Annotated in this window: 100 protein-coding genes, 3 tRNA genes, 2 pseudogenes, 1 riboswitch and 1 other annotated feature (2 of these 107 running past the window's edge); of the genes and pseudogenes, 47 read left to right on the top strand and 58 right to left on the bottom strand. The window is 62.5% G+C overall.

Annotated features, from left to right (window positions below; translation table 11 throughout):
* Positions 1-1,334, top strand: the 3' portion of a protein-coding gene (locus tag ACT53S_RS02190; RefSeq protein ID WP_476065769.1) for a glycosyltransferase family 2 protein. It extends 589 nt beyond the left edge of the window; the window shows 1,334 of its 1,923 coding nt (coding positions 590-1,923); its start codon lies beyond the left edge, outside the window; it ends in the stop codon at positions 1,332-1,334.
* Here ACT53S_RS02190 and ACT53S_RS02185 read toward each other — a convergent pair.
* Positions 1,283-2,830 (bottom strand): VOC family protein, encoded by a 1,548-nt coding sequence (locus ACT53S_RS02185; RefSeq protein WP_476065768.1) that lies wholly within the window; start codon positions 2,828-2,830, stop codon positions 1,283-1,285. The two genes, ACT53S_RS02190 and ACT53S_RS02185, sit on opposite strands and share 52 nt — an antisense overlap.
* Positions 2,831-2,883: 53 nt before the next feature.
* Between ACT53S_RS02185 and ACT53S_RS02180 the strand changes: the two genes are divergently transcribed.
* Positions 2,884-3,438, top strand: a complete 555-nt coding sequence (locus tag ACT53S_RS02180; protein WP_476065767.1) for an NADPH-dependent FMN reductase — start codon at positions 2,884-2,886, stop codon at positions 3,436-3,438.
* Positions 3,439-3,548: 110 nt separating this feature from the next.
* The gene (locus tag ACT53S_RS02175; protein ID WP_476065766.1) at positions 3,549-3,917 is read left to right on the top strand and encodes a YbhB/YbcL family Raf kinase inhibitor-like protein; all 369 of its coding nucleotides are present in this window, start codon (positions 3,549-3,551) and stop codon (positions 3,915-3,917) included.
* 68 nt (positions 3,918-3,985) lie between these two features.
* On the opposite strand, the gene ACT53S_RS02170 is transcribed toward ACT53S_RS02175, so the two are convergent.
* Together ACT53S_RS02170 and ACT53S_RS02165 are read right to left on the bottom strand one after the other, a co-directional pair.
* Positions 3,986-4,059: transfer RNA gene (locus ACT53S_RS02170), tRNA-Gly, on the bottom strand.
* 70 nt (positions 4,060-4,129) lie between these two features.
* Positions 4,130-5,230 (bottom strand): 2'-deoxycytidine 5'-triphosphate deaminase, encoded by a 1,101-nt coding sequence (locus ACT53S_RS02165; RefSeq protein ID WP_476065765.1) that lies wholly within the window; start codon positions 5,228-5,230, stop codon positions 4,130-4,132.
* 73 nt (positions 5,231-5,303) lie between these two features.
* Positions 5,304-5,382: riboswitch (SAM riboswitch) on the top strand.
* A 49-nt stretch (positions 5,383-5,431) separates the two neighbouring features.
* Here ACT53S_RS02165 and ACT53S_RS02160 point away from each other — a divergent pair.
* From ACT53S_RS02160 to ACT53S_RS02150, 3 genes are all read left to right on the top strand, one after another.
* On the top strand, positions 5,432-6,610 hold the full coding sequence (locus ACT53S_RS02160) for an O-succinylhomoserine sulfhydrylase (protein ID WP_476065764.1): 1,179 nt from the start codon (positions 5,432-5,434) through the stop codon (positions 6,608-6,610).
* A 189-nt stretch (positions 6,611-6,799) separates the two neighbouring features.
* Entirely contained in the window at positions 6,800-7,192 is a 393-nt protein-coding gene (gene apaG, locus ACT53S_RS02155; RefSeq protein ID WP_113377074.1) for a Co2+/Mg2+ efflux protein ApaG, read from the top strand.
* Positions 7,193-7,268: 76 nt separating this feature from the next.
* Positions 7,269-8,213, top strand: a complete 945-nt coding sequence (locus ACT53S_RS02150) for an MYG1 family protein (protein WP_476065763.1) — start codon at positions 7,269-7,271, stop codon at positions 8,211-8,213.
* 75 nt (positions 8,214-8,288) lie between these two features.
* Here ACT53S_RS02150 and ACT53S_RS02145 read toward each other — a convergent pair whose 3' ends face one another.
* From ACT53S_RS02145 to ACT53S_RS02125, 5 genes are all read right to left on the bottom strand, one after another.
* On the bottom strand, positions 8,289-9,758 hold the full coding sequence (locus ACT53S_RS02145) for a SulP family inorganic anion transporter (RefSeq protein ID WP_476065762.1): 1,470 nt from the start codon (positions 9,756-9,758) through the stop codon (positions 8,289-8,291).
* A gap of 64 nt (positions 9,759-9,822) precedes the next feature.
* Positions 9,823-9,878 (bottom strand) — a sequence feature (sul1 is cis-regulatory element that is thought to sense ions involved in sulfur or methionine metabolism; They are found in Alphaproteobacteria).
* A gap of 58 nt (positions 9,879-9,936) precedes the next feature.
* Positions 9,937-11,907 carry a putative bifunctional diguanylate cyclase/phosphodiesterase gene (locus ACT53S_RS02140; protein ID WP_476065761.1) on the bottom strand — a complete coding sequence of 657 codons (1,971 nt, stop codon included), beginning with the start codon at positions 11,905-11,907 and terminating at the stop codon, positions 9,937-9,939.
* Positions 11,908-12,043: 136 nt separating this feature from the next.
* The gene (locus ACT53S_RS02135) at positions 12,044-13,033 is read right to left on the bottom strand and encodes an Hsp33 family molecular chaperone (RefSeq protein ID WP_476065760.1); all 990 of its coding nucleotides are present in this window, start codon (positions 13,031-13,033) and stop codon (positions 12,044-12,046) included.
* Between the two features lie 121 nt (positions 13,034-13,154).
* Positions 13,155-14,072: an ornithine carbamoyltransferase gene (gene argF / locus ACT53S_RS02130; protein ID WP_113377070.1), complete on the bottom strand. Its 918-nt coding sequence runs from the start codon at positions 14,070-14,072 to the stop codon at positions 13,155-13,157.
* Between the two features lie 20 nt (positions 14,073-14,092).
* On the bottom strand, positions 14,093-15,289 hold the full coding sequence (locus ACT53S_RS02125; RefSeq protein WP_476065759.1) for an acetylornithine transaminase: 1,197 nt from the start codon (positions 15,287-15,289) through the stop codon (positions 14,093-14,095).
* Between the two features lie 435 nt (positions 15,290-15,724).
* Here ACT53S_RS02125 and ACT53S_RS02120 point away from each other — a divergent pair, with 435 nt between their 5' ends.
* Positions 15,725-16,258 carry a GcrA family cell cycle regulator gene (locus ACT53S_RS02120; RefSeq protein WP_476065758.1) on the top strand — a complete coding sequence of 178 codons (534 nt, stop codon included), beginning with the start codon at positions 15,725-15,727 and terminating at the stop codon, positions 16,256-16,258.
* Between the two features lie 130 nt (positions 16,259-16,388).
* Here ACT53S_RS02120 and phoB read toward each other — a convergent pair whose 3' ends face one another.
* The 7 genes from phoB to phoR all read right to left on the bottom strand — a co-directional run bounded on the left by phoB (position 16,389) and on the right by phoR (position 23,999).
* Complete coding sequence (gene phoB / locus ACT53S_RS02115) at positions 16,389-17,072, bottom strand: phosphate regulon transcriptional regulator PhoB (RefSeq protein ID WP_062276616.1); 684 nt, start codon at positions 17,070-17,072, stop codon at positions 16,389-16,391.
* A 28-nt stretch (positions 17,073-17,100) separates the two neighbouring features.
* Positions 17,101-17,814, bottom strand: a complete 714-nt coding sequence (gene phoU / locus ACT53S_RS02110) for a phosphate signaling complex protein PhoU (RefSeq protein ID WP_113377067.1) — start codon at positions 17,812-17,814, stop codon at positions 17,101-17,103.
* A 49-nt stretch (positions 17,815-17,863) separates the two neighbouring features.
* Positions 17,864-18,649 (bottom strand): phosphate ABC transporter ATP-binding protein PstB, encoded by a 786-nt coding sequence (gene pstB / locus ACT53S_RS02105; protein WP_476066619.1) that lies wholly within the window; start codon positions 18,647-18,649, stop codon positions 17,864-17,866.
* 35 nt (positions 18,650-18,684) lie between these two features.
* Positions 18,685-20,040, bottom strand: a complete 1,356-nt coding sequence (gene pstA / locus ACT53S_RS02100; protein ID WP_142073680.1) for a phosphate ABC transporter permease PstA — start codon at positions 20,038-20,040, stop codon at positions 18,685-18,687.
* Complete coding sequence (gene pstC / locus ACT53S_RS02095) at positions 20,037-21,497, bottom strand: phosphate ABC transporter permease subunit PstC (protein ID WP_476065757.1); 1,461 nt, start codon at positions 21,495-21,497, stop codon at positions 20,037-20,039. The genes pstA and pstC overlap by 4 nt, the downstream gene beginning before the upstream one ends.
* Positions 21,498-21,563: 66 nt before the next feature.
* Positions 21,564-22,604 carry a substrate-binding domain-containing protein gene (locus ACT53S_RS02090; protein ID WP_113377063.1) on the bottom strand — a complete coding sequence of 347 codons (1,041 nt, stop codon included), beginning with the start codon at positions 22,602-22,604 and terminating at the stop codon, positions 21,564-21,566.
* A gap of 186 nt (positions 22,605-22,790) precedes the next feature.
* Positions 22,791-23,999, bottom strand: coding sequence for a phosphate regulon sensor histidine kinase PhoR (gene phoR, locus ACT53S_RS02085; RefSeq protein WP_476065756.1), 1,209 nt, complete (start codon positions 23,997-23,999; stop codon positions 22,791-22,793).
* A gap of 242 nt (positions 24,000-24,241) precedes the next feature.
* Here phoR and ppk2 point away from each other — a divergent pair, with 242 nt between their 5' ends.
* Complete coding sequence (gene ppk2, locus ACT53S_RS02080; protein ID WP_142073875.1) at positions 24,242-25,123, top strand: polyphosphate kinase 2; 882 nt, start codon at positions 24,242-24,244, stop codon at positions 25,121-25,123.
* Positions 25,124-25,165: 42 nt separating this feature from the next.
* Here the strand turns inward: ppk2 and ACT53S_RS02075 are convergent, their stop codons facing one another.
* Positions 25,166-26,356: a hypothetical protein gene (locus ACT53S_RS02075; RefSeq protein WP_476065755.1), complete on the bottom strand. Its 1,191-nt coding sequence runs from the start codon at positions 26,354-26,356 to the stop codon at positions 25,166-25,168.
* Positions 26,357-26,605: 249 nt separating this feature from the next.
* Between ACT53S_RS02075 and ACT53S_RS02070 the strand changes: the two genes are divergently transcribed.
* The 4 genes from ACT53S_RS02070 to ACT53S_RS02055 all read left to right on the top strand — a co-directional run bounded on the left by ACT53S_RS02070 (position 26,606) and on the right by ACT53S_RS02055 (position 29,673).
* Positions 26,606-27,565, top strand: coding sequence for an NAD(P)H-dependent flavin oxidoreductase (locus ACT53S_RS02070; protein WP_476065754.1), 960 nt, complete (start codon positions 26,606-26,608; stop codon positions 27,563-27,565).
* Between the two features lie 46 nt (positions 27,566-27,611).
* The gene (locus ACT53S_RS02065) at positions 27,612-28,673 is read left to right on the top strand and encodes a DUF1176 domain-containing protein (RefSeq protein ID WP_476065753.1); all 1,062 of its coding nucleotides are present in this window, start codon (positions 27,612-27,614) and stop codon (positions 28,671-28,673) included.
* Between the two features lie 149 nt (positions 28,674-28,822).
* Positions 28,823-28,898, top strand: a tRNA-Thr gene (locus ACT53S_RS02060).
* A gap of 172 nt (positions 28,899-29,070) precedes the next feature.
* The gene (locus ACT53S_RS02055) at positions 29,071-29,673 is read left to right on the top strand and encodes a DUF4760 domain-containing protein (protein WP_142073690.1); all 603 of its coding nucleotides are present in this window, start codon (positions 29,071-29,073) and stop codon (positions 29,671-29,673) included.
* A 59-nt stretch (positions 29,674-29,732) separates the two neighbouring features.
* Here ACT53S_RS02055 and ACT53S_RS02050 read toward each other — a convergent pair whose 3' ends face one another.
* Positions 29,733-30,713: a GlxA family transcriptional regulator gene (locus ACT53S_RS02050; protein ID WP_476065752.1), complete on the bottom strand. Its 981-nt coding sequence runs from the start codon at positions 30,711-30,713 to the stop codon at positions 29,733-29,735.
* Between the two features lie 110 nt (positions 30,714-30,823).
* Between ACT53S_RS02050 and bcoG the strand changes: the two genes are divergently transcribed.
* The 10 genes from bcoG (at position 30,824) to ACT53S_RS02000 (ending at position 45,038) form a co-directional block, all read left to right on the top strand.
* Positions 30,824-31,726 carry a 3-dehydrocarnitine:acetyl-CoA trimethylamine transferase BcoG gene (gene bcoG / locus ACT53S_RS02045; protein ID WP_476065751.1) on the top strand — a complete coding sequence of 301 codons (903 nt, stop codon included), beginning with the start codon at positions 30,824-30,826 and terminating at the stop codon, positions 31,724-31,726.
* A gap of 68 nt (positions 31,727-31,794) precedes the next feature.
* Positions 31,795-33,282 carry a carnitine 3-dehydrogenase gene (locus ACT53S_RS02040; protein WP_476065750.1) on the top strand — a complete coding sequence of 496 codons (1,488 nt, stop codon included), beginning with the start codon at positions 31,795-31,797 and terminating at the stop codon, positions 33,280-33,282.
* Positions 33,283-33,322: 40 nt separating this feature from the next.
* Entirely contained in the window at positions 33,323-34,483 is a 1,161-nt protein-coding gene (locus tag ACT53S_RS02035; protein WP_476065749.1) for an acyl-CoA dehydrogenase family protein, read from the top strand.
* A 208-nt stretch (positions 34,484-34,691) separates the two neighbouring features.
* Positions 34,692-36,758: an acetate--CoA ligase family protein gene (locus ACT53S_RS02030; RefSeq protein WP_476065748.1), complete on the top strand. Its 2,067-nt coding sequence runs from the start codon at positions 34,692-34,694 to the stop codon at positions 36,756-36,758.
* A gap of 3 nt (positions 36,759-36,761) precedes the next feature.
* A complete protein-coding gene (locus ACT53S_RS02025) occupies positions 36,762-37,544 on the top strand; it encodes a carnitinyl-CoA dehydratase (protein ID WP_476065747.1) in 783 nt (260 codons plus the stop codon).
* 114 nt (positions 37,545-37,658) lie between these two features.
* Positions 37,659-39,242, top strand: coding sequence for an ABC transporter substrate-binding protein (locus ACT53S_RS02020; RefSeq protein ID WP_476065746.1), 1,584 nt, complete (start codon positions 37,659-37,661; stop codon positions 39,240-39,242).
* A 102-nt stretch (positions 39,243-39,344) separates the two neighbouring features.
* Positions 39,345-40,352 carry an ABC transporter permease gene (locus ACT53S_RS02015; RefSeq protein ID WP_113377037.1) on the top strand — a complete coding sequence of 336 codons (1,008 nt, stop codon included), beginning with the start codon at positions 39,345-39,347 and terminating at the stop codon, positions 40,350-40,352.
* Entirely contained in the window at positions 40,349-41,176 is an 828-nt protein-coding gene (locus tag ACT53S_RS02010; RefSeq protein WP_142073707.1) for an ABC transporter permease, read from the top strand. Before ACT53S_RS02015 ends, ACT53S_RS02010 begins: the two co-directional genes overlap by 4 nt.
* On the top strand, positions 41,169-42,800 hold the full coding sequence (locus tag ACT53S_RS02005) for an ABC transporter ATP-binding protein (protein ID WP_476065745.1): 1,632 nt from the start codon (positions 41,169-41,171) through the stop codon (positions 42,798-42,800). Before ACT53S_RS02010 ends, ACT53S_RS02005 begins: the two co-directional genes overlap by 8 nt.
* 234 nt (positions 42,801-43,034) lie before the next feature.
* Positions 43,035-45,038, top strand: coding sequence for a CocE/NonD family hydrolase (locus ACT53S_RS02000; protein WP_476065744.1), 2,004 nt, complete (start codon positions 43,035-43,037; stop codon positions 45,036-45,038).
* Between the two features lie 7 nt (positions 45,039-45,045).
* Here ACT53S_RS02000 and ACT53S_RS01995 read toward each other — a convergent pair whose 3' ends face one another.
* Both ACT53S_RS01995 and ACT53S_RS01990 read right to left on the bottom strand, forming a co-directional pair.
* Positions 45,046-45,966, bottom strand: a complete 921-nt coding sequence (locus ACT53S_RS01995) for an alpha/beta hydrolase (RefSeq protein WP_476065743.1) — start codon at positions 45,964-45,966, stop codon at positions 45,046-45,048.
* 338 nt (positions 45,967-46,304) lie between these two features.
* Positions 46,305-46,697, bottom strand: coding sequence for a PRC-barrel domain-containing protein (locus tag ACT53S_RS01990; RefSeq protein ID WP_140826082.1), 393 nt, complete (start codon positions 46,695-46,697; stop codon positions 46,305-46,307).
* A 315-nt stretch (positions 46,698-47,012) separates the two neighbouring features.
* Between ACT53S_RS01990 and ACT53S_RS01985 the strand changes: the two genes are divergently transcribed.
* From ACT53S_RS01985 to ACT53S_RS01975, 3 genes are all read left to right on the top strand, one after another.
* On the top strand, positions 47,013-48,719 hold the full coding sequence (locus tag ACT53S_RS01985; RefSeq protein ID WP_476065742.1) for a long-chain-fatty-acid--CoA ligase: 1,707 nt from the start codon (positions 47,013-47,015) through the stop codon (positions 48,717-48,719).
* A gap of 100 nt (positions 48,720-48,819) precedes the next feature.
* Positions 48,820-50,448, top strand: coding sequence for a glucose-6-phosphate isomerase (pgi, locus tag ACT53S_RS01980; protein WP_476065741.1), 1,629 nt, complete (start codon positions 48,820-48,822; stop codon positions 50,446-50,448).
* 35 nt (positions 50,449-50,483) lie between these two features.
* Positions 50,484-50,882: a VOC family protein gene (locus tag ACT53S_RS01975; protein ID WP_476065740.1), complete on the top strand. Its 399-nt coding sequence runs from the start codon at positions 50,484-50,486 to the stop codon at positions 50,880-50,882.
* 120 nt (positions 50,883-51,002) lie between these two features.
* Here ACT53S_RS01975 and ACT53S_RS01970 read toward each other — a convergent pair whose 3' ends face one another.
* The 4 genes and pseudogenes from ACT53S_RS01970 to ACT53S_RS01955 all read right to left on the bottom strand — a co-directional run bounded on the left by ACT53S_RS01970 (position 51,003) and on the right by ACT53S_RS01955 (position 54,004).
* On the bottom strand, positions 51,003-51,431 hold the full coding sequence (locus ACT53S_RS01970; RefSeq protein ID WP_476065739.1) for a hypothetical protein: 429 nt from the start codon (positions 51,429-51,431) through the stop codon (positions 51,003-51,005).
* 146 nt (positions 51,432-51,577) lie between these two features.
* Positions 51,578-51,715 (bottom strand): annotated as a pseudogene (locus ACT53S_RS01965) (carbohydrate kinase); the annotation flags it as partial.
* Positions 51,716-52,308: 593 nt separating this feature from the next.
* The gene (locus ACT53S_RS01960) at positions 52,309-53,235 is read right to left on the bottom strand and encodes a carbohydrate kinase family protein (protein WP_476065738.1); all 927 of its coding nucleotides are present in this window, start codon (positions 53,233-53,235) and stop codon (positions 52,309-52,311) included.
* 76 nt (positions 53,236-53,311) lie between these two features.
* Positions 53,312-54,004: an orotate phosphoribosyltransferase gene (locus ACT53S_RS01955; protein ID WP_476065737.1), complete on the bottom strand. Its 693-nt coding sequence runs from the start codon at positions 54,002-54,004 to the stop codon at positions 53,312-53,314.
* Positions 54,005-54,133: 129 nt separating this feature from the next.
* Between ACT53S_RS01955 and ACT53S_RS01950 the strand changes: the two genes are divergently transcribed.
* Both ACT53S_RS01950 and ACT53S_RS01945 read left to right on the top strand, forming a co-directional pair.
* Positions 54,134-54,289: a DUF3096 domain-containing protein gene (locus ACT53S_RS01950; RefSeq protein WP_476065736.1), complete on the top strand. Its 156-nt coding sequence runs from the start codon at positions 54,134-54,136 to the stop codon at positions 54,287-54,289.
* 131 nt (positions 54,290-54,420) lie between these two features.
* Entirely contained in the window at positions 54,421-54,993 is a 573-nt protein-coding gene (locus tag ACT53S_RS01945; RefSeq protein WP_476065735.1) for a ferritin-like domain-containing protein, read from the top strand.
* Positions 54,994-55,066: 73 nt separating this feature from the next.
* Here the strand turns inward: ACT53S_RS01945 and pyrC are convergent, their stop codons facing one another.
* From pyrC to ACT53S_RS01900, 9 genes are all read right to left on the bottom strand, one after another.
* Positions 55,067-56,104, bottom strand: a complete 1,038-nt coding sequence (gene pyrC, locus ACT53S_RS01940) for a dihydroorotase (RefSeq protein ID WP_476065734.1) — start codon at positions 56,102-56,104, stop codon at positions 55,067-55,069.
* A gap of 66 nt (positions 56,105-56,170) precedes the next feature.
* Positions 56,171-57,271, bottom strand: a complete 1,101-nt coding sequence (locus ACT53S_RS01935; protein WP_476065733.1) for an HD domain-containing phosphohydrolase — start codon at positions 57,269-57,271, stop codon at positions 56,171-56,173.
* 16 nt (positions 57,272-57,287) lie between these two features.
* The gene (locus ACT53S_RS01930; protein WP_476065732.1) at positions 57,288-59,561 is read right to left on the bottom strand and encodes an ATP-binding protein; all 2,274 of its coding nucleotides are present in this window, start codon (positions 59,559-59,561) and stop codon (positions 57,288-57,290) included.
* Positions 59,558-60,052 (bottom strand): molybdopterin-dependent oxidoreductase, encoded by a 495-nt coding sequence (locus ACT53S_RS01925; protein WP_142073735.1) that lies wholly within the window; start codon positions 60,050-60,052, stop codon positions 59,558-59,560. Before ACT53S_RS01925 ends, ACT53S_RS01930 begins: the two co-directional genes overlap by 4 nt.
* Before the next feature lie 28 nt (positions 60,053-60,080).
* On the bottom strand, positions 60,081-60,479 hold the full coding sequence (locus tag ACT53S_RS01920; RefSeq protein WP_142073737.1) for a response regulator: 399 nt from the start codon (positions 60,477-60,479) through the stop codon (positions 60,081-60,083).
* 208 nt (positions 60,480-60,687) lie between these two features.
* The gene (locus ACT53S_RS01915; RefSeq protein ID WP_476065731.1) at positions 60,688-61,311 is read right to left on the bottom strand and encodes a nucleoside triphosphate hydrolase; all 624 of its coding nucleotides are present in this window, start codon (positions 61,309-61,311) and stop codon (positions 60,688-60,690) included.
* The gene (locus ACT53S_RS01910; RefSeq protein ID WP_142073740.1) at positions 61,308-62,090 is read right to left on the bottom strand and encodes an ATP-binding cassette domain-containing protein; all 783 of its coding nucleotides are present in this window, start codon (positions 62,088-62,090) and stop codon (positions 61,308-61,310) included. Before ACT53S_RS01910 ends, ACT53S_RS01915 begins: the two co-directional genes overlap by 4 nt.
* Positions 62,090-63,148: an ABC transporter permease gene (locus ACT53S_RS01905; protein WP_113377018.1), complete on the bottom strand. Its 1,059-nt coding sequence runs from the start codon at positions 63,146-63,148 to the stop codon at positions 62,090-62,092. The genes ACT53S_RS01910 and ACT53S_RS01905 overlap by 1 nt, the downstream gene beginning before the upstream one ends.
* Positions 63,149-63,291: 143 nt before the next feature.
* A complete protein-coding gene (locus ACT53S_RS01900; protein ID WP_113377017.1) occupies positions 63,292-64,317 on the bottom strand; it encodes a sugar ABC transporter substrate-binding protein in 1,026 nt (341 codons plus the stop codon).
* Between the two features lie 228 nt (positions 64,318-64,545).
* On the opposite strand from ACT53S_RS01900, the gene ACT53S_RS01895 reads away from it, so the two are divergent.
* Together ACT53S_RS01895 and ACT53S_RS01890 are read left to right on the top strand one after the other, a co-directional pair.
* Positions 64,546-65,790 carry an ROK family transcriptional regulator gene (locus ACT53S_RS01895; RefSeq protein ID WP_142073742.1) on the top strand — a complete coding sequence of 415 codons (1,245 nt, stop codon included), beginning with the start codon at positions 64,546-64,548 and terminating at the stop codon, positions 65,788-65,790.
* Positions 65,774-66,202 carry an RbsD/FucU family protein gene (locus tag ACT53S_RS01890; protein WP_113377015.1) on the top strand — a complete coding sequence of 143 codons (429 nt, stop codon included), beginning with the start codon at positions 65,774-65,776 and terminating at the stop codon, positions 66,200-66,202. Before ACT53S_RS01895 ends, ACT53S_RS01890 begins: the two co-directional genes overlap by 17 nt.
* 12 nt (positions 66,203-66,214) lie before the next feature.
* Here ACT53S_RS01890 and ACT53S_RS01885 read toward each other — a convergent pair whose 3' ends face one another.
* From ACT53S_RS01885 to ACT53S_RS01860, 6 genes are all read right to left on the bottom strand, one after another.
* Positions 66,215-66,922 carry a Crp/Fnr family transcriptional regulator gene (locus ACT53S_RS01885; RefSeq protein WP_476065730.1) on the bottom strand — a complete coding sequence of 236 codons (708 nt, stop codon included), beginning with the start codon at positions 66,920-66,922 and terminating at the stop codon, positions 66,215-66,217.
* 205 nt (positions 66,923-67,127) lie between these two features.
* On the bottom strand, positions 67,128-68,168 hold the full coding sequence (locus ACT53S_RS01880) for a 4-hydroxyproline epimerase (protein WP_113377013.1): 1,041 nt from the start codon (positions 68,166-68,168) through the stop codon (positions 67,128-67,130).
* A gap of 233 nt (positions 68,169-68,401) precedes the next feature.
* The gene (locus ACT53S_RS01875) at positions 68,402-71,194 is read right to left on the bottom strand and encodes a M10 family metallopeptidase C-terminal domain-containing protein (protein ID WP_476065729.1); all 2,793 of its coding nucleotides are present in this window, start codon (positions 71,192-71,194) and stop codon (positions 68,402-68,404) included.
* Positions 71,195-71,396: 202 nt separating this feature from the next.
* Positions 71,397-71,473: transfer RNA gene (locus tag ACT53S_RS01870), tRNA-Arg, on the bottom strand.
* 126 nt (positions 71,474-71,599) lie between these two features.
* Positions 71,600-73,087 (bottom strand): ATP-binding protein, encoded by a 1,488-nt coding sequence (locus ACT53S_RS01865; RefSeq protein WP_476065728.1) that lies wholly within the window; start codon positions 73,085-73,087, stop codon positions 71,600-71,602.
* Between the two features lie 186 nt (positions 73,088-73,273).
* On the bottom strand, positions 73,274-75,295 hold the full coding sequence (locus ACT53S_RS01860; RefSeq protein WP_476065727.1) for a methyl-accepting chemotaxis protein: 2,022 nt from the start codon (positions 75,293-75,295) through the stop codon (positions 73,274-73,276).
* A gap of 316 nt (positions 75,296-75,611) precedes the next feature.
* On the opposite strand from ACT53S_RS01860, the gene rpmH reads away from it, so the two are divergent.
* From rpmH to yihA, 5 genes are all read left to right on the top strand, one after another.
* Complete coding sequence (rpmH, locus tag ACT53S_RS01855) at positions 75,612-75,749, top strand: 50S ribosomal protein L34 (protein WP_113377009.1); 138 nt, start codon at positions 75,612-75,614, stop codon at positions 75,747-75,749.
* A gap of 32 nt (positions 75,750-75,781) precedes the next feature.
* On the top strand, positions 75,782-76,171 hold the full coding sequence (gene rnpA / locus ACT53S_RS01850; protein WP_113377008.1) for a ribonuclease P protein component: 390 nt from the start codon (positions 75,782-75,784) through the stop codon (positions 76,169-76,171).
* Positions 76,171-77,979, top strand: a complete 1,809-nt coding sequence (yidC, locus tag ACT53S_RS01845) for a membrane protein insertase YidC (protein WP_142073751.1) — start codon at positions 76,171-76,173, stop codon at positions 77,977-77,979. Before rnpA ends, yidC begins: the two co-directional genes overlap by 1 nt.
* A 68-nt stretch (positions 77,980-78,047) precedes the next feature.
* The gene (locus tag ACT53S_RS01840; protein WP_476065726.1) at positions 78,048-78,959 is read left to right on the top strand and encodes a DMT family transporter; all 912 of its coding nucleotides are present in this window, start codon (positions 78,048-78,050) and stop codon (positions 78,957-78,959) included.
* Between the two features lie 49 nt (positions 78,960-79,008).
* The gene (gene yihA / locus ACT53S_RS01835) at positions 79,009-79,668 is read left to right on the top strand and encodes a ribosome biogenesis GTP-binding protein YihA/YsxC (RefSeq protein WP_113377006.1); all 660 of its coding nucleotides are present in this window, start codon (positions 79,009-79,011) and stop codon (positions 79,666-79,668) included.
* A gap of 53 nt (positions 79,669-79,721) precedes the next feature.
* On the opposite strand, the gene ACT53S_RS01830 is transcribed toward yihA, so the two are convergent.
* From ACT53S_RS01830 to ACT53S_RS01820, 3 genes are all read right to left on the bottom strand, one after another.
* Positions 79,722-80,279: a fasciclin domain-containing protein gene (locus tag ACT53S_RS01830; protein WP_476065725.1), complete on the bottom strand. Its 558-nt coding sequence runs from the start codon at positions 80,277-80,279 to the stop codon at positions 79,722-79,724.
* Positions 80,280-80,467: 188 nt separating this feature from the next.
* Positions 80,468-81,184 carry an anti-sigma factor gene (locus ACT53S_RS01825; protein ID WP_476065724.1) on the bottom strand — a complete coding sequence of 239 codons (717 nt, stop codon included), beginning with the start codon at positions 81,182-81,184 and terminating at the stop codon, positions 80,468-80,470.
* Positions 81,156-81,716 (bottom strand): sigma-70 family RNA polymerase sigma factor, encoded by a 561-nt coding sequence (locus ACT53S_RS01820; RefSeq protein ID WP_476065723.1) that lies wholly within the window; start codon positions 81,714-81,716, stop codon positions 81,156-81,158. Before ACT53S_RS01820 ends, ACT53S_RS01825 begins: the two co-directional genes overlap by 29 nt.
* A 160-nt stretch (positions 81,717-81,876) precedes the next feature.
* Here ACT53S_RS01820 and argB point away from each other — a divergent pair, with 160 nt between their 5' ends.
* Positions 81,877-82,764, top strand: a complete 888-nt coding sequence (argB, locus tag ACT53S_RS01815) for an acetylglutamate kinase (RefSeq protein ID WP_476065722.1) — start codon at positions 81,877-81,879, stop codon at positions 82,762-82,764.
* A 21-nt stretch (positions 82,765-82,785) separates the two neighbouring features.
* Here argB and ACT53S_RS01810 read toward each other — a convergent pair whose 3' ends face one another.
* A complete protein-coding gene (locus ACT53S_RS01810) occupies positions 82,786-84,270 on the bottom strand; it encodes a DHA2 family efflux MFS transporter permease subunit (protein WP_476065721.1) in 1,485 nt (494 codons plus the stop codon).
* 1,578 nt (positions 84,271-85,848) lie between these two features.
* Positions 85,849-86,796, bottom strand: coding sequence for an EamA family transporter (locus tag ACT53S_RS01805; RefSeq protein WP_476065720.1), 948 nt, complete (start codon positions 86,794-86,796; stop codon positions 85,849-85,851).
* 295 nt (positions 86,797-87,091) lie between these two features.
* Between ACT53S_RS01805 and ACT53S_RS01800 the strand changes: the two genes are divergently transcribed.
* Positions 87,092-87,811 (top strand): pyrimidine 5'-nucleotidase, encoded by a 720-nt coding sequence (locus tag ACT53S_RS01800; RefSeq protein ID WP_476065719.1) that lies wholly within the window; start codon positions 87,092-87,094, stop codon positions 87,809-87,811.
* A 111-nt stretch (positions 87,812-87,922) separates the two neighbouring features.
* On the top strand, positions 87,923-88,630 hold the full coding sequence (locus tag ACT53S_RS01795) for a calcium-binding protein (RefSeq protein ID WP_476065718.1): 708 nt from the start codon (positions 87,923-87,925) through the stop codon (positions 88,628-88,630).
* Between the two features lie 46 nt (positions 88,631-88,676).
* On the opposite strand, the gene ACT53S_RS01790 is transcribed toward ACT53S_RS01795, so the two are convergent.
* On the bottom strand, positions 88,677-89,555 hold the full coding sequence (locus ACT53S_RS01790; protein WP_162750605.1) for an LOG family protein: 879 nt from the start codon (positions 89,553-89,555) through the stop codon (positions 88,677-88,679).
* 140 nt (positions 89,556-89,695) lie between these two features.
* Here ACT53S_RS01790 and dapD point away from each other — a divergent pair, with 140 nt between their 5' ends.
* The 5 genes from dapD to ACT53S_RS01765 all read left to right on the top strand — a co-directional run bounded on the left by dapD (position 89,696) and on the right by ACT53S_RS01765 (position 93,348).
* On the top strand, positions 89,696-90,553 hold the full coding sequence (gene dapD / locus ACT53S_RS01785) for a 2,3,4,5-tetrahydropyridine-2,6-dicarboxylate N-succinyltransferase (RefSeq protein ID WP_476065717.1): 858 nt from the start codon (positions 89,696-89,698) through the stop codon (positions 90,551-90,553).
* A gap of 156 nt (positions 90,554-90,709) precedes the next feature.
* Positions 90,710-91,903: a succinyl-diaminopimelate desuccinylase gene (gene dapE, locus ACT53S_RS01780; RefSeq protein WP_476065716.1), complete on the top strand. Its 1,194-nt coding sequence runs from the start codon at positions 90,710-90,712 to the stop codon at positions 91,901-91,903.
* Complete coding sequence (locus tag ACT53S_RS01775) at positions 91,890-92,486, top strand: hypothetical protein (protein WP_476065715.1); 597 nt, start codon at positions 91,890-91,892, stop codon at positions 92,484-92,486. Before dapE ends, ACT53S_RS01775 begins: the two co-directional genes overlap by 14 nt.
* 215 nt (positions 92,487-92,701) lie before the next feature.
* The gene (locus tag ACT53S_RS01770) at positions 92,702-92,980 is read left to right on the top strand and encodes a CopG family ribbon-helix-helix protein (protein ID WP_476065714.1); all 279 of its coding nucleotides are present in this window, start codon (positions 92,702-92,704) and stop codon (positions 92,978-92,980) included.
* Positions 92,980-93,348 (top strand): type II toxin-antitoxin system RelE/ParE family toxin, encoded by a 369-nt coding sequence (locus ACT53S_RS01765; protein ID WP_476065713.1) that lies wholly within the window; start codon positions 92,980-92,982, stop codon positions 93,346-93,348. Before ACT53S_RS01770 ends, ACT53S_RS01765 begins: the two co-directional genes overlap by 1 nt.
* 163 nt (positions 93,349-93,511) lie before the next feature.
* Here ACT53S_RS01765 and truA read toward each other — a convergent pair whose 3' ends face one another.
* The 5 genes from truA to ACT53S_RS01740 form a co-directional block, all read right to left on the bottom strand.
* Complete coding sequence (gene truA, locus ACT53S_RS01760) at positions 93,512-94,282, bottom strand: tRNA pseudouridine(38-40) synthase TruA (RefSeq protein WP_476065712.1); 771 nt, start codon at positions 94,280-94,282, stop codon at positions 93,512-93,514.
* Entirely contained in the window at positions 94,282-95,226 is a 945-nt protein-coding gene (gene fmt / locus ACT53S_RS01755) for a methionyl-tRNA formyltransferase (protein WP_476065711.1), read from the bottom strand. Before fmt ends, truA begins: the two co-directional genes overlap by 1 nt.
* Before the next feature lie 54 nt (positions 95,227-95,280).
* Positions 95,281-95,793, bottom strand: coding sequence for a peptide deformylase (def, locus tag ACT53S_RS01750; RefSeq protein ID WP_476065710.1), 513 nt, complete (start codon positions 95,791-95,793; stop codon positions 95,281-95,283).
* A gap of 76 nt (positions 95,794-95,869) precedes the next feature.
* Positions 95,870-97,366, bottom strand: coding sequence for a methyl-accepting chemotaxis protein (locus ACT53S_RS01745; protein ID WP_476066618.1), 1,497 nt, complete (start codon positions 97,364-97,366; stop codon positions 95,870-95,872).
* A gap of 112 nt (positions 97,367-97,478) precedes the next feature.
* Positions 97,479-99,002 carry a methyl-accepting chemotaxis protein gene (locus ACT53S_RS01740; RefSeq protein ID WP_476065709.1) on the bottom strand — a complete coding sequence of 508 codons (1,524 nt, stop codon included), beginning with the start codon at positions 99,000-99,002 and terminating at the stop codon, positions 97,479-97,481.
* A 273-nt stretch (positions 99,003-99,275) separates the two neighbouring features.
* Here ACT53S_RS01740 and ACT53S_RS01735 point away from each other — a divergent pair, with 273 nt between their 5' ends.
* The 3 genes from ACT53S_RS01735 (at position 99,276) to ACT53S_RS01725 (ending at position 103,932) form a co-directional block, all read left to right on the top strand.
* Positions 99,276-100,499, top strand: coding sequence for a DNA recombination protein RmuC (locus ACT53S_RS01735; protein WP_476065708.1), 1,224 nt, complete (start codon positions 99,276-99,278; stop codon positions 100,497-100,499).
* Positions 100,500-100,549: 50 nt separating this feature from the next.
* Complete coding sequence (locus ACT53S_RS01730) at positions 100,550-101,449, top strand: ribokinase (RefSeq protein WP_476065707.1); 900 nt, start codon at positions 100,550-100,552, stop codon at positions 101,447-101,449.
* A 134-nt stretch (positions 101,450-101,583) separates the two neighbouring features.
* On the top strand, positions 101,584-103,932 hold the full coding sequence (locus ACT53S_RS01725) for a methyl-accepting chemotaxis protein (RefSeq protein ID WP_476065706.1): 2,349 nt from the start codon (positions 101,584-101,586) through the stop codon (positions 103,930-103,932).
* A gap of 111 nt (positions 103,933-104,043) precedes the next feature.
* On the opposite strand, the gene ACT53S_RS01720 is transcribed toward ACT53S_RS01725, so the two are convergent.
* Positions 104,044-104,988, bottom strand: coding sequence for a nucleoside hydrolase (locus tag ACT53S_RS01720; protein ID WP_142073781.1), 945 nt, complete (start codon positions 104,986-104,988; stop codon positions 104,044-104,046).
* A 145-nt stretch (positions 104,989-105,133) separates the two neighbouring features.
* On the opposite strand from ACT53S_RS01720, the gene ACT53S_RS01715 reads away from it, so the two are divergent.
* Together ACT53S_RS01715 and ACT53S_RS01710 are read left to right on the top strand one after the other, a co-directional pair.
* Entirely contained in the window at positions 105,134-105,556 is a 423-nt protein-coding gene (locus ACT53S_RS01715; RefSeq protein WP_476066617.1) for an Hsp20 family protein, read from the top strand.
* 47 nt (positions 105,557-105,603) lie between these two features.
* Positions 105,604-105,861: a BQ00720 family protein gene (locus tag ACT53S_RS01710; RefSeq protein WP_110790174.1), complete on the top strand. Its 258-nt coding sequence runs from the start codon at positions 105,604-105,606 to the stop codon at positions 105,859-105,861.
* A 45-nt stretch (positions 105,862-105,906) separates the two neighbouring features.
* Here ACT53S_RS01710 and trmB read toward each other — a convergent pair whose 3' ends face one another.
* The 8 genes and pseudogenes from trmB to miaB form a co-directional block, all read right to left on the bottom strand.
* Positions 105,907-106,608, bottom strand: a complete 702-nt coding sequence (trmB, locus tag ACT53S_RS01705) for a tRNA (guanosine(46)-N7)-methyltransferase TrmB (protein WP_476065705.1) — start codon at positions 106,606-106,608, stop codon at positions 105,907-105,909.
* 7 nt (positions 106,609-106,615) lie between these two features.
* A complete protein-coding gene (metK, locus tag ACT53S_RS01700; protein ID WP_113378953.1) occupies positions 106,616-107,854 on the bottom strand; it encodes a methionine adenosyltransferase in 1,239 nt (412 codons plus the stop codon).
* Between the two features lie 164 nt (positions 107,855-108,018).
* Complete coding sequence (locus tag ACT53S_RS01695) at positions 108,019-108,438, bottom strand: helix-turn-helix domain-containing protein (protein WP_476065704.1); 420 nt, start codon at positions 108,436-108,438, stop codon at positions 108,019-108,021.
* 148 nt (positions 108,439-108,586) lie between these two features.
* Positions 108,587-110,182, bottom strand: coding sequence for an apolipoprotein N-acyltransferase (lnt, locus tag ACT53S_RS01690; RefSeq protein ID WP_476065703.1), 1,596 nt, complete (start codon positions 110,180-110,182; stop codon positions 108,587-108,589).
* A 343-nt stretch (positions 110,183-110,525) separates the two neighbouring features.
* Positions 110,526-111,659: pseudogene (locus tag ACT53S_RS01685) on the bottom strand (hemolysin family protein); the annotation flags it as partial.
* A gap of 12 nt (positions 111,660-111,671) precedes the next feature.
* A complete protein-coding gene (ybeY, locus tag ACT53S_RS01680) occupies positions 111,672-112,178 on the bottom strand; it encodes an rRNA maturation RNase YbeY (RefSeq protein ID WP_476066616.1) in 507 nt (168 codons plus the stop codon).
* Positions 112,179-112,197: 19 nt separating this feature from the next.
* Positions 112,198-113,253, bottom strand: a complete 1,056-nt coding sequence (locus tag ACT53S_RS01675; RefSeq protein ID WP_113378949.1) for a PhoH family protein — start codon at positions 113,251-113,253, stop codon at positions 112,198-112,200.
* Between the two features lie 36 nt (positions 113,254-113,289).
* On the bottom strand, positions 113,290-113,428 hold the end of the coding sequence (gene miaB, locus ACT53S_RS01670; protein ID WP_142073788.1) for a tRNA (N6-isopentenyl adenosine(37)-C2)-methylthiotransferase MiaB. 1,256 nt of this gene lie beyond the right edge of the window; 139 of the gene's 1,395 nt are visible here — the last part of the coding sequence; the start codon falls outside the window, past its right edge; its stop codon occupies positions 113,290-113,292.

The raw sequence follows: 113,428 nt of genomic DNA, 5'->3' as shown, positions 1-113,428 counted from the left end.
CCATCGCCGCGACCGTGGCACCGCATGTCAGTCTCGACCTCGCCCATTTCCTCGTCTCGGCCTTCCATCTCGGCGGCCTTGCCCTGCGTGTGTTCGTTGTCGCTTACGGTCAGAACCAGCCGCGGACAATAAAATCCGAGGACGGTGCCGGACCGTTGCCGGTCTATACGGTGATGGTCGCGATCTATCGCGAAGCGGCCGTCATCCCGCAATTGCTCGCAGCGCTCGATGCCCTCGACTGGCCCAAAAGCCGCCTCGACATCAAGCTGGTCTGCGAAGCGGATGACGAAGACACGCTGGCGGCCATCCGCGCGGCGCGACCGGGACCCCATGTCGAGGTGGTCGAGGTTCCCGCCATGGCTCCCCGCACGAAACCGAAAGCCCTGACCTATGCGCTCGCCGGGGCGCGGGGCAGCTTCGTGACGATCTACGATGCCGAAGACCGGCCGCACCCGCAGCAATTGCGGGAGGCCTATCAGAGCTTCTGTCTCGGCCCGCCGGACCTCGTCTGCCTGCAGGCGCCGCTGGTGATCGCGAATGCCGGCGAAAGCTGGATCAGTGCGATCTTCGCGCTCGAATATTCCGCCCTGTTCCGACGCCTTCTGCCCGCGCTCGGCTTTCATCGGATGCCCCTGCCGCTTGGCGGAACTTCCAATCATTTTCGCACGCGCGCTCTGATCGAAAGTGGCGGCTGGGACCCCTATAATGTCACCGAGGACGCCGATCTCGGCATGCGGCTCTACCGAATGGGCTACCGTGCCGCAACGCTGACGCTGCCGACATTCGAGGATGCGCCGGTGAGCTTCCGGGTTTGGGTCGGACAACGCACCCGCTGGTACAAAGGCTGGCTGCAGACCTGGCTGGTGATGATGCGACAGCCCGTCCGAACGGCACAAGAGATGGGCTGGATCTCCTTTGTCGTCTCGCAATTGCTTGTCGGCGGCATGCTGATTGCCGCGCTGAGCCATCCCGGCATGCTGGTCTTTGTTACGCTGTCGATCCTGTCGCTCATGCAAATACCGGCGCCGCAGCCCGGCGTGTTTACCTCCATGATGCTCGGCATCGACATCCTCAACATCATCGGCAGCTATGCGGTGTTCTTCGCGCTCGGCGCGACGCCGATGAGCGATCGCGAGAAGAAGGGCATGGGCTGGAAATGGGCGATGGTCCCGGTCTACTGGATGGGCGTGTCGCTTGCTGCGTGGAAGGCCGTGATCGAACTTCGGCTTCGGCCCTTCTACTGGAACAAGACGCCGCACAGCCCAAGCCGGGTGGCCATTGCTCAGCGCAAGAATTCTCTCGCCAGTCCCTCGTCTTCCTCCGAGAGATCGTGAGCGGCAGCCACGCGCGCGAAGGTGACCGCTGCGCCTGCCGCATCGAGGCGATCTGCAAGCCGCTCGGCGTGTTCCCGGTAGGGATCGTCGTTACCCGCCACGATCAACACTGCGGTTCCTGCGAGGTCGCCGCCCGACACGGCATCGAGAACCGGCATCGGTCGCAACAGGACCGCCCGGCGGACAACACCTGGATTGAGCTCGATCGCCGCCGCCAGCAGGTTGGCACCGTTCGAATAGCCGAGAAAGTCGGTCTTCTCGGGCAGCAAGCGGTAGGCCTCGACGGCCTGCTCGACAAAGGCGGAAAATGCAGCCGCTTCGGCACGGATATCCGCCTGGTCGAACTGCAGCGGCCCGAACCGGCGGAAGAAGCGGGCGACACCCTCCTCCGTTGCCCGACCGCGCAATCCGATCAAGGTCGCGGCCGGCAGCAGCTTGCGGCCAAGGGGCAAGAGGCTCGCCTCGTTGCCGCCGGTGCCATGCAACAGAACAAGCGTCGATCCGTCCGGGGCATCCGCTTCGTGGATGCGATGCACGAACGGCAGATCCCGATACAAAATGCGTGGCTCGCCCGGCAGGCCGAACTGCGGCAGCATGGGTACGATGTCCTCCCGACGGAGACGAAAATGGTCGGGAATGAACAGCTCGGTTCCCAGTTCATCCAACGACTCGTCGACCAAGAAGCCCTCCCCGTCATCGGTCGCAAGTTCGATCAATCCGCCGGCCGGTTCGCGGACATAGAGGGAATAGAAGTATTTGCGGTCGTGGACATTGACGGCATCGATCCCCTCGGCCGAGAGCGCCTTCACCTCGGCGTCGACAGCGGCGACATCCGGCAGGCGCAGCGCCACATGGTCGATGGCACCGGTCCCAGGGGCAGCCGGCCAGAAACCGGTCGCATCCCTCACATCGATGATCTGGCCGCTCTCCGAGGTCATTCTGGTGATGCTGCCCTGAGTGTCTGCCGCCACGAAGCCGCCGTGGCGGCTCAGAAACGCGGTCGTCTCGGCTGGATGCTCGGAAAGAAGCGTCGCGCCCCGCAAGGCGATGATCGCGTCGCCTATGTCGACACCTCTCAGGCCCCAGGGCGTGCCACCGGTAACCGCGCCGGTCCCGACCAGCTTGACGATGATGCCGTCCGGATCTTTCAGGCGCAGCACCGGCTCGCCAAATTCCATGAGCGGCCCTTCGGTGCCGATGCCGAACTGCAGCGCACGGGTCAGCCAGAAGCCGATTGCCGACGGACTGATGGCGAAGGCGATCTCACTCGCCGCACCATGGCCCACACGCCCCGGGGACCCGTCTTCCCAGGCGAGGAAGGAGACGAGCGAGCCGGGGCTCGCGACCGCATCGCCGTAAAAGAGATGCAGCTGTGCTGCATCCTCGAAACCGCCAGTGCGCTTGACGAGACGCAGGCCGAGAAAGCCGCAATAGAAATCGACATTGGCCTGGATCTTGCGGGTGATCGCCGTGATGTGGTGCAGGCCGCTGGTCATGCTCGTCTCCCTGTTCTACCCTCCCTTACAGCAAATCGAGACGAGGAAAAGACATGGTGACACTGCTCGGCATTTCGGGAAGCCTGCGCAAGGGCTCGCTCAACACGGCGCTGCTCAAGGCCGCGACAGAGATCAAGGGCGAGGGCTACACGCTGGAAGCGGCCGGCATTCAAGGCATTCCGCTCTATGACGGCGATCTCGAAGAGGCCGAGGGTATCCCGGCTGCTGTGACTGCGCTGAAAGACAAGATCATCGTCGCCGACGGCGTGATCCTGTTCACGCCCGAATACAACAACGGCATCCCCGGCGCCTTCAAGAACGCCATCGACTGGCTCTCGCGCCCGTCTTCCGACACGGCCAAAGTCTTCGGCGGCAAGCCCTTCGCCCTCGTGGGTGCCTCACCCGGCAACTTCGGCACGCTGCTCAGCCAGAATGCCTGGCTTAGTGTGCTGCACACGCTCGGCTGCCGGGTGTTTTCAGAGAAGCGGCTGATGGTGTCGCGGGCGCATACGCTCTTCGATGCCGAGGGTAACCTGACGGATGAGGCCACGGCCGAGCGGTTGGAGGATTTGCTGGCGGCGTTTGGGCGGTTTGCGGGGGAGAGGTAACCTCAGGCAGACAGAAAAAATCCGGAGGACAACAAGAAAAGGTTGAAACTGGCTTGAACTCAACCCTGCCCCTGCACAATGGCTCAGGGGAATGCAAAAAGGGGGAAACCATGCGCCTTATCATCCTAGTCCTTGCGTCTACCGTTCTGGCTGGTCCAGCGGCCGCAGAAATGAAAGCTAGTTTTGATTGGGGACCCACCTCAAAATGCTTCGACAGCAAGTCACCGCCTTTTCGAGTGTCGGGCGTTCCGTCTGGCACAGCCAAGCTCAGCTTTTCGATGACGGATTTGAACGCACCGGACTTCCGCCATGGCGGCGGCAAGGTGGAGTATTCCGGTCAGACCGACATCCCGTACGGCGCCTTCCGTTACAAGGGGCCGTGTCCTCCGCAACCGCATAAGTACCGCTTTACGATCAAGGCCCTGGACGCGAAGGGCAAGGAACTCGGCAAGACAACTGCTGCCAAGATATTCCCGTAGCCACGAGTGTTCCGCTAGCGGTCAAAGGACTGCTACATAACTCGTAGTCGATCCTCATGGGAGACAGCTGGAGCGGGTGAAGGGAATCGAACCCTCGTATTCAGCTTGGGAAGCTGCTGCTCTACCATTGAGCTACACCCGCGACGGGGAGAGGAATCCAACAGTTCGCCGCCGGTGTCAAGCGGCGGCGGCTGGGTTTGCCGGTGCCTTTGTTACTCCGGCAGGCGGAAATGCTTGGAGAGTTTCAACCCCTGCGCCTGGTAGTTGGAGCCGAGGCCCGTGCCGTAGAGGCCTTCGGGGCGTTCCTGCATGTGCTCGTAGACCAGGCGGCCGATGACCTGGCCGTGTTCGAGGATGAAGGGCACTTCGTGACTGCGAACCTCCAGCACAGCACGGCTGCCGGAGCCACCGGCCGGGGCATGGCCGAAGCCGGGGTCGAAGAAGCCGGCGTAGTGGACGCGGAATTCTCCGACGAGCGGATCATAGGGCGTCATTTCGGCGGCATAGAGCGGCGGCACGTGCACGGCTTCGTTCGAGACGAGGATGTAGAATTCATCCGGGTCGAGGATCAGTTCGTCGCGGCCGCGGCTGTGGAGCGGTTCCCAGAAATCCAGCACATCGTGGGCGCCCTTGCGGTCGACGTCGATGACGGATGTGTGGTGTTTGCCGCGATAGCCGATGAGGCCATCGGGTCCGGACCCCTTGAGATCGATCGACAGCGCGATGCCGCCGCCGGAGACGTTGGGCATGTCGCTCGCGACCAGCGTTTCGGCCTTGTGCAGGTCGAAAAGTTCGGCTTCTGCCAGCAGCGCATGACCGACGCGGAAGCGGATCTGCGACAGGCGCGAGCCACGCCGCACGATGATCGGGAAGGTGCGCGGGGAAATCTCCAGATAGAGCTTTCCCTTATAGCCGGCCGGCACCTTGTCGAATTCCTGCGCGTAATCGACCATCACGCGGGTGAAGATGTCGAGACGGCCGGTGGAGCTCTTCGGGTTCGCTGACGCCGAGATCTCGGCCGGCAGGTCCAGGCTTTCCATCAGCGGCACGATGTAGACGCAACCGGTCTCGAGCACCGCGCCGTTTTCCAGGTCGATCTCGTGCAGGGTCAGCCGCTCGAGCTTCTCGGCCACGGTGTGTCCCCGGCCCGGCATGAAGCTCGCGCGCACGCGGATCGCCTTGCCGCCCAACCGCAGATCCAGGCTCGCCGGCTGGATCTGGTCGTGGTCGAGCATGGCTTCGCTGATCAGCCGTCCCTGGCCGAACAAGGCGCCGATGGCGCGGTCCGCCAGAATGCCGGGTTTACTGGTCATTTTCTCTATCCTGTTTGGGCTCGACAAAACCAAAGCCCGCCAATTGACGCAAGGCCCGCGAAGGCGTAAGGCAGCCTTATCCCGTGGTGATTTGGCCGGTCGGCTTGCAGCCACGTTAAACAAGTGGCTAAATAGACCGGGTTACTTGTAAACCGGTCCGTTTTTCGCGACCGGTTTTTTTGTGTTCGAAAAGGCAACGGCATGAGCAAGAACTGGCGCCCGGCAACCCAACTCGTCCATGGCGGCACGCTGCGGTCTCCCTTCGGCGAAACCTCCGAGGCAATCTTCCTGACCCAGGGTTTCGTCTATGACAGCTCGGAAGCGGCGGAAGCCCGCTTCAAGGGTGAGAATGACGGCTATATCTACGCCCGCTATGGCAGCCCGACGAACGACATGTTCGAGAAGCGCATGTGCCTTCTGGAAGGTGCCGAAGATGCCCGTGCCATGGCGTCCGGAATGGCCGCCGTCGCGGCCGCCGTGCTCTGCCAGGTGAAGGCCGGCGATCATATCGTTGCCGCTCGTGCCCTGTTCGGCTCCTGCCGCTATGTCGTCGAGACGCTCGCGCCGCGCTACGGCGTCGAATGCACGCTGGTCGACGGCCGTGATCTCGCCAACTGGGAAGCCGCCATCCGGCCGAACACCAAGGTGATGTTCCTGGAAAGCCCGACCAATCCGACGCTCGAAGTTGTCGACATTGCCGGCGTGGCGAAACTCGCCAATCAGGTCGGCGCCAAGCTGATCGTCGACAATGTCTTTGCGACGCCCCTCTTCCAGAAGCCGCTGGACCTCGGCGCCCATGTCGTCGTCTACTCCGCGACCAAGCATATCGACGGCCAGGGCCGCTGCCTCGGCGGCATCGTCTTGTCGTCGAAGGAATGGATCGACGAGAATCTGCACGATTATTTCCGCCACACCGGCCCTGCCATGTCGCCGTTCAATGCCTGGACGCTGTTGAAGGGCATCGAAACCCTGCCGCTGCGGGTCAAGCAGCAGACGGCGAATGCCGCCGCGATTGCCGATTTCCTGGCCGAGCAGGGCGCGGTTGCCAAGGTCATCTATCCCGGCCGCAAGGACCATCCGCAGGCCGATATCATCGCCAAGCAGATGACCGGCGGCTCGACGCTTGTGTGCTTCGAGCTGAAGGGTGGCAAGGAAGCGGCCTTCAAGCTGCAGAATGCGCTCGAGATCATCAAGATTTCCAACAATCTCGGCGATGCCAAGAGCCTGATCACCCATCCGGCGACGACCACGCACAAGAACCTGACCGATGAGGCCCGTGCAGAGCTCGGGATCTCCGGTGGAACGGTGCGTCTGTCCTGCGGCATCGAAGACACGGCGGACCTGCTGGAAGACTTCGGTCGAGCGCTGAAAGCGCTTTGACACTCGGCGAACTTCGTCGAAATCCAAAAATATTCAGCCGCAGCTTGGACTGCGGCTGGCCAACCGGCCTTGACGCACACAGTTGCGACGTTATCCCATGCTATAGTTACACTTGACGCTTCGGCGCGTATTGTCGTCGTCGGAGTTTCATGTCGTCATGAACGCAGGCAGATTTCGCAGGGCCCAGGCATGTATCGCGCACTGACACGGGACATCGAGGTTCGGGTCGAACCTTACTATCTCGAGGAACAGTCCGACCCCGATGACAGCCGCTATGTCTGGGGTTACCGGATCGTTATCTCCAATCATTCGCGTTCGACTGTCCGGCTCACCCATCGCTACTGGCACATCACCGACCAGAATGGTCAGGTCGACGAGGTCAGCGGCCCCGGCGTTGTCGGAGAGCAGCCGCGGCTCGATCCCGGCGACAGCTACGAATATTCCTCCGGCTGCCCGCTCGATACGCCATCGGGCATGATGTATGGCAGCTATCGCATGGAGACGGACGACGGCGAGACCTTCGACGTCGATATCCCTGCTTTCTCACTGGACAGTCCGGGCATGCACCGAACGCTGAACTAGGACGGGTTGAGTTCAGTCTCTCCTGACGCTATCAGAACGGGGCATCCGCGATGATCAGCGAAAGGTAAACTAAGGCATGAAGCCCGACTTTCTTGTCACCCACAATGGTGGCTTCCATGCCGACGAACTCCTTTCCAGCGTCATCCTCACACGGCTGTTTCCCGAGGCGCGCATCGTGCGCAGCCGGGCGGCGGAATGGATCACGCCCGGGTCGGACCGGATCATCTACGACGTTGGCGGGCTCTACGATCCGCAGGCGCAGATCTTCGATCATCACCAGCGAGGCGCGCCGCTGCGCGAAGACGGCCAGCCCTACAGCTCGTTCGGACTGGTCTGGAAGCACCATGGCCGCGCCTATCTTGCCGCGCTGGGCGTGCCGGAAGCCGATATCGAGGTGGTGCATGGCGACTTCGACCGGAAATTCGTCCTGCCGATCGACCTCATGGACAATGGGGCGCTGAATCCCGCCAGCGCAGGGCCGCTTGCCGGGTTGACGCTGCCGAGCCTGCTCGAGACCTTGAAGCCAGTCTTCGACGAGAAAGATGCCGACGCCGAAGATCGGGGGTTCCAGGCTGCCCTTGCCATTGCGCGTAGCCTGGTCGAAGCGGGCATCGCGCAGCGGGCCGCAAAATCTCGGGCTGAGGCGCTCGTGACCGCCGCAATCGCCGAGACCGGCGACCGCCGGGTCCTGGAACTGCCTTATGGGATGCCGTTCCGCCCGGCGATCGTGAAAGCGGGTGCGGACCATCTTCTGTTTGTCGTTCACCCTCGCGATCGCGATTGGTGCATCACCGGCATCCGGCAGGCGGAGGAAGGGTTCGAACTGCGGGCCGATCTGCCGGCCGCCTGGGCAGGGCTCAGCAACGGCGACCTCGAAGCCGTCTGCGGCGTCAAGGGCGCCACCTTCTGCCACAACGGACGCTTCATCGCCGCAGCTTCCACCCGTGAGGCGATCCTCCGCATGGCGGATCTCGCCGTCAAAACGGCACTGGCCGAACAAGAAGTGATCGGCGAGACCTGAGAGCCCGACGGTCCGACCGCTCCTCCGGAGGCGCATGCCGCCGCACGCGGTGGCCGCTTCACATTGCGTCATCCGTCAGGCGAGATCGGGTTCACCCGAGGATCCGAGCCGGTCGAGCAGGGTGGCGCTGGCGTGGTTCAGCCCCAGTACGTCAACCGGAATGGCATGGGCACGGAAGCGCTGGGTAACCTTGTCCAGTGCAGCGACGGCTGTGATATCCCACAAATGCGCGTGGGTAAGATCGATCACCACGCGCAGGTTCTCCGCCTCTCTGATGTCAAAGGCATCGACGAAGAGATCGGCGGAGGCGAAGAAGACCTGTCCGGACACCCGGTAGGTGAGGATGCCCGCAGCGGTGTCGACGACCCTGTCGACCGCCAGCAGACGCGCAACCTTGAAGGTGAAGAAGACACCGCTCAGAAGCACGCCGACCGCCACGCCCAATGCCAGATTGGCGGTGAAGACGGTCACGAGTACCGTTGCCACCATCACGGCGCTCGACATTTTGGGATGAACGACCAGGCTGCGCAGCGAGGACCAGTCGAAGGTATCCACCGACACCATGATCATGATCGCGACGAGAGCCGCGACAGGCACCTGTGAGACCCATGGCTTCAGCAGCACCATCAGAACAAGCAGCAATGCGCCTGCAAACAAGGTCGACAGACGCCCCCGTCCACCATATTTCACATTGCTCACCGTCTGACCGATCATGCCGCAACCGGCAATGCCGCCAAAGAGACTGGCGGCGACGTTGGCGAGACCAAGGCCCGCCGACTCGCGGTCCTTCGAGCTTGGGGTATCCGTGAGGTCGTCGACAACACTCGCCGTCATCATGGATTCCAGCAAGCCTACCATCGCGATTGCCAGTGCAGGGCCAGCAATGATCCGGAACGTTTCCAGCGTCAGCGGAACGGCAGGCCAGGAGAAGGTCGGCAGCGATTCCGGCAGGTGACCGAGATCCGCAACCGTCAGCACCGGCAGGTTCAACGTCGACGCGCCGATCGTCAGCAGCAGAATGCAAAACAGCGGCGACGGGATCGCCCTGGTGAGCCGCGGTACGAGGTAGATGATTGCGAGACCCGCTGCGATCATGGCATAGTTCAGCCAGCCGCCATGCAGGATATGCGGCAGCTGTGCTGCAAAGATCAGGATCGCGAGCGCGTTGACGAAGCCGGTGCGGACCGAATTCGACACAAACCGCATGAGGACCCCGAGCCTCAGGATGCCAAAGGCAATCTGGATCAGGCCAGCCAGCAGGCCCGCGGCCAGCAGATAGGGAAGTCCGTGCGCGGCCACCAATGGCGCCACGACGAGCGCGACAGAGCCTGCGGCTGCCGAAATCATCGCCGGGCGACCGCCGGTAAAGGCAATCACGATGCCGATCACGAAGGAGGCGGCGAGGCCGACCTCCGGGTCGACGCCCGCGACGAAGGAGAAGGCAATCACCTCGGGAATGAGGGCGAAAGTCGCGACAGCACCGGCAAGCATTTCACGCAAAGGGTTGGCGGACCACTCGCGACGGTAAGCGATAAAAGATGTCATGAATAACCACAGAATAGGACAACGGGCCGGGACAAGCCCGACAGGGAGAGGGTTGCGTTGCTGAGGTTGTCTGGCGGATCGGCGGCCAGAAGAGCCACCCGGATTTTCACCGGGTCCAAGTGGATGCAGGCTTCCTACCCCCTGGGAACCGCGAAGGCAAGTCCGACCAGACCGCCGGTCAGGCGACCGTCGCGGCATCGCCGGCTTGATCGGCCGCAAGAAGCAGGCTGAACACGTCGCGCTGCGTCATCGGCGTGCCGAACAAATATCCCTGTATCAGTTGCGGCGAGAGAGGCGTCAGCGTCCGCATCTCCTCTTCGGTTTCGACACCTTCCAACACGCATCTCAGATCGAGATTGCGGCACAGGGTGATGATGCCAGCCACGATCTCGCGGGAGGTGGCGCTCTGGGCAACCTTTCGCACGAAGCTCTTGTCGATCTTCACCTTGTCGAGGGGCAACTGGTCCAGATATTCGAAACTCGAATAGCCGGACCCAAAATCATCAAGCGCAATCTTGAAGCCAAGCGCAGATAGATCCTCGAGCAGCACGCGGGCTGCGTCGATGTCCTTCATTACGGCCGTTTCGGTGATCTCGAGCTCCAACCGAGCCGGGACGATCCCACGCGCAGCCACCTGGGCGACGAGCGAGAAGATGAAGGCACGATCCGCCAGATCCTGGGCCGAGAGATTGAAGGAGATGGTGATCTCGTCGGGCCACAGATCGACAGCGTCGAGCGCCTTGCCAAACAGCACCCGCGTCACGTTCTGGATGAGACCCGCCCGCTCCGCGGCCCGGATGAAGCGATCCGGGCGGACGAGACCCAGTGTTGGACTTTGCCAGCGGGCGAGCGCTTCGAAGCTCACGACCTTCTTGCGGGTAAGATCGAATTGCGGCTGGAACAAGAGATAGAGTTCTTGCTCCAGATTGGCTTCGCGCAGAGCCCGCTCAAGGGCGAGGGACTCCCGCATTTCCGTGTCCTGGTCATCGGTGAAGAGCACCGTATGCCCCCGGGCGAACTGCTTGCCTCGGTAAAGGGCGAAATCGGCCTTCTCGTAGATCTCGCGAGCGGTCGTACCCATGGTCGGGAAGCGGGCGAAACCAATGGTACCGCCAAGGGTCAGTTGCAGCGGTTGCATCTCGTAAGGACGGCTGATGTCGGCGATCAGAGCATTGCCGAGCGTCTCCACATCGGTCGCTTCACGGCTGCCGATAACGAGGACGGCGAACTCGTCGCCCCCGATACGACCGAACTGGATGTCGTGACCGCTGCGATCGCCGAGCCGATCCACCACCTCGCACAGCACACGGTCTCCGACCGCATGACCATAGATGTCGTTGATCGACTTGAAGCCGTCCAGATCGAGGATCCCGAGCCAAAACGGCGTCTTTCCTTGGACAAGCGTATCGATGCGGGCAAAGATCGAGCGACGGTTGGCGATCCCGGTCAGGCTGTCGAGGGCCGCCAGCTGGTCGGCAAAGAGGCGGGCGTCGATCTGGCGCAGGATTGCCTTGCGCAGAAGGGTCGCCATGCCGAGCGAGGCAAAGGATGTCGCGACGCCGATAAAGGTGAACTGGTAGGCAATCTCTGGCGACGCTTTCTGGGCAAACCAGAACATGCTGGCGATGGAGACGACGACGCTTGCGAGCGTTGCCCGCAACGTAACCCCGGTCGTCGAGAAGACAACGGCCATCAGCACGAAATAGATCAGCTTCTGCTCTTCGAAGTGCAGCAGCATGTAGGCCACGACATTGCCGTACATCAGGGCGTTCGTCGCGAGACCGACAGCTTCAAGCCGCGCAAGCGGTGTGCGACCGGCCGGGAGAAGAACCCAGCGGAACACTGCATAGGCAATCGCCGTTGCGAGGCTCAATCCGCCAAGGATCAGCAGGTGGATCCCTGTTTCGTCTCCCCAATGCCCCCAGGTAACGAAGAGATAATAGGCACAGCCCGGCAGCAGGAAACCCCGCACGATCGGGCGGTATGCATCCGCCATGGCCCGACGGCGGGTAGCGCTGGTCCAGGCATGATACTGGCTCTTCAGGCTGTTCAGCAGGACGGCGGGTGTCCAGATGGCCGCAGGTTCGACCGGGTCAGCGGGCGCGGTCAGTGCGCCTTTCGCCGGAGATTTACGAGCATGCAATCCCATCGTCATCCTCAAACCAGGTCTGAAGACAGAGTAAGGGAAGCCTATTTAGAATACATGAATGGCCCGATATCCCCGGCACACGGCATGCCGAGGACAAGCGGCAGCGGCGCGAATGCGCCGGCTGCGGGGAACCACATTACACCGGCGTGAACTCGTCCGGCGCGTAGTGGTAGCTGGTCGAGCAGAACTCGCAGGTGACGGTGACCCGACCGTCCTCTGTGCTGGAGTCGATCTCCTCGGCTGAGAAGCCCTGCAGCACACCCTTGATCTTGTCACGCGAGCAATTGCAGCGATCCAGCACCGCCTGCGCAGGGAAGGCGCGCACACCGCGTTCGTGGAACAGCCGGAACAGCAAGCGTTCAACACCCACCTGCGGATCGGTCAGCTCGTCGGCATCAATCGTGTCGACCAGCATGCGCGCTTCTTCCCAGGCCTCGTCGCCATGCAGTTCGGCGTCGCGGTCGTCACCGTCCCCGCCATGCAAATCCGGATGCCGCATGCGTTCCGGCGCTTCCGGCAGGAACTGCGCGATCAGGCCACCGGCGCGCCAGGTCCGGCGCGGTTTGCCGTTCTCGTCGCGGTCAAAGAGTTCGGCAGCCCCCAGGCGCACCCGCGTCGGGATCTGCTCCGACTGACGGAAATAGACGCCGGCAATATCCTCCAACGACGTTCCGTCGAGCGGCACGATGCCCTGATAAGGCTGCATGAAGGAGCCCTGATCGATGGTGAAGGCGAGCACGCCGGTGCCCAGCAACTGTTCCGGCGACGAGCGGCCGGCGGCAACGGCGTCGGCCAGCGCCTGTTCGTCGAAGCGGGCATAGGCGCGGACGTTTTCCGGCGTGGTGAAATCGGCAACCAGCAGGTCGACCGGACCATCTCCCTTGGTCTGTACCGTGAACTTGCCCTCGAACTTCAGCGAGGTGCCGATCAGGACGGTCAGCACAATGGCTTCCGCAAGCAGACGCGCGACCGGCTGCGGATAGGCGTGGCGGTCGAGAATGGTGTTGATCAGCGGCCCGAGCTGGACGGCGCGACCACGCACGTCGAGCCCTTCGACCTGAAAAGGCACCACGCTATCGTCACCGGCGAAACCGAATTCGCCGAGTTCTGCTTGTCTATTCGACATGAATGTACTCCTGGCGTAGGAACGCCCACTCGCAGGGCCTGAGCAGCCCGATCAGAAAGCGCACAGATGGGATCACCTGCGCCAAAGGTCAAGACATCGCCCTGCCCGCTTGCCCCGCGCCTCAGATGGCGCCGAGGCACCAGGCGAGAATGGACTTCTGCGCGTGGAGGCGATTTTCCGCCTCGTCGAAGACCACCGACTGGGCGCCGTCGATCACCTCGTCCGTTACTTCTTCGCCGCGATGGGCCGGCAGGCAGTGGAGGAAGAGCGCCTCGTCCTTGGCCTTCTTCATCAACTCGGCATTGACCTGGAACGGCTGAAAGACGTTGTGCCCGCGCGCCTTGTGCTCCTGGTTCATCGACACCCAGGTGTCCGTGATCACCGCGTCGGCGCCGGCAACGGCACGGTCGGCATCATGGCAGAGCATGATCTCGCCGCCATTGTTGCGAGCCCAGTTGAGAATCTTGTCATCAGGCTCGGAGCCCAGCGGCACGGCCATGTTCATCTTGTAACCGAAGCGAGCAGAGCCCTCGACCAGCGAATGCAGGACATTGTTGCCGTCACCCGTCCAGGCGAGCGTCTTGCCGGCGATCGGGCCACGATGTTCCTCGACCGTCAGAATGTCTGCCATGATCTGGCAGGGGTGGGTGAGGTCGGTAAGCGCATTGATAACCGGCACGGTCGCATGCTCGGCCAGTTCCAGCAAACGTGAATGGTCCGTGGTGCGGATCATGATCGCATCGACATAGCGCGAAAGCACCTTGGCGGTATCGCCGATGGTTTCGGCGCGGCCGAGCTGCATTTCGGTACCCGACAGGAACAGTGTCTCGCCACCCAACTGACGCATGCCGACATCGAAGGACACGCGGGTACGGGTGGATGGCTTCTCGAAGATCATCGCCAGCATCTTGCCGGCAAGCGGCTTGTCGGCGTTGCCGGCCTTGGTCGCCTGCTTGCGGCTGCGCGCGTCGTCCAGCATGTGACGCAGGTCCTGCGCTGAAACGGCGGAGAGATCGAGGAAATGCTTCGGGGATGCCATGAGTTTTACCTGTCTTGACCTTACGCGGTTACTGCGGTCTTGGCCCGGATCTGTTCCGCGGCGCGCTCGATGCGGGCGATGCCCTCGCGGGCCTCGGCGGCGCTGACCGTGAGCGGCGGCAGCAGGCGGATGACGTTATCGCCGGCGGGAACGCCAAGCAGATGCTCGTCCCGCATCGCCATCAGTAGCTCGGTGTTGGGCACCTTAGCCTTCATGCCGAGCATCAGGCCTTCACCGCGGACCTCCTCAATGACATCGGGATAGCGATCGCTGAGCGACGCCAGCCCCTGACGGAAGACAAGCGCCACATCCCGGACATGGTCGAGGAAGCCCTCGGCCAGCACGACGTCGAGCACGGCATTGCCGACCGCCATGGCGAGCGGGTTGCCGCCATAGGTGGAGCCGTGGGTGCCGGGCTTCATGCCGTAGGCGGCCTCTTCGGTCGCCAGGCAGGCGCCAACCGGGAAACCGCCGCCGATGCCCTTGGCCACCGCCATTAGGTCGGGCGTGATGCCGGCCCATTCATGGGCAAACAGCTTGCCGGTCCGGCCGACGCCGCACTGCACTTCATCGAGGATCAAAAGCAGACCGTGCTCATCGCAAATCGCGCGCAGGGCCTTCAGCATCTCGACCGGGATCGGCCGGATGCCACCTTCCCCCTGCACGGGCTCGACCAGGATACCGGCCGTCGCTTCGGTGATGGCGGCCTTGACGGCATCGAGATCACCGAACGGGACCTGGTCAAAGCCGGGCGCCTTGGGACCGAAACCTTCCAGATACTTTTCCTGGCCACCCGCCGCGATCGTCGCGATGGTGCGTCCGTGGAAAGCGCCTTCCATCGTGATGATGTGGAACTTCTCCGGATGCCCCTTGGCGAAATGGTAGCGGCGAGCGGTCTTGATCGCGCATTCCAGCGCCTCGGCACCCGAATTGGTGAAGAAGACGCGGTCGGCGAAGGTGACGTCCGTCAGGCGCTTGGCCAGCTTCTCCTGACCCGGCACTTCATAGAGGTTCGACAGGTGCCAGACCTTGTCAGCCTGGTCCTTGAGTGCGCCGACCACATGCGGGTTACCATGGCCGACCGAAGTCACGGCGACACCGGCTGCAAAATCGAGATAGCGCTCACCGGTCTCGGTGATCAGCCACACGCCCTCGCCTCGCTCGAAACGCAGGGGCGCCCGATTGTAGGTCTGATAGAGCGGCGTAGCGTCTGCCATGGCGATTGCATTCCTTCTGCATGCCCGTGCTTTCGACGGGACCGAGCCCGGCGGGCCCGAAACAATTAAAAATGCCGCCTTGCGGCGGCGTCGGCACTATCTGCATTTAACCCTGCAATGTCAACGAAACTTGCGGGATCTCGGCGGTCCGGCACAAAATCCGGCTTTCGACGCACGCGAGTGCCGGAAGGCGATTCCACCTGTTGCATACTTGACTCACTCGGGAAGCAAGTTGGGGAAAACCGGAAAATCGATTCCAGATGATTCCGGCGACTCTTGTCACAGAGTCGGCCGACCTCTAGGTTAAATTTCATTAAGAGATTGCATGCGGCGGAAGTGATCACCGACAGTTACGAGGCGGTTTTGTTTCGAATTCGTTCGAAGCAACGGTGACGGATTCTGCCATGACACACGCGAGCGGCGGAGAAGTATGGCATGAATTGGACTGATGAGCGGGTTGAAAAACTCAAGCGTCTCTGGGCCGAAGGCCTGAGCGCAAGCCAGATTGCAGCACAGTTGGGTGGCGTAAGTCGAAACGCGGTGATTGGTAAAGTGCACCGGCTGAACCTGCCTGGTCGTGCGAAGGCCGGCGGCAGCTCCTCAGCAGCGCGTCCTGCCAAGCGCACCGCCGCACCCCAGCGTCCGGCGAACTTCCAGGCTCGCCCGGCAGCAACCGCTACCCGGACCGTGACACGTGCGGCCGGCGCGACCCTTCTCAAGGAAGAGATCGAGGTCGAGACCTTCCAGGAAGTCGAAGTCAGCCGTCCGCTGAACGTCGTCGTGCCGATCTCGCGCCGCCTGGCGCTGACGGAGCTCACTGAGCGCACCTGCAAGTGGCCGATCGGCGATCCGATGAAGGACGATTTCCATTTTTGTGGTTGCGAAATCAGCGACGCCTCGCCCTATTGCACCTATCATGCGAAGCTCGCCTACCAGCCGGTCAGCGACCGCCGCAAGGCCGCTCGTTAAGACGAGCGGACGATCACACAGATTTTGGATGGGTCCTTCGGGGCCCGTTTTCTTTGGGCCATGCGCCAAACGAAAGGGCCGCAACGGATGATCCGTGCGGCCCTTTCGTTTGCGTCAAGTGATTGAAGCTTCAGGCTTCCATTGAATAACCCGCACCTCGAACGGTCCGGATGACATCCTGCATGTTGGAGAAATTCAGCGCCTTGCGCAGCCGCCCGACATGCACGTCGACGGTGCGTTCGTCGACATAGATGTCGTGGCCCCAGACGCCGTCGAGCAGTTGCGAGCGCGAGAACACCCGGCCGGGCGAGGTCATCAGGAATTCCAGGAGGCGGAACTCGGTCGGGCCGAGACGGACTTCGCGGCTCTTGCGATGGACGCGGTGGGTTTCCCGGTCGAGCTCGATGTCACCACAGCGCAGGACACTCGACAGCACTTCCGGCTTGGCCCGACGCAGCATCGCCTTGACGCGCGCCATCAGTTCCGGTGTCGAGAAGGGCTTGACGACATAGTCGTCGGCGCCGGTCGCAAGACCCCTGACCCGTTCGCTTTCCTCGCCCCGTGCCGTCAGCATGATGATCGGCAGGCGCTCCGTTTCCGGCCGGACGCGCAGGCGGCGGCACAGCTCAATGCCCGAGACGCCCGGCAGCATCCAGTCGAGGATCAGCAGGTCCGGCACCCGTTCCTGCAGACGGATCTCGGCCTCGTCGCCGCGCAGGATCGTTTCGACCTCATATCCTTCCGATTCCAGATTGTAGCGCAGGAGGACGCTCAGCGCCTCCTCGTCTTCCACCACGGCAATCTTCGGCTGCATCAGACCATCACCTCGCTGTGGCCAAGGCTCATTCGGTGATCGCACCGACGGAAGACGTCAGGTCTTCCTTCGGCCGTTCGCCTTCCGGCGGCGCACCTGTTGTCATGTAGTAGATGGTCTCGGCGATGTTGGTCGCGTGGTCGCCGATGCGCTCGATGTTCTTGGCGCAGAAGAGAAGATGCGTGCAGCTGGTGATGTTGCGCGGATCTTCCATCATGTAGGTCAACAATTCGCGGAACAGCGAGGTGTAGATCGCATCGATCTCCTCGTCGCGGTCGCGGATCGACTTGGCCTTTTCGGCAGAGCGGGTCGTGTAGACGTCGAGCACTTCCTTGAGCTGGGCAAGGGCCAGATCGGACAGATGCTCGAGGCCGCGGGCGAGCTTGCGCGGAACGCCCGTCGCCTGGATGGCCACAACGCGCTTGGAGTTGCTCTTGCCGAGATCGCCGACGCGTTCGAGGTCGGAGGCAATGCGCAGGGCGCCGATGATTTCACGAAGGTCGGAGGCGACCGGCTGACGCTTGGCGATGGTGACAACGGCCTTCTCGCCGATTTCCTTCTCCATCGAGTCCATGATGACGTCGTCGGAGATCACCTTCTGTGCAAGGGCGGCGTCGGAATTGACCAGCGAGCGCACGCTTTCGGCGACCATCTGTTCCGCCAGACCGCCCATCTCGGAGATGCGGCGCATCAGAAATTTCAGTTCCTCGTCGAAGGCCGAATAGATGTGTGAGGAAGCCATAAGCCAGATCCTTGATTGTAAAGAGAGCCAGGGTATGCGCTGAGATCGCTCAGCCGAAGCGGCCCATGATGTAGTCTTGCGTGCGCTGATCGTCCGGGTTGGTGAACATCTTGTCCGTGTCGTTTTCTTCGACGAGTTCGCCCAGATGGAACATGGCCGTGCGCTGGGAGACGCGGGCGGCCTGCTGCATCGAGTGGGTGACGATCACGATCGTGTAGTTCTCGCGCAGTTCGTGGATCAGTTCCTCGACTTTGGCGGTCGCGATCGGATCGAGTGCCGAGCAGGGTTCGTCCATGAGGATGACTTCCGGGCTGACGGCGACGGCACGGGCGATGCAGAGACGCTGCTGCTGGCCACCGGAAAGACCGGTACCGGCCGCATCCAGGCGATCCTTGACTTCGTTCCAGAGGCCGGCCTTCTGCAGGGCGGTCGAAACGATCTCGTCGAGATCGGCCTTGTTCTTGGCCAGGCCATGGATGCGCGGACCGTAGGCGACGTTCTCGTAGATCGACTTCGGGAACGGGTTCGGCTTCTGGAAGACCATGCCCACCTTGGCGCGCAGCTGCACCGGATCGACCTTGGCGTCGTAGATGTTTTCGGCATCGATCAGGATGTTGCCCTCGACGCGGCAGCTGGCGATCGTGTCGTTCATCCGGTTGATGCAGCGCAGGAAGGTCGACTTGCCGCAGCCCGATGGGCCGATAAAGGCGGTCACCGAGCGCGGACGGATCTCGATGTTCACGTCGCGCAGGGCCTGCTTCTCGCCGTAGTAAACCTGCACGTCGCGTGCGGTAATCTTGGATTCAGTCATTGTCGGTGCTTTCGTCGTCGTCATCTTTGTCGAGAGATTGTTCATCATCATACACCCCCTTACCAACGGCGCTCAAAGCGGCGACGCAGAATGATTGCGACCAGGTTCATCAGGATCAGGAAGACCAGCAGGACGATGATGGCACCGGAGGCGCGCTCCACGAAAGCCGGGTCACCGCGCTGGGTCCAGTTGTAGACCTGCACCGGCAAAGCCGAGGCGGGCTGGAAGAAACCATCCGGCGGACCGGCGGGGAATTCCTTGACGAAGGCGACCATGCCGATCAGGAGCAGCGGAGCCGTTTCGCCGAGCGCACGGGCGAGACCGATGATCGCACCGGTCAGGATGCCCGGCATGGCGAGCGGCAGCACATGGTGGAAGATCGACTGCATCTTCGAAGCACCGACGCCGAGGGCGGCATCGCGGATCGAGGGCGGTACGGCCTTCAGCGCAGACCGGGTGGCGATGATGATGGTGGGCAGCGTCATGAGGGTCAGGACCAGACCGCCCACGATCGGCGCCGATTGCGGCAGACCGGCGAAGTTGATCAGCACGGCAAGACCGAGGATACCGAAGACGATCGAAGGAACGGCCGCAAGGTTGGCGATGTTGACCTCGATGAGATCGGTGAACCAGTTCTGCGGCGCGAACTCTTCGAGGTAGATCGAGGTGGCGACACCGATCGGCAGCGACAATGCCAGGACGATCAGCATCATATAGGCCGAGCCGATGATAGCCACGCCAAGGCCGGCGGCTTCCGGACGTGTGTCCGAGGCGTCCGCCGAGGTGAAGAAGGACCAGTTGAACTTCGTCACCAGAATACCGGCCTGCTTCAGCGTGTCGGCGAGAACCAGTTGCTCAGGCGAAATGTTGCGATCGAGCTTGGCGCTCTCCATCGTTACGCGGCCCTTGTAGTAGCCGTCGATACGGCCGGCTGCGAGCAGGTCAAAGGAGACCGTCTTGCCGATGACCGACGGGTCGGCCAGCACATAGTTGCGCAGGTTGGCCGGGGCGTCCTTGGAGACGAGTTCTGCCACGGACTTGGGCGTAAGGCCCTCGGCGGCGAGCCCCTTGGCAGCGATCGTGTCACCGAGTGCCTTTTCGATGAGCGGCGCGTAGCCGAAGGTGGATACCTTCGCGATGGCGGCGCGATCACCGGTGCCAGAAGGATCGAGCTTGGCCGGATCCAGATAGACGTCGATCGTGATGTAGGTCTGCTGGAAGGATGACAAGCCGTTGGTCAGGATCGATGCCAGCAGGCCGACGAGCGCGATGATGCCGAAGGCGACAGCGGCCTTGCCGAGCAGGCGGAAGCGGGCTTCGGCGGCATTGCGCTTGCGGGTCCGTTCGTCGACGCTCAGAAGAGACTTGGCCTGCCCCTTTGCAGCGGGGGCTCCGAATGCGGTGAGGTCGGTCATTCGTACTGCTCCCGGTACTTACGGACAATGTAGAGGGCGATCACGTTCAGGAGGAGCGTGATGACGAAAAGGGTGAGGCCGAGCGCGAAGGCGACCAGGGTCTCGGGGCTTGCAAATTCGGTGTCGCCCGTCAGCTGGCTGACGATCTTGACCGTCACCGTCGTCATCGCCTCGAAAGGATTGAGATCGAGCTTGGCCGAGGCCCCTGCCCCGAGCACGACGATCATGGTCTCACCGATCGCGCGGCTGGCGGCGAGCAAGACGGCGCCGACAATACCCGGAAGGGCGGCTGGCAGGACCACCTGCTTGATGGTTTCCGACTGGGTGGAACCCAGCGCATAGGAGCCGTCACGCAGCGCCTGGGGAACGGCATTGATGATGTCGTCCGACAGCGAGGAAACGAAGGGGATGATCATCACGCCCATGACCAGGCCGGCGGTCAGAACGGAGGAGGACGAGCTTCCGAGACCCATGGGCTGGGCGAGCCAGTCGCGCAGGAAAGGACCGACCGTCACGAGTGCGAAGAGACCGTAGACGATGGTCGGGATACCGGCCAGCATTTCGATCGCTGGCTTGACGATGCTGCGGGTCTTCGGACCGGCATATTCCGACAGGAACACCGCGATCATCAGGCCGATCGGAACGGCAATGATCAGCGAGATCAGCGAGACGTAGAAGGTGCCCCAGAGAAGCGGCAGAATGCCGAGGTCGGAGCCACCGCGGAACTGCGGGTTCCAGACCGTCGAGAAGAAGAAGTCCTGCGCCGGGTAGATGGTGAAGAAGACGTAGGTCTCGACAACCAGCGAACCGACGATGCCGACCGTGGTCATGATCGCCACCAGCGAGGAGATCATCAGGATCGCCTTCACGAAGCTCTCGCTGATGTTGCGGGCACGCAGTTCGGGGTCGATGCGGATATAGGCAAGCGGCAAGGCGCCAATGGCGAGCGCGAAGACCGCGATGGTCATCAGCAACTGGCTGAAATCGATATCGGCACGGTAGGCCTTGGCCGCCTCGAAGACTTCCGCCGGAACGTCCGCACCGAGCGCAATGCCAGCGGCGGCAAGACGGCTGCGAATATTGTCTGCGTCCAGCGCCTTGATGTCGACGTCGGCACCGGCCTTCGCATCGGCTTCCCGCAGCACGGCGAGGCCGTCGCCGATGCGGCGGACATCCGCCATCACGAGGCTGTGTGCGCCGCCTTGCGGGACAGACGCATCCGTGATCATGCCGCTGATGCGAGCGTCGATGATGGGATGCTGCAGGGTCAGCCAGAGCATCAGCAGGATCAGCGCCGGGACGGCGGTAATCAGGGCGACCGTCTGGCCGTAGAAACCGGGAAGAGAATGCAGCTTTCTGCCGCGTTCGGCCGAGAGGGACATCGCCCGTCGGCGTCCCAGCGCGTAACCGATCGCCGCAAGGGCCAATACGCCCAGGATGATGATACTAACGTCCATTTTGCCCCGCCATGCCTTCGGAAACGAAAACCGGCGGCACTGATGTGCCGCCGGTCAGATCGAGCCTTAGTTCAGCGGCGCCATCGGCGTGCGAGCCTTGACGGCTGCCTGCGTCTTGGCCAGCTCCGGATCCGAAACCAGACCGTAAGCTGCGAGCGGACCGTTCGGGCCGGCGATTTCGTCAGAAACGAAGAACTCTACGTATTCCTGGAGACCCGGGATAACGTCGAGGTGAGCGTTCTTGACGTAGAAGTAGAGCGGACGCGAAACCGGGTATTCGCCCTTGGCGATGGTTTCAACCGACGGAACGACGCCTTCCATGGTGGCAACACGCAGCTTGTCGGTGTTGTTCTGGTAGAAGGACAGGCCGAAGACGCCGATGGCGTTCTTGTTGGCCGCGATGCGAGCCAGCGTTTCCGGATAGTCGCCGTCGATGTCAACCGAGACGCCATCGGTGCGCAGAGCGTTGCAAGCCTTCTTGGCAGCATCCTTGTCGCCATTGTTGGCGGCGAGCAGAGCTTCCAGCGTGCCGTCCTTTTCGCAGCCGGCTTCGATGACCTTCACGTCGAAGACTTCGCGGGTGCCGTGCTTGGTGCCCGGGATGAAGGCGAGGATCGGCTGCGCCGGCAGGTCGGCGCGGATCTCGTTCCAGTTCTTGTACGGGTTGTCGACCAGCTTGCCGTCCTTGACGACCTGAGCTGCAAGGGCGCTGTGCCAGTCAGCTGCGGTGAAGGCATATTCCGGGCCGCTGATTTCAGAGGCGAAGACGATGCCGTCGTAACCGATGCGAACTTCCTGGATGTCGTTCACACCGTTGGTCTTGCAGAGTTCGATGTCAGACTTGCTGATGCGCGACGAGGAGTTTGCGATGTCGATGGTGTTCTCGCCCACGCCTTCGCAGAGCTTCTTGCGGCCGGCGCCAGAGCCGCCACCTTCAACAACCGGCGTGCCGAAGTCGAAGTTTTCGCCGAAGGCTTCGGCAACGATCGATGCGTAGGGCAGAACGGTGGAGGAGCCAGCGATCTGGATCTGGTCGCGGGCGACTGCTGCGCCGGCGAAGGCCACGGTGGCCGCCAAGGCAGCGAGGGAAAGTTTCAGAGCGGTCATAATCATCTCCCGGAATGGGCTTGTGTGTCTTTGCGGCCGAGCGGCGTCTGCCAAGCTCCGGCAGCTGCTTCATAGCGGCTCTCAGCTCACGCTTTTATGTCAGTTGGATGAAACATTTGTGACACCTCATCTCATTGAAAAAACTATCTGTTTTTCAACGCAGTCATGTCAGAGCAGAGTTTTATGTCAAAATCGGACGGTAAACTCGCTGCCGACGCCCAGTTCCGACTTCACGATCAGGCGGGCGCGGTGGCGCGTGAGAATGTGCTTGACGATCGCAAGACCGAGACCCGTCCCCTTTTTCGAGCGACTGTCCTCTACATTGACCCGATAGAAACGCTCCGTCAGGCGAGGAACATGTTCGGCCGGAATGCCCGGCCCGTGGTCTCGGACGCGAACTTCCGTGCCCAGGCCAGGCTCGCGGCGCAAGACCACGTCGACAAACTTGCCTTCCTGGCCGTATTTGCAGGCATTCTCCATCAGGTTCTCGAAGACCTCGACCAGTTCGTCGCGCTCGCCCATCACCTCGACCTTTCCCTCCGGCAGATCGAGCCGGATCTCGACACCGAGATCTGCGGCCAGGGGGGCAAGACTGTCCCGGACATGACCGAGCACCGGCTTCAGGTCGACCATCTGATCAGGCGGCAGATGCGCCTTGAGTTCGAGGCGCGACAGCGACAGGAGATCGTCGACGAGACGGCTCATGCGGTTGGCCTGATCGAGCATGATGGCCAGGAAGCGCTCCTTGGCCTTGGCATCATCTTTCGCCGGCCCCTGCATGGTCTCAATGAAGCCGCGCAAGGAGGCGAGCGGGGTGCGCAATTCGTGGCTGGCGTTCGCGACGAAATCGCTGCGCATCCGGTCGAGCCGGCGCAGTTCGGAAATGTCGCGGAAGGAGAGGAGATACAGAGGGCGCCCGTCAGCCTCCACAGGTGCCACGCGCACGATATACACACGCTCCGACGGTAGCCGCTCCGAATGCTCGATCTGATTGGGGGTTGCCGTCTCGATCGTCTCCCGGATCATGTCGAGGATACCGGGAGAACGCCAGCGGGCGGAGACATGCTGGCCCTCGCCGAGATCACCGAAGGCACGCTCGGCCGCCGCGTTCTGGGCAAGCAGGTCCGCCTGCGCGCCCATCACGATCACCGGCATGTCGAGCGCCTCGATTGCAGCGCGGATCGAGGGCAGCGGATCGACGGGCATGGCTGGCTGCAGGCTGGCAATCGTTGGGCCGCCATCATCTTCGGCGCGCGGGTCGACCACGATGACGAGGCCGACCAGCAGCACGAAGAGCACAAGGGCATATCCTGCCGCCGCGCCCGAGTACCAGGCCGCCACGGCCATCAGCGCAGAACCGACGATCGCCAGCCAGCGCGAGAGCAAATGCCTCATGGGGCGGCGCCAGCCGCTGCTCTCACCGTTTTCTGCCACCTGCAACGCACCTCGCGCTTCACCCATGCCAAGCCTGATAAAGGTGATTCATGACAGAAGTTCCGGTGGCCTGCCATGGCGGGCGGCGCTTTATCCCCGCCGACATCCTGTTGCGCTCCATCTTGGATGCCGGCCTTGCGCTCTATCTTCGCATGCGCTCAATTATCAAGGACAAACAGGGCCAGTGGAGCCGGAGGAAGACCATGGATACGCAAAGCCAGAGCCGTGCCGTCACCTTGAAGATCCGCGGCAAGGAGCGGATCTTCGACATCGACCTGCCAGACCTGCCGGATTGGATCGAGGACGCGGCACTGAAGTCCGGCGGCTTTCCCTATGACAAGAAGCTCTCGGAAAAGGACTATGTCGAGGAACTGACCCAGTTGCAGATCGAACTGGTGAAGGTGCAGTTCTGGATGCAGAAGACGGGACAGCGCGTCATGGCGCTGTTCGAAGGCCGGGATGCCGCCGGAAAGGGCGGTGCGATCAGCGCCACCCTCGCTTACATGAACCCGCGCTCCGCCCGTGTCGTCGCACTGACCAAGCCGACAGAAACGGAAAAGGGACAATGGTATTTCCAGCGCTATGTCTCGCATTTCCCCACCGCCGGAGAATTCGTGCTCTTCGATCGGTCCTGGTATAATCGCGCCGGGGTCGAGCCGGTGATGAACTTTTGCACGCCGGAGCAATACGAAGCCTTCCTGAAGCAGGCACCGCGCTTCGAGAAGCTGATCGAGCAGGAAGGCATCCACTTCTTCAAGTTCTGGCTGGATACCGGGCAGGAAATGCAGCTCAAGCGCTTTCACGATCGGGCACATGATCCGCTGAAATGCTGGAAGCTGTCACCCATGGACATCGCCGCCCTGCACAAGTGGGACGACTACACCCAGAAGCGCGACCGTATGTTGAAAGAAACCCATACGGAGCGGGCTCCCTGGACGGTGCTGCATGCCAACGACAAGCGCCGGGCACGGCTGAACCTGATCCGCCATATCCTTCTGTCTCTGGACTACGAGGGCAAAGACAAGGACAAGATCGGCAAGCTGGACAAGAAGATCATCGGCAGCGGCCCGGGCTTTCTCGACTGAGAAGCCTCCCCCGCCTCTCAGCCCATTTACCCGCCGGGACGATCACTGTCCCGGCAGAACGCGCACGGCGTAGAGGTTAAGCCCGCGCCCCTTGCCCGACAGATCGGCGTTGACGATCAACTTGCCCGGTGTCGAAGGTGCCATGCCGCTGTCGAAAGTGACGCGGAACAGCGCGTCGAGCTTTTGCGGATTGACGGTAAAGCGATGGCGCGGGCAGTCGCCCATCCGTGGGAAATCGCATTCCACCGAGATCTGCACCGGGTTGTCGTCCGGGGATTGGACCGTCAGGGCAATCGTCGAGGTGCGGCCGGCGAGCTCACGCAACACATTCACCGGCACCGTGATCTCCACGGCACCTTCGGCATCGCCACTGCGCGAGACGATGCGGGCTGCGGTCCCGTCGCTCGCCGTCACCATATCCACGGTGGCATTGGCGCGGGGATGCAAAGCGGAGATCTGGTCCGGGGCGAACACGCCGATCCAGTCGTCGGTGAAGCCGCCACGGGTGTCGATGGCCTGCGGCCCCTGCGGACCTTCAGCCGGCGCCGGCGTACCGGAAAAATCCTCTTCCTCGGCGCGCGGCGGCGGATTGGGAACGCTGGTGTCGCGCTCGGCCGCTGTCAGCAGCAGACCCGACGTATAGACCCACCAAGCGCCGATGCCGAGTGCTGCAAGGAAAATGGTGAAAATCATCAGGCGCGCCACACCGCCACGGCGTTTGCGCCGCGGCTGAACGGCCCGTTCGGAACGCATGTCCGGGACCGGCCCTTCATCGGCGAGATGCGCCTCGCGACTGTCCGGCTTTGATGATCGCAGATCCTCATCGAAAGCGGGTTCGCGGTCGGCCACCGGATCGACCGGCGGGGCATGCTCGACGGGATCGGCGGCAAAGCCCGGCTCGACGCGGCCAGTCTGACGATCGCCCGCGACACGCGACGCGGCCGGACCTTCAACTGTAACGTCCGGCGCGGCGGATGACTGAGGCTGAACCGTGGGGACCGGTGGCTCGACGCGCATGTCGAGGCGTGCGCGTTCTTCGAGCTCGATTGCGTGGATCAGCGCTTCCAGGCGCCGCCGCTGGTGATTGATCGCTTCGGGATCTTCGACATTCTGCTTGCGCAATCCGGTTTCCAGGGCCTGTCGGGCGGACTGATAAACCCGTGCCCGTGATTCGGCATTGGCCCGGTCAGAACGCTCCAGGGCATTCCGGATGGCTGTTTCCAATCCGCTCATTGGTCGCCATACTCCTTCGGGGATCGCCCCTGCCACATCGCATCCATAGTTTCGATTCGGTAAACGCTCGATTTTTCAAGGGCAAGCCCGGAAGCCTGCTATGGCTGCGAATAAACACAGGAATGAGACCAGCCGCTTCGATCTTGCCACAGGTTGGGGCTCTTGCCGATCCTACGGCTCTCTTTCCCAAGTCCGCAGGATCTGTTATTTGACGTTTGCGTAAACGTAAACTTCATGGGAGGTGAAGTGATGGCCCTGCCGTCGATCCTGAAAGACACTCTGAGGCTGCCCGTCGTCGCCTCGCCGCTCTTCATCATATCGCATCCGCAGCTGACGCTCGCCCAGTGCAAGGCCGGCATCGTTGGCTCCTTCCCGGCGCTCAACGCCCGCCCTGAAGCGCAGCTCGACGAGTGGCTGGCGGAAATCACCGAAGAGCTCGCGTCTCACAACGCGAAGAACCCGGATCGCCCCGCCGCCCCCTTCGCAGTCAACCAGATCGTGCACATGTCGAACAAGCGGCTCGAGCACGATCTGATGATGTGCGTCAAATACAAGGTCCCCATCGTCATCTCCTCGCTGGGCGCCGTGCCGGAGGTGAACGCCGCCGTGCATTCCTATGGCGGCATCGTGCTGCATGACGTGATCAACAACCGTCACGCCAATTCGGCAATCCGCAAGGGGGCCGACGGACTGATCGCGGTGGCCACAGGCGCCGGCGGCCATGCGGGCACACTGTCTCCCTTCGCGCTCATCCAGGAGATCCGCGAATGGTTCGACGGGCCGCTGCTGCTCGCCGGTGCGATTGCCAATGGTGGTGCGGTGCTGGCCGCCCAGGCCATGGGCGCGGACATGGCCTATATCGGCTCGCGCTTCATCGCGACCACGGAGGCCCGCGCGTCGGATGCCTATAAGCAGGCGATCGTCGAAGCCCATGCCAACGACATCGTCTATTCCAACTATTTCACCGGTATCCACGGCAATTATCTGAAGCCCTCGATCGTCGCGGCCGGCATGGACCCCGACAATCTGCCGGTCGCAGACCCGTCGAAAATGGACTTCGACAAGGCAACCACAGGCGCCAAGGCCTGGAAGGACATCTGGGGCTGCGGCCAAGGGATCGGTGCGGTGAAGGCGGTCGAACCGGTGGCCGCCGTCGTCGACCGGCTGGAGCGCGAATATATACACGCAAAAAAGGCGATTTGCGGCTGAAGCGCCGGCTGCTAGCGTCCCCGCAGATCTGATTTGCGGGGACCACATGCGCCACCTGAAACTCACCCTCACGCTCGCCGCCCTCCTCGGTAGCACCCTGTCCAGCCAGGCGGACGACGGCGCCTACAAAGACTTCAAGGACTGGCAGGTTCTGTGCTCGCAGACCCGTTCCTGCACCATGCGGCAATTCCTCGCCGGGACCCAGCTGTCCGGCTTCGAACTGCGGCGCAGCGGCAAACCGGATGCGCCGGTCGTGCTGTCGGTGTCGCCGAGCGACAATGCCCTGACCGAAAGCGAGGGCGCGCCTGAAGCAACCATTGCGATCGATGGTGGAGAGCCGCTGGTGCTGACAGGTCCCTCGGTCACGGCAGAGGCCGGCACCTATGCGTTCACCCTCAACGCGGACTTCATCGGCAACGGACTGATCGACGGCCTGAAGAACGGCACAACCGCCAAGATCACTCTCAAGCGCGGCGACAAGACTGCCACGGCCGACCTTCCGCTCGCCGGCGCTGCCGCAAGCCTCTTGTTCATCGACGAATATCAAGACCGCATCGGCCATACGGACGCCATGAGCGCCAAGGGTGACAAGGCACCCAACCCGCCATTGCCGGTTACGGACATCACCTCAATCGCCGACCTGCCGGAGGCGATCCGTACCCAATTCGCCGAGGGTGGCAGCTGTGAGGATACGGATCCGAGCATGTTCGACGGCAATGCGCTGTCGCATGCAACCGATGAAAACACGACGATCTACGTCATGCCCTGCGGCTCCAGCGGCGCTTACAACATCCCCTATGCCGCCTATGTCGACAGTTTTGGCATGATCGCCCCGCTCGCTTTTCCGACCATGCTGGACGGCGCCCCCAGCGCTTCTCCCCAGGCCTTCAATCTCGCCTATGATTGGAAACAGAAGCGCTTCTCCTCCTTCTTCAAGGGCCGCGGCATCAGCGACTGCGGCACCTACAGCCAGTGGCGCCTCGCCGAAGGCGTGATGGGTCCGCAACTCGTGCTGATCGAGGAGACCTTCCGCGACTGCCCGGAAGAGTTCAGCGAGACGGACGATATCGATCCCGGCACTTGGCCGAAGACATGGCCGGTAAAGTAAGGCACCGGGCGGCAAGCGAGAGCAAGAGAGCCACCATTGACCATGCCGGGGAAATTTTCCCCGGCCACCGAAAACCGGCTTGAAATCACCCGGCAATCCCTGTATCAGCCCCTCACCGCAAGCAACGGGCCTCTGGCCTGTTCGCAGATGCCGCTTTAGCTCAGGTGGTAGAGCACATCATTCGTAATGATGGGGTCGCAGGTTCGAGTCCTGCAAGCGGCACCATTTGACCTCAAAACTTCCGTGCATTGGCCAGCTCAACACAACCGTGTTTAATTTCGTCCATGGAATGTTATCTTCATTGGATACGTCGGTTCATTCGCAACAGAGGAGCAGATGATATGCGTAAGATCAGGAAACTCGCTCGCGAAGGCTGGGGCGGCATCGTGACCAAGTAATGAAGGTCGGCGGGCACCATATCAGTTGGTGGTACATTTGCGCTTTGGCCGCTCCAACGCTGTTCGCGGGAGCGGCCTTTTCGTTTTTTGCATTCAAAAGCCCGCAGCTCGTTCTTCAATACGCGGCAATATTCTCGACGCTGGCAATCCTGATCAGTGGGTTGAGCGCCGCGCTGGCCGGTTTGATATTCGCCAGCGTGAATATCCAGGCGCAAACGCGGAACGCAAAGGTTAAAGCCGCCTATGATGCCGTCGCGAAGAAGCAATGGGACAAAGACCATATTGCTGCTCGCGCCACATTTCTGGACCTTCTCCGCAAAAAGGCCGACCTGTCGCAATATGTCGTTCCCGATGATCATGAATTTTCGGAAGCAAAGTCCTATTGCGAAGCCTTGCGCAACATCTGCAACGACCACGAACTGACGGCCATTGCCATCGAAGAACACGTCATCGATGAAAACTTCCTCAAGAAATGGTCTAGATCATCCTTGATTGACGATTTCGAGAAGCTGAAGCCGTACATACAGGCCGTCCGCGACAAAATCGGGAACAAAGCGATATTTGTGAACTTCGAGAACCTTGCTCGTCGCTGGAGCAAGTAAGGCACGCCCCCATCTCAAATCAGTTGGTGGCGTCGACATCCCATATGGTCAGGATGTCCTCACGCCCCCGCCCCATATCCCTTCAGCCTGCGCCGCGTGTCCGACGGGCTCTCGCGAAAATGCGCGCGGTAGCTGCGCGAGAAGGCAGACGCCGAATTGAAGCCCGTCGCGGCGGCGATGTCGGCGAAGGCGATGCGGGTTTCGATCACCTTGCGGCGGGCGGCGTTCAGCCTAAGCGCCAGGTAATGAATGTGCGGCGGCGCGCCGATTGCCTCGATGAACAGGGTCTGCAGCCGCCTTTCGCTGATGCCGATGCGGCGCGCCAGCCGGACCAGCGGCAGCGGCTGTTCCAGATGCTCCTCCATCACCCGCATCGCCTGGCTGACGCGGGGGTCGGCCAACCGGATGCTGCCGGTCGAGGGCATGGCGGTGGCATTGCTGCTGACGCCGCCCTGCTCGTAGATGAACTGACGTGACACTTCGAGCGCCAGCGAATAGCCATGGCGACGGCGGATCAGTTCCAGCATCAGGTCGAGCGTCGGCAGCGAGCCGCCCGTGGTGATGCGCTTGCCATCGATGACGAAGCGCTCGCGCACCGTCTTCACCTGCGGATAGGCGGCGGCGAAGTCGTCGTAGTCTTCCCAGTGCAGGGTGGCGGAAAAATTGTCGAGAAGGGCCGTGTCCGCCAGCAGCCAGGCGCCGGATTCGATGCCGGCCATGAGGCTGCGATGCCGTGCCGACTTGGACAGGAGACGCTTCAGCTCCGATGTGGCGTGACGCTTCCAGTTGTGGCTCGAGAGGACGAAGAGAGGGTCTTCCTCACTGCCCGGCTGGAATGCACCATCGACCGGGATCGGAATATGGCTCTTGGTTTCGATCGGCTGACCGTCAGGGCTGAGGATACGCCAGCGATAGAGCTCCAACCCGCTTACCCGGTTGGCCAGACGCAAAGGCTCGATCACGGAGGCGACGAGAATGAGATTGGTCTCGGGCACGACGAGCAGGTCGAGCACGGTGGTGGAGGGACTGCGATCGGACATGGTGTGGATCTCGCGACATTTCCGAAAGTGTATAGAACTTGTCCGATCCTGCAAAGCATGCTGCGGCATTCTGTCTCGTAATGGGGCCAACGAACGAGGGAGAATAATCCGTGCCTTTAGCCATGAACCGGGATGTCTTCATCACCTGCGCCGTCACCGGCGCCGGTGACACCACCTCGAAATCGCCGCATGTGCCCATCACGCCGAAGCAGATCGCCGAGTCCGCCATCGATGCCGCCAAGGCCGGGGCCGCCGTCGTGCATTGCCATGTCCGCGATCCGGAAACGGGTGCTGCCAGCCGCCGCAACGATCTCTACAAGGAAGTGACCGACCGCATCCGCTCGGCCGATGTCGACGTCGTCCTGAACCTCACCGCCGGCATGGGCGGCGACCTGATTTTCGGCAATGTCGAACAGCCTTTGCCGCTCAACCCTGTCGGTACCGACATGGCCGGCGCCACCGAGCGCGTGTCGCATGTGGCCGAATGCCTGCCGGAAATCTGCACGCTCGATTGCGGCACGATGAATTTCTCGCTCGGCGACTACGTGATGACCAACACGCCGTCGATGCTGCGCGCCATGGCGAAGCAGATGACGGATCTCGGTGTGCGCCCCGAAATCGAAGCCTTCGACACGGGGCATCTGTGGTTCGCCAAGCAGCTTGTCGAGGAAGGCCTGATCGAGGATCCTGTTCTCATCCAGCTCTGCATGGGCATTCCCTGGGGCGCGCCCGACGACCTCAACACCTTCATGGCGATGGTCAACAACGTGCCGTCGAGCTGGACCTTCTCGGCCTTCTCGATCGGCCGCAATGCCATGGCCTATCCGGCGGCCGCCGTGCTTGCCGGCGGCAATGTACGCGTCGGGCTCGAAGACAATCTCTATGTCGGCAAGGGCCTGCTCGCCACCAATGCCCAGCTCGTCGAAAAGGCCGTGACCGTGATCGAGGGCATGGGCGCCCGGATCATCGGACCGGACGAGGTGCGCAAGAAGCTCAAGCTCACCAAGCGCTGATGCCCCGCCCGTTCCCGGAACTTGCGGGGGCGGGTTACAGAACAAACCGACATGCGGACGAGAACGTGATGAGCAGAATTCAAAAGGCGGCCTGTATCGGCGGCGGTGTGATCGGGGGGGCCTGGGCTGCGCGTTTTGTGCTGGCCGGCATCGACACCACGATCTTCGATCCGCATCCGGAGGCCGAGCGCATCATCGGCGAAGTGCTCGCCAATGCCGAGCGTGCCTATGAAATGCTCACCATGGCGCCGCTGCCGCCCAAGGGAAAGCTCACCTATGCCACCTCGCTCGAGGAGGCTGTCGCGGGCGCCGACTGGATCCAGGAAAGCGTGCCGGAGCGTGTCGAACTCAAGCGCGGCGTCATCACCCAGATCGATGCGGCAGCCGACCCCAAGGCCCTGATCGGCTCCTCGACTTCCGGAATCCTGCCGACCGATCTCCAGCGCGACATGAAACATCCCGAGCGCATGTTCGTCGCCCATCCGTATAACCCGGTCTATCTCCTGCCGCTCGCCGAACTCGTCGGCGGTGAAAAGACCAGCCGCGCCGTCTTGGAAGATGCCAAGGCGAAACTCGCACCGATCGGCATGAAGGGCGTGATCCTCAACAAGGAGATCGAAGGTTTCGTCGGCGACCGGCTGCTGGAAGCGCTGTGGCGCGAGGCGCTGTGGCTGATCAAGGACGACATTTGCGACACCGAGACGCTGGATGACGTGATCCGCTATTCCTTCGGCATGCGCTGGGCGCAGATGGGTCTGTTCGAGACCTATCGCATCGCCGGCGGCGAAGCGGGCATGCGGCACTTCCTCGCCCAGTTCGGCCCCTGCCTCGCCTGGCCCTGGACCAAGCTCACCGACGTGGTCGACCTCAACGACGAACTCGTCGACAAGATCGCCGGCCAGTCGGACGCTCAGTCGGGCGCGCGCGGCATCCGTGATCTGGAACGTATCCGCGACCAGAACCTCGTCGGCATCATGCAGGCCCTGAAGGCCGGCGATGCGGGACGCGGCTGGGGTTCCGGCAAGCTGCTGGCGGAGTTCGAGGCGCATCTCTGGTCGGCCGCACCCGCGCCCGCTGCCGCAGACACCACCAAGCCCATCAAGCTTGCCGACTTCCGCGTCCACCCGTCCTGGGTCGACTACAACGGCCACATGACCGAATACCGCTACAGCCAATGCTTTGCCGACAGTTCCGACGCGCTGCTGCGCCTCATCGGCGTCGACATGGATTACGTCTCAGCCGGCCACAGCTACTACACGGTCGAGAACCATCTGCGGCTGCTCGACGAATGCAAGCTCGGTGATGCGCTCTCTGTCGAGGTGCAACTGCTGCCCTCCGATGGCAAGAAGCTGCACTCGTTCTTCTGGCTGCGACGCGCGTCCGACAATGCAGTCGTGGCCACCTGTGAACACCTGATGCTGCATGTCTCGTCGGCGGAAGGCAAATCCGTGCCGCCTCTTCCGGTGATCCTTTCCAAACTGGAACCGCTGATCGCCGGTCATGCTTCGCTGCCGGTGCCCGATGGTGCCGGTCGGCATGTCGGGCAGAAGAGGTAGCCCTATGTCGCAACCCGGACCGAAGGCAGGAGGATAAGGCATGGATTTCGCCCTCACCGCAGAGCAGCAGATGATCGTCGATACGGTCCGCGGCTTCGTGGAGAGCGAACTCTATCCGCTCGAAGATCAGGTCGAGAAACAGGGTTTTGTCCCGCCTGAGATGGGCCAGGAGATCGCGGCCAAGGTGAAGCAACTCGGTTTCTTCGCCTGCAACATGCCGGAAGAGGTCGGCGGCGGCGGGCTCGACCACCAGACCTTTACCCTCGTCGAACGCGAACTCGGCCGTGCCTCCATGGCGCTTACCGTCTTCTTCGGCCGCCCCTCCGGGATCCTGATGGGCTGCAACGACGACCAGCGCGAACGTTATCTGCTGCCGGCCGTGCGTGGCGACAAGTTCGATGCCTTGGCCATGACGGAACCCGGCGCCGGCTCGGACCTGCGCGGCATGAGCTGCACGGCCCGCCCTGATGGCGACGACTGGGTGATCAATGGCACCAAACATTTCATCAGCCACGCCAATATCGCCGATTTCGTCATCGTCTTCGTCGCCACCGGTGAAGAGGAGACGCCCAAGGGCGTGAAGAAGCTGATCACCTGCTTCCTCGTTGATCGCGGCACACCCGGCTTCACTATCCGCAACGGTTATTCGTCGGTCTCGCATCGCGGCTACCAGAACTGCATCCTTGATTTCGACGATTGCCGCCTGCCCTCAGCGCAGATCCTCGGCAAGCTGCACAAGGGTTTCGAGCTCGCCAATGCCTGGCTGTATGGCACACGCCTCACCGTCGCTGCGAGCTGCGTCGGCAGGGCGCGGCGGGTCTTCGACCTCGCGGTCCCCTACGCCGCCGAGCGGCACCAGTTCGGCAAGCCGATCGGTGCAAACCAGGGGGTCTCGTTCAAACTCGCAGACATGATCACTGAGATCGATGCGGCCGATTACCTGACGCTCGCCGCCGCCTGGCGCCTCGACCAGGGCCTGCCGGCCAATCGCGAGATCGCATCCGCCAAGCTCTACGCCTCGGAAATGCTGGCGCGGGTGACCGACGAGGCGATCCAGATCCATGGCGGCATGGGCCTGATGGACGACCTGCCGCTCGAGCGTTTCTGGCGCGACGCACGTGTCGAGCGGATCTGGGACGGGACCTCGGAAATCCAGCGGCACATCATCAGCCGCGACCTGTTGCGACCGTTCGGGGCGTGATCATGACGGACGGCTCCCCACACTCGATCCGAGATATCTCAGGCTCCTCCCCCCGATGGCCACAGAACCCGCATCAGGGCCTGTGGCCGGGCAGGCATGCCGATCTGAGCACATCCGAGGCTGGAAGACGTGGCTGCTCCGTACGCGCCTTCGCAGGCGAGCCGGCTCGGCAGTTCCCGACAGACGGTCGGCTCGGCGGGGTGCTTGAATGACGACAAACGCCCGCTCGCCGCTCGCTCGCCTGATCCGTCCGCAATCCATCGCCGTGTTCGGCGGCAAGGAAGCGGCGCGGGTGGTGGAACAGTGCGGCAAGGCGGGCTATCGCGGGCAGATCTGGCCCGTGCATCCAACGCGCGACACCGTCCATGGCCATCGCTGCTATCGCTCGGTCGCCGATCTTCCCGGCGCGCCGGATGCCGCCTTCATCGGCGTCAATCGCAATCTGTCGGTCGAGGTTCTCCGCGAACTCTCCCAGCGCGGCGCCGGCGGCGCCATCTGCTACGCCTCGGGCTTTGCGGAAGCCGTTGCAGAATTGCCCGACGGCCCGGCCCTGCAGGCGGAACTGGTCGCGGCAGCCGGCACCATGGCGATGCTCGGCCCCAATTGCTACGGCTTCATCAACATGCTCGATGACGCGCTGCTCTGGCCCGACCAGCACGGCATGGTCCATGTTGACAGGGGTGTGGCCATCCTCACCCAGTCATCCAACATCGCGCTCAACATTTCGATGCAGGCCCGCGGCCTGCCGATCGCCTATCTGATGACGGCCGGAAACCAGGCCCAGACGGGGCTTTCGGCACTGGCTGCTGCGGCGATGGAAGACGAGCGGGTGACGGCCGTCGGGCTGCATATCGAAAGCTTCGACGATCTCGACGCACTGCAGCATCTGGCACGCCGCGCCCGGGCGCTGCGAAAGCCAGTGGTTGCGTTGAAGGTCGGAAGATCGGCTGCCGCCCAGCGCGCAACGTTGTCCCATACCGCCTCGCTCGCCGGCAATGATCGGGTTTCTTCGGCGCTGCTCAAACGCCTCGGCATCGGCCGCGTGCATTCCCTGCCGCAGATGCTGGAAACGCTGAAACTCCTGCATGTCTGCGGACCGCTCGTGTCCAACTCCGTCTCGTCGATGAGCTGCTCGGGTGGCGAGGCCTCGTTGATGGCCGATGCCGGTGTCGGCAAGGCGGTCGAGTTCCGCGATCTTCCCCCGCAGCACCTGCCCGAACTTCGGGAAACGCTCGGCGCGATGGTCACCTTGTCCAATCCGCTCGATTACCACACCTTCGTCTGGGGTGATCGTACGCGCCAGGCCAAAGCCTTCTCCTCGGTCATGCGCGGCGGCTATGGCATCAATCTTGTGGTGCTCGACTTCCCGCGTGCCGACCGTTGCGATGCCACCGATTGGACCACGACCGTCGATGCCGTGATCGATGCGCGACGGGCGACAGGTGCGGCCGCCGCGATCGTCTCCAGCCTGTCGGAAACCATGCCGGAAACCGTCGCGACCCGGCTTGTTGCCGAAGGCATCGTGCCCTTCTGCGGGATCGATGAGGCACTCTGCGCCATTGATGTCGCCCACCAAATTCATGCCACCTGGGCAAAACCGGCGGCCGCGCCGGTTCTGTCCGCAAACCTGGTCGAGACCGACGTCACCACCTTCTACGAGGAGCGTGCCAAACCCAGGCTTGCCGCCTATGGCGTGCCGATTCCCTACGGCATGGTCGCCGACCGGCCGGAAAACGCGGTCGCGATCGCAGAACGGCTCGGTTATCCGGTCGCGCTCAAGGGCCTCGGCATCGCCCACAAAAGCGATGTCGGAGCCGTTCGGCTCAACATCCGAAGTGCCGGAGAAGTTCTCGCCGCAGCCTCCGCCATGAGCGCGGTTGCCGAACGCTTCCTCGTCGAGAAAATGGCCCCGAAACCGGTGGCGGAGCTCATTGTCGGGGCGCTGCGCGATCCGGTCGTCGGTCCGGTGCTGACGCTGGGCGCCGGAGGCGTGCTGGTCGATCTCATCGATGACAGCACCGTCCTGCTCCTCCCCACGAATGCTGAGGAAATCCGCGCTGCCCTGGCTGAGCTCAAGGTGTCAAAGCTGATTGCGGGCTATCGCGGCGGCCCGTCAGGCGATATGAACGCATTGGTGCAACTCGTCGCCTCTGTCGCAGATTATGTCGCAGACAACGCAACGAGACTGGAAGAACTGGACCTTAATCCGGTTCTGGTGCTGCCGGAAGGCGAAGGCGCAATTGCCGTCGACGCCTTCATCCGGATGAGGAGTTAAAGCGTGGCCGACCCTATCCGCACCCGTCGCGAAAACGGCATCCTCGAAGTCACGATCGACCGACCAAAGGCCAATGCCATCGATCTCGCGACCAGCCGGATCATGGGCGATATCTTCGCAGACTTCCGCGACGACGAAACCTTGAGGGTCGCGATCATCACCGGTAGCGGTCCCAAGTTCTTCTGCCCCGGCTGGGACCTGAAGGCTGCCGCCGAGGGCGATGCAGTCGACGGAGACTACGGTGTCGGCGGCTTCGGCGGATTGCAGGAACTGCGCGATCTCAACAAGCCGGTCATTGCCGCCATCAACGGCATCTGTTGCGGCGGCGGCCTGGAGATCGCGCTCTCCGCCGATCTCATCCTCGCCGCCGATCACGCCACTTTCGCACTGCCGGAAATCCGCTCAGGCACGGTGGCCGACGCCGCCTCGATCAAGCTGCCGAAGCGCATCCCCTATCACATCGCTATGGACATGCTTCTGACCGGCCGTTGGCTCGACGCACAGGAGGGCCATCGCTGGGGCTTCGTCAACGAGATCCTGCCGGCAGCCACGTTGATGGACCGCGCCTGGGCGCTCGCACAGCTGCTCGAAAGCGGCCCGCCGCTGGTCTATGCCGCGATCAAGGAGATCGTGCGCGATGCCGAGGGAAGCGATTTCCAGACGACGATGAACAAGATCACCAAACGGCAATACCGGACGGTCGACGTGCTTTACGGTAGCGAAGACCAGATCGAAGGCGCGCGCGCCTTTGCCGAGAAGCGCCAGCCGGTCTGGAAAGGGAGATAGTTTCAAGCAGCCGCGTGAGGGCCCTGGCGGTCGGCCCGATTGCGCAACCGTACGATCGCCACCGTCACGGAAAAAATGCCGGACGCATAACCAACCAGAACAAGGGAACAGACGATGAGCAACGACAAATTTCTTTCGAGCCTGAGCAGAGCCGCCCTAAGCCGGCGCGAGTTCATGGGCCGCGCCATGGCCGCCGGCCTGACGCTCACTGCCGCCAGCTCGCTCTATGCCACCAGCGCCTCGGCCCAGGAGCCGAAGCGCGGCGGCAACCTGAAGCTCGGCCTCGAAGGTGGTTCCGCCACCGACAGCAAGGACCCGGCCAAGTTCCTCTCGCAGTTCATGTTCTGCATCGGCCGTTGCTGGGGCGACATGCTGGTCGAAAGCGATCCGCTGACGGGTGCAGCGGTTCCGGCGCTCGCCGAAAGCTGGGAGCCGTCGGCCGATGCCGCGACCTGGACCTTCACCATTCGCAAGGGCGTGCAGTTCCATGACGGCAAGGAACTGACCATCGACGACGTCGTCGCGACGCTCAAGCGCCACACCGACGAGAAGTCGGAATCCGGCGCGCTCGGCGTGATGAAGTCGATCAAGGAGATCAAGAAGGACGGCGACAAGCTCGTTCTCGTTCTGACCGAAGGCAATGCCGACCTGCCGCTGCTTCTGACCGACTACCACCTCGTCATTCAGCCGAACGGCGGCTACGACGATCCGCTCGCCTCGATCGGCACCGGCCCCTACAAGCTCACCAGCTTCGAAGCCGGCGTGCGCGCGACGCTCGAGCGCAACCAGAACGACTGGCGCTCGGACCGCGGCTACGTCGATACGATCGAGATCATCGGCATGAACGATGCGACCGCCCGTATCGCGGCGCTCGCCTCCGGCCAGGTGCACTTCATCAACCGCGTCGACCCGAAGACCGTCGGCATGCTGAAGCGCTCGCCGAATGTCGAGATCCTCTCGACCTCCGGTCGCGGCCACTATGTCTTCATCATGCATTGCAACACCGCGCCCTTCGACAACAACGATCTTCGCCTCGCGCTGAAATACGCCATGGACCGCGAAGCCATGGTCGAGACCGTGCTCGGTGGCTACGGCAAGGTCGGCAACGACTTCCCGATCAACAGCACCTATGCCCTCTTCCCAGAAGGCATCGAGCAGCGCACCTATGATCCGGACAAGGCGGCCTTCCATTACAAGAAGTCCGGGCATTCCGGTCCGGTCCTGCTGCGCACCTCGGAAGTCGCCTTCCCGGGCGCCGTCGATGCCGCCGTTCTCTACCAGGGCAGCGCCCAGAAGGCCGGCATCGAGATCGAAGTGAAGCGCGAGCCGGGCGACGGCTACTGGTCGAATGTCTGGAACGTCCAGCCCTTCTCCACCTCCTATTGGGGCGGCCGACCGACCCAGGACCAGATGTATTCCACGGCTTACCTTTCGACCGCCGACTGGAACGACACCCGTTTCCTGCGTCCTGACTTCGACAAGATCCTGCTCCAGGCGCGAGCCGAACTCGATGAAGGCAAGCGCAAGGACATGTATCGCGAGATGGCCATGATGGTGCGCGACGAGGGCGGTCTGATCCTCCCGATGTTCAACGACTTCGTCAACGCCGCCCAGAAGTCGGTGAAGGGTTACGTTCACGACATCGGCAACGACATGTCCAACGGCTATGTCGCGACCCGCGTCTGGCTGGAAGCCTAATCGCCCGAAACGGGCAGTCGGCAACGCACTGCTCCGGTCATCGGCCCGCGGACATGAGGTTCGCGGGCCAAACCCGTTTTTCTGGATAGCGGCTTAAAACGCATGACCCAATCGACCGATGCCGGCGACCCGCCGGCCCTCTCCCTCTACCAGCGGTTTCCGCTGGCCGTTCTGGTGGTGCAGCGTCTGGTGCTGAGCCTGATCCTGCTGCTCGCGGTTTCGGTGCTCATCTATGGCGGGGTCGAGGCGCTTCCCGGCGACTTTGCCACAACCTATCTCGGCCAGTCCGCCACGCCTCAGGCGGTCGCCAATATCCGCGCCGATCTCGGTCTCGACCGGCCGATCGTCAGCCGCTATTTCGAATGGCTCGGCGGCGCCATTCAGGGCGATTTCGGCACCTCCTGGGCCAGCAAGAATTCCGTCACAGAACAGATCGGCAAGCGGCTCGGCAATTCCCTGTCGCTGGCAGCACTCGCCGCCGCCATTTCCGTGCCGCTCGCGGTCGGTCTCGGCATGCTCGCCGTGCATTTCCGCAATCGCATGCCCGATCGCATCATCAACGTGATCTCGCTCGCGGCGATCTCGCTGCCGGAATTCTTCATCGGCTATCTGCTGATCCTGGTCTTTGCCATCAACTTCAACATAGCGACCTTTCCCTCGACCGTCCATGACGGCATGACCATCGCCGAACGGCTGAAGGCCATGGCTCTGCCGACGGCGACCCTCGTGCTCGTGGTGCTTGCCCACATGATGCGCATGACGCGCGCCGCGATCCTCTCGGTCATGTCCTCGGCCTATATGGAAACCGCCGAACTGAAAGGCCTCTCGGCGCTCCGTGCCATCGTCAAGCATGCCGCACCGAACGCGATTGCGCCGATCGTCAATGTCGTCGCCCTCAACCTCGCCTATCTCGTCGTCGGCGTCGTCGTGGTCGAAGTGGTCTTCGTCTATCCCGGCATGGGCCAGTACATGGTCGATGCGGTCACCGTGCGCGACATGCCCGTCGTCCAGGCCTGCGGCCTGATCTTCGCGGCCGTCTACATCTTCCTCAACATGCTGGCCGACATCATCGCCATCGTCGCCAACCCGAGACTGAGGCATCCGAGATGAGATTGAGACAGATCCCCATCAGCGCCTGGGTCGGCATCTTCGGCATAACGCTCGCCGTGTTCTGCGCGCTCTTTGCCCCCTTCATCGCGCCGCATGGCGAGCGTGAAGTCGTTGGCGCCGTCTGGGAACCCATGGGCGGCGCCTTCCCGCTCGGCACCGACAATCTCGGTCGCGACCTGCTGTCGCGCATGATCTATGGCACGCGCACAACGCTCACCGTGGCACTCGCCGCGACCGTCATCTCGTTTTCGCTGGGCATCTTCCTAAGCTTCACCGCCGCCGTCTCGCGCGGCGTGATCGACCAGACGTTGTCGCGCTTCAACGACCTGATGATGTCGATCCCGACGCTGATCTTCGCGCTCGTGGTACTCGCGGTCTTGCCGCAGAACCTCTTCGTGCTGATCATGGTCATGGCGATCCTCGATTCCACCCGCGTCTATCGCCTCGGCCGGGCGGTTGCGCTCGATGTCGCCGTGATGGAATTCGTCGAAGCCGCAAAGCTGCGCGGAGAAGGTACGATGTGGATCATCTTCCGGGAGATCCTGCCCAACACGCTCTCGCCGCTGCTCGCCGAATTCGGCTTGCGCTTCGCCTTCTCGATCCTCTTCCTCTCCACCCTCTCCTTCCTCGGCCTCGGCATCCAGCCGCCGGCGGCCGATTGGGGCGGCATGGTCAAGGACAACAAGGACGGGATCATCTTCGGCATTTCCGCAGCCCTCGTGCCTGGCTCGGCCATTGCCGCGCTCGCCGTCTGCGTCAACCTGGTGGTCGACTGGCTGCTCGGGCGCACATCCAGCCTGAAAGGAGGCCGTGGCGATGTCTGATCTGCTTACCGTCCGCGATCTGAAGATCGAAGCCACATCCTATCCGCCGGGCGAACCGCCAAAGGACATCACCATCGTCGAGGGCGTCTCCTTCAGCCTGCCCAAGGGTCGGGTGCTTGGCCTGATCGGCGAGTCCGGTGCCGGCAAGTCGACCATCGGTCTGTCGGCTCTGGCTTACGGTCGTGGCAGCGTCCGCATCACCGGCGGCGAAGTACTTCTGAACGGCCAGGACATTCTGAAGCTAAATAAATCCGGCATTCGCAAGCTGCGCGGCGACCGCGTCTGCTATGTCGCGCAATCGGCTGCCGCTGCCTTCAACCCCGCCCATCGGTTGGGCGATCAGGTCATCGAGGCGACCGTCGCACACAAACTGATGACGATCGAAGAGGCCCGGGCCCGCGCCACCTATCTCTTCGGCGTGCTCGGTCTGCCGAACCCGGAAACCTTCGGCGAGCGCTATCCACACCAGGTCTCCGGCGGTCAGCTGCAGCGCGCCATGACCGCCATGGCGCTCTGCTCCAACCCGGAACTGATCGTCTTCGACGAGCCAACGACGGCGCTTGATGTCACCACCCAGATCGACGTGCTGGCCGCCATCAAACACGCGATCGAGACGACCCACACCGCCGCTCTCTACATCACCCATGACCTCGCCGTGGTCGCGCAGATCTCGGATGACATCATGGTTCTGCGCCAGGGCAAGACCGTCGAATACGGCACGACCCAGCAGATCATCGAAGCGCCGGCCCAGGACTACACCCGCGCGCTCGTCAATGTCCGCCAGGCTCGCAAGGAGGAGGCCACCGACCAGAGCAATCCGCAGCTGACGATTGAACACGTTACCGCTGGCTATTCCAATGGCTTCAAGGTGCTGCACGATGTCAGCCTGCATCTGCCCAAGGGCCAGACGCTCGCGGTCGTCGGCGAATCCGGCTCGGGCAAGTCGACGCTTGCCCGCGTCATTACCGGCCTTTTGCCGCCGATGTCGGGCACCGTCACCTTCGACGGCAAACCGCTGACCCCGGCGCTGAAGCAGCGGAGCCGCGATGATCTGCGCCGCATCCAGCTGATCTACCAGATGGCCGACACGGCGATGAACCCGCGCCAGACCGTGCGCGACATCATCGGCCGGCCGCTCACCTTCTATCGCGGCCTGCATGGGGCGGCGAAGACGGCGCGCGTGAAAGAGTTGCTGGATCAGATCGAAATGGCCTCCGGCTTCATCGATCGCTATCCGGCCGAGCTGTCCGGCGGACAGAAACAGCGCGTGGCGATTGCCCGCGCGCTCGCGGCGGAGCCGGAGCTCATCCTCTGCGACGAACCGACGTCCGCGCTCGACCCGCTGGTAGCGGAGGGTATCCTGTCGCTGCTGATGCGGCTGCAGGCGGAAACGCAGGTCTCCTACATGTTCATCACCCATGACATCGCGATCGTGCGCGCCATCGCCGACAGCGTGGCGGTCATGCATCGCGGCCGCCTGGTGCGCTTCGGCCCGAAGTCGGAGGTGCTGTCGCCGCCCTTCGACGACTATACCGACCTCTTGCTCAAGTCCGTGCCCGAGATGGAACTCGGCTGGCTGGAACGGGCGCTCGCCACCCGCCGCATGGAGAGTGCCGGGCACTGAGAACACCCTTCTTCTGCCTGCCGGCATCGTCTCCCCGTTAAAACAGTAGAGCTATCGCATTTGAACAATTTCCCCTCTGGCCTGCCGGCCATCTCCCCCACAAGGGGGGAGAGAACACGCGGCGGGCCCCCGGCTCCGCCACTGAGGGCAGCGGCTGGGTTAAGCCCTCCCCCTTGTGGGGAGGGTTTGGGAGGGGAAAACCACACACTCGAATTCATCACCCGAAGGCACAGCATGACATCCCGTCCGTTCACCACCATCGAAAACCAGTGGATCACTCTCGCCGACGGCACGCGGCTTGCCGCCCGCATCTGGATGCCCGAGGGAGCCGAAGGCGATCCGGTGCCCGCCGTCTTCGAATTCCTGCCCTATCGCAAGCGGGACGGAACGAGCCCGCGTGACGAATCCACCTATCCGGTCTTCGCCGCCGCCGGCATTGCCGGCGTGCGCGTCGACATCAGAGGCTCGGGTGAATCCGACGGCGTCATCGACGGTGAATATACCGAACTCGAACTCGCCAATGCCTGCGAACTGATAGCATGGATCGCGGCGCAACCTTGGTCGAACGGTTCCGTCGGCATGATGGGGATCTCCTGGGGCGGCTTCAACTGCCTGCAGGTGGCCGCCCTTTGCCCTCCGGCGCTGAAAGCCGTCATCTCGATCGCCTCGACCACCGATCGCTACAACGACGACATTCATTACAAGAACGGCTGCCACCTCTCCGCCCAGCTTTCCTGGGCCGCCACCATGCTCGCCTACCAGTCTCGCTCTCCAGACCCCGAAATCGTCGGCGACCGCTGGCGGGAGATGTGGATGGAACGGCTGGAAAACGAGCCCTTCTTCCTGGAGGAATGGCTCCCCCACCAACGCCGCGACGCCTTCTGGAAACACGGCTCGATCGGCGAGGATTTTTCCGCCGTCGCGATCCCGTCGCTTGTCATCGCCGGCTGGGCTGATGGTTATCGCAACACGCCGCTGCTTGCCGTTGAGGGCATGCTTGACCGGTCCAAGGCGCTGATCGGCCCCTGGATCCACAAATACCCGCATTTCGCCTGGCCGAAGCCGCGCGCCGATTTCCACGGCGAGGCCATCGCCTTCTGGAACCGCTGGCTGCGCGGCGAGGCAAACGGCACCGAGGCTGTCCCGCAAGTACGCGCCTATATCCTCGACGCCGTGAAGCCTGCCCCGCGGCGGGATGTCGATCCGGGCTTCTGGATTTCGAAGGACCGCTGGCAAGCGCCGGAGATGCTGAATTTCTATGTCGAGGCTTTCGGCTCCCTGGCGGAGGGGCATCCGGTTCCGCACGCGCCGGCTCATCCGGTCTCGCTGAAATCCCCACTCGACACCGGCACCGCCGCCGGCGAGTGGTTCACGCTGAAGCCGGATGCGGAACTCGCCGGCGACCAGCGCGGCGACGATGCGGGATCGCTGACCTTCCAGACGGCCCCCCTCACCCACACGCTCGATATCTTCGGCCGCCCGGAACTCTCCGTGATGCTCTCAAGCGACGCCCCCGTCGCGAACCTGATCGCCCGGATCGTCGACGTGCATCCCGACGGCTCCGCCACCCGCGTCGCCTTCGGCGTGCTGAACCTGACCCATCGCAACGGCAATGGCGAACCTGAGCCGATGGTGCCCGGCGAATCGACACCGATCCGCTTGACGCTCGATGCCTGCGGATATCGCTTCCGTCCCGGTCACCGCATCCGGCTGTCGCTCTCGTCCTCCTATTGGCCAATGGTCCTGCCCGCCCCGACCGATGCGGAACTGACGCTCGACATCGCCACGCTCGGCCTCGCCCTGCCGAAGCTCGGCGCTCACGACACCTTCGAGATGAAGCAGCCGGAGAACCCGAACCCGCTGCCGACCTATATCGAACATGCGCCGTCGGAAACCCGCCGCCAGGTGCTACGTGATATGCAGGCCAATCGCACTTCCTACACGATCTATGAGGATACCGGCCTGTTCGAGCATCCCGGCACGGGCCTATCGACCCGCCAGGTGCGCGACGAAGTCTGGTCGATCTCGCCGGGTGATCCGCAGTCGATGACGGGCACCTCCGTCTGGACCTGCGACATGCAGCGCCCCGGCTGGTTCGTGCGCACAGTCTCCACCTCGCGCATCGCCTGCACCGAGACGGACTGGCTGATCAGTGCGTCGGTCGTGGCTTACGAAGGCGAGATCAAGGTGTTCGAAAAGACCTTCCCGCAAAAGGCCATTCCGCGCGATCTGATGTGAGGCCCCTTTATCCCTGCGCGGCGAAACGGGTCACCGCCGCGCAAAGCGCCTCGAAACCTCTGCGCGCGCCCTCGCTCATGTGCCGGGCGCGCAGCCATGCATGCACCATCTGCGGCTCCTCGCGGAACCATACTTCGATGCCGGCTTCGGCAAGCCGCGCCGCATAGGCACGGCCGTCATCGCGCAGCGGATCGAAATGGGCGACGGTGATGAAGGTCGGAGGCAGACCGGCCAAGGAACGTGACAGGAGCGGATGGGCGACGGGGCTGTCGGCCGGCGCCTGCAGCACTTGCCGGTAGTAGGCAACATCCGACGTCGCCAGCCCCGGCGCCTGCGCCATCTCGTGATAGGAGCCGGAGACGAGATCGCCGCCGAGCGCCGGATAGATCAGCGCCTGGCCGACAATGCCATTCAGCCCTTCGTCGCGTGCACGAAGCGCCAGCCCGGCCGCCAGATTGCCCCCGGCGCTATCCCCGATCAGAACAACCTTGCGACCGTCGGCGAGCAAAGAGGTCAACACCGCAAATGCGTCGTCATGCGCTGCCGGCCAGACATGTTCGGGTGCCAGCCGATAATCCACCGACACCAGTTCCGCGCCCGCATGCTCCGCCAGTTCGGCACAGATGGCGTGATGACTGTCGAGCGAGCCGACCACGAAGCCGCCACCATGGATGTAATAGAGCACGGTTCGGGTTCGGATCTTCGCCGGGCGGTACCAGCGGACCGGAATGTGACCCTCCACAGTGCGGTCCTCTGTCACCATGCCCGCAGGAAGCGGCCGGTCGAAACGGGCGCAGAGGGCATCATACCAGGCGCGCTGCTGTCCGATCGAGGCATCGACGGCATCATCGGGATAGAAAGCCGCACATGTGGCGAGAAATTCGAGAATGCCGGTTTCGGTCGGAGCCTTTGGATGGGTATCGATCATGTGAAAACCATTCGATGGGCAGGATGTCACTCCTGCGATCACAACAGCCTAGTCGCGGCTCGCCCGGTAATCCACTCCGTTTGCGGCGCAGCCTGTCAAATCCGCCCTCTTTGCCCGCGTGGCAACGCGTCGGCAGAAACAGCCTTTCCCCGCAGAGCTTTTCGTGTCAGGAGAGGCTCGGGCGCGAGTGCCGTAAACTTTAGTACGGGCTCGGGCGGGCTGATTGACGTCTCTCCTGCTGCAGCGCGATTACGCTGCCGTCCTGTTCCTCACCACCCGCGCACACAGAAAGAGCCCCGCAAGCGAGGCTCTTCCGTCAGATGTCGCGAACGGATCGGTCAGATCCAGTATGGCGGGACGCCGTAGTAGTCGTAGACCGAGCGACCGTTGTTGCGATACCAGTCCTCGCTGTCGTCGCGATACTTCGGGGCGCCTTCGACCTGTTCCTTGGTCAGGGCGATGCGGTAGCCATCCAACTGCTCGTCATAGGTCAGGGTTTCCCAAGGCAGCGGGTAATATTCATCCCCAATGCCCCAGAAACCGCCGAAGCTGAGCACGGCATAGGCAACTCGGCCGCCACGCTTTTCGAGCAGAACACGCTGGATGGAACCGATGCGGTCGCCGTCGGCGCCGTAGACTGCCGTGCCTTCAACCTTATCACTGGCGATCAGGGTCGCCGTATCCTTGGCGTAAGGGTCCTTGCCCGAAACGGCATTGTTGACCTGGTCCATGATACATCCTCCTTGGATTGGTTCTCGTACCGGTCAACGAACAGCTGCTCGGATTGGTTCCTCTCGACCACACCAGAAGCTCTCTTCTACCTTACCCAAGTCCAGCCGGGTGTGGTTTCTCCTGCCAAGGCGCAAGGCAGGTTCGTCGGCACACCCCCTTCCCTTCCAACGCCCGGGTTTCAACGTATTGACGTTTACGTCAAGGTTATATAATTTTTCGAGACTTGCACGACCTTTGCGCTAGCATGAGGTTCCAGGATAAGGGGAGGAGCCCGACCTGGGGTGCAGACGAAAAGAATGGTTCGGGAGGACAATATGACGGAAACTATGAGCCGCCTCAGCGGCCGCGCCGCCGAAAAGATCTGGGTCCAATCCTATCCCGCCTCGGTGCCGGCGGAAATCGCCCCGCACGCCCATCCCTCGCTGGGTGCCCTGTTTGAAGCGAGCTGCGCGAAATTCAGCGAACGTCAGGCTTTCACCAGTATGGGCCGCTCCATGACCTTCCGGGAACTGGAAGACCAGTCGCGCAAGGTCGGCGCCTGGCTGCAGTCGAAGGGGCTTTCCAAGGGCGACCGCGTCGCCGTCATGACGCCGAACATCCTGCAAAACCCCGTCACCATCTATGGCATCCTGCGCGCCGGCCTGACCGTGGTGAACGTCAACCCGCTGTACACGCCGCGCGAACTTGAGCACCAGCTCAAGGATTCCGGCGCGAAGGCGATCGTCGTTCTGGAAAACTTCGCCCACACCGTCCAGCAGGTCGTCGACCGTACCGACGTCAAACATGTCGTCGTCTGCACCATGGGCGACATGCTGGGCCTAAAGGGCCACATCGTCAATTTTGTCGTGCGCAAGGTGAAGAAGCTCGTCCCGGCCTGGACCATTCCCGGCCATACCAGCTTCAAGGCCATGCTGACAGAGGGCGGCAAACTGGCGCTGAAGCCGGTCCCGGTCTCTCCCGGCGATATCGCCTTCCTGCAATATACGGGCGGCACCACCGGCGTTTCCAAGGGCGCAGCCCTCACCCACGCCAATCTTCTGGCCAACAAGCAGCAGATCGCGCTCTGGCTCGAAGCGGCCTTTGCCGGTCAGTCCCGCCCCGACGTGCTCAATTTCGTCTGCGCGTTGCCGCTCTACCACATCTTTGCGCTCACCGTGAATTCGCTGATGGGCGTGGCGCTCGGCGGCCATAACCTTTTGATCGCCAACCCGCGCGACATCCCTGCCTTCATCAAGGAATTGCAGAGCTTCAAGGCACATATCTTCCCGGGCCTCAACACGCTGTTCAATGCGATGATGAACAATCCGGAATTCAAGAAGATCGATTTCTCCTCCCTGATGCTCGTTCTCGGCGGCGGCATGGCGATCCAACGGCCGGTGGCCGAGCGCTGGCTTGCCATGACAGGACGTCCGATCACCGAAGGTTATGGCCTCTCCGAAACCTCCCCCGTTGCGACCGTCAACCGGCTCGATGCGCGTGAATTCTCGGGCATGATCGGTCTGCCGCTCCCCTCCACCGATATCGAGATCCGCGACGAGGACGGCAACACGCTGCCGATCGGCGAGGTCGGCGAAATCTGCATTCGCGGACCCCAGGTCATGGCCGGCTACTGGCAGCGCCCGCAAGAGACGGCGAAGGTGATGAGCGCCGACGGCTTTTTCCGCTCCGGCGACATGGGCCTGATGGACGAGCGCGGCTATGTGAAGATCGTCGATCGCAAGAAGGACATGATCCTCGTCTCCGGCTTCAACGTCTATCCCAACGAGATCGAGGAAGTCGCGGTCATGCATCCGGGCGTGCTGGAATGCGCGGCCGTCGGCGTGCCGGACGAGCATTCGGGCGAGGCCGTGAAACTCTTCGTGGTCAAGAAGGACCAGGCGTTGACCATCGACGAGCTGAAAGCCCATTGCGCCGCCAACCTCACCAATTACAAGCGGCCGCGCTACATCGAGTTCCGCACCGAACTGCCGAAGACCAATGTCGGGAAAATCCTGCGCCGCGAGTTGCGCGACGGAAAATAAATCGATTGAAATAGGGGGTGCTGTCAGGCTCCCCCTGTCTTGATAGCGCCTTGTGGTGCGACTAATGTCCCGGACAATCATCGCCAACAGGGACATTCCGATGCAAGCCATCCTCGACAAGCTGACGAGCGCCGTTGCCGCCACCCATGCCGAAGACCTGCGCGCGGCCTTTGCCGCCGATCCGCAGCGCTTCTCGCATTTCAGCGTCACGCTCGGCGATCTGCTGATGGATTATTCCAAATGCGCGGTGAACGGTGAAGTGCTCGACCTCCTGGAGGAACTCGTCACCACGGCCGGCGTTGCCGACAAGCGGGACGAGATGTTCTCGGGCGCCCCGATCAATTTCACCGAAGGTCGTGCGGTTCTGCACACCGCCTTGCGCAACCGCTCCAATCGTCCGGTTGTCGTAGACGGTCGAGACGTGATGCCGGACGTCAACGACGTGCTCGAGGCCATGGGCCGGTTCGCCGAAGGCATCCGGTCCGGCGATTTGAAGGGCGCAACCGGCAAGGCGATCACCGATGTGGTCAATATCGGCATCGGCGGCTCGGATCTCGGTCCGGTCATGGCGACACTGGCCCTGGCCCCCTTCCATGATGGCCCGCGCCTGCATTTCGTCTCCAACATCGACGGCGCCCATATCGCCGACACGCTGAAGTCGCTTGATGCCGAAACCACCCTGTTTATCGTCGCCTCGAAGACTTTCACCACCATCGAGACGATGACCAATGCCCAGACGGCCCGCGCCTTCGTGGCAGATGCTCTCGGTGAGGCCGCGGTCGGCCACCACTTCTGCGCCGTCTCGACCGCGCTCGACAAGGTCGCCGACTTCGGCATCGATGAGGCCCGCGTCTTCGGCTTCTGGGACTGGGTCGGCGGGCGTTATTCGATCTGGTCGGCGATCGGCCTGCCGCTGATGATCGCCATCGGCCCCGATCATTTCGGCCAGTTCCTCGATGGCGCGCACGCCATGGACGAGCATTTCCGCACGGCCCCCTTCCGCGACAACCTGCCGATGCTGCTCGGTGCGCTCGGCGTCTATCATCGCAAGGTGCTCAACTACCCGACGCGCGCCATCCTGCCCTATGACCAGCGCCTGTCGCGCTTCCCGGCCTACCTGCAGCAGCTCGACATGGAATCGAACGGCAAGAGCGTCACGATCGACGGCAAGCCGGTCCAAGGCGCTTCCGGCCCGGTCGTCTGGGGTGAACCCGGCACCAATGGCCAGCACGCCTTCTACCAGCTGATCCACCAGGGCACGAGCGTCATCCCGGCCGAATTCATGATCGCCGCCAACGGCTTCGAACCGGAGCTGCGCCACCAGCACGAGCTCCTGATCGCCAATTGCCTCGCCCAGTCGGAAGCCCTGATGAAAGGCCGCACGCTCGCCGAAGCCAAGAGCCAGCTCACCGCCAAGGGCGTTTCGGACGAAGAAGCCGATTTCCTGGCTCCCCACCGCGTCTTCTCCGGCAACCGCCCCTCGATCACCTTCGTCTACGACCAGCTCACGCCCTTCACGCTCGGCCGCCTGATCGCGCTTTACGAACACCGCGTCTTCGTCGAAGGCGTGATCTTCCGGATCAATTCCTTCGACCAGTGGGGCGTGGAGCTCGGCAAGGAACTGGCGACGGGGCTTCTGCCGGTGGTTCAGGGCAAGGTCGCAGCGACCGGACATGACAGCTCGACGGCAGGCCTAGTCTCGGCGCTTGCGGAGCGGAAGACGGGGTGAGTGCCGCGCAATGTCCTTAAAACAGGGGGACGGGCATGCTTCATCACATCGAAATCTACGTTTCGAACCTGGACGCGTCGCATGCGTTCTGGACGTCCTTGCTTACGAAGATCGGCTATGAGGAAGCCGGTCGCTGGGAGGATGGTTTTTCGCTCGATCACGAGAGCGGGACCTATCTGACTTTCGTGCAAGTCGCGGCGAAGCATGCCCATCGGGGCTATCACCGGAGCGGTATCGGGCTAAACCATCTCGCCTTCAGTGTGCCGGATAGAAAGACCGTCGATACCCTTCATGACTTCTGCCGCGCGAACGGCGTGGCTGTCCTCTATGAGGACCGCCATCCTTTTGCCAATGGCGGAGCAGAATATTATGCCCTGTTCGTCGAGGATCCGGACCGGATCAAGGTGGAGTTCGTGGCGGCGTCAACGGCCTGATCGTCCCACGCCATCCCCGGCAACTCGAATGTTGTCGACAAAGATACCCACACTTGTTCCAATTCCCTCTACGTGAAGGGCATCGCCGGGTTTCAACGAGATCCGGAAGCCTCCGGCCGATTACCCGCCCGCCAGCATTCGATCCAATGCAGCCTGCAAGGCATCGGCGGACGCATAGTCGAAATGTGCCTCATAAAACTCGATCCCCTGCCGCGCCTTGTGGGTAAAGTCGATCCGTGAGGTGTCGGTCGCCATGTCCACAGGCTCGCCGGTTGTGGCAGAGATCTTCATGGTCATGCCGAGGAAGGGCGAGCTTTCTTCGAAGGTCATTTGACCGCTGCGGAGCTGTTCATTCATCCAGTCGAACAGTTCCTGCCGGGTCATGCTGGTGAAATCGAGGGGCTCGGCATCGGCGCTGTCGTCTGTGGGCGCCTGCGTATCCGCGGTCTTCGCCGATAGCATCGCCTCGAACTCCTGCGCCCCCGCACCCTTGCTCGCAACGTTCCGTGTGCCCGAGAACAGGTGGCTGGCGGCTGTGTCGATTTTCATGATTGCACTCCCTTCTGCCCAGACAGTTGCAATCAAATCTTGCGTCAACCTTTACCGACGGAAGGAGTGTTGCGGCCCAGATCCGTCACCGGCGGTGACGCACTGCCGAACCGATCCTATATCGGGCCGATGTCCGGCCGTCACTCTTAGAACCCGATCTCCGCCGCCATCGGCGGATTGGCCCCTGCCCGCGACACGGTCACCGACGCAGCCTTGGCGCCCACCGTCAGTGCCTCGCGCACAGCCTCATCCGTCAGCGTCGCGACCTTTTCCTTGGTCAGTGGGTCCTGACACTCTATAGTTAGGAATACTCAAAACATGATCGAGCATCATTTATGCGAAAGTCAAAACTGCGACGATCCGATTTAATCGCGTTCTTGATACTGGTCAGCGGAGCTGCATATGCATGGGCCAACACTCAAACATATGAAAACAAAACACTATTCGATGCGTACCGAAAGGGGGCTTATGAGAACTACGAGAAAATACCAAATGGAGATCCGATCGTAGCTGCATTGAGTAAAGGCTTTCGGTGCGAGAGTTATCAGCCCGGCGAATGGGTGAGAGTTGAGATCTCTTACTTTAGATTTTTTAGTGTCGAAACTTCCGAGTACCTGGATGTTCATGTAGGCTCGACGGAGGAAGCGGGTTGTATTTCCGAAGTCGTATTAAGACGCTACCCCTAAATTTTCGCCCAAGGTGGCGGACTGATTCTTATTGGAAAGGGACGAGCCGAAGCTATTTGCCAGAAATGGCAAGCATCCGAACTAACAAGACAGTGTCAGTCGATACGGACCTACGGAGATGCGGAAGACCGCACTAAGGTCGTTCCCCCTTCTGACAGAACCGTTAGGCAGTTCTCCGCAATGCGTTGCGATCAGAACCCGATCTCCGCCGCCGTCGGCGGGTTCGCCCCTGCCCGCGACACGGTCACGGCCGCCGCCTTCGCGCCCACTGTCAGCGCCTCGCGCACAGCCTCTTCCGAGAGCGCCGCGACCTTGTCCTTGGTCAGCAATCCCTGACGCTTCAGCGATGCCAGAATACCCGCATCAAACGTGTCGCCGGCGCCGACGGTGTCGACAACTTCGACCTTGTTGGAGGGCACCGAGACCTTGAAGTTGGCGGTATAAGCGGTTGCCCCTTCCGCGCCCTTGGTCAGCACCACGAGCTTGGCGCCGCGGGTCAGCCAATAGGCGGCGCGTTCGTCCTGGCTGCCCTTAAGATCGAACCAGTCGAGATCTTCGTCGGAGAATTTCAGGATGTCGGACATATCGGCCATGCGGGCGATGCGGGCCTGATGGGCCGCCTTGTCCTTGATGAAGCCGGGGCGGATGTTGGGGTCGAGCGAGATCACGCGCGTCTTGTGCTCGCGCGTCATCAGCGCCTCGTAGGTCGAGCCGCAGGGCTCCGGGATCAGGCTGATCGCGCCAAAATGCAGGGCTTCGCAGCGGTCGTCGAGGGTCGGCAGATCGGCTTCCGTGATCATCCGGCCAGCCGTGTTCTCATCGTAGAAGGCATAGGATGCCTGGCCGTTGGTCAGCTTGACCAGCGCGATCGTGCAAGGCCGCGAGAGCGTGGCGCAATAGCTGTAATCGACGCCCGAGGATTTCAGCGTATCGCGCAGGATATCGCCCAGCATGTCATCGGAAAGGCCAGTGAAGAAGCCGGTCTCGATGCCGAGGCGACCGAGCGCGATCGCCGTGTTGAAGATCGCGCCGCCAGCATAGGGCGAGAAGGCCCGCTCGCCGAGCGTGGTTTCGCGTGGCAACATGTCGATCAGCGCTTCGCCGCAACACAGGATCATCTCGACCTCCCAGTCATCGTTTCAATCGATTTAAACCAAGTCGCCGCGAATTTCCAGTGCGGCCGTGGGCAATTGCTCAAGCGAGCGACGAAATCCCACCATTGCGGCCCGACCAAGCGAGCGGTGCGTCGAGGAAAGCCTCGACTTCCGACAGCGTCTTTTCGTCGAAAAGCTTCTGTTCGCGCGCGACGGCCAAAACATTGCGCCAGGTGGCGATGTAATGAAGCTTCACCTTGCCATCTTCGAAACGCTGCTCGGCCTCCGGGAAGATCCCATAGAAAAACAATGCTATGCCGTGGTCGACGACACCGCCGGCCGCCCTCACCGCATCGATGAACTTGAACATGCTGCCGCCGGCGGTCGTCAGGTCTTCGATGACGAGAACACGCGCACCTTCGGGCATATGGCCTTCGATCTGGGCGTTACGGCCATGGCCTTTCGGCGCCTTGCGCACATAGATCATCGGAAGGCCGAGGCGATCGGCGAGAAGCGCTGCAAACGGGATACCCGCGGTCTCGCCACCTGCGATGCAGTCGAACTGCTCGAAGCCGGCATTGCGCATGAGAGTCGCTGCGGCAAAATCCATGACGGCCGAGCGCACGCGTGGATAGGACAGGAGCTTGCGGCAGTCGATATAGACGGGGCTCTTCATGCCCGAAGAGAGCTTGTAAGGCTCGGCCGCGTTGAAGTGCACCGCCTTGATCTCCCAGAGCATCTTCGCCACGAGGTCTGCCATCACGGCGGGGTCGGTGAAGGGGGTCTGGATCATCGGGTTCTCCTGTCTTTCCGGTTTTATCGGCAATAGCAGCAAGGCGAACGCCCCGCCAGATGGGTCCCGCATGGAACAATCCGCTTTGCCAAATCTTTAAGGGCTCACCACCCACGAAGGACCCATTCCATGGACAATATGCTCGTCATCCAGCCGGTCGTCGCGCTCATCGCCGGTATCCTGATCCTGATCATGCCGCGCCTGCTGAACTACGTCGTCGCGATCTACCTGATCCTCGTCGGCGTGCTCGGTCTCTGGCCGCAGTTGGCGACCATCGCGCCATAAAGACAAACGCCGGGCGACGTCATTTGTGACGGCGGGCTGGATGGATGGAAGATTACCGAGAATTCACTCGGATTCCGTCAATACATATGTTTATTTATATGTATTGACGGAATCTTCCAAAGGACAACCCGATGCGCTCTCCAATTCTCCTGATTGCCGGTCTGACAGCGGCTCTTTCAGGCTTTTCGCAACCGACCATTGCTGCAGAACTATTGCCAGCCACTCGAAATGCCCTCTACGCGGCACTCGCTGACGAGTATCGCGCGGAGGCCTTTTATGATGCGGTGATCGGAAAGTTCGGTGAGGTCCGCCCGTTCAGCAACATCATCGTTGCCGAACATCATCATGCGGAGCAACTCCGCAAGGTCATGAAAAGCCATGGCTTGGAAGCGGGTAGCAACCGCGACATCGGTTCGGAGGCGATCGCGGCGACAGTGCCGGATACGCTGGCCGAAGCGTGCTCCATGGGCGTGCAGGCAGAAATTGCCAATCGGGATCTCTACGGCAAGGAACTGCTGCCTGCCGCCGCTGATTATGACGATGTAACGGCGGTTTTCACCGCACTCCGCGACGCCTCGGAGAACAACCACCTTCCCGCCTTTCAGCGCTGTGGTGGCGAGGGCGCAGGATCCGGCAAACTACACGGAAAAGGCCACCGCATGGGTCACGGTATTGGCGGCGGCACGCAGCACGCGAAACCCTGACGCACTCAAGAGAACGCGTTACGACACCGCACCAAGCGAAGCCCCGCCGGGAAACAGGCGGGGCTTGGCTGTTTCAGTCAACATCCCAGTGCAGGGCGAATTTCGGGTTGAATACCGTCACCGGCCCGGCGCCGGTGGAGATCTTGACGGGGAACTCGACCGGCTCCTCCCGCTTCACCAGGGTGATGGTCTCCTCGTTTGCCGGCAGGCCATACCAGGCCGGACCATTCAGCGAGGTGAAGGCCTCGAGTTTGTCGAGCGCATTCTCTTCTTCGAAGACATGGGCCAGGCAGCTCATCGTGTTGATCGAGGTATAGATGCCGGCACAGCCGCAGGCGCATTCCTTCAGGGGATCGACATGCGGCGCGCTGTCGGTACCGAGGAAAAACCGGTGATCACCGGAAACGGCCGCCTTGCGCAGGGCCTGGCGATGGTTCTCGCGCTTGGCGACCGGCAGGCAGTAGTAATGCGGCTGTATGCCGCCGACGAGAATGTCGTTGCGGTTGATGATCAGATGATGGGTGGTGATCGAGCCGGCCAGATTGCGCTCCGCGGAGCGGATATACGCAATGCCGTCTTCGGTCGTCACATGCTCCATGGTCACCTTCAGCTCCGGCAGGCGCTTGCGCAGCGGATCGAGGACCGTGTCGATGAAGACCTTCTCGCGGTCGAAGATATCGACCTCCGGCGTCGTCACCTCGCCATGCACGCAGAGGGGAAGGCCGATCTTCGCCATGCGCTCCAGCACCGGCATGGCCTTTTCCATGTCGCGTACGCCGCCATGGGAATTTGTCGTGGCACCGGCCGGATAAAGCTTCACCGCCGTGATCAGACCTGAGCGCTTGCCCTCCTCCACATCATCGGGATTGGTGTGTTCCGTGAGATAGAGCGTCATCAGCGGCTCGAAGCGGTCGCCCGCCGGCACCGCCTTGAGGATCCGCTCGCGATAGGCGCGCGCATCCTCGGTGGTCACCACCGGCGGCACGAGGTTCGGCATGATGATGGCGCGGGCGAAATGCCGGCTGGTGTCGCCGATCACGCCTTCCAGCATGGCGCCATCGCGCAGATGCAGGTGCCAGTCGTCGGGGCGGCGGATGGTGAGGGATGACATGGGGCGAGCCTCCGGCTTGACGAGAACTCGCCGCCCTTAGCATGTCCAATCCGCCGGATCAAAGCATCAGGCGACCCGTTCGCCGGGGAAGCGATCCGTCGAGTTCGCCATGGCGCGCTCCGCCTCTTCCGCCTGTTCACGCCGGTCCTGTTCCATGATCGCCTGGATTCGCGGCAGCGCCCGTTCGAAAGCCGCAACGCAATCGGGATCGAACTGGGTGCCGGCACGGCCGAGAATGTGTTCCACCGTCCGTGCAAAACTCCAGGCCGGCTTGTAGGGCCGCTCGGTGGTCAGCGCGTCGAAATTGTCGGCGATGCAGACGATACGGCCGGAGATCGGGATTGCGGTGCCGGCGAGACGGTTGGGATAGCCCTGCCCGTCCCAGCGCTCGTGATGGCTGGCGGCAATCTCGGAGGCGAGCTGCAGCAGCGAGGAATGCGAGCGGCCCAGGATATCGCTGCCGATTTCGGCATGCGCCTGCATCTGGCGATATTCCGCTTCGGTCAGGCGTCCCTGCTTCAGGAGCACCGTGTCGGGCATCGCCACCTTGCCAATATCGTGCATCGGCGCGGCAAGACGGATGTCGTGGCAGAGCTGCGGCGAGAGACCCAGTTCGACGGCGATGGCCTCGGAATAACAGGCGACCCGCATGGTGTGGCGGGCGGTTTCCGGATCCTTGTAGCCGGCTGCCAGCGTCAGGCGATGAATGATCTCCTGCTCCCGCTCGCGCAACTCGCCGACCGCGCGCTCCACTTCGCGGCGCAGCCATTCGGCCTGGTCGGCGAGCTGACGGCGGGCACGGGCGAGGCTGACGATGTTCTGCACGCGGGCCTGGAATTCGACCGGGTTGACCGGTTTTGTCAGGAAGTCGATCGCGCCGGCATTCAGCGCCGCCATGCGGGTGGTCATGTCCTTGTCGGCGGTCACGAAGATCACCGGCACTTCGGCATATTTGTCGAAGCGCACGATCTCCGTATAGAGCTCGACACCGTTATAAACCGGCATCTGGTAATCGATGATCGCAATGTCGAAATCGAGTTCCGGCAGGGCCGACAGCACGGCGTCGGGGCTGGCAAAGGGCAGCGCCTCGCAACTGTCGAGCTTGCCGACCAGCTTGGTCAGAAGCTTCAGGTTGGTGCTGTTGTCGTCAACCAACAAGATACGCATGGTCACCTCCGTGCTTCTATGCAACGAGTTTGAATTTGAGGGCCTGGATTTCGTCGCCCAACATTTCGATATCGGCCGGCTCCGGCGCCTGGTGGCGCAAGGCGTTGGCCTTCACCGCCAGGTCATTGAGACCGACATTTGACGCCGCACCCTTGATCGTGTGCAGCACCCGGTCACGCTTGTCCGGATCCTGCTTGCGCAGGGCCTCGTCCAGCTCGACCAGAAGTTCTTCCGCATCGTTGAAGAAAGACTCGACCAGTTCCTGGAAAACCTCTTCGCCGAGGGCCTCGACAAGCTCCGCATGGCGCGCTTCGTCCAGCCCCTCGATGCCCAGACCCGGCAGAGCGCGCATCGGCATGCCGCTCATATCGGGTTCCGGCAGCTCGAAGCGCTCGACCGCAGCCTTGCCGGCCTCAGGCTGGTTCTGGCTCCGCGATGCGCTGCGGTCCGGCGTGGTGGCATAGGCGATCATCTGCTTCAGTCTCTCCAGGGTCACAGGCTTGGATTCAAAGCCCTGCATGCCGGCATCCATGCAGCGACGACGGTCGTCGTCCGAGGCATTGGCCGTCATGGCGATGATCGGGGTGGCGGCGCACGGGCCGGCCTCGGCGATGATCCGCCGCGTCGCCTCGATCCCGTCCATCACGGGCATCTGCATGTCCATGAGGATGAGGTCGAAGATCTGGTGACGCGTGATCGCGACAGCCTCGGCCCCGTCATTGGCGATCTCGACCTCCTGTCCGAGACGGGCCAGGAAGCGGGACGCCACGATCTGGTTGACCTTGTTGTCCTCGACGAGAAGGATGCGATAGCGTGGCAGGGTTTCCTCGGCCACGATCTTGGCCGCGACGCTGTCGGCCTCCTCGCGGCTGACCGGAACCACGGACAATTCGAACCAGAAAATCGAGCCGACGCCAACCGTGCTGCTCATGCCGAGCTCGCCGCCCAGCTTCTCGACGATCTGCTTGCAGATGGTGAGGCCGAGGCCGGTGCCGCCATAGCGTCTGCTGATCGAGGCATCCACCTGCGAGAAGGGCTTGAAGAGCTTGTCGAGGCCGGCCTCGTCGATGCCGATCCCGGTATCCTCGACCTCGAAACGGATCATCAGCTTGCCTTCGCGGTAGAATTCGCGCAGTCGCAGCGTGACGGTGCCTTGGCTGGTGAACTTCACCGCATTGGACAAGAGGTTCAGGAGAACCTGGCGCAGGCGTGTCGGGTCGGTCTTGACGAACAGCGACTGGAGCGATTCCGGCAGGTCGAGAACGATGGTGTTGCCGCCATCGTCAGCCCGCCCGCGGATAATGCTGACGGTGCTTTCGGCCAGACCACAGATGTCGAAGGCACGCTCCTCGAGCTCCAGCTTGCCGTGTTCGATCTTGGAAAAGTCCAGGATCTCGTTGATGATTTCGAGCAGCGCTTCGCCTGATGAACGGATCGTCTTGACGCTCGACAGGGCATCGTCGGGCAGTTCCGACAATTCCAGGAGTTCGGACATGCCGAGGATGGCGTTGAGCGGTGTGCGGATCTCGTGACCCATGGTCGCCATGAACTGCGACTTGGCCCGGTTTCCGGCGTCGGCTGCTTCATAGGCCTCGGTCAGTTCCGATGCCATGGCCTGCAGCTCGCGGCTGGTTTCGCGCACCGAGCGCAATTGCCGGTTCAACGTGACGACCAGGAAAACCACCGAAACCATCAGGAGAGCCAGCATGATGCCGGAAGTGCGTTCCAGCCCGAGAATGGTCTGCCGGCTTTCGGCGCGCTCGGAGCTGACACGGGTATTCGTGTAAAGAAGGAACTGTTCCGTGATGCGGCCCAGACCGGATACGGTCGTCTCAAGCAGATCGAGTTGCTGCGACGTGGGGTACATGCCGGCGGCAATGCCATCGAACACAGGCTGGATGTCGGTGATGGTCTTCCTGATATCGCTTATGTGACCGCGAATTTTCGGATCATTGGCGAAGTAGCTACCAAACTTCGACTGGTCGAGGATCGCGATCCGCGAATAGAGAATGTCGTAGCGCAAGCCGAGTTCCTGATAGGCCTCCGGCGTTGGCTCTCCGCGACGCAGAACCGACAGAGTGTAGTCCAGCTGACGGCTTTCCCGGTCCAATTGATAGACCGACCACATGGAGTTTTCGCGCACACCGTCTTCCATGATCCGGTACTGGCGAGCGATATCGACGAAGAGGATCAGCAGCACGGAGAGAAGGACAGCCGAAATCAGCTGCAGGAGGAATGCGACGCTGCCGCCTCCCGCCGCCTTCCGGAGTGTCGCTTCCCGATCTTTCACTTGCCGACCTCGATTTCCTTGATCTGCCAGACCGAACGGGAGAAATACTTCTCATTGTAGAGACCGGGATCCTGGTCGAAGGGATAGACGACCATCAACGGCCCCTTGTCGCGCACCGACATCGGCTTGCCGTCCATGCGGGTCGCCAGAATCGTCGCCAGCTTGGCGTCATCGGCCGGCACTTCGGCGGCATAATCGTTCAGCGCTTTGACAGAGAGACGCGACCCGTCGGAGCCGACGGCCTCCAGCACAGCGCTCAGCAGCGGGCCCTCGAAGGTTACCTTGCCTTGCGTCCAGGGCGTCTCCATCGTCGCCTTGCGACCCGGCAGCGCCTCCAGCATGGCGAGATCGAACTCAGCCGTGTCGCCGGCATTGGTGTTGGTGATGGCGCCCTTGATCGTCAGTACGACCGGGCCTTTGGGTGCATCCAGGGCAAGCGCGGAGGTCGCGCAGGCGGTGCCCAGCAGAAGAGCAAGCAGCATGCCTTTCATGGGGTTTTCTCCGGATCTTGGTGTTGTTTCAGGCGGACTTCGGCAAGTCCTGGACAATCGCAGCGGCGCCGAGATGGTCGGCGATCAGCTTGCGGAAAGCCATGGCCTCCACCGGCTTGTGCAGGAAGTCGGTCACACCGGCCGCACGGGCCTCCTCGCGAAGGCGCGGATCGGTCTCGGCCGTCACCATCACGGCCGGCACATCACGATAGCGATCCATCAGCCGCACGGCCTTGATGAACTGCAGGCCCGACATGCCGGGCAGCAGGTGATCGACGATCAGCATGGAAAAGGCTTCGGCGTGGCAGAAGGTCAAGGCAGCGTTGCCGTCGGAGGCGACAACCATCTCCTCATTGGTCACCTTCTTGGCGAGATGCTTGATGATCATCGCATTGGTGGGGTTGTCTTCAACGATCAGAATTGTCATGCCGCCACTCCTCTCCTGCGCTGGTCCGTCGGACTGCCCGTCTCCCGAACGCTCGGGAAGACGTTGCACGCGTTAATCTTTCATGGAGGAGTTGTATCAGGAGGAGGCTGAAATTGGCTGAAGCAAACCGATACAATTTTATCGATCGCGCATTTAATTAGAACTTAAGAATTAAAGGGCGAACGAACTGTCCAGCCACACCAGCGGCTTAGCCGAAACGGAGCGTAATGTCGGCGGGATGGCTGGCGCTGAGCACTAGACGACCATTGGGCAGGTCGTTTCCGTAGACCTTGGCCTCAATCTCGTCCTGGGACAGTCCGTAATGGACCCAGCGGGCAATGAGCCGACGCTCCAGTTCGTCCTCCTCCGGCGCCACCATGACCGTCAGATCGAACTGCGAGGCAATCGGCCGCCAGGGCTCGCGGTCGAGAAGGACGTAATTGCCCTCAACGAGAATGATGCGGTCTTCCGGCGCAATGCAGCGGGCCGCACAGATGGCGAGCTCCCGGTCGCGATCGAAAACAGGAACCAGAACCTCGCCGCCGGCGCGCACGGCGTGAAGGATGTCCCGGAGACCGCGCACATCAAAGGTCTCCGGCGCCCCCTTGCGCGGCAGGAGGCCGCGTTCGATGAGCAGACGATTGTCGAGATGGAAGCCGTCCATCGGCAAGACGGCCGGCGCTTCGCCCAGCAACTTGAGCCGCTCGAACAAAGCGTCGGCCAGGGTGGACTTTCCGCCTCCCGGCGGGCCGGCGATACCGACGAGGAAGCGGGCTCGTCCTTCAGCCCGCTTCACAATTTCGTCGGCGAGTTCGTCGAGCGACATGCTCATGCCGCCAGACCGGCATCCGGGGCAGGCCGTGCGCCCGTCATGAAGGCGACGGCATCCGACATGGTGTAGTCCTTCGGATTGATGACGCAGAGCCGCTTGCCGAGGCGATGGACATGGATGCGATCGGCCACTTCGAAGACATGCGGCATGTTGTGCGAGATGAGGACGATCGGCATGCCGCGCGAGCGCACGTCGAGGATGAGTTCGAGAACCTTGCGGCTCTCCTTGACCCCGAGCGCTGCAGTCGGCTCGTCGAGAATGATCACCTTGGAACCGAAGGCCGCCGCACGGGCAACCGCCACACCCTGGCGCTGACCGCCCGACAGCGTCTCGACCGCCTGGTTGATGTTCTGGATGGTCATCAGGCCGAGTTCCGTCAGCTTGTCGCGGGCGAATTTTTCCATCGCCGGACGGTCGAGCTTGCGGAAAACCGACCCCATCACGCCGGGTTTGCGGATTTCGCGGCCGAGGAACATGTTGTCGGCGATCGACAGTGCGGGCGAGAGCGCGAGGTTCTGATAAACCGTCTCGATTCCGGCCTTGCGGGCCTCGATCGGCGAGCGGAAGTTGACCGGCTGACCGTCAAGGCGAATTTCGCCCTCGTCCGGCACGACAGCACCCGAGATCGCCTTGATTAGCGAGGACTTGCCAGCGCCGTTGTCGCCGATGACGGCGAGGATTTCGCCGGGATAGAGGTCGAAATCGGCATTGTCGAGAGCGGTGACGCGGCCGTAGCGCTTGACCAGACCACGCGCGGTGAGAATGGGTTCCTGGGTCATCAGCCTGCTACCTTTCTGATCCACTGGTCGATTGCGACGGCGGCGATGATCAGCACGCCGGTCAGCAGCACCTTCCATTGCGGATCGGCGCCGAGCATGTTGAGGCCCATGGAGACCACGCCGACGATCAAGGCCCCGAAGAGGGTGCCCAGGATCGAGCCGCGTCCCCCGAAGAGCGAGATGCCGCCGACCACGGCCGCCGTAATGGCCTGCAGATTGTAATCCGTCACGGCTGCCGAAGGCGAGATCGAACCGTTACGGCCGATGGAAACCCATGCGGCAAGTCCTGCGATGACACCGGCGAGCGCGTAGGTGCCGAGCAGAACGCGGTCGGTGCGGATGCCGGCAAGCTGTGCCGCCTCGGGATCATCGCCCACCGCATAGAGATGCCGGCCCCAGGCGGTATGGTTGAGGGCGTACCAGAGCCCGATAACCAGGATCAGCATGAAGACGACGCCGAGCGTGAAGACCGCCTTGCCGACCTTGAAGCTCTCGCCGAAGACCTGAAGGAAGGGTGCGATGGCCTCGACATCGGCATCACGCAGCGTCTCGTTTGCCGAATAGATGAAGTTGGTGGCCATCACGATGTACCAGGTGCCCAGCGTGACGATGAAGGGCGGCAGCTTGACCTTGGCGACGAGCACGCCGTTCAGGAGGCCGCACAATCCGCCGACGGCCAGGCCGATGATGACCGAAATTCCGGAGGGTATGCCGTAGTGGATGGCGCAATTGCCCATCACCACGGCGGAGATGACCATGACCACGCCAATCGACAGGTCGATGCCGGCGGTCAGGATGACCAGCGTCTGGGCCGCCCCCAGGATGCCGACGACGGCGATCTGCTGGAGGATCAGGGTCAGCGTGTAGCTGGAGAAGAATTTGCCACCGATCGTCAGGCCGAAGATGATGATCGACATGACGAGGACGATCAGGGGCACGGCCGCCGGCGTTGAGTGTAAGAAGTGCTGGATCTTGCGCAGAGTGGAGCGGTCCTCGAACGTTGCCACGCTCGTTTCACTCTGGGTCAGCACCTTCTCGAATTCCTGGGCTCCCGCCATGGAACTTCCCTCCCGATTTGGTTCTTGTGCCGGACTTCGGGCCCGGTATTTGGCACGGGGCGGCCAAGGGCCGCCCCGATCTTCACAGGGCAAGGCCAAGGGCCCTCCCTGTCATGTCATGGTCCGCCATCAAGCTGCGGGGATCAACCCCAGCACTTGTCCGTGCCTTCCTTGACGCTGATCGACTCGACGCCGGCAGCCGGCTTGTCGGTGACGAGGGCGACGCCCGTGTCGAAGAAGTCCTTGCCTTCGGTCGGCTTCGGCTTCTCGCCGGTTTCAGCGAACTTCTTGATCGCTTCCACCCCGAGCGACGCCATCAGCAGCGGATACTGCTGCGAGGTGGCACCGATCTGGCCGTCGGCCACGGCCTTGACGCCCGGGCAACCACCGTCGACCGAAACGATCAGGACGTCGTTTTCCTTGCCGACAGCCTTCAGAGCCTGGTAGGCGCCAACAGCGGCCGGTTCGTTGATCGTGTGGATGACGTTGATGTCGGGATCCTTCTGGAGAAGGTTTTCCATGGCCTTGCGGCCGCCTTCTTCGTTGCCGTTGGTCACGTCGTGGCCGACGATGCGCGGATCATCTTCGTCGCCGATCTTGTTCGGGTCCTTCGGGTCGATGCCGAAGCCGATCATGAAGCCCTGGTCGCGCAAAACGTCGACGGTCGGCTGCGAGGGAACGAGGTCGAGGAAGCCGATCTTGGCGTCCTTGGCCTTGTCGCCGAGGGTGGCGGCAGCCCACTGGCCGATCAGCTTGCCGGCGAGAAGGTTGTCGGTTGCAAAGGTGGCGTCGGCAGCGGTTGCCGGATCGAGCGGCGTGTCGAGTGCGATCACGAGCAGGCCGGCTTCCTGGGCCTTCTTGACCTGGTCGACGATGGCCTTGGTGTCGGAAGCAGCGATCAGAATGCCCTTGGCGCCATCGGCGATGCAGGATTCGATGGCAGCAACCTGGCTGTCATGGTCACCATCGACCTTACCGGCATAAGCCTTCAGGTTGACGCCGAGTTCGGCGGCCTTGGCGGTCGCGCCTTCCTTCATCTTGACGAAGAAGGGGTTGGTGTCGGTCTTGGTGATGAGGCAGGCCGAAACGTCGGCAGCCGAGGCCGGAGCGGCGAAGACAACGCCCAGCGCAAGCGTCGACAAGGCAGCGGTAAGCAGAGACTTTTTCATTAGGTATCCTCCCGAAAGTTGGTGGGCCAGCTCCTCCGGCCGCAACGTGTCGGCACGGATCGCGCCTTCGCAATCCGCTCCGGAGCCTCTCGGCCCCACTCCTCCACGACCCATTAAAAACAACAGAAGTTTTGGGCTGTCAATAAATAAATCCAGTTGAATTATTAAATCGCTGTGACATTCTCAACGAGCTGCCGTAAAAGGGAGCGGTCGGGAGGAGCGGCCTTCGTGTCACAGGATTCGTACATCTCAGCGGTCGATCAGGGCCTGAAGTCGAGCGCCGGCGGCGGCTCGAACCAGGTGCGCGTTCGCGCCTATAACGAGCGGCTGGTGCTGTCGCTGGTGCGCCAGTATCCCGGCTGTTCGAAGGCTGACATTGCCCGGCTCACAGGCCTTTCCCCGCAGACCGTCTCCGTCATCATGCGGTCGCTCGAAAGCGACGAACTGCTCATCCGGGGTGAACCGATCCGCGGCCGCGTCGGGCAACCGTCCGTGCCGATGTTCATCAATCCCGAGGCCGTTTTCTCCTTCGGCGTCAAGATCGGCCGGCGCAGCGCCGATCTGGTGCTGATGGATTTTGCCGGGCGGATCCGCCAGCAGAAGCACCAGACCTACCCCTATCCGCATCCGGACAATCTGCTCCCCTTCATCTGCGAGGGGATTGCCGAGCTCGAAGCCGGAATGGACGAGACGCAGCGCGGCCGTATCGCCGGGATCGGCATTGCCGCACCTTTCGAACTGTGGAACTGGGCCGAAGAGGTCGGAGCCCCGCCTGGCGCCATGGAAATCTGGCGCGAAGTCGACCTGCAGGCCGCCGTGCAGGCGAGGATGGGCCATCCGGTCTATCTGCGCAACGATGCGACCAGCGCCTGCGGAGCAGAACTCGTCTTCGGCGCCGGACAGCGCTACCCGGATTTCGTCTATTTCTACATCGGCTCGTTCATCGGCGGCGGTATCGTCGTCAATGCCGCCCTCTTCGTCGGACGAACGGGAACGGCCGGCGCGATCGGCCCCCTGCCCGTGCGCGACAAACATGGCGAAACGCGCCAGCTGCTCGACATCGCCTCGATCTTCGTGCTGGAAAACCTGCTGCGCGAACGCGGCATCGATCCGCAGCCGCTCTGGTATGCCGCCAATGAATGGATCGATTTCGGCGAACCGCTGGAAATCTGGATCCAGGATACGGCTGCCGCGCTTGCCCAGGCTGTTGTCGCCGCGGCCTCGATCATCGACTTTGCCGCGGCCATCATCGACGGTGGCTTTCCGGGCTGGGTGCGCAAGCGCCTCGTCCAGGCGACGATCGACGCGATGAACCGCCTCGACCTGCAGGGCGTCGTCGTGCCCGAAATCATCGAAGGCGAAGTCGGCGATCAGGCGCGCGCCATCGGCGGGGCGAGCCTGCCGATCTTCGACCGTTACCTCATCGACCAGACAGTCTTGTTCAAGGATACCCATCATGCTGAAGGGAATTGATCCCCTCCTGAGCCCCGAACTCCTCGCCACCCTGCGCGCCATGGGCCATGGCGACGAAATCGCCATCGTCGACGGCAACTATCCGGCGCTCGAACATGCCCGCCGCCTCGTGCGCCTCGATGGGCATCATCTGGTGCCGGTGTTGAATGCGATCCTGAGCGTCATGCCGATCGACGATTTCGTTCCGGAGGCGATCTTCCGCTCTGTCGTCGGCGGCAAGCCGGACCAGGTCGATCCGGTCCATCAGGAGATCATCGACTGCTGCGCAAGGCACGAGCCGAAGGTTCCCGTGACGAAGCTGATCGGTGCTGATTTCTACAACCGGGTCAAGGCCGCGCACACGGTCGTGCAGACCGGCGAACCGCGACTTTACGCCAATGTCGTCCTGCGCAAGGGCGTCATCTACCCCTGACCCAGACCGGGCTCAGCCCTCAAGCGCGCGGGAGATTCGGCGGGAGAGTTCGACCGGGTTCTTCAGTACGATGGCCCGGCTCGTCCGTTCAACCAGTTCTTCCCGCGCCAGCCTGGACATTTCCCGCGACACGGTTTCCCGGCTCGCGCCAATATGCTCGGCCAGTTCCGCATGGACGAGCGGCGGCGATATGATGCGCTCGCGGCCGCCATCGTTGCGGACCCGCGAAAGCCGGAGCAGGGTGTTGTAGAGCCGGTGCTTGGTGTCCAGGAAGGACAGTTCCGACAACCGGTCGTTCATGGCCCGGATGCGCCGCGACAGCAATTGCAGCAGGGCAAGCGCCACATCGGCGCGCTGCTTCAGGATATCGTGGAACACCGTATAGGGAATGACCGTGACCGTCGCATCGCTGACGGCCATCAGGCTTGCCGAGCGCGCGAGATCGTCAATCGCCGCCTGCTCGCCCAGGATATCGCCCCGCTTGAAGCTGCCGAGGATCGCCTCCTTGCCGACGGTGAAGCGCAAGACTGCGCGGATTTCACCGGTCTGCACGATAAAGACGTCTTTGGACATATCTTCGAAATCGACCAGACTTTCTCCGGCCGACAGCGTGCGGGAATGGCAACGCGACAACCACTCACGGTCCTCGTCAAGGCTCAAGCCGGAAAATACCGAGCAGCCTCTCAGTGTCATTGGCATGCCTGCAACGGTTTGAACCATGGAACCTGTCGTTGTAATTGGCTTCATCTACGGCTGTACTTGATGGTCTTGTCGGTTATGATTTCGAGAATGCACTTATCTCGGTCGAACCACCAGATAGCAAGATGGCTGCGAGCAAGACCCTTACAATTCGCCTAGGAGGCAGACGCGAATTTTACTCAATTGCGTCGCGTATGCCCGCCTTCCTTCCTTGCATCGCAGCCTGCTAGCCGATCGAGCCCGATGAGGGACCCCAGACGTCGGTCAGGGCAAAGCCTCGCTGGAAGGGATCGAAGGGATCGAGCGCCACCTGATGCAGGCCGAAGGTGAAGCCGCGACCGCTGATGGTCGGGATCACCGCCGGACGACCGGCAACTTCCGACAGCGCCGAAAGCCCGACTTCGAATTCCGATCCGATGATCGAGCGCGACAGCATCACATCGCCCACCTTGGCCTTGCCGCGCGCATGCAGCGTCGCAAGATTGGCGGAGTTGCCGGTGCCGCAGGGCGAACGGTCGACGCGGCCGGGCCACATGGTGGTGCAGGTGCGGATGGCGCCGTCGGGATCGACATCGCGGAACATGACATAGGCGACGCCGGAAATGGCCGGGATCTCCGGATGAACGACCGGGATCTTCCGGTTGATCTCCTCCTTGAGGATCATGCCGGCCTCGACCAGCGCCCGCGCATTGGCCTTGTCGATGGTCAGCCCCACCTGGGCGACGTCAACAAGCGCATAGAATATACCGCCATAGCTGAGGTCGAAGGTGATCGGGCCCCAGTGCTCCGTGTCGAGCCGGACGTCCAGTTCGTGCACGAAGGAGGGCACCATGGTGAGCTTTACCCGTTCGCACCGGCCGTCGCGGCAGGTCGCCGTCGCCTTCACAAGGCCCGCTGCCGTCTCGAGCATCACGATCGTTTCGGGTTCCTGCATTTCGACCATGCCGGTTTCGAGCAGGGCCGTCGTCGCGCAGATGGAATTCGATCCGGAACTGGCATGCGCCTGATCCGGCTGCAGGATGACGAAGGCAGCATCGGCATCCGGATGCTTCGGCGGCAGCAGAAGGTTGACGGAGCCGATGGGCGCGCCGCGCGGTTCCAGCACCAGCATGCGCCGCAGTTCCTGCCCCTTGGGGTCGCTGTTCAACCAGGCCAGTTGGTCGGCGACCGTTTCCCCGGGGATCTTTGGCACGCCACCAATCGCGACCCTGCCGATTTCACCCTCGGCATGCACGTCGAGCAGCTGAATCGTGCGTTTCCATCTCATGTCATACTCTCACATTGGCGGCATTCGCCCGACCTGTCGGCCATGCCCATCCAGATGACGCGCTGTCTGCCGCCGTGAGGAAGAGAGGACCCGGATCCGGACCTGTAACGATAAAGTCGACAGTTAAAACACGCTTTCGTGTTCACCAAGCCCTATTGTCGGGGGAAGAGGCAAAACAAAGACGAGCGATGCAGAATTTCTGCACCGCTCGTCCGCAATCCCTCAGTTTGATGTCAGGCCACCAGCGCGAAATCGTCATGGGTCAGGACCAGACCCGCCGTGACGTAACCGATGGTCACCGCCGCTGTGCTGCCATTGCCATCAGCGTCGTAATAGATCGCGCCGCTCGCACGATCATGCAGGATGTGCTGGTCGGCCGTCGTCGCCCTCGAACCCGACCCGAATGCCGATTCGAGCAGGGTACCGAGCGAGCCGATATCGGTGAACACATCGCTGTCGAGCAGGATCTGATCGAGCGAATCGAAGTCGGTAATACGGTCGGCATTTGCGGTCCCGAATTCCGTGAAGACGAACTTGTCGGCGCCCGCCCCGCCCGACAGCGTGTCGTTGCCAAGGCCGCCATACAGCCAGTCGGCATCTGCGCCACCCGAGAGGGTGTCATTGCCGGTGCCGCCATAGAGCACGTCGTTGCCGGCGCCGCCGATCAGCGTGTCGTTGCCGCCATTGCCGTTCAGCGTGTCATGACCGCTGCCGCCATCCAGCGTATTGGCACCGCTGCCGCCGGTCATCACGTTGTTCAGGCTGTTGCCGATGCCCGTGAATGTCGAGCTGCCCGTGTAGACCAGGTTCTCGACGTTGTCGCCGAGGCGATAGCTGGTGAGGCTGGTCCTGACGGTGTCGGTGCCCTGGCCCGAGAGTTCGGACACGGTATCCCCGGTGCTGTCGACGACATAGGTGTCATTGCCCACACCGCCCGTCATCGCATCGCTGCCGGTGCCGCCGTTCAGCACGTCGTTGCCGATGCCACCAATCAGCGCGTCATTGCCGGCGCCACCCGACAGGGTGTCGTTGCCCGCGCCGCCGGTGATACGGTTTGCCAGTTCGTTGCCTGTGCCCGTGAAGTCGCCGGGACCGAGATATTCGATGTTTTCCAGCCAACTCGACAGCGAATAGACGGAAAGGGTCGTGCGCACGATGTCGGTGCCGGCATTGCTGGCTTCGGTGATCACGTCTCCGAGGGCATCGACATAATAGATGTCATTGCCAGCGCCGCCCGTCATCCGGTCAGCACCCGTGCCGCCGTCGAGAATGTCATTTCCGGCAGCGCCAATCAGGACGTCGTTGCCCGCATTGCCGCGCAATGTGTCGTTGCCGCCGCCGCCAGAAATCTGGTCTATGAAATTGGTGCCGGTGATCACTTCGGAGCGCGAGGTGCCGTTGAAGATATAGGGCGTAGTCTGGGCATCATCATTGGCGATGGTGACGGTTGCCGCGGCCGTGCCGAGCGTCAGACCCGAGGATGCGCCGGACAAGGTCAGCGCGAATGTCTCGGCGCTTTCGGAGGTCGTATCGCCGTTCAGATAGACGGTAACGGTCTTCGTGGTCTGCCCTGCGGCAAAGGTGACGGTGCCGCTCAACGCGCCGGAGAAATCCGCGGCATTGGCTGCATTGCTCCCCGTACCGGCCGCCGTCCAGGTCACGGTTTCGGTGGCGGTCGCAGCCTTGCTCAGGGTCACGGTAAAGGTAACTGCGGTCGTACCACCGTTCCCCTCGTTGACCGTCGAGGCGCTGGCTGCCACGGATGCCACCGCAGGCAGGGCGCCCGGGTCGATCAGCGAGGCCAGCGAGCGCTCGACATTCAGCGAATCGATGAAACGTTCAACCGCCGTTACCGTATCGGTGCCGATCAGGACACCCGCGAAGGTGAAGGTGGCGAGCGCCACGTTATAGGTCCAGCTGATATTGGCCCAGCTGTCGCCGAAGACCAGAATGTCGCTGCCGTCACCCCCATTGACGCTGTCATTGCCGGCTCCGGCAATGATCCGGTCGTTGCCGCCAAGCGCGAGGATCGTGTCGTTGCCGCCATTGGTGGTGATTACATTAGCAAGGTCATTGCCACGAACGGTGTCGTTGCCGTTGCCGGTGACGGCATTCTCGATCCAGGCGCCGCGCGCGATCGAGATATTCATCGTCATGCTGTTGGCCGACGAAAAGGTCCCGGGCGCCAGATCGACGGTGCTGGCCGTGTTCCAGCCCGAGAGGTTCAGCGTGTCGTTGCCGCCGGCATCCCAGATGCAGATGATCGGGTTCAGGTTCTGGCTGAAATTGTAGATCGCCGCGGTGCTGCCGGTGATGTTGGATTGGAAGCCGTAGACGGTGTCGCCGGTGCGCGTGGTGGTATCGGCCCCGTACATCGCCTGCATCGCCATGATGTCGTTCATCATGGGGGTCTGCGGGGAATAGAGCCGGCCATCGGATCCGACCCAATCGGCCCAGGCGACGAGCCCCTCGCCGTTCGACGCACCCGATCCCCACGAGGGACCGAAATAGGACATCACGGAATAGACCGTCGAATCCTGGTAGGACGACGGCGTGTCGGCGCTGCCGTTATACTCTCCCATATGCTCGAGCCCCAGCGCATGGCCGATCTCGTGCACGAAAGTCAGGAAGCCATGCGCGCCGATCTTCGGCGTCATCAGGTCATTGGTGCCCTGACCCGAGTTATAGGCGCTGTTCATCCAGACGCTGCCGACCGAGGGGAAATAAGCGTGGGCATAGCCAACGCCCGAGGTCGCGTTGCCGAATTCGATGTTCGCGGCCGTGCTCGTGGTGCCGGCCGTGACCTTCTGGATGGAGGACGCGATGACGTCATCCCAAAGGGTCAGTGCGAGCTCGGCGCGCGCCTGCTGCGTGGCGTTAAAGGCGGAAAACCCGGTTTCGCCCGAATAGGTGGCCATGGCCGAAATGACGGTCGGGAAGGAATAGGTGATGGTCGAACCGGACCACTTGGAGCCCGAATTGAGCTGATCGATGACCTGCTGGTTGGTCCAGTTCGCCAATGCCATAAACGTCCCCATCATCCGCGGACAGACCGCCGTTGTGGAGACCGTTGTACTCGTGATGCATTAGAAACAGGTAATCAGGAACAGTAAATGGTTCCTGAGCGGGTTCGCTCCAATGCGACCGATCCTAAATCCGGACGTAACCGCGCCAACCGGCCGATGCTTTCCAGCATCCTATCGCAGCGATTTCATGGAGGAAGAAGAATGGCGCACCCGAAGAGATTCGAACTCCTGACCCCCAGATTCGTAGTCTGGTGCTCTATCCAGCTGAGCTACGGGTGCTTGCCAGCCGACTGTTCGTCGGCGTTGGCGATCCTCTAAAGCGTGACGCTTTGGAATGCAAGCGCCCTTTGGAAAAAAAGAGTCATTTTGCCGTCACATGATCGCTCGACACCCCGTTCACGGGGCTCAGGCGCGGGCGCGCCAGTCGTCCAGAGCCACTGGCCTGTCGGGGATTTCGACACGAAACAGCGTGCCGGGGCCCGGTTTTTCCACAAGCGCGATCGTGCCGCCATGGGCGAGCACGAGTTCGCGGGCGATCGCCAAACCCAGCCCCGTGCCGCCCGAGCGGGCCGAACCGCGAAAGGCCGTGAAGAGGTTTTCGCGCGCCTTGGGCGGCATTCCGGGTCCGGTATCGTCGACCGTGATCGCCACCACCGATCCGCTGCGCTGGGCGGAGATCGTGATGCGGCGCGGATGATCGGGATCGTCGGGCACGAAATTCACCAGCGCCTGCACCGCGTTGCGGCAGATGTTGTGAATGACCCGGAAGATCTGCTCGCTGTCGCCGTCGACCTCGATGTCGGCAGCAATCAGATCGACAAATTCGATGCCCGTTTCCTGGCTCAGCTGCAGGAGATCGCGCACCTCCTGGCAGATCTCCGCCAGACGGAAGCGGCGGCGCTGCGGCTCGGACTCCGAGGTCTGGCCATAGGACAGGACCTCGCTCGTGTAACCGACGGCCCGATCGATCGCGCGCAGGAGCTTCGGCGCGAAGCTCTTGACCAGCGGATCCTCCACATCGACCAGCCGGTCCGACATCAACTGGGCGGAAGCCAGAATGTTGCGCATGTCGTGGTTGATCTTGGACACGGCCAGTCCGAGATCCGCCAGCGTCTTCTGCTGACGCAGCGTCTTCTGCAGTTGGTCCTGCATGCGGGTCAGGTGGCGGCCTGCCACCGCGATCTCGTCCTTGCCCTCGGTCGCCGCCAGAATGCGGGCCGGATCCTCCGGATTCTCGGCGAAGGCCTGCATGCTGCGGGCGAGCCGCCTGACCGGTACGATCATCACCCGGTTGATGGCAAGAAACATCAGGATCGCGGTGATCACGGAGATGATCAGCGACACGATCAGAATATTGTGGGCATAGCCCAGCATTGCCCGACGCAGCGGCCGTTCCTCCATGACGATCTCAATCGTCGTGTCGGGTGCGTCGCCAATCGGCCCGTAGACGCGCAAGAGCCGGTCGCCACCGAAGAACAGCGTGTAGAAGGCGTCGCGGATGGATTCCATCTCGGAATAGTCGGCGAGATTGTAGGCGGCATCCACCTCTGCCGGCATTTCGGTCACCGCCAGCAGGCGCGACGTGCCGTCCTTGCGCAGAACGATTGCCTTGGTGCCCGTCGTCGAGAGCGTGTCTTCCTGGACGTTACGAGGCAGTTCGAGCGGCTGCAGACCGTCGATGACCACGCCTGCGGCAGCGGCCGTGTTCAGCCGATCCTGCAACCAGCGCTGCCGCATGGTCGCGACGGAGGGCGCGAAGATAAGGATTTCCGCCAGCATCACAAAGGCGATGGTCAGCCACAACAGCTTGCCGGACAGGCCCCTGATCCGGCTCGGCATGCGGTAACCACCGGAGGGGTCGGACTGCACATCGCTGTCCTGCCGGTCAAACATCAAGTCGAGTTCCTGTCATCCCTAGGGTCTGTTTCGGATCGGGGCGCGTCGTCATCTTAGTGCAGCGCGATAGACAAGGCCAAGCGGAAGATCGCCGCATACGTTAATCTTTGGTCATGAATACGAAACGGCCGCAGCATTGGATGCTGCGGCCGTCCGGAAATCGTTGTGGCATCGCGGCGGGAATCAGAACTCTTCCCAGCTGTTCTCCTTCGGCGCAGCAGCCGCTGCCATCGCACGGCCGGAGCCGCCGAAAGCGCGGGCAACACTTCCGGCCAGTTGCCGGGCCGGCGAGGCCACGGGGCGATGCTGGCTCGCTGCTGCCGCGGGTGCCATCCGGGTTCTCGCCTCGTCACCCAGCTTGAACTGGCCGATGATCTGGGCCAGGTTTCCAGCTTCCGCCGACAGCTTGTGCGTCGATGCGGAGGTTTCCTCAACCATGGCAGCATTCTGCTGGGTCACCTGATCCATCTGGTTGATGGCGCTGTTCACCTCGGCGAGCCCGGTCGACTGTTCCTTGGCAGCAGAAGCGATCGAGTGGATGTGGTCGTTGATCTTCAAAACGCGGCTTTCGATCTCCGACAGGGCTTCGCCGGTGCGCTGCACCAGCTTGACCCCGCCTGCGACTTCCTCACCCGACTTGTTGATCAGCGTCTTGATGTCCTTCGCCGCATTGGCGGAGCGCTGCGCGAGTTCGCGCACTTCCTGAGCCACGACGGCAAATCCCTTGCCGGCTTCACCGGCACGGGCGGCCTCGACGCCGGCATTGAGCGCCAGCAGGTTGGTCTGGAACGCGATTTCATCGATCACGTTGATGATCTGCGATATTTCGCGCGAAGCCTGTTCGATGCGGCCCATGGCGTTCACCGCCTCGCCAACCACGGTCGCCGACTGGGCGGCGCTGTGCTTGGCTTCGGTCACCATATGGCTCGCCTCCTGGGCGCGTTCGCTGGATTGGCGAACGACAACCGTGATCTCGTCGAGTGCTGCGGAGGTTTCCTCAAGGGCTGCGGCCTGCTGCTCCGTGCGCTTCGACAGGTCGTTGGTCGCGGAGGTGAGCTGGACCGTGTTGTCGTTGATCAGGTCGGTGCGGCCGCGAATATCCGACATGGTCTGGCGCAGGCGCTGGAACGACTTGTTGACGTTCTCCTGCAGCTCCGCGAAGACGCCGCGGAAGTTGCCGCTCATTTCCTGCGACAGGTCGTTGGCCGCCAGACTGCCGATGACGCGGTTGGTCTCCGAAACGCCCGTCTCGACCGAGCCGAGAAGCTCGTTGATGTTGGAGGCGAAGCGGTTGAGGTTGGCGTCCTGATAATCCTTTTCGATGCGGCGGGAGAAATCACCCGCTGCAGCTGCGGCGACTACGGCTGCCATGCTCGTCTGCAGATCGTCGCTCTTGGCGCGCATGGCGCTTTCCTGGGCGTTGAGCCGCTGGACGGCGAGACCATTTTCCTTGAAGACCTCGACCGCCGCCGCCATCTCGCCGATTTCGTCCAGGCGACCGCGATACGGGATGTCGGTGGCATAATCGCCGCCGGCAATGCCGTTCATCGCTTGGGTGACGCGGCGGATCGGACGGCTCAGATGGTTGACGCCGATATGGATGCCCAGTCCGGCACCGATGGCGACTGCAAGCAGCGTCACGCCGGAGATCAGCATCATCATGGTGCTCTTGAAGGATGCCAGGCTGCTGGTCAGCGCGTCGAGTTCGACACGATCCGCCTCGACCACGGCATCGATATCGGCCTGGAAGGCCTTGCGATTGGCCCGGTTCGCCTCGGTATTGCCCTGGGCATTGGCCTCCTTCGGGCCGGCCTCGACTCCGAGGCGCGCCGTTTCCGAGCGGAACGTGCGGAAATCAGCGGATTTTGCCATCATCGCATCAAACGCTGCCCTTTGTGCTTCGGGCACCAGCGGCTTCCATTGGGCAAGCGAGGCATCCATGTCATCCAGATTCTTCAGGATGCCCTGGGCGAAAGGCTTGGCCTTTTCCGCACTGGGCGCAGCGTATATGCCGCGGGCCTCCATTACGACTGCCGTCACCTGACGATTGAGGTGTTCGCCTAGAAAGGCGCGCTGCGAAATCTGCATCAACTCAGCGGTCTTGGCGCCATATTGCACCGTGACAAATACGCCCATGGCCCCGATGACGACCGCCGCCGCCCCCAGGATGCCGACTAATGAATAAACCTTACCGCTGACTTTCAAGTCCTGCACTCCACCTCAAATATGCGCATCAGTACGCATGCTCCCAAACGGTCGAAGCATTAAAGGTAGAAGTTTAACTGTCCGTTTTACCCCATTTATGGGGAGGGACGGATCATCGGGCTGCATCTGAGTCGAGCCGGCGAAAGCCCGGTCAAATACGCCTTCGCGCGATTGACTCCCTGGGCTTGCGCCCGTATAAGCCGCGCACGTTCGGAAAAGGCGCCCCGGCGGCGCTTACCCGTGCGACAAAACCAAACGCTGATGCAATCTCGCGATTGCACTTCCAAGAAGGGCCGCACACCGCGGTATTAAATAAATGTCGAAGCGTACTTTCCAGCCTTCCAAGCTTGTTCGCAAGCGCCGCCACGGTTTCCGTGCGCGTATGGCCACCAAGGGCGGCCGCAAGGTGCTCAACGCTCGCCGCGCTCGCGGCCGCGCCAAGCTCTCGGCCTAAGGCCGGATGAGCCCGACGAGCTTGACGGGCCCATGACGTCCACGGACTCCAAGAAATCTGTTGGCCGGCTGAAAAGCCGGCCCCAGTTCCTCGCCGTCAGAAACGGCGAAGCGCGCAAGGGTCGACTGTTCCTCCTCGAGGTCCTCGACCGCAAGGACGACGCGCCGGCCCGAGTGGGCTACACGGTCACCAAGAAACATGGCAATGCAGTGGAACGCAACCGCATGCGGCGCAGGCTGAAAGAAGCCGTGCGACTGAATGCGGCGTTTGCAATGAAGCCGGGACACGACTATGTCATTGTCGGCCGGCGCGAGGTGCTCGGTGCACCCTTCAGTCAGCTGTCGCAACAGCTGATCCATCGTATTGAAAACCGCCAGACGAACAACACGCGGTCGCACAAGACCGGTCCCAGGAAAGAATGATGAAGAACAACCGCAATTATTTCGTCGCGATTGCCTTATCGGTGCTGATCGTCCTTGCCTGGCAGTTCTTCTACATGAACCCGCGCATCGAAGCGCAGCGCAAGGCTCAGGAAGCGCAGATCGCGCAGCAGGAAGCCGCAAAGGCTGCCAATCCCGCCGCTGCGACGACGCCTGCGGCCGGCACCGCCGTGAACGGCGCGCTTCCCGCAGGGGCTGCGACCGCCGGTACCGTCGAAAACCGTGATGCGGCCGTTGCCAAGACCGCCCGCGTCGCGATCGACACGCAGGACCTTCAGGGCTCGATCAACCTCACCGGCGCCCGCTTCGACGATCTGAAGCTCAAGCAGTATCGCGAGACCGTGGACAAGACGAGCCCGATCGTCACGCTGTTCAATCCTGCCGAAACCAAGGATGCCTATTTCACCGAACTCGGCTTCATTGCGGGTGAGAATGCGGGCCAAGTTCCGGGTCCGAATACGGTCTGGACCGCGCCGGCCGGTGCCACGCTCACCGAGACGACGCCGGTTACGCTCACCTACACCAATGATGCCGGCCTGACCTTCACCCGCAAGATTTCCGTCGATGAGCATTACATGTTCACCGTCGAGGACACGATCGCAAACGGCGGCTCGGCATCTGCGAGCATTGCGCCTTATGGCCGCATCACCCGCTACAACAAGCCGACAACGCCGTCGATCTTCGTGCTCCATGAAGGTTTCCTCGGTGTGCTCGGCACCGAAGGCAGCCTCGTCCAGGACACCTATTCCAACATCGAGAAGGAAGCGGTCACCAATCCGAAGGCAACCGGTGGCTGGCTCGGCATCACCGACAAGTATTGGGCCGCGTCCCTCATCCCGGCGCAGACCCTGCCGTTTGAATCGCGCTTTACGCATTTCACCGATGGCCAGCCGCGCTTCCAGGCGGATTTCAAGGCCGATTCCGTCAGCATCCCGGCCGGCCAGAACACCTCGCTGAAGACGCTGGTCTTCGCGGGTGCCAAGCAGGTCCCGGTCATCGACGCCTATGAAGCCAATTTGAACATCCCGAAGTTCGACCTGATGATCGACTGGGGCTGGTTCTATTTCTTCACCAAGCCGATGTTCAAGATGATGGACTATTTCTACCATCTGGTCGGCAACTTCGGCGTTGCGATCCTGCTCACCACCATCGTCGTCAAGGTCCTGTTCTTCCCGCTCGCCAGCAAGCAGTACGCCTCCATGGCCAACATGAAGCGCGTGCAGCCGAAGCTTGAAGAGCTGAAGACCAAATATGCCGACGACCGCATGGGCCTGCAGCAGGCGATGATGGCACTCTACAAGGAAGAGAAGATCAATCCGGTTGCCGGCTGCTGGCCGGTGCTCCTGCAGATCCCGGTCTTCTTCGCCCTCTACAAGGTCATCTACGTCACCATCGAAATGCGCCACGCGCCGTTCTTCGGCTGGATCCAGGACCTCTCGGCGCCGGATCCGACGAGCTTCGTCAACCTGTTCGGCCTGCTTCCCTTCGATGCTCCGACCTTCCTGCATCTCGGTATCTGGCCGATCATCATGGGCATCACCATGTGGGTGCAGATGCGCATGAACCCGACGCCCCCGGATCCGACCCAGGCGATGCTGTTCAACTGGATGCCCGTAATCTTCACCTTCATGCTCGGCTCGTTCCCTGCCGGTCTCGTCATCTACTGGGCCTGGAACAACACGCTCTCGGTCTTGCAGCAGTCGATCATCATGAAGCGCCACGGCGTGGACATCGAGTTGTTCAAGAACATCGGCAAGGCCTTCCGGCGAAAGCCCGCCGGAACGAAATGATCCTGCAAAGCCCCGGCCTCGCCGGGGCTTTCTCTTTGTCGCCCCTTGCTGCAGTGCATCGAGACTTCATGACCCAGGCCGCCTCCCTCCCCTCACCCCGTTCCTGGGCCGGCATCGCGCTGGTCCTGGGCTCCGCCATCGCCTGGAGCTATGGCGGTGCGATCCAGCGTTTCATCGGCGTTTCGGACGGCTGGACCATCGTCTTCTGGCGCTGTCTCTTCGCGGGCCTGTTCCTCGCCGTCTTCATGCTGCTGCGCGACGGACCGAAGGGCACGGTCCGTCTCTTTAAAGCGCTCGGCTGGCCGGGCCTATCCATCGCCGTCGGCTTTGCCCTCGTCTCGACCTTCTTCGTGCTTGCGGTGTCCATGACGCCGGTCGCAAACGTCGTGCTGTTCATGGCGTCGATCCCGCTCTTTGCCGCCCTTCTCGCCCGCATCGTGCTCGGCGAGCCGATCACGCCGGTCACCTGGGGCGCAATCTTCGCCGTGATCCTCGGCGTCGGCATCATGGTCTCGGCCTCGATCGGCGAAGGCGGCTCGGTGCTCGGGCTGACACTTGCCGCCAGCATCCCCGCGATCTTCGCCTGCATGACCGTGATCACGCGCCGCTATCCCGGCATCCGCATGACGCCGGCCGCCTGTGGCGGGTCCTTCATCGCCTCGGCCATTGCCGCCACGCAGGCAGGCGCCTTTGCGGTCGGCGGACAGGATCTCGCTTTGCTCTTCTGCTTCGGTGCTCTCAATCTCGGCCTCGGCATGGCGCTCTATGTCACCGGCGCGCGCCTCATCCCGTCGGCGCTCGCCGCCCTGCTCGGCACGGCCGAAATGATCCTTGCCCCGGTCTGGATGGTGATCCTGCACAACGAGATCCCCTCCGGCCGGACGATCCTCGGCGGCGCGATCGTCATGGCCGCGCTCTTCACCTACCTCGTCAGCCACGCGCGCCCGGCCAGCGACCGCGTCGACGGGGCTGCGGCTTGACTTTGCCGCGCAAAACCCTGAATTGACCGGTTCACGAGAGGCCAGAGCCATGCGCGATCCCAACCAGAGAAGTGACTATCCCCTGTTCGTCCGCCCGTGGATCTTCATCCGCGGCGTGCCTTCGATGGATTTTCTGCCGCCGGAAGGCCCGCTCGAAGTGGCCTTTGCCGGTCGCTCGAATGTCGGCAAGTCGTCGCTGATCAATGCGCTGGTCGGTCAGGCCGGGCTTGCCCGCACCTCCAATACGCCGGGCCGCACCCAGGAACTCAACTATTTCGTGCCCGACGGCTTCTCCGGCCAGGAGGGCGACCTGCCGCCGATGGCCTTGGTCGACATGCCCGGTTACGGCTATGCCAAGGCGCCAAAGGAACAGGTCGACGCCTGGACGAAGCTCGTTTTCGATTACCTGAGGGGTCGCGCGACGCTGAAGCGCGTCTATGTGCTGATCGACAGCCGCCACGGCATCAAGAAGAACGACGACGAGGTGTTGACGCTGCTCGACAAGGCCGCCGTCTCCTATCAGATCGTGCTGACCAAGACCGACAAGATCAAGGCTGCCGGTGTGCCTCGCCTGATCGCAGAGACGCTCGACAAGATCAAGAAACACCCGGCCGCCTTTCCGGAAGTGCTCGCGACCTCGTCTGAAAAAGCAGACGGCCTCGAGCAATTGCGGGGCGCAATCACCGAGGCCGTCAAACAGGGCCTTTGACGCTCAGGCACCTGACGTGGAACAGGGGGCTGAAGAGCCCCCTCCCCCAAATCTTACATCTTCGGCAGGATCACCGCGTCGACGACATGGATGACGCCGTTCGACTGCTTGACGTCGGCGATGGTGACGGTCGAGACGCCGCCGTTCTCGTCGGTCAGCGTCACCTTGCCGTCGGCGGCCTTGGCCTTCAGCGTGCAACCACCGACCGTCGGCACGTCATGCTCGCCGCCGTCATCGGCGATCATCTTGACGAGCGCATCCGACATCACGGCCTTGCCGACCACGTGGCAGGTCAGAACCTTGGTGAGCTGGTCCTTGTTCTCAGGCTTCAGCAGATTGTCGACGGTGCCGGCCGGCAGCTTGGCGAAGGCTTCGTTCGTCGGGGCGAAGACAGTGAAGGGGCCGGCACCCGAGAGGGTCTCAACCAGGCCCGCCGCCTTCACGGCAGCGACCAAGGTCGTGTGATCCTTGGAGTTCACGGCGTTTTCGACGATGTTCTTGGTCTCGAGCATTTCACCGCCGCCGACCATCGGATTGGCGGCATAGACAGCGACGGAGCCGGCGAGCAGGGCGGCGGTGATTGCGAGCGGGCGAATGGCGATCTTGAACATTTTCGGTTTCCTCTGTCCTTGGTGTTCTTGAACGCGTCCTGACGGTTCGGGCCGCCGGACGCCTGAGTGGGATCCCTCTATCGGGGACACCACCAAGGACGGACCGCTTCGAAAACAAGTTTCAGAAACGGCGAGAAAATTCTCGCCGCTCTCTCATCTCTTTGATTTGAATGGAAACTTTTAGTCGATCACGGATGAACAGGGCCAACGGCCAGCACCGGACCGGTCGCCTTTCCGGTCGGCGAACCGCCAAACGGCTCGAGGCTGACGGCGAGCACCACGCCTTCCGCCAACCGTGCGCGCAGGGCTTCGGGCACCGCGATTTCACCCTGACCCGTCTGCGGCAAGACACCGAGCGAGATCGGCGGCTGCTCGCCCTCGACCAGCCACAACTCCAGCGATTTCTGTTCCGCACCACCGGCCGCGACCGGCGTCACCGCCAGTTGGCCCGAGCGCTGGTCGTAGCTCGCGAGAAGTGCGATGTGGCTCTGCTCGCCAGACAGCTCGGCCGTCAACCGCGTCGCTGCCGGCTGCGGCCGCAAGGCGGGTGCCCATTGCAGACCGGCCACCAAAGCCAGACCGCCGAGCGAGGCGAAGGTCAGGCCACGCCAGAGCCAGAGCGCGTTCCACAGCCCGCGCGGCGCAGCACCCTCCGCGGTCACCGGAAACAGTCGCTGCTCGATCTTGCCGAACAGCTGATCCGGCGGCGACACCTCGGCGTAGTCGTCGTTGAACTGGACGAGATTGGCCTCCCAGCGACGCACGACTTCGGCGAACTGCCGGTCGTGGCGCAGGCGCGCCTCGACCTCGGCGCGCTCGGGCATGCCGAGAACGCCGAGGACATATTCCCCGGCGAGGACCTCGTCCCGCGATCTGTCACCCTTGCTCTGGTCGGGCGTGCTCATCCATGCATTCTCTCAGTTTCAAAAGGCTGCGTCGCAGCCATGTGCGCATCGTGTTCAACGGAACCGCGAATGTGTCGGCCAGTTCCTGGTAGGACAGTCCTTCGACGTAGGCCTGACGGACGGCGCGCGCCCGGTCAGGATCCAATGCCTCCATGCATGTGTCAATGCGTGCGCCCTCGGAACGCAGCATCGCCGTCTGTTCAGGGTCGGGTCCGAGATCGGCGAGCTCTTCCGCCGCCTCCAGATCCTCGCTCTCCGGCCGTCTCGCCCGCAAGCGGTCGATACAGCGATAGCGCGTAATGGCGCAAAGCCATCCATAGGCGTTCATGCCATCGCCCGAATAGCTGCCAGCCTTGTCCCAGATCCGGACGAAGACATCCTGCAATGCCTCTTCGGCATCACCCCTGTCCTTCAACATACGAAGGCAGATGGCAAAAAGTTTCGGCGCGAGCTTCTGATAGAGCCGCGAAAACGCCGAACGGTCGCGAAGGGCCACACGGGCCAGCAGCTCGCCGATGTCGTCGCGTTCCATGATACCCCCGTATTCCAGTGGCAGCTGATTTAGGGCGGCAATCTGTTTCTGCAATGCGACAGGATGAAGATGCATGTCACCAGCCGCTTATATTCCGCGACGATTATTCCATCGCGGCGACACATGCGCTAAAAGGCCGCGATCCATAGCGAGGTTTCCCATGTCAGCGTCCGAAAGCGAAATTCAGGCCCGCCTTCTCGTTCAGGCCCTGCCCTTCATGCAGCGCTACGAGAACAAGACCATCGTGGTCAAATATGGCGGTCATGCCATGGGCAATCCCGAGCTCGGCAAGGCCTTTGCCGCCGATATCGCGCTTTTGAAACAGTCCGGCGTCAACCCGATCGTCGTTCACGGCGGCGGCCCGCAGATCGGCGCCATGCTCGCCAAGATGGGCATCGAATCGCGCTTCGAAAACGGCCTGCGCGTCACCGACCAGAAGACGGTCGAGATCGTCGAAATGGTTCTCGCCGGCTCGATCAACAAGGAAATCGTTGCCCTGATCAACCAGACCGGCGAATGGGCGATCGGGCTCTGCGGCAAGGACGGCAACATGGTCTTTGCCGAAAAGGCGCAGAAGAAGGTCCGCGATCCCGATAGCAATATCGAGCGCGTGCTCGATCTCGGCTTCGTCGGTGAAGTGGTCGAGGTCGACCGCACTCTGCTCGACCTGCTCGCCCGCTCGGAAATGATCCCGGTCATCGCCCCGGTCGCTCCCGGCCGCGACGGCGCCACCTACAATATCAACGCCGACACCTTTGCCGGTGCGATTGCCGGCGCGCTCAATGCCTCGCGCCTGCTCTTCCTCACCGACGTGCCCGGCGTGCTCGACAAAAACGGCAACCTGATCAAGGAGCTGTCGGTTGCCGAGGCCCACGCGCTGATCAAGGACGGCACCATCTCCGGCGGCATGATCCCGAAGGTCGAGACCTGCATCGACGCGATCAAGGCCGGCGTCCAGGGCGTCGTCATCCTCAACGGCAAGACCGCCCATTCGGTCCTGCTCGAGCTCTTCACCGAAACCGGCGCCGGCACGCTTCTGGTGCCCTGAGGTTCAAAATCCCCTTGCCGGTCACTCGACCGGCAGGGGCCTTTCCTGCACCGCCGGCCCCGCATGGGCGCGCATCATCAGCACGGCGATCAGCACCAGCCCGTAACCCCCAAAATTATAAAACAGTCCCGTTGCCAGCGCATGGATATAGGCCGCGTGATTGGCGACGCCTGCCGCCACGCTTTTCGCTAGATCGGCAAAGAAGATCTGGCTGACAATGGCGATGCCGAGCGCGCTTCCCACCTGCTGGATCGCCTGCAGCGCGCCGGAGCCTGAACCGGCGTCATGCGGCGGCACGCCTGCCAGCACCAGCTGGAACATCGGCGCAATCGCAATCCCCATGCCAAGCCCGCTCAAAAGCAGCCAGGGCAGCAGCGCCACACGGTCGGCGACGTCGCCAAAGCCCAGGACCTGATAGCGCAGCGCCGCCATGCCGACGATCACCATCAGCACACCCCCGACGACTCGCAGGCGCGGCGTGATATTGCCGAGCCGCCCCGAGATCAGCGAGGCGACGAAGATCCCCGACGAAAACGGCACCGTGGTCAGGCCTGACTGCAGCGGCGTGAAGCCAAAACCCTGCTGCAGGAACATCGCAAAGGTCAGGAAGAAACCCGGCAGCGTCGAGAAGAAGGTCGCCGTCATCAGCGTGCCGATGACATAGTTGCGGTTGGTCATCAGATTGAGCGGCAGCAGTTCCGGCCCCTTGGTCCGGTGCTGGCGACGCTCCCAGAGGGCAAATGCGACGGCGAACGGCACCGAAAGCGCCAGCATGGCGAAACACCAGGCCGGCCAGCCGAAGCCGCGCCCCTCGATCAGCGGGAAGATGACACAGAAGATCGCGAGACCCGCGAGCAGGATGCCGCCGAAATCGTTCTTCAATCCCGGCCGCACGGGCAGTGCCGGAATGAGGCGGGAGCCGAGCAGGATAGCAATCAGGCCAATCGGAATATTGATGAGAAAAATCGGTCGCCAGCCGAGCCCGAAGAGATCCATGCTGATCAACCAGCCGCCGAGCAGCGGGCCGGAGACGGAGGCAAGCCCGGCGCTGAGGCCAAACAGCGAAAAGGCCGCCGCCCGCTCTTTTGGCGGAAACATCATCTGCGCAATCGCCAGCACCTGCGGCGTCATCACAGCAGCGCCTGCCCCCTGCAGCAGGCGCGCCAGAATCAGGCTGTTGATGCCGGGCGCAAGGCCACACAGCAGCGAGGCGAAGGTGAAGGCGCCGACCCCCGCCAGAAACACCCGTTTCTTGCCGCGCACGTCCCCCAGCCGTCCGAAGGGCAGAAGCCCCAAGGCAAAGACCAGCACGTAACCGGCCACCACCCATTCAATCTGGCTCGACGTCGCCCCCAGCCCCGACTGCAGGCTCGGCAGCGCGACATTGACGATGGTGACATCGAGCAGATTCATGAAATTCGCCAGCATCATCACGGCAAGCGCCGTCCAGCGCTTCGGATAGGCATGCTCGGATGCGGGCGTGCCGAGTGTGTTCGAGGCGGTCATGGATGTCTCCGGGCGTGGCGTTCGCGGTGTCTTGGATGTATCGCGCGGGAAAAAAAGCGCAAATGGTTTTGCGGGTCTCTACGCAGATGCCCCTCATCCGCCTGCCGGCACCTTCTCCCAGCAGGCGGGGAGAAGGCAGGGTGAGGGGCAAAAGCCACGAATTCCGACGCCAGCGGCGCGCCACCTCCCCCCATGTGCGGGAGGACGGAAAATCGAAGGCTTGAGGTCCGCGCAAGCCGCCTAAACTCAGATTTTCCCGGAGAGGGGCACGGTTCCGTTGGCACTCCCCTCACCAATTCCTCTCACAGCCTTCGCGCGGCGTCGCGCTTGCGGCCTTTGCCCCTCATCCGCCCTTCGGGCACCTTCTCCCCGCTCGCGGGGAGAAGGCCGAGGCGGCCACCGCTGGCGCCCCCTCTCCCCGCTCGCGGGGAGAGGGTAGGGTGAGGGGCAAAGGTCACAAACTCTGTCCCCGGCGGTTCGCTCCCGTTCCCCCCAACGGGAGACGAGAAAAGCTGCAAATCGCCGAAAAAAGGGGGACGACTTCCAGACATTTCCCAACGAAATCAAACCCGCACACATTTTTTCATCCCCGCCCATTTTCACTCTCATAGAATCAATGCTGTCCCGCCCTCGGATACACCTGACGATGCGATGTCAGGCGAGGCGGGGCCGGCGCCGGGATGGAGGGTTGTCGCAGATCCAAGATCCCGGCCCGCTGCAACGGTCTCCCTCCGGACGTGGGGCTGGATACAAAGGTGACGGGGTCGGATGCCTCTTCACCGGATACCCCGATCGGAAGGACGTGCCTCAGAGGCACACAGACAAGGCGCCTGTGCCGTCGCGAAGATCCCAGACGGCGGGGCGAACAAAACGGCGGGGATGAGGACCGAGGTCGCAAATGGCCAGACGATCATCCCCCGGGCGAGGGTCCCGGTCGGAATGGTGCACCATCCGGCGGGAACCTCCCGGGCCACCGGCCAGGCTCTGGCAGATACTCTTCGGAGGTGACTGCCGCAGCCGGACTCGCGCCCGGTCAATCCTCGGTCCTCGGGTCAAGCCCGAGGATGACGACGCCCGTCGCCGCCTTGCCAGAGAGACGCATGCAGCGGGACAAAACGCCGAACGAGGCGCCGGAAGGAGCCACACAATTCCTTAGACAGGTTGCTTCTGGCGCCTCGTCCGAGACAAGCATGAAACCGACCCGGAGGGAGATGATCCCGACCGGCGGCGACGCTTGGGGTTTTTGACAGTTTCCATATGCCGGCTGCCAGGCGCCGCGAGCTTGCCGACACGCTGGCAGATCCTCGGGACGAAGCCCGAGGATGACGATCGCGGAGAGGGCGGGTATCCTCCGCAAGCGTCGCAACACTCAGAAACGCAGGCGGGGACACTGGACCCATCCCACATGCCGTCATCCTCGGGCTTCGTCCCGAGGATCTGCCGAGGGTTCGTTCCGCACTTGGGTTGTGGTGGATGACAGCCTCACCGAGCCCCCCTCTTGCGAAATCTGAGGTTTGGCCCTGATCGGGCCAATTCCTCGATTTCGCTTTCTCCCCCGCAAGGAGGGAGAAGGACCCCTCACACCAAAACCAGCAACAGCACCCCGAGCACGATCAGCCCACAGCCCGCCACCTCCAGCCGGTTGATCCGCTCCTTGAAGAATAGGACCGAGGAAGCGAAGGTGAAGAGCATTTCCACCTGGGCCAGCGCCTTGACCACCGCCACCTGCTGCAGCGTCATGGCGATGAACCAGCCGAAGGAAGCGGTGGCGCCGACGAAGCCGACCAGGGTGCTGATCGTCCAGGCGGCACGGATGCGGGAGAGTTCCGCCCGGTCGCGCCACAGCATCCAGGCGAGCATCGAGCCCGTCTGCACGACGATGACCACGCAGAGCGTATAGCCCGCCTGCATCACCGCATCGGGCGCCGGCAAGGTCGGGGCGAGCGACAGCGAGGCGGCGCGGTAGGCGGTGCCGGAGAGGCCGAAAAACAGGCCGGAGGCGAGGCCGATCAGGGCCGTGCGGCTCAACACCGAAGTGACCAGAGCGGCGGGCGTGAGCGTGGTGCGGGCGACCGAGATCAGCATGACGCCGACGATCGAGACGAGGATGGCGGCAAAGGTGCCGGCGGTGATCGTTTCGCCGAAAAGCACCAGGGCGATCAGCGCCGCCTGGGCCGGCTCGGTGCGGGAATAGGCGGTGCCGACGGCGAAGTTGCGAAACGAGAAGAGATGCACCAGCAGGAAGGTCGCGGCGATCTGGGCGAGCGCGCCGACCACCGCCCAGCCGGCAAAGACGAGGCCGGGCACCGGCAGCGGCCGGTCGAAGCCGAGATTGAGGATGGCAAGATAGAGGAAGGCGAAGGGCAGGCCGAAGCCGAAGCGCACGAAGGTGGCACCCGTGGTGCCCATGCGGCTCTTCAGATGTTTCTGCAGGACGGAACGCATGTTCTGCAGGAAGGCGGCACCGATGGTGATGATGGCCCAGAATTCCATGGGGATCGATCCGGAAAGATGTGCAGGCGTCATGGACGCTGCGGGGGATGACGCGTGAGCGGAGGAAATGGCCCGGGGGCCCGCGGATCAGGCCGTGCGGTGGCGGATCGTGCCGGACGTGACGGGATGGAAACGGCATGGCAGGCGTTTGCGATCCTGGAGGATCACACCGTTCTTTGCGGTCCGGATCGATATCTTGCTCGCCATGACGCAGAAATAGCACTTCCCGAAGCGGCGACCAATCCTATTTCCTCGCAAGCCCGTTCGTGCCGGTGGCTCACGCCCCGGCCCCCGTTGCATCCGCTGCGGCTTCTGCCATAAGGACCCGATGACCCAAGCTCGCAAACGCCCCTCGCCCGAAGATTTCGCCCATGTGCGGGACTGGGTCTTCGACCTCGACAACACGCTCTACCCGCATCACATCAACCTCTTCGCGCAGATCGACAAAAACATGACCGCCTTCGTGGCCGAGCTGCTGCAGGTCGATCCGGTCGAGGCGAAGGTGCTGCAGAAGCGCTATTACCACGAACACGGCACGACGCTGGCCGGTCTGATGCTGCATCACAAGGTCGATCCCAACGCCTTCCTGGAAAAGGCCCATGCGATCGACTATTCGATGCTGCTGCCCGACGAGGCGCTCGGCAATGCCATCAAGCGCCTGCCGGGGCGGAAATTCATCTTCACCAATGGCACGGTGGCGCATGCTGAGGATGCGGCCCGCGCGCTCGGCATTCTCGACCATTTCGACGACATCTTCGACATCGTCGCGGCCGATTACGTGCCGAAGCCGGCGGGGGCGACATACGACAAGTTCGCGAGCCTCAACCGGATCGACACGAAGCGGGCCGCCATGTTCGAGGACCTGCCGCGCAATCTGGAAGTGCCGAAGGCATTGGGCATGAAGACCGTGCTCCTGGTCCCGCGCAATCTGGAGACGGCGCTGCTCGAAACCTGGGAGCGGGTGGAGCATATCGACGGCGACAGCGTCGACTACATGACGGATGATCTCGCCGGGTTCCTGGGCCGGATCTTGGGTGATGTCGACTGAGTTTAGCGGAAGCTTACGAAAGTTTCATGCGCCTTACCGATCGTTAAGTAGGTCGATCAAGCACGGTGCCCTAGGGTTCTTTCATCGACACAGTCATTGAAAGGACCACAGATGAACGGCAAAACCATCACCCTGGCGACCCTTGCCGCGTCCCTCCTGATCGGCACCACAGCCGGCGGCGCTTTCGCCCAGGATCGCGGCGACCGGCGCGGTCCGCCCCGCGGCGGCCCGGAAGTCATGTTCGTCCGCATGCTGCAGCAGTTCGACACCAACAAGGACGGCAAGATCGAAAAGGCCGAAGCGACGGCTGCAAGCGAAGCCCTGTTCACCCAGATCGATGCCGACAATGACGGCTCGATCACCCCGGGCGAGATGCGCAAGCATCGCCAGGCCATGCGGGCCGAAATGCAGAAGGCCCGTGCCGAGATGAAGGCGGACACGCCGCCCGCTCCGGGTGACGAAGCCGCAGCACCGCCACCGCCGCCGGGCAACGCCCCGCCGCGCGACATGGCTGATGCCGGCCCCGACGCCATGATGCAGGACGACATGGCGGGCGGTCCCCGCCACCAGGGCAAGCATCACGACGGCAAGCGCCATGGCTGGCACAATGAACGGGCTGAACGCGGCGAAGGGCGGCGGGAGCACGGCATGGGCGGGCCGGCCCGCATGATGCGGGTGGCCGACAAGGACGAAAACGGCCAGATCAGCAAGGCTGAAGCCGTGGCCATGGGCGACCGGATGTTCGAGCGCATGGACCGAAACAAGGACGGCGTGATCAGCGTCGACGATATGCCCAAGCGGCCGGTGATGTTCCGCTAAGTCGACCCGGTCCCGAATACGAGATGAGCAACTCTCGAGCGGCCCCTTATGGGGCCGCTTCTGCGTCGAGATCGTAGAAATCGGCGATGATCTGCCAGGCTTCCTCCGCCGTTTCGGCAAAATGCAGCAGTTGCAGATCCTCGGGCGCGATGGTGCCGAAGGTGGCGAGCGCCTCGAAATTGATGATGTCGTGCCAGAAGGCTTTCGAGAAGAGGATCAGCGGGATCGGCGCCATGCGCTTGGTCTGGATCAGCGTCACGGCTTCAAAGAACTCGTCCAGCGTGCCGAAGCCGCCGGGAAAGATGGTGATCGCCTTGGCGCGCATCAGAAAATGCATCTTGCGGATGGCGAAATAGTGGAAGTTGAAGCTGAGTTCGGGCGTGACATAGGGGTTCGGCGCCTGCTCATGCGGCAGCACGATGTTGAGGCCGATCGAGGGCGCGCCGACATCGGCGGCACCGCGATTGCCCGCTTCCATGACGCCCGGGCCACCGCCGGTGACGACGACATATTCGTGGTAGTCGCTGGCTTTGGATTGGTTGGAGCAGAGCTGGGCAAAGCGGCGGGCCTGGTCGTAATAGATCGAGGCGTTCTCCAGGTTCTTCTTCTGGATATCGTTCTTCGCCGCCCAGGCGGCCTCGCCGGGGGCGGGAATGCGCGCGCCGCCGAACATGACCACCGTCGACTTGATGTTGCGCTCGGTGAGGATCATCTCGGTTTTCAGCAATTCCAGCTGCAGACGGACCGGACGCAGTTCCTCGCGGCAGAGGAATTCCTCGTCGACATAGGCGAGCGTGTAGGAGGACGAGGCGGATTGCGGCGTGCGCGGGATGACCTTCGCGGTCTGGCGATCGGTCGATGAGTCCTTCAGCGGATCCCAGGACCCGTCCTTGCGCCGATGCTTGCCGTTTTTCAGTCTCGCCATGCTTGTTCCTTTCCGACGCGCAAGGCCGCCCGACGCTGTTTTCATGCAGCGACTTATGCGCTAGAGCTTTGCGCGAATTTTCGATCAGGTCCTGATCGCTTCCATCCTCAAGGTTAGACAACGAAGTTTAAGGAATTCAGATGAGCGCCTCCGATCTCACCCAGCTCGAACACGTCATCGAAGCGGCCTTCGACAACCGCGACACGGTGTCGACCGCCACCAAGGGCGAGATCCGCGATGCCGTGGACGCGGCCCTCGACCTGCTCGACAGCGGCAAGGCCCGCGTTGCGACCCGCGGCGAAGACGGGACCTGGACGGTGCATCAGTGGCTGAAGAAGGCCGTGCTCCTCTCCTTCCGCCTGAACGACATGGACGTCGTCAAGGGCGGCCCTGGCGCCTCGACCTGGTGGGACAAGGTGCCGTCGAAGTTCGAAGGCTGGGGCGAAAACCAGTTCCGTGCCGCTGGCTTCCGCGCCGTGCCGAATGCCGTCGTGCGCCGCTCGGCCTATATCGCGCCGAACGCCATCCTGATGCCCTCTTTCGTCAACCTCGGCGCCTATGTCGGCGAAGGCACCATGGTCGACACCTGGGCGACCGTCGGCTCCTGCGCGCAGATCGGCAAGCATGTGCATCTTTCGGGCGGCGTCGGCATCGGCGGCGTTCTGGAGCCGATGCAGGCCGGCCCGACGATCATCGAGGACAACTGCTTCATCGGCGCCCGTTCGGAAGTCGTCGAAGGCTGCATCATCCGTGAAGGCTCGGTGCTCGGCATGGGCGTGTTCATCGGCAAGTCGACCAAGATCGTCGACCGCGCCACCGGCGAAGTGACCTATGGCGAAGTGCCGCCCTACTCCGTCGTCGTCGCGGGTTCGATGGGCAGCGACAAAGTGATGCCGAACGGCGTTGCGGCTCCGCATCTCTACTGCGCCGTGATCGTCAAGCGCGTCGATGCGCAGACCCGCTCGAAGACCGGCATCAACGAATTGCTGCGCGATTAACCCTATGACGGGGCGCCGGTTCCGATCGGCGCCTCTCCTCCTCGGTCCGGCTGCGCGACATTTCGGCCGCGGCATGCGAGATGACACCGCCCTGCCCTTGGGCTAAGTCTCGACACGGACGAATTGATCACCGATGCCCAGCCCAGATTGACCGACATGAACGCCAGCAGCCCCGTCGAAGTTCTTCAAGCCCTTATCCGCTGCCCCTCCGTCACGCCGGCCGAAGGCGGGGCGCTCACGGTGCTCGAAAACCTGCTGAAACCGCTGGGCTTTACCGTCGACCGGATGGTCGAGCGCGACGTTGATACCCCCGACATCGAGAATCTGTACGCCCGCGCCGGCACGGATGGCCCGCATCTGATGTTTGCCGGGCACAGCGACGTGGTGCCCGTGGGCGACGAAGCCGACTGGTCGGCCGGACCGTTTTCCGGCGAGGTGCGCGACGGCATGCTGTTCGGCCGTGGCGCCGTCGACATGAAGGGCGGGATTGCCTGCTTCATCGCGGCCTATGCGCGGCTGGTGGAAGCCGGGAAGGTGCCGAAGGGCTCGGTGTCGCTGCTGATCACCGGCGACGAAGAGGGACCGGCGGTCAATGGCACCGTGAAGCTGCTCGAATGGGCGGCTGCGCGCGGCGAGCGCTGGGATGCCTGCCTGGTGGGCGAGCCGACCAATCCGGATACGCTGGGCGACATGATCAAGATCGGCCGGCGCGGCTCGGTTTCGGGCACGGTGACGGTGAAGGGCGTGCAAGGCCATGCCGCCTATCCGCATCTCGCCGACAATCCGGTGCGCGGTGCGCTGTCACAGGCGAAAAGCCTGATGTTCCCGGCCTTCGACGAGGGCACGGAAAACTTCCAGCCGTCGAACCTCGAAGTGACCTCGATCGATGTCGGCAATGCCGCGACCAATGTGATTCCGGCCACGGCCCGCTTCAAGTTCAACATCCGCTTCAACGACCATTGGGACGCCGACAGCGTCAAGGCCGAGATCCTGCGGCGTCTGGATGCGGCCGCCGTCGATCCCGAGCTTCGGCCGGGTCGTGCGGCGATCGCCTATGAGATGGTGTGGTCGGAGCGGCCGAGCCATGTGTTCCTGACGCGCAGCAACAGCCTGATTTCGTCACTATCGGGCGCCATCGAAACGGTCACGGGCCGTACGCCGAAGCTCTCGACCACCGGCGGCACGTCGGATGCGCGATTCATCAAGGACTATTGCCCTGTCGTGGAATTCGGGCTCGTGGGCCAGACCATGCATATGGTGGACGAGCGTGTTTCCGTCGCCGACCTGGAAACGCTGACGGTGATCTACCAGACCTTCATCGAGCAGTGGTTCGCCCATGCCAACGCTTAAGGAAATCGAGATCTACCTGAAGGGCCTGTGGCTGCTGGTGAAGCAGGATCCGGCCGGCTTTTCTCATCTCGATTTTTCCGATCGGGGCGCCGCGCGCTCCTTCTGGTCAATCGCCTGGGCCCTGCCGGCGATCCTTTTGTCTTTCGCCTGGTGGCGTGTGCTGTTCCTCGAAGGACAGGCCACGGGCACTGCGACCGGTCCCCTCTTCTTTTTCCGGCTGACCCTGGTGGAAGCGGCAAACTGGCTCGTGCCGGTGATCCTGCTCGGCGTCTTGTGCTGGATGGTGGGGCTCGGCGAGAAATTCGCTTCCCTTGTGGTGGTGATCAACTGGCTGGCGCTACCGGCGTCCTATGCCTATGGCGTGCTGGTGCTGATCATGATGCTGTTGCCCGGCCTCAGCGGACTGGTGGCGCTTTTGTGGTTCCTGCTGATGGTGACGCTAATCGCCATCCTCTTCCGGATCGTCCGAATGATCGTCGGGGATCACCTGCTGACCATTTCCACCATCGTGATGGTGGTGTTGGTGCCGTCGATGATCCTGGCGGAACTGCTGGAACGCTATCTCGGCGTTTATCCCGGGTGAAGCCTTTCTTCCCTCAAGTCTGGACGCAACGTCGTTTCAGACTTTTGACGGCCTACCCATGTAGCGTCGGCTCTACCACCTGTTGACGATCGAAATAGCCTCTAAGCCACTGATTCAAATCGGTTTATGCGACCCCGTTAGGGTCTGTACGGGCGATAGCAATTTTCTCTTGATTGGGTTACGTTGTATTTCAATGAAATACGGAGCTCTTGGCCATGTTGAAGAACGAGAAGACGCAGGTCTCCTTGCGCCTGCCATCTCCCTTGGTTGCCAAATTCGATGAAATCGCGAGGCTCCTTGATCGGGATCGGACTTGGGTGATGCAGAAAGCCCTCGGCCAATATCTGGCAGGTGAAGGCGCTGACGTTCTTCGGGATGCCCAAGGCATCGCTGAACTGGATAGCGGCGAAAGTGTCGATCTCGAAGACGTGCTTGATAAGGCTCGAACGATCGTTGCTGCAGCCGAGTACCGTCGCAGCCAACGGGCCGGTTGATGCCTCCTGTCCGTTTATCCAAGAGTGCAGAACGCTGGTTCCTCAACAAGATTATAGAACTTGCTGAGGTGAACCCCGCTGCTGCCAGAAAGCTCATTGAGCGTCTGGAGAAGCAGAAGGACCTCCTTTCGTCCTTCCCGCAAATGACCGAGAAAGGCGTTTTGGAAGGTACACGCAAAGTGAGCATGCCGCCGCTGGTCCTCACGATCCGCGCACGCGACGGCATGGTTGAAATCGCGGCAATAAGAGACGCACGGCAGAAGGACGCATACACGCCTGCCGAACTTGCTGCCGACTATGACAATGGTGATGACGAGGACAACGAGGATACGTATAGCGGCGCCACGAAGCCAGGGCCTCGGCCATGAATGGCTTGTCAGTGGGTAGCCAATACGAAAGCCGACCGTGATTTGGCCGAGACAGGAAGTGGGGGGTACTCTTCGTCGATAGACGCGTGGTTCTGGCACAAGGTATTCGCAGCCGAGCAGTCTCTGCGCAAAGACATTGGGAATGCCGTTAGCTGGCAGTGCCTCAGATATCCGGCTGCGGCTCGTCGCCGGGATAATCCACACGCATGAAATAAAGCCCCTCCGGGGGCGCCACTGGGCCGCAGGCGGCGCGGTCGCGGGCTTCGAGGGCTGCGCGCACATCTGCAGGCGTCATCTTGCCCTCGCCGGCCAGCTTCAGCGTCCCGGCAAAGGAACGGATCTGGTTGTGCAGGAAACTCTGGGCGCTGGCGCGGATCTCGATGAGGTCACGACGACGGGTGACGTCCAGACGGTCGAGCGTGCGGACCGGGCTTGCCGCCTGGCAGTGGGCCGAGCGGAAGGTGGTGAAATCGTGGTGGCCGACAAGCTGCTGGGCGGCCGCGTGCATGGCCTCGTGATCAAGCGGCTTTGGCACCCACCAGGCGCGGTTTGCCTCCAGTGCCAAACGGGCCGGCCGGTTGATGATGCGGTAGAGATAATGGCGGCGGAGTGCCGAGAAACGCGCGTCGAAATCATCGGGCGCGGCTTGGACGTCGATGATCGAGACCTGCTCGCCGGCCTGGGCCAGATGGGCGTTGAGCGCATTGCGCAGCTTGTAGGGCACCCAGGCACGGGAGAGATCGGCATGGATGACCTGGCCCATGGCATGCACGCCGGAATCGGTGCGGCCGGCGCCTCTGATGACGACGGTTTCGCCGGACAAAGAGAGGATTGCATTCTCAAGGGCCGACTGCACGGAATGGCCATTGTCCTGGCGCTGCCAGCCGACATAGGCGGTGCCGTCATATTCCACGATCATGCGGAAGCGAGGCATCAGGCGATCACCGTGCCCTTGAGGAGCGGCGTGCCGCGCAGGAAATCCTGCGCGTCTAGCGGCTTGCCACCGGCCTTCTGCAGGCGCACGAGGCTAATGGCACCGGTGCCGCAGGCGACGGTCATGGCATCGTCAAGGACCGTGCCGGGGGCGCCGAGATGACCATCTGCTGCGGCGAAATGCGAGGCGAGCAGCTTGACACGTTCCGGCTTGCCGCCGACCTCGATCTCGGTCCAGGCGCCCGGGAAAGGAGCCAGACCCCGGATATGGTCATGGACCTCCTTCGCGGGCCGAGAGAAGTCGACGCGGGTTTCGGCCTTGTCGATCTTGGCGGCGTAGAGCACGCCCTCTTCCGGCTGGGATACCGTTTTGAGCGTGCCCTTTTCGAGGTGCGCCATAGCCTCGACCATGGCCTCGGCGCCGACGACGCTCAAGGCATCATGCAGCTCGCCGCCGGTCATGTCGGGGGCGATCGCGATCTTGCGGGTGAGCGCGACGGGGCCGGTGTCGAGGCCCTTGTCCATTTTCATCACCATCATGCCGGTCTCCGCATCGCCGGCCATGATGGCCCGCTGGATGGGGGCGGCACCGCGCCAGCGCGGCAGCAGCGAGGCATGTCCGTTGTAGCAGCCGAGCCGTGTGCCATCGAGGATCGCCTGCGGCAGAAGCAGGCCATAGGCGACGACGACGGCAACGTCGGCATCCAGTGCTGCAAACGCTTCGCGGTCGGCGGGGTCGCGGAAATTCAGCGGGTGGCGGACTTCGATGCCGAGCTCTTCGGCGGCCTGATGGACCGGGGATTTCTGCAGATCGAGGCCACGGCGGCCGCCGGGGCGGGGTGGCTGCGAATAGGCGGCGACGATCCGATGGCCGGCAGCGTGCAGCGCCTTGAGGGTGGCGACGGAGAAGGCCGGCGTTCCCATGAAAATGATGCGCAATGCCATATCGATCTCGCCTTCAGGAGGGAGCGGGCGGTCGCGCCGAAGCGCGGCCTCGGATCAGATCTTCTGCCGGGCAGCCTTTGTGAAGCGCTTGATCACCATCTCGCGCTTCAGGCGGGAGATATGGTCGATGAAGAGCACGCCGTCGAGATGGTCGATCTCGTGCTGCAGGCAGGTGGCGAGCAGGCCGTCGGCCTCGGTCGTCACTTCCTTGCCGGTGCGATCGAGCGAGGTCACGGTGATCGTGGCAGGGCGTTCGACTTCGGCGTAATAATCCGGGATCGACAGGCAGCCCTCTTCGTAGGTCGAGCGTTCATCGGAAGAGCGGATGATCTTCGGATTGATGAAGACGAGCGGTGTCGGCTCTTCGCCTTCCTTGGCGAGATCGATGACGAGCAGGCGACGGGGTACGCCGACCTGGATCGCGGCGAGCCCGATGCCGGGCGCCTCGTACATGGTCTCGAGCATGTCATCGACAAGCTGGTGCAGCTCGGAATCCACGCGCTCCACGGGTTGAGACACCTGGCGCAGCAGCGGATCGGGCAGGATTATGAGTGGCTTGATGGTCATGAGCCTCCCTTAGCGCAAGATCGAAAGGGAGGAAATCGGAAAATGCACCGAGATCCTCCCGTTTCGCGCCACCCGGTCAGGCGGCCGTGCGGCGCGGCGCATGGCCGAGATTGTCGCTGCGGGTGCGGATGTGGCTCATCAGCTCGACCAGGCCGGCGACTTCGGCGCGCAGGCGGCGGGTCTCTTCCGAGGTCTGCTCGACCATGCCGCTGTTTTCGTGGGTCAGGAGATCCATGTTGCGGGTCGCCTGGTTCACCTCGTTAAGGCCGGTCGCCTGGTCTTTTGCGGCGGTGGCGATTTCCGAGACGAAGCTGTCGATGGCATCGATGCGGGCGATGATATCGCCGAGGACTTCGCCGGTGCCGGTGACGAGTTCGACGCCCTGCTTCACCTGGTCGGAGCTCTGCGAGATCAGTTGCTTGATTTCCTTGGCGGCATCGGCCGAGCGCTGGGCGAGCTGCCGGACCTCTTGCGCGACGACGGCGAAACCCTTGCCGGCATCGCCAGCGCGGGCAGCCTCGACACCGGCATTCAGCGCCAGAAGATTGGTCTGGAAGGCGATTTCGTCGATGACGCCGATGATCTTGGAGATCTCGGTGGAGGATTTCTCGATCGCATCCATGGCGGTGACGGCGCGGTGCACGACCGTACCCGAGGTCTTCGCCTGGTGCTGGGTCTCGTGCACGGCAGCCGAGGCCCGCTCGGCGTTGGCCGCCGTCTGGCTGACGCTGACGGAGAGTTGCTGGAGGGCTGTCGAGCTCTGCTGGACGCCGGCAGCCTGGCGGGTGGTGCGGCTCGCCAACTCGCTGGAAGCATGGGCGATGGCATCGGTGCCGCCGAGGATTTCTTCCGAAGCACGGCGGATGGCGGCGAAGGAGACGTTCAGCTTGTCGACCGTATCGTTGTAATAGCCGGCCATTTCCTTGAAGTTGTCCGGAAGGTCGGTGGTCATGCGGGTTTCGAAATCGCTGCGGGCGAGCGATTCCAGGCCGCGGCGCAGATGTTCCATGGCGATGGTCTGATCGGCCTCGAAGCGGGCACGCTCTTCCTCCAGCGCCTTGCGCTTGCTTTCCAGCTCGTCGAGATAGACGGATATCGCGTAATCCATGTCGAGCATGGCAGCCTTGACCAGCGACTTCATCTTCTCGGCGAGCGCTTCCGCGTGACGCTTGCCGAAGGGGAAGGGCCAGTGCTTGACGAGCACGCCGGCGAGCAGTTCGCCGACGAGCATGGAATAGCCACCGATATACCAGCGCGGCTCCAGGCCGATGCGGGCATGGGCCTTGCCGACGGCGGTGACGCCGCGGACGTAATTTTCATCGAAGCTGCCGTTGGCGACCTTTTCCCAATGGCCGATCTGGGCATTTTTCGCCCCGCTCATATGGGCGCCGTCGCGGAAGAACCCTGCCGTCTTGGCGGTCTTGCCGACCTTGGCGTAGAACTTGTCGAGGGCCGGTCCGATGACATCGCGGATCGTCGGGCGGAGCTCTCCCAAGGTTTCCCGTGTTTTCTGGTCGATTTCCAGGAAGTCGAGACGTTCCGACAGATCTGTGTTCGATTTCTGGTTCATGATTCCAACGCCACGTTCTGAGTTTGACAGTCGTCAAACAGACCTGCCACGGTTTCCTGAACAGAAACTAAACACGGATCATTGTTCAGCATTCCATTGTCCCCGGCAGCCAGTTCTATCCGGCCATCCGGCGGACGGTTGCGACATTGCCCTGGCGCTGGCTTCTGTCACCTGACCGGCCGGCATCGATGCGAAAACCCTGGAGGGCGGCGATCAGGCGTTCGGCCTCTTCACCGAGCGTTGCTGTCTGGGCGGAGGTTTCCTCGACCATGGCCGCATTACGTTGGGTGATCTGGTCCATCGAGGCGATCGACGTGTTGACCTCGCGCAGACCGCCGGACTGATCGGCCGCGGCAGACGCGATGGTGCCGACGATCTGGTTGATCTCGCCGATGCGCACGATGATCTGCTTCAGGGCATCGCCGGCATTGTTGACGAGGCCGACGCCGGAATTGACCTGGTTGGAGCTCTCCGAAATCAGGCTTTTGATCTCGCGGGCGGCATTGGCGCAGCGCTGGGCGAGTTCGCGCACTTCCTGGGCAACGACGGCAAAACCACGACCGGCCTCGCCGGCGCGGGCCGCCTCGACGCCAGCGTTCAGGGCAAGCAGGTTCGTCTGGAAGGCGATCTCGTCGATCACGCCGATGATCTTGGAGATGGCCTCGGAGGATTTCTCGATCGCCCCCATGGCATCGACCGCGCGGGAGACGACCTGTTCGGAGACGCGCGCCTCATCAAGGGCGACGCCGACCACCTGGGCGGCCTTCTGGGCGCCATCGGCGGTGAGCGTGACGTTCTGGGTGAGTTCGTGCAGGGCAGCGGTGCTTTCCTCGAGGCCGGCGGCCTGCTGTTCCGTGCGCTGGGCGAGATCGTCGGTTGCTTCGGCGATGGCCGAGGTGGACTTGAAGATCTCGTCGGCGGAACTGCGAACCGTGCCGATGGTCGTGCGCAGCGCGTCAACCGAGGCGTTGTAGTCGCGGGCCATTTCGGTGAAATTGGCCGGAAGGTCGTCGGGCAGTCGCGCTTCCAGATCCCCCGCTGCGAGCTTGGTCAGCACTGCCCTCAGGGCGGCGAGAGCGGTTGCCTGCTCTGCCTCGGCGCGCAGGCGGGTTTCCTCGGCTTGCTTTCGCTCGGCGGCGAGGATGTCGAGATAGACGGAGATGGAATAGTCCATGTCGAGCATGGCAGCCTTCATGACGACCGAGATTTCGTCGGCAAGCTGAGGCGCTTTCTGGCGGCCGAAGCGGCTTGGCCAGCGGTCGCGGGAGACCGCGTGGATCAGTTGTTCGAGGACCAGCGCGTAACCGCCGATATACCAGCGCGGCTCAAGGCCGATGCGCGCATGAGCCTTGCCGACCTTGGTGACGCCCTCGACATAGCTTTCGGTGTAATCCCCGGTTCCGACGATGCCCCAGTGTTCTTCCTGACGGCGCTTGGCGCCGCGCATGTGATCGTCACCATGGAAGAAGGCTGCCGTCTCCGGGACCTTGCGGATCTTGTCGTAGAAGATATCGAGGGCCGCACCGATGTTGGCGCGGATCAAGGGCCCCATATGGCGCAGCGTCTCGCGCCCCTTGTCGTCCAGCCCCAGGAAACTGAGGCGATTTTTCAGATCAGCATTGTCACTCTGCGAAACCATGGTTCTACTATCCATTGCAGGTCTTGCGGCGTAGTCGCCGCCCCGTTTCATAAGAAAGACCTGAAATGGTAAATGTCAGGTTTCAAAAATCGTAGTAATTTCCACCTCCCATATGCGAGATTGCCACGCTGGCCACTTAGGGTCCAAGTGTTTGCGGTTTATCAATTTTCATTAGCCAAAAGATTTCATCCAACCCCCGGGACGACCGAGCCCATGACCCTTTCGTTCACTCTTTGATCTGGTTCATAAAGGCGAATCGGGTATAGTCGTCGGATGAACATCCAGGATCTTCCCGCCGTCACCATCGGCTCCGTCACGCTCGAGCCCGTCTTTCTGCTGGCAATTGCGGCCGCTCTGGTCGCCCTTCCGCTTGTCTTCCTCGTTTTGGGTTCGATGCGCGCTGCGCGCCTGCGGGCCGAGATGATGGAGGAGACGTTGCGCCGAGACGCAGCGGCCGAGGCACGGCTTGCAGAACTTCTCAAGGCCCAGGCGGAGATGCAGGGGCGGCTTGCCACGATGGCGGATGTCTTCGGCAGCCGGCAGGCGGAACTCACCCAGTCGCTGAGCCAGCGGCTGGACGGCATGACGCACCGGATCGGCGCGACAATCACCGAACAGACGAAATCGACGCACGACAATCTGCGTACGCTGCAGGAGCGGCTGGCGGTGATCGACGCGGCACAGAACAACATCCAGTCTCTGGCCAAGGACGTGGTCGGACTGCAGGCGATCCTTTCCAACAAGCAGACGCGTGGTGCCTTCGGGCAGTCACGCATGGAGACCATCGTGGCGGATGGGCTGCCGATGGGTGCCTATGAATTCCAGACGACGCTGTCGAACGGATCGCGGCCCGATTGCACTATTCGTATGCCGAACAATTCGCCGCCGCTGGTGGTCGACGCGAAATTTCCGCTGGAGGCCTGGAACGCCATTCGCGACGGAGAAACGCCGGAGCACCAGAAGCTTGCGAGCCAGCAATTCCGCCGGGATATCGAGGTGCATATCAAGGACATCTCGGACAAGTACCTGCTGCCGGGGGAAACACAGGACATGGCCTTCCTGTTCGTGCCATCGGAATCGATCTTCGCCGAGATCCACGAGAATTTCGAAGGCATCGTCCAGAAGGCCCATCGCCAGCGTGTGGTCATCGTCTCGCCATCGCTGCTGATGCTGTCGATCCAGGTCATCCAGGCAGTGCTGAAGGACCAGCGGATGCGCGAGCAGGCGCATCTGATCCAGGGGGAAGTCGTCCGGTTGATGGAAGATCTCGGACGCCTCGACGACCGGACGCGCAAGCTGCAGAGCCATTTTCTCGCGGCGCAGAAGGATGTGGAGATGATCATCACCTCGTCCGACAAGCTGGCCAAGCGCGGTGCGAAGATCGAGGCGATGGAATTCGAGGCGCCGGGTGGTCCTGCCGATGCCGGCGACGGCGGAGCAAGGGCGGTGGAAAGCCGCACGGGGTTGCTCAAGCTCAGGGTTGTTGACGAGGACTGACAGGCTGGTCCAAAAGAGCGCAACACCGCTCACGAAAGGCCCGCGCGCTCATGATTACCGTCTTCGGCTCCATCAACATGGATCTGGTTGCCACCACGCCCCGCCTGCCGGTTCCCGGTGAGACGGTGGCCGGCACGGGTTTTGCCACGGCCGCCGGCGGCAAAGGTGCAAACCAGGCGCTCGCAGCGCAGCGGGCAGGCGCTGCCGTGCGGATGGTCGGCGCTGTCGGCCGTGACGAATTCGCCGAACCGGCGATTTCCCTCCTCAAGGAAGCTGGGACCGATCTCTCCGGCGTGAAGACGGTGGACGGGGCGACAGGGACGGCCCTGATCCTGGTTGGCGGCGACGGCGAGAATATGATTGCCGTGGTTGCCGGTGCCAATGGGACCGTCGATGCCGGACAAGCGGAAGCGGCCGTTGCTGCGCTGAAGGCGGGCGACACGCTGATGCTGCAGCTGGAAGTGCCAGCCGCCGCAGTGGAAGTTGCACTCAAGGCCGCCAAGGGTGCGGGCGTGCGGACCGTCCTCAATCTTGCGCCGCTGACGGACGAAGCCGCTGCGCTGGCAAGGCTGGCGGACATCGTCATCGCCAATGAAACGGAATTCGAATTGCTGGCCGGGCGCCAGGGTCTGAGTGATGCGGAAAGGGAAGAGGTTGCCCTTGCCATGCATCGCGAAACGGGCCAGGTGCTGATCATCACGCTGGGTGCGGCCGGCGTGATCGCTGCCGAGGGCGGCGTGCTGCACCGTGCAAAGGGCCTCAAGATCGAACCCGTCGATACGGTGGGCGCCGGCGACACCTTCTGCGGTTATCTTGCCGCGAGCCTGGATGCAGGGCTCGACTTCGATCTGGCGCTGCGGCGTGCGGCCGTTGCCGGCTCACTCGCCTGCCTGAAAGCGGGGGCGCAACCGTCGATCCCAGTTTTGGGCGACGTCGAGCAGGCAATCTAAACAATTTTAGCGGCCCATTAAGTTATGCCGATTTAACGTGAGGCGACGTCATGTCCGGCCGCGGCCGGGCAGGCCGCGCCATGACAGCGCGGACCGCATGCCGATGCAGAGAGACCTCCCTTTCCGGAGCCATCATGTTCGCCCTGTTTTCTCGATCCATCGCCGCCAAACTGCTGGTCGTCACCGGCCTGGCGATCGGCCTCGTGCTCTTTGTTTCCAATCTCGTTCTCATTTCGCAGACGCGGGACCGCGTGCATTCCCTGATCATGCAGCAGGCGGACGCGGAGGCGAAATCGATCGCCCGCGAGATCGCCGGCAATATCGGCGAACTGGCGAGTGCTGCGCGTCTGATGTCGGGCGTGATCGGCCGCGGCCATGAAGGCAAGTCCTTCGACCGCATGGGCATCACCAATATTCTGAAGGCGAACCTCGAACAGAATCCCTTCGCATTCGGCAGCTGGATGGCCGAGGAGCCCGGGGCGATCGATGGCCGGAAAGACGAGATCAAGGGGCAGACCGACCTGGGCGCCAATGCCGACGGCATCTATACCCCCTACTGGTCGAAGGACCGCAACGGGGCGATCCAGTACTCGACTTTTGCGGCCAAGTACGACGCCGAATGGTATGCGCTCGCCGCGAAGAGCGGCAAGGGCGCGATCACGGCGCCTTATCTCGCCGAAGGCACCGACGTGCCGACGACGATGAGTTCGATTGCCTATCCTGTCTTCTCCGGCGGCAAGATGATCGGTGTCAGCGGCGTCGACATTTCGCTTCTTTCCCTTTCGGACAAGCTGAAGGCCCTGAAGCCCTTCGAGACCGGACGCGTGCTGCTGGTCGGACAGGGCGCGCAGTGGCTGGTCGCGCCGAAGGACGATCTTCTGATGAAGCCCTATGAGGCCGAGGGCGCCGATGCGGTGAAGGCCGCGATCAGCAGCGGCAAGGGCAGCGTGCTGAGCAACCTTGGGGGCGAAGACGGCGAAAGCTTCGATCGCCTGCTCTATCCCTTCGAAGTGCCGGGCGTGAATGCAACCTGGGCCGTGCTCGTGGACATTCCGGAATCGGCGATCAGTGCGCCGGTCAAGGCGCAGACCACGATGATGATCCTCGGCGGCGTCATCATGCTGGCCGCGGTGATGATCTCGCTCTTCCTCGCCGTGCGCTCGCTCGCACAGCGCCCTCTGCACGGTCTGGTCAGCGACGTGGAGCGGATGTCGAAAGGAAACTACGATACCGACGTATCGAACCAGGATCGCCAGGATGAGATCGGCATGGTGGCAAAGGCACTGGACGGTTTCCGCCATCGCCTCGCCGAGAGCCACATGCTGGCGGCGGAAGCCGAAGCGCAGCGGACTGCGGCCGATGGCGAGCGCCGGCGCAACGAGCAGGAACGCAACGCCTCGGCCGCGACGCAGCAGCACGTGGTCGCCGCCCTCGGCAACGGTCTTGCGCAGCTCTCGCAGGGGAACCTCACCTATCGCCTGCCGGACGAATTCCCCGGCGAATATGCGGCGCTGAAGCGCGACTTCAACGATGCGGTTGCAACGCTCGAACAGGCGATTGCCTCGGTGAACGCCGGCGTGGTCAACATCAATGCGGGCACCGGGGAGATTTCCGAAAGTGCGGCGGACCTCGCCAAACGCACGGAACAGCAGGCGGCGAGCCTCGAAGAGACCGCGGCGGCGCTCAACGAGCTGACCGAACAGGTCAATTCGAGCGCGGACAATGCCGGTGTTGCGGCCAATACCGTTTCCATCGCGGTCAAGGATGCCGAGACATCTGGCGAAGTGGTGCGCAAGGCCGTCGCCTCGATGCAGGGCATCGAGCAGTCGTCGCTGGAGATTTCGCGGATTATCGGTGTCATTGACGAGATCGCCTTCCAGACGAACCTGCTCGCACTGAATGCGGGCGTCGAGGCCGCCCGCGCAGGCGAAGCCGGCAAGGGCTTTGCCGTGGTCGCACAGGAAGTGCGTGAACTGGCACAACGCTCCGCCACGGCCGCGAAGGAGATCAAGGCGCTGATCAACGCCTCCGGCGCACAGGTGAAGGATGGGGTGGAACTCGTGGGCCAGGCCGGCGAGACCCTGCAGAAGATCTCCGACCAGGTCATGCAGATCAACGGTCTGATCCGCCAGATCTCCGCCTCTTCGAGCGAACAGGCCATGGGTCTCAAGGAGATCAACTCCGCCGTCAACCAGATGGACCAGGTGACACAGCAGAACGCCGCGATGGTGGAAGAGACGACGGCAGCCAGCATGGCGCTGCGTGGGGAATCGAACATGTTGCGCGAGCTCGTGGCACGCTTTCAGGTGAGCGGCGGCGCGCAGCCGGGCGCAGCCCTCAGGGCAACGGCCGAGGCGATGCGCCAGCCTGCGGTCAGCCCGGCATCAACGGCATCGCGCGCACCTGCGCATCAGCCCGCACCGCGCAAAATGGCGGCGGCCGGCGGCAGGTCAGCGGGTGGCGACAACTGGGAAGAGTTCTGAAGCCAACAGCGCTGCACGATCTCCCGAGGAGATCCACCTTCGCAAAAGACAATGGGCCGCCGGAAACCGGCGGCCCATCTGCATTCAGGGTTTTGCGCACGCGCGCGCAGTTCAGAGGCGGGCAAAACGCTCGATGAGCAGGTCGAAGAAGCCGTCGGCATCGACGTTGCGCATGACCTGGACATTCGGCTTGCGGCCCGAGACGCGCCACCAGTCGACGACGGTCATGCCGACCGTCAGTTCGGACTGCAGTTCGATCTCGACATTGCAGTGTCGACCGCTGAAGAGTTCCGGCTTCAGAAGGTAAGCGATGACCGTCGGATCATGCAGCGGTCCGCCGTCGGAGCCATACTTTTCTTCGTCGAAGCGCTCGAAGAACTGCAGCCACTCGACCATGGTGTGCGCCGGCTTCGTGCCGATTTCGGCGATGCGGGCGACCCGGGCCTTGGTGGTCATCAGCTGATGGGTGACATCGAGCGGCATCATGGTGACCGGAATGCCGGAACCGACGACGGCGGCGGCGGCATGGGGATCGACATAGATGTTGAATTCGGCGGCCGGCGTGATGTTGCCGCCTTCGAAGAAGCCGCCGCCCATCATCACCAGTTCCTTCACGCGGGGCGCGATGTCCGGTGCCTTCTGGAGAGCAAGGCCGATATTGGTCAGCGGGCCGAGCGTGCAGAGCGTGACGGAGCCTTCCGGCTCGCGGCGGATGGTATCGATGATGAAATCGACAGCGTGCTCGGGCTGCACCTTCATCGTCGGTTCCGGAAGAACCGCACCGTCCAGACCGGTCTTGCCGTGGACATGTTCGGCGGTGACGAGAGGGCGTACCATCGGACGGTCTGCGCCTTCATAAACGGCGCGGTCCTGCTGGCCGCAAAGTTCACAGACGATGCGGGCATTGCGGCTCGTATAGGAGAGCGGCACATTGCCAGCCACCGTGGTGATGCCCAGAAGGTTCAGTTCGTCGGGGCTTGCGAAGGCGAGCATGAGGGCCGCTGCGTCGTCCTGGCCGGGATCCGTGTCGATGATGATTTTGCGGGGGTCTGTCATGGGATGTCCTGATATCGAAAGGGCGAGGCTTGGCGCCGCAGGTGGCGTTTGTCAAGCATCGCGCCGCTTGTCCCGCGACGCGAAGATCCCCATATTCAATCGCGGACATGACCGGCTTCGGCTGGTTGCGCAAACAGAGGATCGCATGAGCCGGAGCCGTCTTCCCGCCGAGGGATTGATCATTACCTTCAGTCTGGCCGAGGGCGTTCCGATCCGGCGTCCGCGCGGAAGCGACGGCTATCCGCCCTATGACATCGAGCGACTGCCGGCCGACAAGGGTCAGGACCGGTTGCGAATCACCCTTGCGGTGGCAGGCTTTGCCGAAGACGAACTGGATGTGACGATCGAGGGCGGGCAGCTGTCGATCACGGGCAAACAGGCCGAGCGGGAAGAGCAGGATTTTCTCTTCCGAGGCATTGCGGCACGCCAGTTTCAAAGGGTTTTCGCTCTGGAAGAGGGCATGGAAGTGACCGGCGCCAACCTACGCAACGGTTTGCTTTCAATCGAAATCATCCGCATGCAACCGGTGCATCTGGTAAGGAAAATTAACATCTCCGCCGCACAATGAGGGTTGCGGCATGCTTTGCCGCCTCTCCCCCAATGTGGAGGCTCGGAATGTTACTGAAAGAAGCTTCAGCCCGCCTGACGCAATCCGAACTGGCTCATCTCGGAGCCGGCGAAGTGGGCTATATTCGCAAGATGAAATCCGACGAGGTGTCGCGCTGCTTCCCGGAAGCGCCGGAGATCGATCCGACGCTGGACCTGTGGGCCCTGTTTGCCGCCGACGGCACGCCGATCCTGTTGACCGACAATCGCTCCAGCACCTTCTTCAAGGCGGCGGAAGACGATCTGAAGACCGTTTCGCTGCACTGAGCGGTATTGACGAGCCGATGACGCCGGCCTCCTGGGAGGCCGATTTCAGCGTCGGATGAAGGTGAGATAGGCCGAGGATCGGCCTTCGCGGCGGGCCTTGGCTTCGTAGCGTGTGCCCGGCCAGCCGTCATAGGGCGTCAGCCAATCGCTGGCATTGCGCGCCGTCCATTCGAAGCCCCCATGATCGCGGCAATGTTGCAGCGTCCAGTTGACATAGGTGTCGATATCGGAGGCGAAGCAGAAGATGCCGCCCGGCTTCAGAACCTTGTGGAAGCGTTCGAGATTGACCTGGGAGACGAAGCGGCGCTTCCAGTGACGCTTCTTCGGCCAGGGATCGGCATAGAGCAGATCGATCTGGTCGATCTGGCCTTCCGGCAGCCAATCGAGGAGCTGCGTCGCGTCGTCGTCGTAGACCCGGATGTTCTTCAGGCCCTCCGCCTCGACAACGGCCAGAAGCTTCGCCATGGAATTAACGAAGGGCTCTACACCGATAAAGCCGGTGGCAGGGTTGGTGCGGGCGCGGTGAACGAGGTGTTCGCCGCCGCCAAAACCGATTTCCAGGCGAATCTTCTCGACGGACGCGGAGAAGAGCGATTTCAGATCTGCCGGGACGGCGGAGGAGAGATCGACCTTGAGTTCGGGCAGGATGGTTTCCATGCGCCCGACCTGCTGCTCGCGCAACGGCTTGCCCTTGCGTCGACCGAAGAAGGCTTCGGTCGACCTCGTCTTGCGTTCCGCGTCCGTCATATCACCTTCAAGCCTTGAGAGCGTCCTTGAGCGGCTTGACCAGATCGAGCTTCTCCCAAGAGAAGGAGCCGTCGCGGCCAGCCTTGCGGCCGAAATGGCCATAGGCGGACGTCTTAGCATAGATCGGCTTGTTCAGGTCAAGATGGCGGCGGATGCCGGACGGGGACAAGTCCATGACCTTGCGGATCGCGGCCTCGACTTCGTCCTCGGTCACCTTGCCGGTGCCATGCAGGTCGACATAGATCGACAGCGGCTGGGCAATGCCAATCGCATAAGAGATCTGGATCGTGCAACGGTCGGCGAAGCCGGCGGCCACGACGTTCTTGGCGAGGTAACGGGCGGCATAGGCGGCCGAGCGGTCGACCTTAGTCGTGTCCTTGCCGGAGAAGGCGCCGCCACCATGAGGGGCCGCACCACCATAGGTGTCGACGATGATCTTGCGGCCGGTGAGGCCTGCGTCACCATCCGGGCCGCCGATGACGAACTTGCCCGTCGGGTTGATATACCAGGCGCAGTCGTCGGCGATCTTCAGGTCGCCAAGGGCTTCCTTGATGAAGGGCTCGACGACCTGACGGACCTTCTTGGAATCCCAGTTCTCGTCGAGATGCTGGGTGGAGAGAACAATCGAGGCGACTTCCGCCGGCTTGCCGTCGACATAGCGGACGGTGACCTGGCTCTTGGCGTCCGGACCGAGCTTGCCGACATCGCCCTCACCCTTCTTGCGGGCGGCGGAGAGCAGCTGGAGGATCTTGTGGGAGTAGTAGATCGGCGCCGGCATCAGGTCCGGCGTTTCCTTGCAGGCATAACCGAACATGATGCCCTGGTCGCCGGCGCCTTCGCTGTTGGAGCTATCGGCGGCCTTGTCGACGCCCTGAGCGATGTGGGCGGACTGGGAGTGCAGGAGCACGTCGATCTTGGCGGTCTTCCAGTGGAAGCCGTCCTGTTCGTAGCCGATGTCGCGGATCGCCTTGCGGGCGGCCGACTTGAACTTCGAGGGATTGATCACCTCGTTGCCGTTCTTGTCGGTCTTCATCAGGCTCGGCGGAAGGCGGACTTCGCCGGCGATGACGACGCGGTTGGTGGTGGCGAGGGTTTCGCAGGCGATGCGCACGGTCCAGGGATCAACGCCGGTCTTGGCCGCTTCCCGGTAGACGAGATCGACGATTTCGTCGGAGATGCGGTCACAGACCTTGTCTGGATGACCTTCGGATACGGATTCACTGGTGAAGAGATAGTTGGCGCGCATCGGGATTCCCCTCAAAGTATGGATGGCGGCATCGTTACCCAGTTCAAGTTTCAAAGACAAGAACACAACCACATAAATATATCTTTATGTGAGTAAACTTTTCCCTACAGGGCAAAAAAAAGCGGCCCGGGGGGACCGCTTTTTTTTCGAGCCAAGCGCGCCGATCACTCGGCGTCGGCATCGGCTCCCAGAGCCTTAACCAGATCGACGATTTTGCGGCGGACCTTGGGGTCGGAGATTTTGACGAAGGCGCGGTTGAGCTGCAGGCCCTCGGAGGAGGAGAGGAAATCCACGACGTAGTTGGAGCTGGAGGCTTCGGCCATGCCAGCAGACGACGAGGGGCTTTCACCCGGGGCATCCTCGAAGAAGAAAGAAACGGGAACCGTCAGAATATTGGAAATATTCTGGAGACGGCTAGCACCCACTCGATTGGTGCCCTTTTCATACTTCTGAATCTGTTGGAATGTGATGCCGAGGCTTTCACCGAGCTTCTCTTGGCTCATGCCAAGCATTGTTCGACGAAGGCGAATCCGACTACCGACATGGATGTCAATCGGGTTCGGCTTCTTCTTGTTCTCGATCATTAATGTCGTCCTGACAAATGTGTTGGCGTTTCGACCATAACCCCATGCCCGCCCAACCATTACGATACGTTGTACTCGTCGTCGATGATCTTTCAGCATACTTGCAGACTCACGGTCGGAGCCACTATGCAATTTTAGGGGTTTTTGGTCAATTCATCCGCCTAATAAAACCCATACGAGAAATGCTCGCGACGAAACCAAGGGCTCCGAGGACCAACCAAAAGTTTAGGTTGTGGTCGAAATTGTTCCGTTTCGACACAGTTGACATGCCTATAGTTGCATCCAGGGCGCCCGATAGATTTAGTGCCAGACCATCGACAACCTGACCATAGGCATCGATCACAGCCGATATACCGTTGTTTGCATCGCGAATGAGCGGCACGCCCCGTTCCACGGCGCGCAAACGGGACTGCAGAAAGTGCTGATAGGGACCGGGCGTGGCTCCGAACCAGGCATCATTGGTGATGTTGAGAATGGCGCCCGCGCCGCTGAGATCAGGCGCGAGTTCGGCGGGAAAGATGGCCTCATAGCAGATCAAAGGATAGAAGGAGACGCCTGAGGGAAGGGTTAGCGGGGAGCGGCTGGCGGCCGGCGAAAAGCCGCCGGGCAGGCTTATCAGTTGCTCCACGCCAAAGCGGCGCAGCACATCCTCGAACGGCAAGTATTCCCCGAAGGGCGTCAGATGGACCTTGTCGCTTGCAGCGAGGATCTGGCCCTTATCGTCTATTATGTACACCGAGTTGTAGTAACGCGGTGGCAGACCTGCTCCCCGTTCTTCCGCGCGGACAGCACCGGTGATCAACACCTGCCCGTCCTGCAGGACATCGCCTATGCGCACGAGCGCGTCCGGGTTCTCCGTCAGAATGAAGGGAACAGAGGTTTCCGGCCAGACGATGACATCCGGTCTCTGGTGACCGGCAGCCGGCGGCGCTGAAGTCAGCGCCAGGTGCTTTTCGAAGACGCCGATGCGATCGGAATTCTCCATCTTCTGTGCCTGGTCGATTGCCGGCTGGACGAGCCGTATGGCGATCTGGCGGGTTTCACCCATATCGGTCGGCGCGAGATAGAGCCGCCAGGCGCCATAGCCGAAATGGGCGACGAACAGGACGGCGGCAAGGAGAATACCCGGCACGGAGCCACGACGAGTACCGAGCAAAGCAGGCGCTGCGAAAACGAAGACGCAGAGTGCCGTGACGCCGAAGAGACCGAGCACATAGCTCGATTGCATCATCAAGGGGACAGGCATGGCGGCATACCCAATGGCATTCCATGGAAAGCCGGTAGCGACGGTACTGCGTAGCCATTCGGCAAGGCCGAAGCCGAAAGCGAGCGCTGCGATGCGACCCATGCCATCCGACCAGACGAGACGGGCGAGCATGGCGGCAAAGCCGTAAAAGATGGCAAGCAGGGCCGGCAGACCCAGCACCGCGAGCGGGATCGCCCAGGCAAAGCCGCTGGCGTCGACCAGCAGCGCATTGCCGAGCCACCAGAGGCCGGCGACGAAGTAGCCGAGGCCGAAGAGCCAGCCGGTGACGAAGGCGGCGCGCAGATTGAGCGTGCCGCTGCGCTCGGGATTGCCGGTCAGCCCGTCGAGGAGCCAGACCAGTAGCGTAAATGAGACGAACATGGCCGCGAAGACGCCGAATGGCGGCATGGCGAGAGCCCCGATTGCGCCCGCGAAGAGAGCGAGCCCTGCGCGTCGCCATCCCCCGAGCAGCAAGATCCTGCCGGCCAATCGTTCCATGCACACCCCTCCGCTACCGCGAATCAACCGCCCGGCAGTGTTTCAAACTTCCGAGCGGATGTCGCGGTCTTCGCCAGCCAGGTCGTTACGTGCCCGATGCAGACTTATTGCCGTCCGCAGGGGATGCGTGACCGGCCTGCGCAGCGGGTGTCGGCGGGGTTGCGGCTGCGGGCAAGGGGACCACGTCTGCCGAAGCGGGCACGACGGGATCGGTTGCTGGGACAGGTGCTGTCGCCAGCTTGCTGCGGCGGGGTTTCGGCTCGGCCTTCGAAGCGCGCGGCTTGACCTCAGCCGCCTGGGGAGTCGGGGCCTTGGCCGGCGCGGCCGGTTTCGGCTGCGCGCGCGTCTTGGCGGCTTCGACCTCATCGCCACGCGTTTCGCTCTCGCCCTTGGTGGAGCGGCGGCGGGCGGCGGCACGCTTGCGAGTGACGCGGACGCGCTTGATGCGGCGGGGATCGGCGTCGAGAATGTGGAACTCGAAGCCCGGCAGTGCCTGGACAACTTCGCCTCGGGCCGGAATCCGTCCGAGAGCCGAGAAGATCAGCCCCCCCAGCGTATCGACGTCCTCGAGGCGATCCTGGATGTCGAAATCGGGGCCGATGGCCTCGGCGATCTCCTCGAGTTCGACGCGGGCGTCCGCCACAAGCACGTCATCGGAAATGCGGCTGAACATGACTTCTTCATCGTCGTGCTCGTCGTCGATATCGCCGATGACCATTTCGACGATGTCCTCGTGGCTGACGAGGCCGTCAGTGCCACCATATTCGTCGATGACGAGCGCCATCTGCGTGCGGGCGGCCTGCATCCGGCTCATCAGGTCGGAGGCCAGCATCGACGGCGGCACGAAGAGAATGGAGCGGATGATGCCGGCTTCGGCGACCGTCTTCGAAAGGTCGATGCGGGAGAGATCGAAATCGATCTTCGACTTCGCCGCCTTGTCGGTCTTTTCGACCTTGTCGGCGCCATTGACGGCACCGTTTGCAGCGGCACGAGCGGGCGCGCGGCGGCGACTGCGGGCCTGCTTCGTCACATAGGAGAGAAGGTCGCGAATATGAACCATGCCGCGGGGATCATCGAGCGTCTCGGCATAAACCGGCATGCGCGACCGGCCGGAGACCTCGAAGATGGTCATCAGTTCGCCGATCGTCACACTCTGGTCGACCGCCTCGATATCGACTCGCGGCACCATGATGTCTTCGACCCGGACTTCACGGAAGCGCAGGATATTGTGCAGCATCGCCCGTTCTTCGGGCGTGAAGGCTTCGCCCAGGCTCGCATCCGCTTTCAGCGCGACGGTCAAGTCCTCGCGCAGGCTCGTCGAGGACGACGGCTTCAAGATGCGGGCGAGACGCGCCCAGAAAGAGGTTGAGGTTCGGTTCGAGCTTTCCGCTCGCGAAGGACTACTGCCCTCGTCGGACGACGAACCTTCCGGTCCGTCCGTGGCCTCCGGGGCCGATTTCGTTACAAAGTCGCTCATTGTTCCAGACTATCAGATGGGGTCCTGCCCCGCATAGGGGTCAGATAGGCCAAGTTCCGCCAGAATGCGAGTCTCCAACGCTTCCATTTCCTCGGCATCATCCGTTTCGATGTGGTCGTAGCCGAAGAGATGGAGAAATCCATGAACCATCAAGTGGGTCAGATGATCCTCAAAACTCTTCTCCAGCTCGACGGCCTCACGCTCCACCGTCTCGCGGGCGATGATGATATCGCCGAGCATCGGGCCGGGCATCTTGCCGGGGGTCAACGGAAAGGCGGGAAAGGACAGGACGTTGGTCGGCTTGTCCTTGTTGCGCCATTCGGCGTTGACCTCGCGGATCATCTCGTCGTCGGCGAAGACGAGCGAGACTTCCGTCGGCTGCTTCGGAAAGGGCTGGTCCTCTGCTTTCGCGAGATAGGTTTCCGCCGCGCCGAGCACGCGGGAGGCCAGGGCCTCCAGCGCCGTCTCATCGGCCCAGCCGTCAGCCTCGACGGCGATCTGTATATCCAGTTGCGTCATATCGAGTGGGAGCTGGCCTTCAGGGATCGGCCTGCTCGCTTTCATCCTGTACCTTGTACTTGGCGTCATAGGCCTGAACGATGCGGCCGACCAGCGGATGGCGCACGACGTCGGTATCCTTGAAGCGGACGACCGAGACGCCTTCCACACCCTTCAGCACCTGCAGGGCCTCGACCAGTCCGGAAGTGACGCCGCGCGGCAAGTCGACCTGGCTCGGGTCGCCGGTGATGATCATGCGCCCGTTCTCGCCAAGGCGTGTCAGGAACATCTTCATCTGCATTGAGGTGGTGTTCTGCGCCTCGTCGAGGATGATGGCGGCATTGGAGAGCGTGCGGCCGCGCATGAAGGCGAGCGGCGCGATTTCGATGACGCCAGCGGTGATGGCACGCTCGACCTTGTCGCCGGGGATCATGTCGTAGAGCGCGTCATAAAGCGGGCGCAGATAAGGATCGACCTTGTCTTTCATGTCGCCGGGCAGGAAGCCGAGACGTTCGCCGGCTTCCACGGCCGGGCGCGACAGGATGATCTTGTCGACAACGCCGCGCTCAAGAAGCTGGGCGGCATGGGCGACCGCGAGATAGGTTTTGCCCGTGCCGGCGGGACCGACGCCGAAGACGAGCTCGGCGCGCTCCAGTGCCCGCATATAGGCGTCCTGGGTCGGCGTGCGGGCGGCGATCGTCTTCTTGCGGGTGGAGATCTGAGCCATGGACAGGCGGGCCTTGCGCTCGAGGGTCGGCAAGGTCAGTTGATCGTCGGCGGCGACCGCCATGCGGATCGCACCTTCGACGTCGGAGGCTTCGACGGACCCGCCGCTCTGCAGGCGGGCATAGAGGAAATCGAGCGCCCGGCGGGCCTGGTTGGTCGCCTGAAGTTCACCGGTGATGGCCACGGAATTGCCACGGGCCCGGGCTTCGATCTGCAACCGCTGTTCGAGCAGCTTCAGATGCTGGTCGAACTGGCCGAAGAGTTCGCTCGCTAGCCTGTTGTTCTCGAACGTCAAGATGAAGTGATTGGCGTCGGTCGCAGCGGTTTTGATGTGGCGCGAGGGTGAAGAAACCACTTCTGTTGCGTTCAAGCGATCAGGCTCCTGGATCAGGTTAAGGCCCTCACTCTAACCCTCTGCCACCTCGGCAAACAAGCTGTTTGGGCCGGCTGCGGTGATTCGTACCTGTATAATGTCACCGATTTGCGATGACTTTGCATCAAGATTCACAGACTGCAGCCAGGGAGAGCGTCCGATCAGCTGGCCG

The organism is Allorhizobium sp. DMC15 (assembly GCF_056314065.1).
This window is presented reverse-complemented; position numbering and strand designations above follow the sequence as displayed.

What these genes read in the sequence shown, in the direction of transcription:
- ACT53S_RS02010 (WP_142073707.1), top strand. Translation starts at nt 40,349, where the DNA reads ATGAGATTGAGACAGATCCCCATCAGCGCCTGGGTCGGCATCTTCGGC.
- ACT53S_RS02035 (WP_476065749.1), top strand. Translation starts at nt 33,323, where the DNA reads ATGGATTTCGCCCTCACCGCAGAGCAGCAGATGATCGTCGATACGGTC.
- ACT53S_RS01800 (WP_476065719.1), top strand. Translation starts at nt 87,092, where the DNA reads ATGACCCAAGCTCGCAAACGCCCCTCGCCCGAAGATTTCGCCCATGTG.
- ACT53S_RS02005 (WP_476065745.1), top strand. Translation starts at nt 41,169, where the DNA reads ATGTCTGATCTGCTTACCGTCCGCGATCTGAAGATCGAAGCCACATCC.
- ACT53S_RS02135 (WP_476065760.1), bottom strand. Translation starts at nt 13,033, where the DNA reads ATGTCGAATAGACAAGCAGAACTCGGCGAATTCGGTTTCGCCGGTGAC.
- yihA (WP_113377006.1), top strand. Translation starts at nt 79,009, where the DNA reads ATGCGCGATCCCAACCAGAGAAGTGACTATCCCCTGTTCGTCCGCCCG.
- pyrC (WP_476065734.1), bottom strand. Translation starts at nt 56,104, where the DNA reads ATGTCATCCCTCACCATCCGCCGCCCCGACGACTGGCACCTGCATCTG.
- ACT53S_RS02145 (WP_476065762.1), bottom strand. Translation starts at nt 9,758, where the DNA reads ATGACATCTTTTATCGCTTACCGTCGCGAGTGGTCCGCCAACCCTTTG.
- dapE (WP_476065716.1), top strand. Translation starts at nt 90,710, where the DNA reads ATGAACGCCAGCAGCCCCGTCGAAGTTCTTCAAGCCCTTATCCGCTGC.
- ACT53S_RS02090 (WP_113377063.1), bottom strand. Translation starts at nt 22,604, where the DNA reads ATGACCGCTCTGAAACTTTCCCTCGCTGCCTTGGCGGCCACCGTGGCC.
- ACT53S_RS02165 (WP_476065765.1), bottom strand. Translation starts at nt 5,230, where the DNA reads ATGACCAGTAAACCCGGCATTCTGGCGGACCGCGCCATCGGCGCCTTG.
- ACT53S_RS01925 (WP_142073735.1), bottom strand. Translation starts at nt 60,052, where the DNA reads ATGAAAGGCATGCTGCTTGCTCTTCTGCTGGGCACCGCCTGCGCGACC.
- rnpA (WP_113377008.1), top strand. Translation starts at nt 75,782, where the DNA reads ATGACGTCCACGGACTCCAAGAAATCTGTTGGCCGGCTGAAAAGCCGG.
- ppk2 (WP_142073875.1), top strand. Translation starts at nt 24,242, where the DNA reads ATGGATACGCAAAGCCAGAGCCGTGCCGTCACCTTGAAGATCCGCGGC.
- ACT53S_RS01905 (WP_113377018.1), bottom strand. Translation starts at nt 63,148, where the DNA reads ATGGCGGGAGCCCAGGAATTCGAGAAGGTGCTGACCCAGAGTGAAACG.
- ACT53S_RS02140 (WP_476065761.1), bottom strand. Translation starts at nt 11,907, where the DNA reads ATGGGATTGCATGCTCGTAAATCTCCGGCGAAAGGCGCACTGACCGCG.
- ACT53S_RS01945 (WP_476065735.1), top strand. Translation starts at nt 54,421, where the DNA reads ATGCGCTCTCCAATTCTCCTGATTGCCGGTCTGACAGCGGCTCTTTCA.
- ACT53S_RS02175 (WP_476065766.1), top strand. Translation starts at nt 3,549, where the DNA reads ATGCGCCTTATCATCCTAGTCCTTGCGTCTACCGTTCTGGCTGGTCCA.
- ACT53S_RS01775 (WP_476065715.1), top strand. Translation starts at nt 91,890, where the DNA reads ATGCCAACGCTTAAGGAAATCGAGATCTACCTGAAGGGCCTGTGGCTG.
- yidC (WP_142073751.1), top strand. Translation starts at nt 76,171, where the DNA reads ATGAAGAACAACCGCAATTATTTCGTCGCGATTGCCTTATCGGTGCTG.
- ACT53S_RS01735 (WP_476065708.1), top strand. Translation starts at nt 99,276, where the DNA reads ATGAACATCCAGGATCTTCCCGCCGTCACCATCGGCTCCGTCACGCTC.
- argB (WP_476065722.1), top strand. Translation starts at nt 81,877, where the DNA reads ATGTCAGCGTCCGAAAGCGAAATTCAGGCCCGCCTTCTCGTTCAGGCC.
- ACT53S_RS01935 (WP_476065733.1), bottom strand. Translation starts at nt 57,271, where the DNA reads ATGCGTATCTTGTTGGTTGACGACAACAGCACCAACCTGAAGCTTCTG.
- ACT53S_RS01960 (WP_476065738.1), bottom strand. Translation starts at nt 53,235, where the DNA reads ATGATCCTGTGTTGCGGCGAAGCGCTGATCGACATGTTGCCACGCGAA.
- def (WP_476065710.1), bottom strand. Translation starts at nt 95,793, where the DNA reads ATGACCATCAAGCCACTCATAATCCTGCCCGATCCGCTGCTGCGCCAG.
- ACT53S_RS01865 (WP_476065728.1), bottom strand. Translation starts at nt 73,087, where the DNA reads ATGTTTGACCGGCAGGACAGCGATGTGCAGTCCGACCCCTCCGGTGGT.
- ybeY (WP_476066616.1), bottom strand. Translation starts at nt 112,178, where the DNA reads ATGACGCAACTGGATATACAGATCGCCGTCGAGGCTGACGGCTGGGCC.
- ACT53S_RS02055 (WP_142073690.1), top strand. Translation starts at nt 29,071, where the DNA reads ATGAAGGTCGGCGGGCACCATATCAGTTGGTGGTACATTTGCGCTTTG.
- fmt (WP_476065711.1), bottom strand. Translation starts at nt 95,226, where the DNA reads ATGGCATTGCGCATCATTTTCATGGGAACGCCGGCCTTCTCCGTCGCC.
- ACT53S_RS02050 (WP_476065752.1), bottom strand. Translation starts at nt 30,713, where the DNA reads ATGTCCGATCGCAGTCCCTCCACCACCGTGCTCGACCTGCTCGTCGTG.
- ACT53S_RS01910 (WP_142073740.1), bottom strand. Translation starts at nt 62,090, where the DNA reads ATGACCCAGGAACCCATTCTCACCGCGCGTGGTCTGGTCAAGCGCTAC.
- pgi (WP_476065741.1), top strand. Translation starts at nt 48,820, where the DNA reads ATGCAAGCCATCCTCGACAAGCTGACGAGCGCCGTTGCCGCCACCCAT.
- phoB (WP_062276616.1), bottom strand. Translation starts at nt 17,072, where the DNA reads ATGCAGCCGAAGATTGCCGTGGTGGAAGACGAGGAGGCGCTGAGCGTC.
- ACT53S_RS02040 (WP_476065750.1), top strand. Translation starts at nt 31,795, where the DNA reads ATGAGCAGAATTCAAAAGGCGGCCTGTATCGGCGGCGGTGTGATCGGG.
- ACT53S_RS01740 (WP_476065709.1), bottom strand. Translation starts at nt 99,002, where the DNA reads ATGGTTTCGCAGAGTGACAATGCTGATCTGAAAAATCGCCTCAGTTTC.
- ACT53S_RS01975 (WP_476065740.1), top strand. Translation starts at nt 50,484, where the DNA reads ATGCTTCATCACATCGAAATCTACGTTTCGAACCTGGACGCGTCGCAT.
- ACT53S_RS02150 (WP_476065763.1), top strand. Translation starts at nt 7,269, where the DNA reads ATGAAGCCCGACTTTCTTGTCACCCACAATGGTGGCTTCCATGCCGAC.
- ACT53S_RS01825 (WP_476065724.1), bottom strand. Translation starts at nt 81,184, where the DNA reads ATGAGCACGCCCGACCAGAGCAAGGGTGACAGATCGCGGGACGAGGTC.
- ACT53S_RS01725 (WP_476065706.1), top strand. Translation starts at nt 101,584, where the DNA reads ATGTTCGCCCTGTTTTCTCGATCCATCGCCGCCAAACTGCTGGTCGTC.
- ACT53S_RS01900 (WP_113377017.1), bottom strand. Translation starts at nt 64,317, where the DNA reads ATGAAAAAGTCTCTGCTTACCGCTGCCTTGTCGACGCTTGCGCTGGGC.
- pstA (WP_142073680.1), bottom strand. Translation starts at nt 20,040, where the DNA reads ATGACCGACCTCACCGCATTCGGAGCCCCCGCTGCAAAGGGGCAGGCC.
- ACT53S_RS01920 (WP_142073737.1), bottom strand. Translation starts at nt 60,479, where the DNA reads ATGACAATTCTGATCGTTGAAGACAACCCCACCAATGCGATGATCATC.
- ACT53S_RS01790 (WP_162750605.1), bottom strand. Translation starts at nt 89,555, where the DNA reads ATGGCGAGACTGAAAAACGGCAAGCATCGGCGCAAGGACGGGTCCTGG.
- ACT53S_RS01885 (WP_476065730.1), bottom strand. Translation starts at nt 66,922, where the DNA reads ATGGTTCAAACCGTTGCAGGCATGCCAATGACACTGAGAGGCTGCTCG.
- pstC (WP_476065757.1), bottom strand. Translation starts at nt 21,497, where the DNA reads ATGGACGTTAGTATCATCATCCTGGGCGTATTGGCCCTTGCGGCGATC.
- trmB (WP_476065705.1), bottom strand. Translation starts at nt 106,608, where the DNA reads ATGACGGACGCGGAACGCAAGACGAGGTCGACCGAAGCCTTCTTCGGT.
- apaG (WP_113377074.1), top strand. Translation starts at nt 6,800, where the DNA reads ATGTATCGCGCACTGACACGGGACATCGAGGTTCGGGTCGAACCTTAC.
- ACT53S_RS01990 (WP_140826082.1), bottom strand. Translation starts at nt 46,697, where the DNA reads ATGGACCAGGTCAACAATGCCGTTTCGGGCAAGGACCCTTACGCCAAG.
- ACT53S_RS02020 (WP_476065746.1), top strand. Translation starts at nt 37,659, where the DNA reads ATGAGCAACGACAAATTTCTTTCGAGCCTGAGCAGAGCCGCCCTAAGC.
- ACT53S_RS01840 (WP_476065726.1), top strand. Translation starts at nt 78,048, where the DNA reads ATGACCCAGGCCGCCTCCCTCCCCTCACCCCGTTCCTGGGCCGGCATC.
- ACT53S_RS01890 (WP_113377015.1), top strand. Translation starts at nt 65,774, where the DNA reads ATGCTGAAGGGAATTGATCCCCTCCTGAGCCCCGAACTCCTCGCCACC.
- ACT53S_RS01770 (WP_476065714.1), top strand. Translation starts at nt 92,702, where the DNA reads ATGTTGAAGAACGAGAAGACGCAGGTCTCCTTGCGCCTGCCATCTCCC.
- ACT53S_RS01950 (WP_476065736.1), top strand. Translation starts at nt 54,134, where the DNA reads ATGGACAATATGCTCGTCATCCAGCCGGTCGTCGCGCTCATCGCCGGT.
- ACT53S_RS02125 (WP_476065759.1), bottom strand. Translation starts at nt 15,289, where the DNA reads ATGGCAGACGCTACGCCGCTCTATCAGACCTACAATCGGGCGCCCCTG.
- ACT53S_RS01995 (WP_476065743.1), bottom strand. Translation starts at nt 45,966, where the DNA reads ATGATCGATACCCATCCAAAGGCTCCGACCGAAACCGGCATTCTCGAA.
- ACT53S_RS02075 (WP_476065755.1), bottom strand. Translation starts at nt 26,356, where the DNA reads ATGAGCGGATTGGAAACAGCCATCCGGAATGCCCTGGAGCGTTCTGAC.
- ACT53S_RS02160 (WP_476065764.1), top strand. Translation starts at nt 5,432, where the DNA reads ATGAGCAAGAACTGGCGCCCGGCAACCCAACTCGTCCATGGCGGCACG.
- ACT53S_RS01985 (WP_476065742.1), top strand. Translation starts at nt 47,013, where the DNA reads ATGACGGAAACTATGAGCCGCCTCAGCGGCCGCGCCGCCGAAAAGATC.
- lnt (WP_476065703.1), bottom strand. Translation starts at nt 110,182, where the DNA reads ATGGAACGATTGGCCGGCAGGATCTTGCTGCTCGGGGGATGGCGACGC.
- argF (WP_113377070.1), bottom strand. Translation starts at nt 14,072, where the DNA reads ATGGCATCCCCGAAGCATTTCCTCGATCTCTCCGCCGTTTCAGCGCAG.
- ACT53S_RS02030 (WP_476065748.1), top strand. Translation starts at nt 34,692, where the DNA reads ATGACGACAAACGCCCGCTCGCCGCTCGCTCGCCTGATCCGTCCGCAA.
- ACT53S_RS01955 (WP_476065737.1), bottom strand. Translation starts at nt 54,004, where the DNA reads ATGATCCAGACCCCCTTCACCGACCCCGCCGTGATGGCAGACCTCGTG.
- dapD (WP_476065717.1), top strand. Translation starts at nt 89,696, where the DNA reads ATGAGCGCCTCCGATCTCACCCAGCTCGAACACGTCATCGAAGCGGCC.
- phoU (WP_113377067.1), bottom strand. Translation starts at nt 17,814, where the DNA reads ATGGCTTCCTCACACATCTATTCGGCCTTCGACGAGGAACTGAAATTT.
- ACT53S_RS01810 (WP_476065721.1), bottom strand. Translation starts at nt 84,270, where the DNA reads ATGACCGCCTCGAACACACTCGGCACGCCCGCATCCGAGCATGCCTAT.
- ACT53S_RS01805 (WP_476065720.1), bottom strand. Translation starts at nt 86,796, where the DNA reads ATGACGCCTGCACATCTTTCCGGATCGATCCCCATGGAATTCTGGGCC.
- ACT53S_RS01720 (WP_142073781.1), bottom strand. Translation starts at nt 104,988, where the DNA reads ATGACAGACCCCCGCAAAATCATCATCGACACGGATCCCGGCCAGGAC.
- ACT53S_RS01830 (WP_476065725.1), bottom strand. Translation starts at nt 80,279, where the DNA reads ATGTTCAAGATCGCCATTCGCCCGCTCGCAATCACCGCCGCCCTGCTC.
- ACT53S_RS02000 (WP_476065744.1), top strand. Translation starts at nt 43,035, where the DNA reads ATGACATCCCGTCCGTTCACCACCATCGAAAACCAGTGGATCACTCTC.
- ACT53S_RS01710 (WP_110790174.1), top strand. Translation starts at nt 105,604, where the DNA reads ATGTTACTGAAAGAAGCTTCAGCCCGCCTGACGCAATCCGAACTGGCT.
- metK (WP_113378953.1), bottom strand. Translation starts at nt 107,854, where the DNA reads ATGCGCGCCAACTATCTCTTCACCAGTGAATCCGTATCCGAAGGTCAT.
- ACT53S_RS01695 (WP_476065704.1), bottom strand. Translation starts at nt 108,438, where the DNA reads ATGATCGAGAACAAGAAGAAGCCGAACCCGATTGACATCCATGTCGGT.
- ACT53S_RS01875 (WP_476065729.1), bottom strand. Translation starts at nt 71,194, where the DNA reads ATGGCATTGGCGAACTGGACCAACCAGCAGGTCATCGATCAGCTCAAT.
- truA (WP_476065712.1), bottom strand. Translation starts at nt 94,282, where the DNA reads ATGCCTCGCTTCCGCATGATCGTGGAATATGACGGCACCGCCTATGTC.
- ACT53S_RS01880 (WP_113377013.1), bottom strand. Translation starts at nt 68,168, where the DNA reads ATGAGATGGAAACGCACGATTCAGCTGCTCGACGTGCATGCCGAGGGT.
- ACT53S_RS01970 (WP_476065739.1), bottom strand. Translation starts at nt 51,431, where the DNA reads ATGAAAATCGACACAGCCGCCAGCCACCTGTTCTCGGGCACACGGAAC.
- ACT53S_RS01730 (WP_476065707.1), top strand. Translation starts at nt 100,550, where the DNA reads ATGATTACCGTCTTCGGCTCCATCAACATGGATCTGGTTGCCACCACG.
- pstB (WP_476066619.1), bottom strand. Translation starts at nt 18,649, where the DNA reads ATGACGACGACGAAAGCACCGACAATGACTGAATCCAAGATTACCGCA.
- ACT53S_RS01765 (WP_476065713.1), top strand. Translation starts at nt 92,980, where the DNA reads ATGCCTCCTGTCCGTTTATCCAAGAGTGCAGAACGCTGGTTCCTCAAC.
- ACT53S_RS02070 (WP_476065754.1), top strand. Translation starts at nt 26,606, where the DNA reads ATGGCCCTGCCGTCGATCCTGAAAGACACTCTGAGGCTGCCCGTCGTC.
- ACT53S_RS02120 (WP_476065758.1), top strand. Translation starts at nt 15,725, where the DNA reads ATGAATTGGACTGATGAGCGGGTTGAAAAACTCAAGCGTCTCTGGGCC.
- ACT53S_RS01795 (WP_476065718.1), top strand. Translation starts at nt 87,923, where the DNA reads ATGAACGGCAAAACCATCACCCTGGCGACCCTTGCCGCGTCCCTCCTG.
- rpmH (WP_113377009.1), top strand. Translation starts at nt 75,612, where the DNA reads ATGTCGAAGCGTACTTTCCAGCCTTCCAAGCTTGTTCGCAAGCGCCGC.
- ACT53S_RS02015 (WP_113377037.1), top strand. Translation starts at nt 39,345, where the DNA reads ATGACCCAATCGACCGATGCCGGCGACCCGCCGGCCCTCTCCCTCTAC.
- ACT53S_RS01820 (WP_476065723.1), bottom strand. Translation starts at nt 81,716, where the DNA reads ATGGAACGCGACGACATCGGCGAGCTGCTGGCCCGTGTGGCCCTTCGC.
- ACT53S_RS01915 (WP_476065731.1), bottom strand. Translation starts at nt 61,311, where the DNA reads ATGAGCATGTCGCTCGACGAACTCGCCGACGAAATTGTGAAGCGGGCT.
- ACT53S_RS02065 (WP_476065753.1), top strand. Translation starts at nt 27,612, where the DNA reads ATGCGCCACCTGAAACTCACCCTCACGCTCGCCGCCCTCCTCGGTAGC.
- ACT53S_RS01715 (WP_476066617.1), top strand. Translation starts at nt 105,134, where the DNA reads ATGAGCCGGAGCCGTCTTCCCGCCGAGGGATTGATCATTACCTTCAGT.
- ACT53S_RS02180 (WP_476065767.1), top strand. Translation starts at nt 2,884, where the DNA reads ATGGTGACACTGCTCGGCATTTCGGGAAGCCTGCGCAAGGGCTCGCTC.
- phoR (WP_476065756.1), bottom strand. Translation starts at nt 23,999, where the DNA reads ATGAGGCATTTGCTCTCGCGCTGGCTGGCGATCGTCGGTTCTGCGCTG.
- ACT53S_RS02185 (WP_476065768.1), bottom strand. Translation starts at nt 2,830, where the DNA reads ATGACCAGCGGCCTGCACCACATCACGGCGATCACCCGCAAGATCCAG.